Source organism: Lentimicrobiaceae bacterium (assembly GCA_020636745.1).
GTDB lineage: Bacteria > Bacteroidota > Bacteroidia > Bacteroidales > Lentimicrobiaceae > Lentimicrobium.
On record JACJXH010000011.1, the window covers coordinates 1 to 101,825 of the forward strand.

The 101,825-nt window shown below is 40.5% G+C and carries 64 protein-coding genes and 3 tRNA genes; 40 read left to right on the forward strand and 27 right to left on the reverse strand.

The features are described from left to right. The first annotated feature begins 233 nt into the window (after positions 1–233). The 3 genes from H6541_14000 (at position 234) to H6541_14010 (ending at position 4,781) form a co-directional block, all read left to right on the forward strand. Positions 234–3,593 (forward strand): isoleucine--tRNA ligase, encoded by a 3,360-nt coding sequence (locus tag H6541_14000; GenBank protein ID MCB9016897.1) that lies wholly within the window; start codon positions 234–236, stop codon positions 3,591–3,593. A gap of 41 nt (positions 3,594–3,634) precedes the next feature. Further along, positions 3,635–4,039, forward strand: coding sequence for a TraR/DksA C4-type zinc finger protein (locus H6541_14005; protein MCB9016898.1), 405 nt, complete (start codon positions 3,635–3,637; stop codon positions 4,037–4,039). Between the two features lie 145 nt (positions 4,040–4,184). Next, entirely contained in the window at positions 4,185–4,781 is a 597-nt protein-coding gene (locus tag H6541_14010; protein ID MCB9016899.1) for a lipoprotein signal peptidase, read from the forward strand. Positions 4,782–4,972: 191 nt separating this feature from the next. On the opposite strand, the gene truB is transcribed toward H6541_14010, so the two are convergent. The 9 genes from truB to H6541_14055 all read right to left on the reverse strand — a co-directional run bounded on the left by truB (position 4,973) and on the right by H6541_14055 (position 10,873). After that, positions 4,973–5,707: a tRNA pseudouridine(55) synthase TruB gene (gene truB / locus H6541_14015; protein ID MCB9016900.1), complete on the reverse strand. Its 735-nt coding sequence runs from the start codon at positions 5,705–5,707 to the stop codon at positions 4,973–4,975. Then, the gene (locus H6541_14020; protein MCB9016901.1) at positions 5,707–6,486 is read right to left on the reverse strand and encodes an undecaprenyl-diphosphate phosphatase; all 780 of its coding nucleotides are present in this window, start codon (positions 6,484–6,486) and stop codon (positions 5,707–5,709) included. Before H6541_14020 ends, truB begins: the two co-directional genes overlap by 1 nt. 3 nt (positions 6,487–6,489) lie before the next feature. Continuing rightward, on the reverse strand, positions 6,490–6,774 hold the full coding sequence (locus H6541_14025; GenBank protein ID MCB9016902.1) for a DUF3098 domain-containing protein: 285 nt from the start codon (positions 6,772–6,774) through the stop codon (positions 6,490–6,492). Positions 6,775–6,891: 117 nt separating this feature from the next. Beyond that, positions 6,892–7,770 (reverse strand): cell division protein FtsX, encoded by an 879-nt coding sequence (locus H6541_14030; GenBank protein ID MCB9016903.1) that lies wholly within the window; start codon positions 7,768–7,770, stop codon positions 6,892–6,894. 259 nt (positions 7,771–8,029) lie between these two features. Then, positions 8,030–8,542, reverse strand: a complete 513-nt coding sequence (locus tag H6541_14035; protein MCB9016904.1) for a DUF4252 domain-containing protein — start codon at positions 8,540–8,542, stop codon at positions 8,030–8,032. 2 nt (positions 8,543–8,544) lie between these two features. Next, positions 8,545–9,069 (reverse strand): hypothetical protein, encoded by a 525-nt coding sequence (locus tag H6541_14040; GenBank protein MCB9016905.1) that lies wholly within the window; start codon positions 9,067–9,069, stop codon positions 8,545–8,547. Further along, entirely contained in the window at positions 9,050–9,520 is a 471-nt protein-coding gene (locus tag H6541_14045) for a sigma-70 family RNA polymerase sigma factor (protein MCB9016906.1), read from the reverse strand. The genes H6541_14040 and H6541_14045 overlap by 20 nt, the downstream gene beginning before the upstream one ends. Positions 9,521–9,639: 119 nt before the next feature. After that, the gene (locus tag H6541_14050; protein ID MCB9016907.1) at positions 9,640–10,134 is read right to left on the reverse strand and encodes a DUF4252 domain-containing protein; all 495 of its coding nucleotides are present in this window, start codon (positions 10,132–10,134) and stop codon (positions 9,640–9,642) included. A gap of 130 nt (positions 10,135–10,264) precedes the next feature. After that, on the reverse strand, positions 10,265–10,873 hold the full coding sequence (locus tag H6541_14055; GenBank protein ID MCB9016908.1) for a hypothetical protein: 609 nt from the start codon (positions 10,871–10,873) through the stop codon (positions 10,265–10,267). A 325-nt stretch (positions 10,874–11,198) separates the two neighbouring features. Here H6541_14055 and H6541_14060 point away from each other — a divergent pair, with 325 nt between their 5' ends. From H6541_14060 to H6541_14075, 4 genes are all read left to right on the forward strand, one after another. Continuing rightward, on the forward strand, positions 11,199–13,982 hold the full coding sequence (locus H6541_14060) for a leucine--tRNA ligase (GenBank protein MCB9016909.1): 2,784 nt from the start codon (positions 11,199–11,201) through the stop codon (positions 13,980–13,982). A gap of 210 nt (positions 13,983–14,192) precedes the next feature. Continuing rightward, positions 14,193–15,311: a T9SS type A sorting domain-containing protein gene (locus tag H6541_14065; protein ID MCB9016910.1), complete on the forward strand. Its 1,119-nt coding sequence runs from the start codon at positions 14,193–14,195 to the stop codon at positions 15,309–15,311. Positions 15,312–15,491: 180 nt separating this feature from the next. Next, positions 15,492–16,322, forward strand: a complete 831-nt coding sequence (locus tag H6541_14070) for a DUF3108 domain-containing protein (GenBank protein ID MCB9016911.1) — start codon at positions 15,492–15,494, stop codon at positions 16,320–16,322. Between the two features lie 127 nt (positions 16,323–16,449). Continuing rightward, complete coding sequence (locus H6541_14075) at positions 16,450–22,548, forward strand: hypothetical protein (protein ID MCB9016912.1); 6,099 nt, start codon at positions 16,450–16,452, stop codon at positions 22,546–22,548. Between the two features lie 49 nt (positions 22,549–22,597). Here H6541_14075 and H6541_14080 read toward each other — a convergent pair whose 3' ends face one another. Together H6541_14080 and H6541_14085 are read right to left on the reverse strand one after the other, a co-directional pair. Next, positions 22,598–23,170 carry a hypothetical protein gene (locus H6541_14080; protein ID MCB9016913.1) on the reverse strand — a complete coding sequence of 191 codons (573 nt, stop codon included), beginning with the start codon at positions 23,168–23,170 and terminating at the stop codon, positions 22,598–22,600. 93 nt (positions 23,171–23,263) lie between these two features. After that, the gene (locus H6541_14085) at positions 23,264–23,968 is read right to left on the reverse strand and encodes a hypothetical protein (GenBank protein ID MCB9016914.1); all 705 of its coding nucleotides are present in this window, start codon (positions 23,966–23,968) and stop codon (positions 23,264–23,266) included. A gap of 187 nt (positions 23,969–24,155) precedes the next feature. On the opposite strand from H6541_14085, the gene aspS reads away from it, so the two are divergent. Beyond that, positions 24,156–25,913 (forward strand): aspartate--tRNA ligase, encoded by a 1,758-nt coding sequence (gene aspS / locus H6541_14090; GenBank protein MCB9016915.1) that lies wholly within the window; start codon positions 24,156–24,158, stop codon positions 25,911–25,913. 91 nt (positions 25,914–26,004) lie between these two features. Further along, positions 26,005–26,343, forward strand: coding sequence for a hypothetical protein (locus H6541_14095; protein ID MCB9016916.1), 339 nt, complete (start codon positions 26,005–26,007; stop codon positions 26,341–26,343). 19 nt (positions 26,344–26,362) lie between these two features. Here the strand turns inward: H6541_14095 and def are convergent, their stop codons facing one another. After that, the gene (gene def, locus H6541_14100; GenBank protein ID MCB9016917.1) at positions 26,363–27,022 is read right to left on the reverse strand and encodes a peptide deformylase; all 660 of its coding nucleotides are present in this window, start codon (positions 27,020–27,022) and stop codon (positions 26,363–26,365) included. Positions 27,023–27,199: 177 nt separating this feature from the next. Between def and H6541_14105 the strand changes: the two genes are divergently transcribed. The 9 genes from H6541_14105 (at position 27,200) to H6541_14145 (ending at position 33,592) form a co-directional block, all read left to right on the forward strand. Then, a complete protein-coding gene (locus tag H6541_14105; GenBank protein ID MCB9016918.1) occupies positions 27,200–27,889 on the forward strand; it encodes a queuosine precursor transporter in 690 nt (229 codons plus the stop codon). A gap of 120 nt (positions 27,890–28,009) precedes the next feature. After that, a complete protein-coding gene (folB, locus tag H6541_14110) occupies positions 28,010–28,375 on the forward strand; it encodes a dihydroneopterin aldolase (GenBank protein ID MCB9016919.1) in 366 nt (121 codons plus the stop codon). Beyond that, positions 28,368–28,568, forward strand: coding sequence for a cysteine-rich CWC family protein (locus tag H6541_14115; GenBank protein ID MCB9016920.1), 201 nt, complete (start codon positions 28,368–28,370; stop codon positions 28,566–28,568). Before folB ends, H6541_14115 begins: the two co-directional genes overlap by 8 nt. Positions 28,569–28,661: 93 nt before the next feature. Then, a tRNA-Cys gene (locus H6541_14120) sits at positions 28,662–28,732 on the forward strand. Between the two features lie 344 nt (positions 28,733–29,076). Beyond that, entirely contained in the window at positions 29,077–29,610 is a 534-nt protein-coding gene (locus H6541_14125; protein MCB9016921.1) for an FMN-binding protein, read from the forward strand. A gap of 58 nt (positions 29,611–29,668) precedes the next feature. Continuing rightward, positions 29,669–30,250 carry a manganese efflux pump gene (locus H6541_14130; protein MCB9016922.1) on the forward strand — a complete coding sequence of 194 codons (582 nt, stop codon included), beginning with the start codon at positions 29,669–29,671 and terminating at the stop codon, positions 30,248–30,250. A 235-nt stretch (positions 30,251–30,485) separates the two neighbouring features. Beyond that, positions 30,486–32,189, forward strand: coding sequence for a glutamine--tRNA ligase/YqeY domain fusion protein (locus H6541_14135; protein ID MCB9016923.1), 1,704 nt, complete (start codon positions 30,486–30,488; stop codon positions 32,187–32,189). A 72-nt stretch (positions 32,190–32,261) separates the two neighbouring features. Continuing rightward, positions 32,262–32,334, forward strand: a tRNA-Gln gene (locus H6541_14140). 196 nt (positions 32,335–32,530) lie between these two features. After that, positions 32,531–33,592 carry a DUF2891 domain-containing protein gene (locus H6541_14145; protein ID MCB9016924.1) on the forward strand — a complete coding sequence of 354 codons (1,062 nt, stop codon included), beginning with the start codon at positions 32,531–32,533 and terminating at the stop codon, positions 33,590–33,592. A gap of 106 nt (positions 33,593–33,698) precedes the next feature. On the opposite strand, the gene H6541_14150 is transcribed toward H6541_14145, so the two are convergent. The 5 genes from H6541_14150 to H6541_14170 form a co-directional block, all read right to left on the reverse strand. Then, positions 33,699–35,357: an MBOAT family protein gene (locus H6541_14150; GenBank protein ID MCB9016925.1), complete on the reverse strand. Its 1,659-nt coding sequence runs from the start codon at positions 35,355–35,357 to the stop codon at positions 33,699–33,701. Beyond that, positions 35,350–36,645, reverse strand: a complete 1,296-nt coding sequence (locus tag H6541_14155) for a hypothetical protein (protein MCB9016926.1) — start codon at positions 36,643–36,645, stop codon at positions 35,350–35,352. Before H6541_14155 ends, H6541_14150 begins: the two co-directional genes overlap by 8 nt. Next, positions 36,642–38,084, reverse strand: coding sequence for a lipase (locus tag H6541_14160; GenBank protein ID MCB9016927.1), 1,443 nt, complete (start codon positions 38,082–38,084; stop codon positions 36,642–36,644). Before H6541_14160 ends, H6541_14155 begins: the two co-directional genes overlap by 4 nt. 160 nt (positions 38,085–38,244) lie before the next feature. Next, positions 38,245–38,742, reverse strand: coding sequence for a prolyl-tRNA synthetase associated domain-containing protein (locus H6541_14165; protein ID MCB9016928.1), 498 nt, complete (start codon positions 38,740–38,742; stop codon positions 38,245–38,247). Positions 38,743–38,815: 73 nt separating this feature from the next. Next, positions 38,816–40,336, reverse strand: a complete 1,521-nt coding sequence (locus tag H6541_14170) for a glutamate--tRNA ligase (protein ID MCB9016929.1) — start codon at positions 40,334–40,336, stop codon at positions 38,816–38,818. Between the two features lie 192 nt (positions 40,337–40,528). On the opposite strand from H6541_14170, the gene H6541_14175 reads away from it, so the two are divergent. The 12 genes from H6541_14175 to tatA all read left to right on the forward strand — a co-directional run bounded on the left by H6541_14175 (position 40,529) and on the right by tatA (position 59,775). Then, positions 40,529–42,712, forward strand: coding sequence for an adenylate/guanylate cyclase domain-containing protein (locus tag H6541_14175; GenBank protein ID MCB9016930.1), 2,184 nt, complete (start codon positions 40,529–40,531; stop codon positions 42,710–42,712). Positions 42,713–42,860: 148 nt separating this feature from the next. Further along, the gene (locus tag H6541_14180; protein MCB9016931.1) at positions 42,861–46,223 is read left to right on the forward strand and encodes a hypothetical protein; all 3,363 of its coding nucleotides are present in this window, start codon (positions 42,861–42,863) and stop codon (positions 46,221–46,223) included. Between the two features lie 185 nt (positions 46,224–46,408). Further along, positions 46,409–46,825, forward strand: a complete 417-nt coding sequence (gene ybeY / locus H6541_14185; protein MCB9016932.1) for an rRNA maturation RNase YbeY — start codon at positions 46,409–46,411, stop codon at positions 46,823–46,825. A gap of 148 nt (positions 46,826–46,973) precedes the next feature. Beyond that, positions 46,974–48,845 carry a tRNA uridine-5-carboxymethylaminomethyl(34) synthesis enzyme MnmG gene (gene mnmG / locus H6541_14190; protein MCB9016933.1) on the forward strand — a complete coding sequence of 624 codons (1,872 nt, stop codon included), beginning with the start codon at positions 46,974–46,976 and terminating at the stop codon, positions 48,843–48,845. Between the two features lie 169 nt (positions 48,846–49,014). Then, on the forward strand, positions 49,015–49,782 hold the full coding sequence (locus H6541_14195) for a class I SAM-dependent methyltransferase (GenBank protein MCB9016934.1): 768 nt from the start codon (positions 49,015–49,017) through the stop codon (positions 49,780–49,782). A 118-nt stretch (positions 49,783–49,900) separates the two neighbouring features. Further along, complete coding sequence (locus H6541_14200; GenBank protein ID MCB9016935.1) at positions 49,901–53,590, forward strand: GHKL domain-containing protein; 3,690 nt, start codon at positions 49,901–49,903, stop codon at positions 53,588–53,590. A 26-nt stretch (positions 53,591–53,616) separates the two neighbouring features. Next, complete coding sequence (locus H6541_14205; GenBank protein ID MCB9016936.1) at positions 53,617–55,104, forward strand: polysaccharide biosynthesis C-terminal domain-containing protein; 1,488 nt, start codon at positions 53,617–53,619, stop codon at positions 55,102–55,104. 69 nt (positions 55,105–55,173) lie between these two features. Next, entirely contained in the window at positions 55,174–55,608 is a 435-nt protein-coding gene (dut, locus tag H6541_14210; protein ID MCB9016937.1) for a dUTP diphosphatase, read from the forward strand. Positions 55,609–55,682: 74 nt separating this feature from the next. Next, entirely contained in the window at positions 55,683–57,425 is a 1,743-nt protein-coding gene (locus tag H6541_14215) for a tetratricopeptide repeat protein (protein ID MCB9016938.1), read from the forward strand. Continuing rightward, positions 57,418–58,254, forward strand: a complete 837-nt coding sequence (locus H6541_14220; protein MCB9016939.1) for a DUF4292 domain-containing protein — start codon at positions 57,418–57,420, stop codon at positions 58,252–58,254. Before H6541_14215 ends, H6541_14220 begins: the two co-directional genes overlap by 8 nt. A gap of 11 nt (positions 58,255–58,265) precedes the next feature. Then, on the forward strand, positions 58,266–59,528 hold the full coding sequence (locus H6541_14225; GenBank protein ID MCB9016940.1) for a peptidoglycan DD-metalloendopeptidase family protein: 1,263 nt from the start codon (positions 58,266–58,268) through the stop codon (positions 59,526–59,528). A 64-nt stretch (positions 59,529–59,592) separates the two neighbouring features. Beyond that, complete coding sequence (gene tatA / locus H6541_14230; protein ID MCB9016941.1) at positions 59,593–59,775, forward strand: twin-arginine translocase TatA/TatE family subunit; 183 nt, start codon at positions 59,593–59,595, stop codon at positions 59,773–59,775. Positions 59,776–59,966: 191 nt separating this feature from the next. On the opposite strand, the gene H6541_14235 is transcribed toward tatA, so the two are convergent. Beyond that, positions 59,967–60,040 (reverse strand) — tRNA-Ala (locus tag H6541_14235). A 117-nt stretch (positions 60,041–60,157) separates the two neighbouring features. Here H6541_14235 and thpR point away from each other — a divergent pair. Then, on the forward strand, positions 60,158–60,718 hold the full coding sequence (gene thpR, locus H6541_14240) for an RNA 2',3'-cyclic phosphodiesterase (protein MCB9016942.1): 561 nt from the start codon (positions 60,158–60,160) through the stop codon (positions 60,716–60,718). A 5-nt stretch (positions 60,719–60,723) separates the two neighbouring features. On the opposite strand, the gene H6541_14245 is transcribed toward thpR, so the two are convergent. Beyond that, the gene (locus H6541_14245; GenBank protein MCB9016943.1) at positions 60,724–61,083 is read right to left on the reverse strand and encodes a hypothetical protein; all 360 of its coding nucleotides are present in this window, start codon (positions 61,081–61,083) and stop codon (positions 60,724–60,726) included. Positions 61,084–61,264: 181 nt separating this feature from the next. Between H6541_14245 and H6541_14250 the strand changes: the two genes are divergently transcribed. Genes H6541_14250 through H6541_14260 form a run of 3 tightly spaced genes read left to right on the forward strand, consistent with a single transcriptional unit; the run spans position 61,265 to position 63,189 of the window. Beyond that, the gene (locus tag H6541_14250; GenBank protein ID MCB9016944.1) at positions 61,265–61,831 is read left to right on the forward strand and encodes an RNA polymerase sigma factor; all 567 of its coding nucleotides are present in this window, start codon (positions 61,265–61,267) and stop codon (positions 61,829–61,831) included. A 23-nt stretch (positions 61,832–61,854) separates the two neighbouring features. Beyond that, a complete protein-coding gene (locus tag H6541_14255; GenBank protein ID MCB9016945.1) occupies positions 61,855–62,301 on the forward strand; it encodes a hypothetical protein in 447 nt (148 codons plus the stop codon). 9 nt (positions 62,302–62,310) lie between these two features. Beyond that, positions 62,311–63,189 (forward strand): fructosamine kinase family protein, encoded by an 879-nt coding sequence (locus tag H6541_14260; GenBank protein ID MCB9016946.1) that lies wholly within the window; start codon positions 62,311–62,313, stop codon positions 63,187–63,189. 95 nt (positions 63,190–63,284) lie between these two features. Here the strand turns inward: H6541_14260 and H6541_14265 are convergent, their stop codons facing one another. Next, on the reverse strand, positions 63,285–64,673 hold the full coding sequence (locus tag H6541_14265) for an iron-sulfur cluster-binding protein (protein MCB9016947.1): 1,389 nt from the start codon (positions 64,671–64,673) through the stop codon (positions 63,285–63,287). A gap of 7 nt (positions 64,674–64,680) precedes the next feature. After that, entirely contained in the window at positions 64,681–65,130 is a 450-nt protein-coding gene (rpiB, locus tag H6541_14270; protein ID MCB9016948.1) for a ribose 5-phosphate isomerase B, read from the reverse strand. A 516-nt stretch (positions 65,131–65,646) separates the two neighbouring features. Here rpiB and nadA point away from each other — a divergent pair. Genes nadA through H6541_14285 form a run of 3 tightly spaced genes read left to right on the forward strand, consistent with a single transcriptional unit; the run spans position 65,647 to position 68,884 of the window. Next, positions 65,647–66,627: a quinolinate synthase NadA gene (gene nadA, locus H6541_14275; protein ID MCB9016949.1), complete on the forward strand. Its 981-nt coding sequence runs from the start codon at positions 65,647–65,649 to the stop codon at positions 66,625–66,627. A 37-nt stretch (positions 66,628–66,664) separates the two neighbouring features. After that, entirely contained in the window at positions 66,665–68,182 is a 1,518-nt protein-coding gene (locus tag H6541_14280) for a hypothetical protein (protein ID MCB9016950.1), read from the forward strand. A 60-nt stretch (positions 68,183–68,242) separates the two neighbouring features. Next, a complete protein-coding gene (locus H6541_14285; GenBank protein ID MCB9016951.1) occupies positions 68,243–68,884 on the forward strand; it encodes a SagB/ThcOx family dehydrogenase in 642 nt (213 codons plus the stop codon). A 15-nt stretch (positions 68,885–68,899) separates the two neighbouring features. Here the strand turns inward: H6541_14285 and H6541_14290 are convergent, their stop codons facing one another. The 6 genes from H6541_14290 to H6541_14315 all read right to left on the reverse strand — a co-directional run bounded on the left by H6541_14290 (position 68,900) and on the right by H6541_14315 (position 74,967). Next, positions 68,900–69,460, reverse strand: coding sequence for a hypothetical protein (locus H6541_14290; GenBank protein ID MCB9016952.1), 561 nt, complete (start codon positions 69,458–69,460; stop codon positions 68,900–68,902). 176 nt (positions 69,461–69,636) lie between these two features. Beyond that, a complete protein-coding gene (locus H6541_14295; protein MCB9016953.1) occupies positions 69,637–71,064 on the reverse strand; it encodes a Gfo/Idh/MocA family oxidoreductase in 1,428 nt (475 codons plus the stop codon). A gap of 185 nt (positions 71,065–71,249) precedes the next feature. Beyond that, a complete protein-coding gene (gene gldD / locus H6541_14300; GenBank protein MCB9016954.1) occupies positions 71,250–71,852 on the reverse strand; it encodes a gliding motility lipoprotein GldD in 603 nt (200 codons plus the stop codon). A 28-nt stretch (positions 71,853–71,880) separates the two neighbouring features. Continuing rightward, a complete protein-coding gene (gldE, locus tag H6541_14305) occupies positions 71,881–73,125 on the reverse strand; it encodes a gliding motility-associated protein GldE (protein MCB9016955.1) in 1,245 nt (414 codons plus the stop codon). A gap of 211 nt (positions 73,126–73,336) precedes the next feature. After that, the gene (buk, locus tag H6541_14310) at positions 73,337–74,416 is read right to left on the reverse strand and encodes a butyrate kinase (GenBank protein MCB9016956.1); all 1,080 of its coding nucleotides are present in this window, start codon (positions 74,414–74,416) and stop codon (positions 73,337–73,339) included. Positions 74,417–74,508: 92 nt separating this feature from the next. After that, on the reverse strand, positions 74,509–74,967 hold the full coding sequence (locus tag H6541_14315) for a GAF domain-containing protein (protein MCB9016957.1): 459 nt from the start codon (positions 74,965–74,967) through the stop codon (positions 74,509–74,511). Positions 74,968–75,395: 428 nt separating this feature from the next. Here H6541_14315 and H6541_14320 point away from each other — a divergent pair, with 428 nt between their 5' ends. From H6541_14320 to H6541_14330, 3 genes are all read left to right on the forward strand, one after another. Beyond that, positions 75,396–77,807, forward strand: a complete 2,412-nt coding sequence (locus H6541_14320) for an O-antigen ligase family protein (GenBank protein ID MCB9016958.1) — start codon at positions 75,396–75,398, stop codon at positions 77,805–77,807. A 201-nt stretch (positions 77,808–78,008) separates the two neighbouring features. Then, entirely contained in the window at positions 78,009–78,920 is a 912-nt protein-coding gene (locus H6541_14325; protein MCB9016959.1) for a magnesium transporter CorA family protein, read from the forward strand. Positions 78,921–79,985: 1,065 nt separating this feature from the next. Continuing rightward, positions 79,986–101,825: HYR domain-containing protein (locus tag H6541_14330; protein MCB9016960.1), on the forward strand; the 21,840-nt coding region annotated here is incomplete at its 3' end.

Here is a 101,825-nt window from a genome sequence, read left to right on the forward strand (position 1 = left end):
ATGTCAACAATAAAGCAAAATAAAATTGTATAAAAAATAACAGCCGGGGAACAAAAATTTGCTTAGGCTTGTAAAAACAACCAAATCTAACTAACTAAAACACATCTTCATGGATTAAGAAACGCTAATCCACTCATAATGTCGGTAATATAATTTTCAGTTCATAAAAGTTTCAATGAAATTTCCTACTTTTGCACCTCTTTAATCAATAGCCTAAAATTACAGGAGCATTAATGAACAAATACCCTGAATATAAACAACTTAACCTTTCATCACTCGGCAAAGAAGTGCTGCAGAGATGGGAAGATGAAAATGTATTTCAAAAAAGCCTGGATATCAGACGCGACTGCAAACCTTTCATTTTCTATGAAGGGCCACCCTCAGCCAATGGAACTCCTGGTATCCATCATGTTATGGCCCGGGCCATAAAGGACATTTTTTGCCGCTACAAAACCATGAAAGGCTTTTTGGTTAACCGCAAAGCGGGATGGGATACACACGGCCTGCCGATTGAAATTGCTGTTGAAAAATTTCTGGGCATCACCAAAGAAGATATTGGCAAAAAAATTTCGGTTGACGATTACAACAAGGCTTGTCGCACCGAAGTAATGAAATACAAGGACATGTGGGATGACTTAACCCGCCGGATTGGCTATTGGGTTGATTTGGAGCATCCTTACATCACTTTCGACAACAAGTACATGGAAACCATCTGGTTTCTGCTATCCAAACTTTACGAAAAAGGGCTTTTATACAAAGGCTACACCATTCAGCCTTTTTCGCCTGCTGCCGGCACCGGACTTAGCACCCATGAGCTGAATCAGCCTGGTTGCTACCGTAATGTTAAAGACAATACCGTTGTTGCCCAGTTTAAAGTTGTCCGCGATACAAAATCAGCTCATTTGTTTACCGACCTGCATGGTGAACTTTTCTTTATGGCCTGGACAACCACCCCCTGGACCCTGCCCAGCAATACAGCCCTGGCTGTAGGTAAAAACATTGAATATGTAAAGGTTAAAACCTTTAACCCATATACTTCGCTGCCCATAACTGTAATATTAGCCAAAGAGTTATATGGCAGGTATTTTCCTGAAAAAAATGCCGGACTGAAGCTGACTGACTTCGAATCAGGCCAAAAAGCAATTCCTTTTGAGCTGGCCGGCAATTACAAAGGCAGTGAATTGGAAGGAATGCGTTATGAGCAGCTTCTGCCATATGCACAACCTGCCGAAGGCGACGCTTTTCGCGTGATAACAGGTGATTTTGTTACTACCGAAGACGGCACAGGTATTGTACATATAGCGCCAAGTTTTGGTGCCGATGACTTTAAAGTAGCCAAACAAAACGGAATCGGGGCACTTACACTTGTTGACAGACAAGGCCGCTTTACCGAAGAGATGGGCGAATTTGCAGGCCGTTATGTAAAAGCAGAGTATGCTGCGGATTACGATCCTTCTAAAGAAGACAATGTGGATATCGATATCATTGTCAAACTTAAAAAGGAAAACCGTGCTTTTAAAACAGAGAAATACGAGCACTCTTATCCGCACTGCTGGCGTACCGATAAACCAATCCTTTACTATCCTCTGGACAGCTGGTTTATTCGCACTACCGCCTACCGCGACCAGATGCTGGCATTAAACAAAACCATCAACTGGAAACCTGAGGCAACCGGTACCGGTCGTTTTGGCAACTGGCTCGAAAATCTGGTCGACTGGAACCTGAGCCGTTCACGCTATTGGGGAACACCTCTGCCAATCTGGATGAGTGAAGACAAGGAAGAAACCCTTTGCATCAGCTCTGTAGCGCAGCTCAAGAGTGAAATTGAAAAATCGGTTGCTGCCGGATTCATGACATCCAACCCATTGGAAGCATATCAGCCTGGCGATAATTCTGACAGCAATTACAGCTCGTTTGACCTGCACAGGCCTTACGTAGATGATATTGTACTGGTTTCACCTTCAGGCAAAAAAATGCTGAGAGAAACCGATCTCATTGACGTATGGTTTGACTCAGGCGCCATGCCATTTGCCCAGTTCCATTACCCATTCGAAAACAAGGAAACACTTGACCGCTATTTCCCGGCCGATTTTATAGCCGAAGGCGTTGATCAAACCCGCGGTTGGTTCTTCACCCTCCATGCCATTGCTACAATGGCGTTTGACTCATTGTCGTTTAAAGCAGTTATTTCAAACGGACTTGTACTTGATAAAAACGGCAATAAAATGTCGAAACGCCTGAACAATGCAGTTGATCCGTTTGAAACCATTGAAAAATATGGCCCTGATGCAACACGTTGGTACATGATTACCAATGCACAACCCTGGGATAATCTTAAATTTGACCTTGAAGGAATTGGCGAAGTGCAGCGTAAGTTCTTCGGAACCTTATACAATACCTACAATTTCTTTGCCTTATATGCCAATATTGACGGGTTCACATACAGTGAAGCAGAAATTCCGTTAAACGAACGTCCGGAAATTGACCGGTGGATATTATCAGAGCTTAACAGCCTTATAGAATCGGTTGACGGATATTATGCCGACTACGAGCCCACCAAGGCCGGCCGCGCCATTGCCGATTTTGTAGATGCACATCTCAGCAACTGGTATGTTCGACTTTCGCGCCGCCGTTTCTGGAAGGGCGACTATTCAACTGACAAAATATCAGCCTATCAGACACTGTATAAATGTCTCGAAACTGTTGCCATCCTTTCTGCACCAATTGCTCCGTTCTTCACCGACAGATTATTTACCGACCTGAACGCAATAACGGGCCGCAACAAGGCAACATCAATACACCTTGCTGACTTTGTAAAAGCTGACACTTCCTGTATTGACAAATCACTTGAAGAGCGGATGCAGATTGCACAGAAAATATCATCAATGGTGCTTTCTTTGCGCAAACAGCACAGAATCAGAGTAAGGCAACCCTTAAGCCGTATTATGGTTCCTGTATCTTCCGAAGCTTTCAAAGAACAGGTTGAAGCCGTTAAAAACCTGATCCTTAGCGAAGTCAACATCAAAGACATCGAATACATTACAGGACAGGGCATTCTGGTAAAAAAAGTAAAAGCTAACTTTAAGGCCCTGGGCCCCCGGTATGGCAAACTGATGAAACAGATTGCTGCAACACTTGCGGGTATTGACCAATCATTGATTGCCCAGTACGAAAAAGAAGGAAAGCTGAACCTGTTGGTTGAAGGTGAATCAGTTGAACTGATTGAAGGAGACATGGAAGTTATTACCGAAGACATTCCCGGATGGGTTGTTGCATCTGTTGGCACATTAACTGTTGCACTTGATGTTACCATTACCGAAGAACTTCGCGAAGAAGGAATTGCCCGTGAGCTCATTAACCGAATTCAAAATATCCGTAAAGACAAAAACTTTGAAGTAACCGATAAGATTATCATCGAAGTTGAGAAAAACAATGGGCTGAGTGAAGCCCTGAATCATAATTATTCGTATATTTGTTCAGAGACCCTCGCCGAATCGCTGCAGTTTGTTGAAGGCATTCATCCTTCTAAAAGCATTGTAGTTGATTTGTCAGACGACCTGCAGGCAGTTATCAGCGTTGAACGCTTAGGCTAAGAGCAATAGAAACAGAGGTACGAACCTAAACTAAAATGGCTATGAACGTAAAAGAATCACAGGAAGAAAGCGTAAAAAACAGATATTCCGATGAAGAATTGGAAGAGTTTAAGCAAATCATCCTGACAAAGCTGGAGAAGGCTCGTAAAGATCTAAAAATGCTTACCGAAGCTTTTGCAAACAGCAATGAGCATGACATCAGCGACACTTCGCCTACATTTAAAGTGCTGGAAGAAGGCTATCAGGTTAATTCGAAAGAAGAAAACAGCAAACTGGCTGCTCGACAGGATAAGTTTATTACTGCTCTTGAAAATGCACTTGTCCGTATTGAAAATAAATCCTACGGAATTTGCAGAGTAACCGGTAGACTGATTTCGAAAGAAAGGCTCAGAATTGTTCCGCACGCCACGCTCAGCATCGAAGCTAAACTTAATCAACCTAAATAACTGATTAAGATCGTTGCCTTGTGATGGGAACTTTGCCCCCTCATCATTTCCAAAAAATTCAACCTGTTTTCGGGCAGCTATGCTGTGCCTTGCAGTGTAGTTTCCCTCAATATTATCCGTTATTGCTGACAAAACCCCGGGAATTTTGAAAAAATCATTTTTAATTGTCACTATAGTTCTGATTATTGATCAGACACTGAAGTTCTGGATAAAAACCAATATGAGCCTGGGTCAGGAGTTCAATATTATTGGCAACTGGTTTATTATTCATTTTACTGAAAACCCGGGCATGGCTTTTGGTATGCAGTTTGCCGGTGATTATGGAAAGTTAATCCTCAGCCTGTTCAGAATTGTGGCTATAGCAGGTATCATTTACTACCTGTACATGATTACCCGTAAAAAAGTAAAAACAGGGCTTTTAATCAGTCTTTCGCTGGTATTGGCTGGCGCTATTGGCAATATGATTGACAGTGCTTTTTATGGCATGTTATTCAGCAGCAGCAATTATTTTGAAGTTGCCCGCTTTTTACCAGCCGAAGGAGGTTATGCTTCATTCCTGCACGGACGGGTGGTTGATATGTTCTATTTTCCGGTTATGCAAGGCTTTTATCCCCAATGGGTGCCTTTCTGGGGAGGTGAAGAATTTATCTTTTTCAGACCAGTCTTTAATATCGCTGATTCTTCCATCACCATAGGGGTATTGATGATGATTGTTTTTCAAAAGCAGTTTTTCAAGAAGTAATCTGCGCATTCATACTATAAGGAAGCCAAGGCTCTATTACGTTTTGCCAGCCCCTTTTCCTGATTAATACATGCTATTGCCTTCCTCTGACATCAATAATATGTTGTAAGACTCATGTCTGGTGACAGAGTCTTCATATGCTGAAACAAAATGATGCGCATTCAAGTTGTTTCCTTCGCATATTTAGCCAATTAAACTTTGGTTTCCAGTGTTTCGTTGCCCGAATTTTCCTGCTCTGCTAAAGCTGTAAGATCGGCCATTAATTCATCGAGGTTATGGGCATCTGTAAGCAGGAATTCGCCTATACGAGTGCGTCTTAAAGCGATAAGGTGCGCTCCGCTTTGCAGCAATTCACCAAAATCGCGGGCAATTGAACGGATATAAGTTCCCTTACTGCAACTAATCCTGAAATCAACATCAGGCATGGCAATCCGGGTTATTTCAAATTTTCTGATATGAACCGAACGGGCTTCCAGCTTGACTTCCTTTTCATTTCGGGCATAATTATAAGCCCGCTTCCCTCCTATTTTGATAGCTGAATAAACCGGCGGAATCTGTTGAATTTCTCCAGTTAGTGCGGCAGCAGCGTCCAGTATCATTTTATCAGTTATATGCCTGGTTTCGTATTCCTGATCAATTTCCTTTTCCAGGTCAAATGAGGGAGTGGTTGCGCCAAGCCTGAATGTACCGGTATACTCTTTTTCCTGCCCCTGAAACTCATCAATCCGTTTGGTTGACTTACCGGTACAAATAATAAGCAATCCATCAGCCAGCGGATCAAGGGTTCCGGCGTGCCCGACTTTGATTTTTTTGATACCCAGTTGCTTCTTCAGAAAAAACCTGAAGCGGTTAATCACATCAAAAGAAGTCCAGGTTAACGGTTTATTAACGAGAAGAACTTCTCCTTCTTCAAATTTATAATGCATCAGGCAATATTTAGGTCATATCCTAAAGCCAGCATGGCCAGGATGATTAGTCCGACTATTATCCGGTAATAGCCGAACACTTTAAAACCATATTTGGTCAGGAAAGCAATAAATGATTTAATGGCAATAAGTGCTACTACAAAAGCAACTGCATTGCCTATCAACAATGAATCAATATTGTCAGAAGTAATTGTCTGATAGTTTTGCAGCAATTTGTAGCCTGCAGCAGCAAACATGGTTGGCACAGCAAGAAAGAACGAAAATTCAGCTGCATTGCGGCGATCTAGTTTCTGAGTCATACCCCCAATTATGGTAGCTGCTGAACGCGAAACGCCGGGAATCATGGCAATGCATTGAAAGAAACCTATTTTTAATGCGGTGGGATAACTAACTGTTTGGTCTTTGGCCGGGTTTTTAAACCATTTGTCGACAAACACGAGCACTATTCCACCTAAAACCAACATTACAGCAACTACTACCACATTTTCGAGCAGGCTGTCGATAAAATCGCTTAGAAGAAAACCGATAACGGCTGCCGGCAAAAAAGCGACAAACAACTTAAAGTAAAAATCCAATGTTTGAAAAAAACGTTTCCAGTATAAAACAATCACCGAAAGAATTGCTCCAAACTGAATATTCACAGTAAAAGCCTTAACAAAATCATCAATTTTAATACCCAGCAATTCCTGGGTAATAATCATATGGCCAGTGGATGAAACAGGCAGAAACTCAGTAATTCCTTCCACTATTGCAATGATAATTGCCTGAAGAGTATTCATACTTTAATCGCGGGGTTTCTTCATTATGGCAAAAATTTCAATGATGTAGCCTGCCAGTATGAGCAATGGAGCAACGGTAAGTCGTTGCACATTAAAAATAGATTCGTTAAAAACGTTTGGATCATCTGATCCACCGCCAACCATGAGCACAAAACCAAGCACAATAACACCCAGTCCAATTAACATCAGGCGGTAGTTCTCTTTCCCAAAAGCGAACTGAAGCTCTTTATCGTTTACCGGAGCAGCCTTTTTTTCGGCAGCTACTTTTACCTTTTTATTTAAATCCATGTTAATTAATGCTTTATGTAAATTATCAGTTTCCAAAATAACAGGTTGTTTAAAAATCATCCACAACCACAAGCCACTGAAGCCCTTTTTGAACCAGGAAATACAGTAAAATTCAAATCAATAATAAAGATTATCATTACTTATTCGCAGGTATTTACGAACGGCAAACAAGGTTGAAATACCAGTAATAAACAATCCCAAAGCGGTAACAATTCCAAACAACGACAGAAACATATCAATATCCTGCAAATCAACCAGTTCAGGCATAGCCTGTCGTGAAAAATAAAGGACAAGACCGAGCAAAACTATGGCAATCAACGCACTAATAAAACCATGTAACAAACTACGCAGTAAAAATGGTTTTCTGATGAAGCGTTGTGTTGCACCAACCAATTGCATGCTTTTGATAATAAAACGCTTACTGTACACAGTCAGACGGATTGTATTGTTAATCAAAGCAAAAGAAATCAGTAACAGCACCAGAGTAAAAGCCATAATTACCATACTTATCCGGCGGATATTCTGATTAACAAGATCAACCAGTGACTTATGGTAAAACACTTCCTTTACTATCGGATTGGCCACCAGTTTTTTTTCCAGAATTTTCAGGCTGTCATTGTTGGCATAAGCAGCGTTTAGCCTGATATCAATAGAGGCAAGCAAGGGATTATACCCCAAAAAGCCAACAAAATCTTCGCCTAAATCTTTGGTAAGCTCTGTTGCGGCCTCTTCCTTGGTAATATATTCTGTTGATTTTACAAAATGCTCCAAATCGAGTTTTTTCTGAAACTCGAGAATCCCTGATTCTTTGACTTCCTCTTTAATAATTACCGAAAAGCCAATGTTTTCCTTTACATAGTCCGAAAGTTTACTGGCATGTAAAACAATCAAACCAAGCAAGCCCAGCATAAAAAGTACGAGTGAAATACTGATTATGGTGGTTGCTGTTGATGTTTGTAAACGCCTGCGGCTGAGTTTGTCTTCGGTGCGTGACATATGCTGAATTATGGCCACGAAAGTAATAAAAAAACAGAAACGAATTTTTGCTGCGGCCTTTATTGAATGGCAATAAAAAAAGCAGGTTCGATTCTTTTTACCTTTTGATTGTTTTGCAATGCTTGCTCATAAAGCAAACTGCCATCCTTCAAAACAGTGAGAATGGCAGTGTTGGATTTTCAGCCCGAAGTTTTTGATGAGGTTGCAACAGACAACGTAAAGACAAAATAACAGGTAATTATCGGGGAAAGAAATTCAATTATGGCTTTCCAACCTTCTCAATATTATCCATGCCTTCAATGTCCATGGCTTTTGATAATTTAGAAATTGACTTCAGATTGATATTACCGGTTATGTATATCAACAGGTTCTCATTTCCTCCTCCAATCATAAGAAATTCGGTAATTACATTTCCTTTTTTTCTGATGAGCATTTTAAAAACCTGGTCTTTTTCTTTTACTGACATGAGCTCTTCGTACTGCGCAGCCGGCAAACTTTTACTTATTTCCCTGAAAAAATTCAGGCTTCCTTTGGCTATGGTTTCATCGGGGGTGAGAATCCGGATTGACTCAAGACCTTTTACGGCATTGTTGAACTCATCTTTGCTCTCTGTTTCACTGGCAAATAAACTGAACATGGCTCTCGAAATGGTAACTGTAGTAAATCCATCTTTATCACCATATCTGGCAAACAATTGTTCCACCGCTGAATTTTGTCCTTTTACGCCCAGTGTACAGGCCAACAAACCCAGAAAAATCAGGATTCTTTTCATGATTATTTATTTTTTACCGAGTTAACAACTTTATCTATTTCTGTAATTCTGTGAAGATGATCAAACGATTCATCAACTTTTGACAAGTACTTCAGTTTAGACGAACTGCTGTTCATCGCCCTGGAAACTTTCAGTAATGCTTTTTTGGTTTCCAGGTATGCCAGATGAGGGTTGTCAAACGTATCCTTGACTTTCACTTCTGGTTTATCTATAAGCTGAAACAGTCCCAATACCAGGACAAGAACCGCCGCAACACTTCCCAGCCATTTAAAAATCCTCCTGTTTCGGTTTTCTGTTTCATCTCTCCATTTATGTTCAATAAGGGCATTCAATTCCTTTGCCACATCAAATGAAGGAGTTGTATCAGCACCGGCCTCTGTAAAATGACTAAACATTGCTTTAAAAATCAGATGTTCTTCTGCAACATCGGGCCGACTGAAATATTCTTTCAGCAGGCCTTCCTCCTCCAGAGTTGATTCACCATCGAGATATTTGTTTAAAAGTTCTTCAATCCTTTGCCAATCCATAGCTGTATATTTTGATTAACTCATTTTTTACCCATTTCCGGGCATTACAAAGCTGAACTCTTACGTTGTTTACTGAAGTTTCAGACAAGACTGCAATTTCTTCAAAAGTAAAACCGTCAATATCGCGCATTTGCATGATTAATTTTTGCTTTTCGGGCAACAAATTCATCACTTTCCGGACTTCAATAAGGCTTTCATTATGGTCAAAAGCAATTTCAGGGTTGAGTCCAGTAGATGATAACACTTCAATATCAACCACAGGTTTAAGAAGACGAAGTTTATCCAGGCATTTATTTTTAAGCATAGTACAGGCGAAAGCATCGATACTTGACAAATGATGAAGTTCGCCGCGCGTTTCCCACAGTTTCAGGTACAATTCCTGCAGAATATCTCTGGCTGATTCTGAATCGCCCAGCAAGCGGTATGCCATGCGATAAAGCTTTTCGCCCATCGGCAAAACGGTTTTTTGGAACTCCTCTTTCGTCATAACCAGTTCAAACGGCCGCAGTGTTTCTTACTTCTATAAGTTCGCTGTATATACTTCAAACATCAACAAACCACATTTAATCGTTAGTTTAAATCCTCGTGGTGAGTATGGTTATCATCTGCCACGTCATTTGCTATCTTTTTCGCCTGTTCAAGCGACATACTCCCGGTAACTTCAATCAATACATTGTTATCGCCACCTGAAACAAACAACACTTCTGTAATGCGTTTTCTGTCTTTTTTGCATAAAAGAATTGAATTTTCGCCATTGTGCTTTACACTCATCAGCTCTTCATAACCTGAGCGATCGATACCCGGAACAATTTCCGAATAGAAATTCATTCTCTTGTTAAGCGCTTCGTCCTGAATGGTAAGTATCCTGAGCGAATTTATTTTTAAGTCAGGGTCCTGAGCACTGGCATCAAGCATTTCAGCCGGCAAATTGGAAAACTTCACCGTCAGAAAACCGTCTTTATCGGCATAGCGCTCGAAAACTTTATCGAAAGTGTGATTTTGAGATGACACACTACAAGAACAGAAAAGGCCAATCAGGCAGGATAATAACAGGTTTTTCATCATGATTCGTCTTTAGTTAATTGTATGATTTACAAATAAGACGAATGAAACCCGATTTTATTAATGTGTTTCCCGAAAATAATTTTGAATTTGCCTTTTGCCGGAAAATAGCACTACAACAAAAAGTATATTTTTAATATCCAACAGAATAAACTACCACTCCCTTTTTTTTAAAGTCAGCCACCATCCGTTGGTAATTGTCCTCATTTATATTACTTAGTTCTTTTCTGGTAATGGCTTGATTATAGCTTAGGAAAAATGTTCCGAAAAAGGAAGAATCAAAATAATAGGTGGCAAACGGATTTGATTTCAATCTATCAATATCATCCTGACTCAAAATAAGAATATCACCGGCACCGTGATAAATTTTTTCACCTTTATCCAGTTCGCGCACCGATTTTACCTTGTTATAATCAAGGTTTCCCTGAAACTCCGCCTTTGTGGCAATTAACTCATCAATGGAATCGTTTTTAATGATGAAAATTTCGGTAATCAACTCCATTTCCCATTGATAGCCTAATGTCTGGAAGTATGGAAGCATACTTTCTGGAAATCTGTTTTTCCAGACAGCGGTATCCAATACCCCTGTTAGCCAGGCTTCATTCCATTTAACATAACCTGTAACCTTTTGCCCGCTGGTCAACGTAAGTTCAACTTTTCTAAGCTCCCAGCAAGCCAAACAGCCTGCCTTTGCATTATAAAAACCGATAACCAGGATGATTATTACCAATAAGTTCTTCATAAAGACAGTTTAAAAGGGGGGTATTGCCGGATTAAATTTTCGATAAAAATAAGAAAATAACTCAGCATGCCATCAACATAAATGACAACAAAACCGCCATCAACCTGATGGTGCAGCCTGCGTAAAAAGAAAAATATGATAAATGACCGTAATCCCGGTCAAAGCCATAAACAACAATTGATGCAGGCAAACCAAATGACGGATATCAAAACCATGAATTACAATCTGAAACTCAAAACCTGAGGCGAGGAGCCTTTTTGATTGACCCTTCGTCCCAAATCAAAATCCTTTGTACCTTTGGCCCCTTAAAAACAAAGCAAAACCAATGGATTATAACTTCAGGGATATTGAGAAAAAATGGCAGAAAGCCTGGGCAGAAAATAAAACCTACAAAACTGAGATCGACCACAGTAAACCTAAATTCTACGTACTGGATATGTTTCCTTATCCTTCAGGTGCAGGTTTGCATGTAGGTCACCCTCTTGGCTACATTGCATCTGACATCTACGCCCGTTTCAAAAGACTGAAAGGTTTTAATGTATTGCATCCGATGGGATACGATGCTTATGGACTTCCAGCTGAGCAATATGCTATTCAAACCGGCACACACCCTGCGGTTACTACTGAAAAAAATATTGCCCGCTATCGCGAGCAACTCGATAAAATAGGCTTTTCGTACGATTGGGATCGCGAGGTGCGCACCAGTGATCCGGCCTACTACAAATGGACTCAATGGACATTTATACAGCTTTTTAACTCATGGTACAACAATGAAACCCAAAAAGCTGAACCTCTTGAAAAACTAATATCGGCTTTCAATCATTCGGGCAATCAAAACATCCATGCAGCCTGCAGTGAAACATCACCATTTACTGCAAGCGACTGGAATGCCATGAATGAAAAAGAACAGCAGGAATTACTGATGAATTATCGGTTGGCATACCTTGCCGATACCATGGTGAACTGGTGTCCGGCATTAGGCACAGTTTTGGCAAATGATGAAGTCAGCGACGGGTTTTCGGTCAGAGGCGGGCATCCTGTAGAACGCAAAACCATGAAACAATGGCTATTGCGCATCACTGCTTATGCCGATCGATTACTTGAAGGACTTGAGCGGGTTGACTGGTCTGAGTCAATCAAAGAAATACAGCGAAACTGGATTGGCCGCAGTGAAGGCTGCTCAGCTGAATTTGCCATCAAAGATTTTGATCAAAAATTAGAGATATTCACTACCCGTGCCGACACCATGTTCGGGGTTACATTTATGGTTTTGGCCCCTGAACATCCCTTTGTTTCAGAAATTACAACCAGCGATTGCCGCGAAAAGGTTGAAAACTATGTACAATGGGCAAAAAACCGCTCTGAACGGGAAAGAATGACCGAAGTAAAAAAAGTGAGTGGTGAGTTTACCGGTGCATACGCCATCAACCCGCTAAATGGAGAAGAAATTCCCATTTGGGTTGCCGACTATGTTCTGATGGGATACGGAACAGGAGCAATTATGGCTGTTCCGGGTCACGACAGCCGCGACTTTGCCTTTGCCCGCCATTTTAACCTACCCGTAATTCAAGTTGTAACCCGTAAAGGAGAAGCACTGGTTGACCCGACAGATTGGGAAGACTCCTACGATTCGAAGGAAGGTGTGATGATCAACAGCGGATTTATTACAGGTATGGAGGTTAAAGAAGCTATTTCGACCACAATACGAAGGATAGAGGAGATGGGAATAGGCTATGGAAAGGTTAATTTCCGGCTTCGCGATGCTATTTTCAGCCGTCAGCGCTACTGGGGCGAACCTTTTCCGATCTACTATAAAGACGGAATGCCATATGCCATAAGTGAAGACCAACTTCCACTCGAGCTGCCCGATGTAGATGCTTACCTGCCAACTGAAAGTGGAGAACCACCTTTGGCACGGGCTAAAAACTGGAAAAATAATGACGGTCATTCATTGGAAACCAATACAATGCCCGGCTTCGCCGGCTCAAGCGGATATTATCTCCGGTATATGGATCCGCGCAACGATCAGGAATACTTTTCAACGGAAGCCAATGCCTACTGGCAAAACGTTGACCTTTACATGGGCGGGGCCGAGCACGCTACAGGCCACTTAATATATTCCCGTTTCTGGAATAAGTTTCTTTTTGATCTTGGAAAAACGGTAAAAGACGAACCATTTCAGAAACTTATCAACCAGGGAATGATTCAGGGACGTTCCAATTTTGTTTACAGGATAACAGGTACGAATAAATTCGTAAGCTACAATCTCCGCAAAGAATACGAGGTACAACCCATCCACGTTGATGTAAATATCGTTCATAACGACATTCTTGACATTCAGGAATTTATCAAATGGCAACCCCAGTTCGCTGAAGCCGAATTTATTCTCGAAGACGGCAAATATATTTGTGGGTGGGAAGTTGAAAAAATGTCAAAATCGAAATACAACGTCCAGAATCCTGACGATTTGATTGAAAGGTATGGTGCTGACACCCTTCGGCTTTATGAAATGTTTCTGGGGCCTTTGGAACAGTCAAAGCCTTGGGATACCAATGGCATTGAAGGTGTTTTCCGGTTTATGCGCAAACTCTGGAGACTTTACCATGACTTTGACAACAACTTCCTGGTAAATGACAATCCCCCGTCTGCAGCTGAACTAAAAGTACTGCACAATACCATCAGAAAAGTTCAGGATGATATAGAACGCTTCTCGTTTAACACCGCAGTTAGTGCATTTATGATTTGTGTCAATGAACTTACTGAGCTAAAGTGTAATAACCGCAGCATCCTCAGCGAGCTTGCCGTTCTTATTTCGCCTTACGCTCCTCATATTGCAGAAGAACTCTGGAATCTATTGGGCAACAAAGGCAGTGTAACACAGGCAGCGTTCCCTGAATATAATAATTCTTTTACGGTTGAAAATACATTCGAATATCCCGTTTCATTTAACGGGAAAATGCGTTTTAAACTCGAATTACAATTAGGAATTCCGGTTGCTGAAATTGAAAAAGCAGTATTAAATGCTACAGAATCAGCCAAATATCTGGAAGGTAAAACCCCGAAAAAAGTCATCATTGTTCCCGGAAAAATCGTGAATGTCGTTATTTAGAATCTTCTAATTCATTTTATTTGACAGGGATACGGTAATTCGTATCCCTGTTCAGTCTTTGACAAAAACTTTGAATTATCTAATGGGCAGGTGTAAGAAACTTATACACCAGCTACTTTTTAAGCGAATGCTTCACCAAACTATTCTGACAATAGTAAGAGAAAATGATTATTTTTGTCTCACTAAGTCACTCATTTAAAACTTTTTCAATTGAAAAAATTTACTCTCTTTACCATTTCACTACTCGCCTTATCAGTAATTTTAATAAGCTGGGGAGCTACTGGTCACAGCAAAATCAGTGAATCATCTGCCTTATCGTTCAATCAGCAAATGCAGGGTTTTCAAACCTGGATTGGATTTCTGCGCGATCATGCGTCAGATGCAGATTATCGCAAAGCAACTGACCCGACAGAAGGGCCTAAACACTACATTGATATTGACAATTACGACTCTTTCGTTTCTTCAGGAAGAATTCCGCAAACCCTTGACTCTGTGGTAAGCATATATGGGGCAAATTTTGTTGAAGACAACGGAATACTCCCATGGGCAACACTAACTTCATTTGATTCACTTCGCAACTGCCTGCAACGCCTCGATTTTGACAATGCCAAAATTTATGCAGCCGATCTTGGACATTATGTAGCCGATGGCCATATGCCATTGCACATTACCAAAAACTACAACGGTCAGTTGACAGGAAACACAGGAATTCATTCCCGCTATGAATCTACCATGATCAATGCATATATTGCTCAGTTTACCTATCCCGGCCAGGATGCTACTGAAATTTTAAATGTAAACCAATATGTATTTGATTACTTATATGGCAATTACAGCTATTGTGATTCAATTCTGGCGGCTGATAATTATGCCAAATCCCAATCGTCAAACTATTCATCATCCACTTACAAGAATGCATTGTGGAGCAAAAGCAGAAGCTTTACCATTCCCTTGTTTGAACGTGCATCGCATGCTTTGGCTTCGCTTTTATACACCGCATGGATTCAGGCCGGAAGCCCTACTTTAGTCCCAACCGGCACAGATGAAAATTTAACCATAAGCAATGCTGTTCTGCAACAAAACAAACCCAATCCATTTAGATCATCAACACAAATCTCTTACACAATTAAAGAAACTTCAAAAGTACTTTTACAGGTGCATGATATCAATGGCAATATAGTTGACACGCTGGTTAACTCAACCCTGAATAGTGGCGATTATTCCTGTAACTGGACCCCCGCACATTGCAGTACCGGCATCTATTATCTTGTTTTACATTCAGGCAAATTTATTCAGGCCAAAAAAATGGTGTATTCAGGACAGTTTTAATTTGATGTCAATCAGCTTCTTAGAAACGATAACAACTTATTCAAAAAGAATTATAACTCAACACAGTTAATTTTTTGTTGTTTCATTAGTTTTTAACAACTTCATCCTTTTACTTTTGTTGATAGGAATAGCATTCCTTTTGGAACGCTTTTTGCAAAACAAGCTTTAAACGATATTGGGATGAACATCAAATCTGCTTTTGTAAAACTCCTTCTGCTTACTTGTATTCTCATATCAGTAAAACATACAACTATTGCCCAGCCCTTAAGAACCATTGAAAATGCAGCATTCACAACCGGCGAAAAGCTTACATTCAGGGTTTATTACCATTCTTTGGTTACGGGCAAAGTCACAGCAGGAGAAGCAAATCTTGAAATAAAAAAGAATACTGTAAAAAAGAATGGCCGTGATGCTTATCATATTATTGGCTCAGGGCAGTCAAAAGGAGCATTTAACTTCTTTTTTAAAGTAAATGACCGTTTTGAAACTTTTGTTGATGAGCAGGCATTGATTCCCTGGCAATTTACTCGCCGTACCCGTGAAGGTGGGTATAAAAAAGACGATGAAGTCAACTTCAGACAAACCATGGGACTTGCTGTCAGCCGAAATGCTGTTACTAAAATCCCCGAGAATACACAGGACATCCTCTCCGTATTTTACTACGCAAGAACACTAGATGTAACCGGCCTTCAAATGGGCGATTCATTTCCTCTCTCCTTTTTTCTCGATGATTCACTCTATGTTTCTAAGATTGTATATCTGGGCAAAGAAAAGATAAAAACAGAGCTGGGTGAATTTAACTGCTTAAAGTTTAAGCCAATGGTGCTTAAAGGAAATGTATTTAACGAGCCTTACCCCATGCAATTGTGGATTACCGATGACCTTAACCGTTTGCCTGTAATGGTTCAAACAGCCGTTATTGTTGGCTCAGTTAAAATGGAACTCATTGAATACCAGGGGCTGAAAAACCCTTTTAACTCAAAAGTTGCCGTTACCCGAAAATTAAACTAATGCAATCGGAGTAAATTTTTTGACTTCGGTTTATGGAATTTCACGCTAACTCACATCCTGATATCTGAACGTAGTGGCATTTCTTTGCCGGATACAGGGCGTTTTACTGTTATAAAACAATTGAAATATGAGAAATAGACTTTTGCTGATTCTCAGCATAACTGGTATACTTGCTTTTGCAGGTTCTGAAATAGTAAGGCATAATTTAGTGCCTGATTCTCAAAAAATAAAAACCAATATGCAAAATAGCCATGACAATGATGGTATCTGGAAGAAGATAGATTCACTGGCAAATGAAGGCTTGCCACAATCAGCGCTCAGTTTGGTTAATTCAATCTATCAATCTGCAGAAAAAGATGGCAATATGCCCGAATTTCTGAAGGCCTCTATTTATCAGCTAAAACTAAGAAGCGATTTTGAGGAAAATTACATTGAGCACTTTATAGGTGAAACCGAAAAGAATATCGATACAAAAGCGGCTCCGGCCCGACAAGTATTGCACTCAATCCTGGCCGACCTTTACTGGCAATATTACCAGCAGAACCGCTACAAAATACTCGACCAGTCAATAAATCCTTCCAACACATCAACTGATTTGGAAACATGGGATGCCGTCAGATTTGTACAAAAAACATCGGCTCATTACCAGGCATCACTTGAAAACTCTCCCCTATTAAAATCCATTCCACTTAAAATTTTTGACCCTATTTTACAACCCGCTGAAGGATCTAAAAAATTCAGACCGACACTTTTTGATTTTATAGCACATCGCGCTGTTGATTTCTTTAAAGACAACGAAGCTTCAATCACAAGGCCTTTGAATCCTTTCATTATGAAGGACTCTGCCCTGCTGGGAACTACAAATGATTTCATTTCATCAAAAATCCAAACATCCGACACATTATCATTTCATTATCAGGCCATTAGACTGCTGAAGCAAATGGAAGCATTTCACCAGAACGACAAAGATCCTGTTGCGTATATTGATGTTTTGCTCAAAAGAATGGAATTTGTAAGATCCATGATCAATTTGCAGAACAGAGACAGTGTTTACCTTAAAACCCTTACTCAACTTGAGGCCGATTACGCTGACCTGCCGGTTTCGGCCGACATTATTGAGAAAATTGCAGCTTTCTGGTATACCGAAAACATACCATCAAATCTAAAAAGTTCAGTTTTAGAACAAAATGAGCCCGGTAAAAATTACGTTATCGCCCGTCAGTGGTGTTTGAAAGCCATTGAAAAATATCCTGAAAGTGATGGCGCCAAAAACTGCAGAATGATACTAAATGATATTGAAGAACCTTCCGTTAGCTTTATAGTCGATCAGCAGCAAATTGCTGACCAGGCATTTCCGGTTCTTCTCAATTTCAGAAACACAAAAACCATTTGGTTCAGATTGTTAAAACCTGATTATGACAGTAATACCGGCTTCAGACAAGAAGTTTACAGTGAACGGGGCATGGAAAAATATCTTGAAATGAAACCTGTAAAATCATGGAGCCTGACGCTGCCTCCAACCAGTGATTACTTAACACATAGTGTCGAAATAATAATGCCTGCCATTGAATTGGGCTATTATGCCCTGTTGGTTTCAGGAAGCGAAGACTTTAAACAGGGAAGCAACACACTGGCAGTGCAGGATTTCTGGGTAAGTAACATCAGCTACCTGAGCAAACGTAACGACGATGGCTCAGGCCTGTTTTACGTTCTTGATCGTGCATCGGGCAAACCACTTCAGGATGTTACCGTTCAATCCTTTACACGAGAATATGATTCCCGCAGCCGTAGTTACATCCGCAAACACAAAGAGGTTTATAAAACGCTTTCTGATGGTTCATTTATTATTAAAACTGCTGACGCAAAAGACAATGCTACCCTTTCTTTTGATTTTAAATTGAAAAACGATCGGCTGGTCGCTGAAAATTATTTCTCGCGTTACCGAAATTATGAATCAATGAAAGGAGAAAAATTAAATACTTTTTTCTTTACAGACAGAGCTATTTACCGGCCGGGACAGATTGTGTATTTTAAAGGAATTGTTGTTGGTAAAGAAGGCGAAGTGAACAGGATTGTTGCAGGCGAACAGTCAACTGTTAACCTCTTCGATGTAAATGGACAGAAACTTTCATCTATTGACGTTTCATCCAATGAATTTGGCTCATTCAGTGGATCATTTGTTTTACCGGCTTCTTTACTTGGCGGACAATTCCGAATTGAAAATGGAACAGGAAGCACTTTCATCAATGTTGAAGAATACAAAAGACCAAAATTTGAAGTTCAATTTCAGCCCATTGCCGGAAACTACCGCCTGAATGAAACAGTAACCTTAACCGGAAAAGCTGAAAGCTATACAGGTGTGCCTGTTACCGGAGCAAATGTCAGCTACAGGATTATTCGTGCTGCGTCATTTCCGTTTATGCGCTATGGTTACAGGCTTTGGCCCGGCCATTTACCCGAAAGTGAAATTGCCAATGGACAGCTGACAACTCTTTCAGACGGCACATTTGAACTGAAATTTAATGCCCTCCCCGACCCTTCTGATTTTGGCGACCTCGACCCTGTTTATCACTACACCGTTTTTGTTGATGTAACTGACCTGAACGGAGAAACCCATTCTGCTGTAACATCGGTTCCGGTAAGTTCAAAAAACCTGCTAATTGCACTGGATATGCCGTTGACCATTAACCGTGATAATGATCCCACATTCAGATTATCATCTACAAATCTGAACGGCAAAAGTATTCCTGCCGAAATTAAAATTGAAGCCTACAAACTTAAACAACACGACAGAATTACCCGAAAACGGAACTGGGAAGCTCCGGATATGACACTTTATGAGCGAGAAGAGTTTATAAAACAATTGCCTTCCGATTTATACATGAATGAAAACGAACAGGCTTTAAACAAAGATAAATCCGTTTATCAGAGCACTGTAAATACAACTACCGACAGTGTCTTAACCATTTCAGGCCTTTCGAAATGGGAGCCCGGAAAATATCTGATCACGCTAAGTGCTACCGATGCATATGGCCAAAAAGTAAACTCAGATAAAGAGATTGTGGTCTTTTCCGCTGAATCAAAAAAAGTTCCGGTTAAACAAGCTTTATGGTGCAGCTTGCTTACACCGGAAGTAAAGGCTGGTAACAATATCAGGCTGCTTGCCGGAAGTGCGGTTAAAAACGCGCAATTGCTCTACGAAGTACAGCTTAAAGGAAAAACAGTAAAACAAGAATGGATAAACCTGTCACAGGAGCAAAAACAGCTTGATTTCAATGTACCTTCAGATTTCTCAGGAACCGTAGACATCAGTTTAACTATGGTATACGACAACAGAAGTGAAAGTTTTATCACTTCTGTAAATGTACCTGACAAAAGGCATGAACTGAATATAGCGTTTGAGTCATTTCGCAGCCCGCTGTTACCAGGTGGAACAGAAAAGTGGAAGCTTAAAATTACCAACCCCGATGGCCAACCCTTGTCAGCAGAACTACTCACAACCATGTACGATGCTTCACTTGATGCCTTTGCCCCTCTCAACTGGCCTTTCAGTATTTATGAAAAATGGTATGAAGCCACTTTCTGGGAAAAAAGTCATGCATTTGAAACTGCTTTCAGTTTTGTTTCCCGGGACCGTCGTTTTGATAGAAATCAGTTAGTTTTCAGACAATACGATCAGTTAAACTGGTTCGGTTATAACATGTTTGGAAGAGGCTTTAATGGCCGGGGTCTTAAGGGTGGATTCTTACAACCAGAGGCAATGGCAAAGGTTGACAATGTAATGCCGGAAGATGACAAGGAATACGAATCCGAAGAATTATCGGTTACGGTTCAGACCGACAGCAGACAATCTATCCAAAATCCTGAGCCACAAATACGCCGAAATCTGAACGAAACAGCATTTTTTTATCCTCAGCTTTCGACAAATGAACAAGGTGAGATTCAGATTGAATTTACCACGCCTGAGGCCCTAACCCGCTGGAATTTTATGGGTTTGGCCCATACCACTGATTTAAGATACCATCAGTTTACAAAAGAAGTTATTACCCGTAAAGACTTGATGGTTACACCCAATCTGCCTCGCTATTTTCGTGAAGGAGATAAAATAAGTATCCAAACAAAAGTAAGTAACCTTTCACCTAATCCAATGCAGGGTTGGGCAAAACTCCAGTTGTTTGACGCCATAAGCATGAAACCCCTCGATGATTTGATGAAAAACGATTCAGTTTTGCAGGATTTCAGTGTGGATAAACTTGGCAATACATCCGTTCAATGGGAAATTGCCATCCCTGACGGACTCGAAGCTGTAATGGTTCGTATAACAGCTCAGGCAGGAAATTATAGCGATGGTGAAGAAATGATACTTCCTGTGCTGACCAACCGCATGCTGGTTACTGAAACTTTTCCTCTTCCTGTAAATGGGAAAGAAACCAAAAAATTTGATTTCTTAAAACTTATCCATCAATCTGACAACAGTTCAAGTCTCCGCAATCACCGGCTAACACTTGAGTTTACTTCCAATCCAGCATGGTATGCTGTTCAGGCACTGCCATATCTGACAGAACAATCAGGTGAAAATACCGATCAAATATTCAATCGCCTTTATGCCAATAGCCTTGCGGCCTTTATTGCTAATAGTAATCCCAAAATCAAGGCAGTATTTGATTCATGGAAAAACCTTACGCCTGATGCGCTTCTATCGAATCTGGAAAAAAACCAGGAACTGAAAAATCTAATGATAGAAGAAACGCCATGGCTCATGGATGCAAAGGATGAATCGGCTCAAAAACAACGTATTGCGCTTATGTTTGACATAAACAGAATGGCCTCCGAAAAACAGACAGCAACCCAAAAACTACAACAATCACAATCAGTCAGCGGAGGTTGGTCATGGTTCGCTGGGATGCCGGAAAGCAGGTACATAACTCAGCTTATTGTAAGTGGATTTGGCAAGCTTCATTATTTGAAAGTTACAGATCTAAGTAAAGATGATGCTTTACATAAAATGGTACAACAAGCCGTCGTTTTTCTGAGCCGTGAAATGGCAGATGATTACAACCGTTTGCTTAAAGATTATCCAAAGGATATGGAAAAAAATCACTTAAGCGAACAACAAATACAGTTTCTTTATGCAATGAGCTATTTGCCCGAAACGATAAAGCCTGACAAAAATGCAGAAAAGGCCATAGCCTATTTCAGTGAGCAGGCCCGCAAATATTGGACAGGCCGCGGTCTCTTTACACAGGGAATGATAGGCTTGTGGGCCGGTCGAAGCGGAGACAGAAAGACTTCATCGGCCATTCTCAAATCAGTCAGAGAAAAAGCACTTTCCAATACTGAAACAGGTATGTACTGGCGCGATAATACCGGAGGTTTTTACTGGCATCAGGCACCGGTTGAAACACAATCTCTTCTAATTGAATTTTTTGAAGAATTTGGCAATGATTCGAAATCGGTTGACCAGATGAAAACCTGGCTGTTAAAACAAAAGCAAACCCAGTCATGGCCAACTTCAAGAGCAACTGCAGATGCAGTTTACGCCCTGTTGCTTCGTGGTGGTGACTGGCTTCAAACAAACCCGGGAGTAAATATAACTGTCGGAGAACAGACACTAAACCTGGTATCAAAACAACCGGATACGCATAGTGAAGCCGGAACAGGATATTTTAAAAAATCGTGGAATGGCGGTGAAATTACACCTCAAATGGGGAATGTAAGTATCAGCAAATCAACCACCGGCCCTGCATGGGGAGCTCTTTACTGGCAATACTTTGAGCATCTTGACAAAATTTCAGGTCATAACAGTCCGTTGCGCATTCACAAACAGTTATTTATAAAAACAAACACCGAAAACGGGCCTGTATTGCAGCCAATAAATGATTCCAATACACTTCAGGTTGGTCAGCAAATTACAGTAAGGGTTGAGCTTTCAACTGATCGCGATTTAGAATACGTCCATCTGAAAGATATGCGTGCTGCCGGTTTTGAACCCGTTAATACACTTTCAGGTTACCGATGGAATGGAGGACTGGGTTATTACGAAAACACCCGTGATGCTGCTTCAAACTATTTCTTTAGCTATCTGCCTAAAGGTACATGGATTTTTGAATATCCGCTCACTGTAACTCATTCCGGAACGTTTTCAAACGGTATCACTACTGTTGAATGTATGTATGCCCCTGAATATTCCGCTCATTCTGAAGGAAGCCAAGTTATCATCAGGTAACTATATAATCAGCAGAAAAAGCCGCTCTTTTTCTGCTGATTATATCATTTCATTTTTGCCCAGCCCGATGAAGAGCCAGATGCCACCTGAAGCAAAGATTACCCCAGGTATCACTGTGTGTACATCCACAAACAGCTTCAGACATCACCGCGTTCTCAATCCTGAAAAGCAATGGTCCGTCAACCGGATTGTACATCATTACAGGCAAATCACTCATTTTTTCCCACTGGTAAACTTCGTATTTCCACACTTCCTGCCGGCCTTCTAACTGACAAGTAAGGTTTAGCTTTAAATACTCCTTTCCTTCCTGTTTTGTCCATTCGCCCGATAGGTTCGAAATAGATATTACACCTTGTTCCTTTACTTTAATTCTTTCACCTTCAATCATTTTCTGCGATTCACCTTTAAATTCAACAGGTGCACACTCGGCAAAAGTTACCAAACCGGCTGAAGAAATCTCAACAGGAATTGTAACCAATGCGTCAAACGTAGGGAAAGTTCTGGAATAACTTAAAGTAAGTGAGCCTGAATAGTCCGTGCCGGGATTTATGTCATCCTCTTTCTTTTCGCAGGCAACCAATAAAGAAAGAAACAATGACACCAGCAAAACACGTGTTGCCATGATGCCATAATTTTAATATTGATAGCGTAATATACGAAATATTTGGCTAATATCCAACACTTTGGAGTAATATTATGGCAATTAAATGTGCTGCTATTTATTTGGATTTTCACTATATTCAATCAAAGTAATGTAGCCCATATCATCAACTTCATCCAGACATTGCATCCAAAGATCCCAGTAATCTTCATCATTACTTTTTGGTTTTATCACCAGACCAGTACCTTCTGAAGCCAGCAACTGTTCTGTTTGAAGCCCGATTTTAGTTTTATAGTCGAGCATAATTTGCGACAACGCGCTTATTTCATCACCCGAAGAATTTGTCGTTTGTTGATATAACCTGCAGGGCAGATGCCTGTAGTAGTCACATACTTTTTTGAAATCGGATTTGGTGTGTCCTTTTTTACCAACCATCGAACTGATACCCCAGAAAGGCACCATTAAAATATCAGGATTGTTCTTTTCAAGAAACTTTATGCACTCCTCAGTATTAATCGTTAATACCTGAATCCATTGTAAAGATGTTTCAGAATTGCTGCAATCATTTGAATTGTAACATAGTCTGTAACCATGATAATAACCTTCATCAACCTGCATGATCATCTGTGGCTGTGTTTTTTCAGGTGAAGTAAAAAACATTTTTACGACAGAAGCATCATGGTTTGAAAGAAAAAGATTCGACGAAATATTTTTACGATAAGGGATGGCATCAGCAAAAGGCTCAACCCCTAAAGGTTGAGCCTTTATAGAAGATGAAAAAAGCGCCAACAAAGTAATCAGGAATGTTATTTGTTTCATGGCACCCGAAGTTTAAAATAGTTATCCAAGACAGGATAGTCCCCCCTGACTGATTTTATTATTAATCATAAATACCCGAAAAAGTAATATCTGATATACCAATTTGTATTTAAATGGCAGTAAAAAAAGCTTAGAGAGGACTGTAGCCTTAAAATGTTTAATTTTGCACCTTAAAAATTAAAAAAATATGCTACGTTCACACACCTGCGGAGAACTCAATCTTTCAAATAACGGACAATCAGTAACTTTAAGTGGCTGGGTTCAGCGTTCGCGCGACCTGGGCGGAATGACCTTTGTTGATCTACGTGATCGTTATGGACTAACTCAGCTTGTTTTCAACATGGAAACCAATGCTGTCCTTTGCCAGGAAGCACGTAAACTTGGACGCGAATATGTTATCACTGTGAAAGGGAAAGTGGCAGAGCGTAGCAATAAAAACCCCAAAATGCCAACCGGCGAAGTTGAAATAATAGTCGACTATCTGGAAGTACTCAACACTTCAAAAATTCCGCCTTTTACTATTGAAGACAACACTGACGGAGGCGATGAACTCCGCATGAAATATCGTTACCTCGACTTAAGACGCAACAACGTACGCGACAATCTGATGCTCAGGCACAACATGGGCATTGAAACCCGAAACTACATGAATGACATCGGGTTTATTGAAGTTGAAACCCCTGTTCTTATTAAATCCACCCCTGAAGGTGCCCGCGATTTTGTAGTTCCTTCACGCATGAATGAAGGACAATTTTATGCACTGCCGCAATCACCCCAAACATTCAAGCAACTGCTGATGGTGGCAGGTTTCGACAGGTATTTTCAAATTGTGAAGTGCTTCCGCGATGAAGACCTTCGTGCTGACCGCCAGCCTGAATTTACACAAATTGACTGCGAAATGTCATTTGTAACACAGGAAGATATTCTTGACACTTTTGAAGGATTGACCAAATACTTGTTTAAAACTGTGAAAGGTGTTGAAATTGAGAAATTACCGCGCATGACATTTGCTGATGCCATGAGATATTATGGCAACGACAAACCAGATATTCGCTTCGAAATGAAGTTTGTTGAGCTGAACGAACTGGTAAAAGGTCATGACTTCAAGGTATTTGATGATGCAGAACTGGTAGCCGGTATCAATGCTGCAGGCAGCGCAGGTTATACACGCAAACAACTGGATGCACTTACTGATTTTGTAAAACGACCACAGGTAGGTGCCAGCGGATTAGTATATGTTCGTTTCAACGAAGATGGCAGTCTGAAATCATCCGTTGATAAATTCTATAGCGAAGAAGACCTGAAAAAATGGGCCGAAGCTTTTGATGCCAAACCCGGCGATTTAATGCTGATTTTGGCCGGAACAACAAATAAAACCCGGAAAGCCCTGTCTGAGCTCCGTCTGGAAATGGGAACCCAGCTTGGCCTGAGAAATCCGGAAGTATTTGCTCCACTGTGGGTTGTTGATTTTCCTTTGCTTGAGTGGGATGACGAAACACAGCGTTATTACGCCATGCACCATCCGTTTACATCACCCAAGCCTGAAGATATTCCTTTACTTGACACTCATCCGGGTAATGTGCGCGCGAATGCCTATGATTTGGTTATCAATGGTGTTGAAATCGGAGGAGGTTCTATAAGAATTCACAACAAGGACCTGCAGAAAAAAATGTTTACTATTCTTGGCTTTACTGATGAGGATGCCCAGGCACAGTTTGGCTTCCTGATGAATGCTTTTGAATATGGAGCTCCTCCTCATGGCGGAATCGCCTTTGGATTTGATCGTATGTGCTCGCTATTCGGAGGCTCAGACAGCATACGCGATTACATTGCATTCCCCAAAAACAACTCAGGCCGTGATGTGATGATTGATTCTCCTTCACCCATCAAACAGGAACAACTTGATGAACTTCGGTTATTGATCAATACACCGGAAAAAAAGTAAAAACAAATACTTAATTTACCCGATTCAGGACACCATTTTTAACAATAATCGTTAACAGCCCAAATGGTTAGAGGCACAACATTTTGAGCTAATGAAACCTGTAAAATCACTTTTACCTGCATCGCGCTGGTTGTTGCGTATCACAATGCTCACTTACCTCATCATGCAGCATGGTAAAACCATTGTGGCTCTTCAATACGAAACAAGGCCATTTTACATTGCTTCAGCTTTTGTATTATTCGGCATTTTGCTTTTTGCTGGCGGGTTTACTTCAAAACCTTCGTTAACGGTTGTTTCCGCCTTGTTGTTATGTTTGTTGTTCGCGTATTACATTTATCTGAATTTTGTTCCGCAAATAACCGAGCCTCAGGTTCTGAAGCTCCTGTTATTTTCTGTCTGTCTCTATTTCGTATCCTCTGCCAACAAATAAGTTCAAAAAACGAGGAAAGTTACAATCCGGAAGAAAGTTCAGGCTTGATAAACAACTCAACGCCCTCCGGTAGCGGAATGGAAAATTCATTTTGTTGCTGTCGCATACGATCAGGAAATAAAATGCCATTGAGGTGATCTATTTCATGCTGAAAAACAATGGCCGTAAAGTCTTCCACCATTTCGGTATGAAAATCACCATTAAAATTCTGATATTCAATTAATATAGCATAACTCCTCATCAATAACCCCCTTTCATCGGGAACAGAAAGACACCCCTCGCCTCCTTTTCGGTTAAGTATTGAATATTTCAGAATCCTGGGATTGATGTAAAACTCAAAAGGAGAACCCGGCTTATCAAATCTTTGCACCCAAATAACATTTCGGTTTACACCAACCTGCGGAGCTGCAATACCGACTCCCGGATTTGCACTGTCGCGCATCGAAAGAAACATTCTGTGAGAGAGCAGAGGTAAACACGTATCTGCCGGATTGATATCGGTGCTTTTCCTGTTTAAAGTCTCCAAATCAACAGGTGAAGTATAAACCAGCACACGCATCATTCTGTTTGTATCGCCTGAGAATATCAGTTTCTTTTCCGAAAAACTAAAATTTTGAGCCCACAGATTACAAACCATCCACAAACTGAAACCAATAACCAAATTAATCTTTCTAAGCATTTTGCAGTATTTAAGTATTCACTAACAAAAGTAATTACATTATTCGTAAATCATCTCAATCGTTTTATTTTCAGCGGGTTTGTGGCAATAATTAAATTAAACCACCTGATTCAGAATAGATTCGTATTTTTGCAGGCCTTAAAAAATTAAAACCAATAGATAATGCAAGCTCAAAAAATGAATCAGGAAGGGAATTTTCGCTATTTTGATGTAATTATGGCACTCTTTGTGGCTGTCCTTCTTATATCAAACCTGGCTTCCACCAAGATTGTTACGATGTGGATGTTTACTTTTGACGGAGGAACTATACTATTTCCGCTCAGTTATATATTTGGTGACATCCTGACAGAAGTTTATGGTTATCAACGATCACGAAAAGTTATCTGGACCGGCTTCGGAGCTGCGCTTTTAATGTCTTTGGTTTTATGGGTAGTTCAACTGTTGCCGGCAGCCACTGACTGGCCCAATCAGCAAGCATATGAATCATTGCTTGGCTTTGTTCCCCGTATCGTACTGGCCAGCCTGGTGGCTTATTTCGGGGGCGCCTTTTCCAACGCTTTTCTTATGTCGAAGCTTAAAATCAAAACCAAAGGAAAATTACTTTGGGTTAGAACAATAGGTTCAACTCTGCTGGGAGAAGGCATTGATACAGCAATTTTCTGTATGATTGCATTTTATGGCACGATGCCCAATGAAATATTGGTGGCTATCATTGTCTCCAATTATGTATTCAAGTCGGGAGTTGAAATCCTTTTTACCCCGCTTACATACGCTATCGTAGGATTTCTTAAGAAGAGAGAACATGCTGATGTTTATGACACTGGCATCAGCTACAATCCGTTCAGATATTTTGTAAAAGAGTCCTAAAAATTCGTTTTTAGTGTATTTTCCACTACAACCAATCTTTACAAAATTAAGTTTGGCAAAACTATTCCAGGCTTTACTTATCAGGATAACAATCGTTATCTTTGCTAAAACTTGTTTAAAATGGGAATGATTTCGATAGAAGGTATGGAGTTTTTCTCCTATCATGGCTGCTTCAAAGAAGAGCAGGTAATTGGTACAAGGTTTATTGTTGATTTGTTTATTGATGTAGACACCCGGCAGGCTGAACGCACCGATGACCTGCATCAAACAGTTAACTACCTGAGCGTGTACCAAACTGTTAAAAAAGAGATGGAGCAAAAGTCTCATCTGCTCGAGCATGTTGCCCACAGAATTATACAGGCAGTGCATACACGTTTCCCTGATGTGATTGATACAGAGGTGAAAATTTCAAAGTTAAACCCTCCTCTGGGCGGTAAAATTGATCGTGTTTGTGTTACTTTATCCAGCGAAGATATTTATGAGTGAACCATCAAAACCCACCCAAAAAATCTGTCCACGATGCGGCTTACCCTTTGAATGTGAGCACTCTGCTTCATGTTGGTGTAATGCTTATACTCTTTCGCCTGCTAACACCGAAAAACTTAGAAATGAGTTCGATAATTGCCTGTGTCCCCAATGTCTGCAGCTATATGCAAACCCGGTAAAAGACACAAATTGAGCGCATAATAATGCTGTTTAAAGAGCAATTTTTGTCTTTGGAATTTTTTTTGTGCATAAATTCTATATTTTTCATACTTTTGCACTCAGAAATGGTTTCGTGGCCGAGTGGCTAGGCAGAGGTCTGCAAAACCTTCTACAGCGGTTCGAATCCGCTCGAAACCTCAGAAGACATTTATAGAATGTAATTCTAAATGTCAAATAATATAAAAATCAGGACTTTAACGGTCCTGATTTTTTTTTGAAAACACAAATCATTCAGTTGAATACTCCTTCTGCTTTATTTATTTTTAGCTTTACGACTGTGCTGTAATAAAAACAGATGTTCAACTAACAAAGGCTGAGGGACAGGACAAATACGATATCTCTTTCAATGCAGGAATAGGAATTATATTCTGATAGCAGGTAATAACATCCGATGTTGGATTTTAGTAACCTGACGTTGGAAAAATCAGAAAAAATCCAGCGTCAGGGTTACTTTTACACGATTTACTTATAATGCTTGTAATATGAAAGTTTACCTTTTCTTTCTTTCCATTTTATTAACACCTGCACTTTTCGGGCAGCAACTCACGCGTGAAGGTTCTAAAAAACTCGATAAACTGATTTCTGACCTTTACCCACAACAAACAATAAACCTTAAAAAACTAGATTTACAGGCATCACATATCACCGATACCGAAATTTTGAATGCAGATGGTCATTGGTTTGCGATAGCAGAGAATGATATTACTCGTGGATGGCTGTCAGTTAACAAAATATGGGGCCGTTATCACGAATTCGAGTATGCTATGATAATTGACAGCTCTTTCAAGATCAAAAACATCACGATACTTAGCTATCCGGCAACACATGGTAATGCAGTAACAAACAAAAAATGGCTCGTGAAATTCAACGGATATTCTGCATCCAACACCCCGGAATATGGGCGAGAGATCGATGCGTTAGCAGGAGCAACCATTTCAGGCACAAGCCTGAGTCATTCCGTTAAAAAATCACTTCTTATTTTTGGCAAACTGCAAAAATCAGGTTTGCTTAAGTAGTTAATTATTCTTTGAAAGTGATAAAAAGCCGTATTTTTGCCCCCTCATTTACGGCTTTATGGAACCTGTTACGCTGCTAGTACTCGCCTTTGGCTTATCATTCGACTCATTTGCTGTTTCAATCAGTAGTGGACTAATGTTACCGCGGATAAGTTTCATCAAAGCCTGTATCATCGCATTTTCTCTTGCATTTTTTCAGGCTATGATGCCCATGATTGGATGGTTAGCCGGTCTTACTATCCGAAACCAATTGGCTCATCTTGACCATTGGATAGCATTTAGCCTTCTTGCCTTACTGGGACTGAAAATGATATACGAGAGTTTAAAACCAGAAGAACACAGAAGCAATTTCAATCCCCTGAAGCCAGCTGTTCTGATTACTATGTCGCTGGCAACCAGCATTGATGCACTGATAGTTGGCGTGAGTTTTGCATTTCTTGAAACGCCAGATACACCTTTATGGATGGCCATCTTGTTACCCGTACTGATAATTGGTTCTGTCACTTACATCATGTCAATGCTGGGCATTTTGTTTGGAAAAAAAGCCGGAGATAAACTCGGAAAACGAATGGAAATGTTGGGAGGCCTGATTCTCATAGGAATTGGTGTAAAAATACTGGCAGAACATCTGTGGCTTTAGCCTCAATCGCACGGAAACTTTTAAGCGAATGTTCGAAAAATTAACTTGTGGCACTTAAGCCTCTTAATAATACTATTGAGATTTCTGCCACAGCATTGTAAATTTTTCATTTTCTCTATCCTTCAGGCGAAATTCCTTCTTACCTTTGCAAACTTAATCCCGAAAGGTATAATTTTCAGCCTTATCTGCTGCAAACCCTTTCAGGATGTACTCTTTAACAATACATTTGCCAAGCATGAGCGACAACAATAATGTATCAGAAGCAGCCGGAAATGTTAAAACGGCAACCAATTTTATTCATTCCATCGTAGAAGAAGATATCAGAAATGGTAAAAATGAGGGTCGGGTTCACACCCGTTTTCCACCGGAGCCTAACGGTTATCTTCATATTGGTCATGCCAAATCCATTTGTCTGAATTTTGGTACCGCTCTGAAGTACAACGGAAAATGCAACCTTCGGTTTGATGACACCAACCCTGTAAAAGAAGATGTTGAATATGTTGACTCTATCCGTTATGATGTGCATTGGCTTGGGTTTGATTGGGAAGGACGTGAATATTTCGCATCAGACTATTTTCAGAAAATTTATGAATTTGCCGAAAAATTGATTTTAAAGGGCAAAGCATATGTTTGCGATTTAACTGCAGAACAGATTGCAGAACAGAAGGGCACTCCTACCCGACCGGGCCAGGAAAGTCCATACCGCAACCGGAGCGTTGAAGAAAATCTTGATCTTTTTCGCCGCATGAAAGCAGGTGAATTTGCCGATGGAACTCATGTACTGAGAGCCAAAATAGACATGTCGTCACCGAATATGCATATGCGTGACCCCATTTTGTACCGCATTATTCATACCGAACATCATCGTACAGGTAATCAGTGGTGTATTTATCCAATGTATGATTTTGCCCATGGCCAAAGTGATAGCATTGAAGGGATAACACACAGCATTTGTACACTCGAATTTGAGGTACACAGGCCATTATATGATTGGTGTATTCGCGAACTTGAAATTTTTGCACCACAGCAAATTGAGTTTGCCCGCCTCAATATGACTTATACTGTGATGAGTAAACGCAAGTTACTCGAATTGGTAAAAAATAATTTTGTTAACGGGTGGGATGATCCCCGGATGCCAACCATTTCAGGCCTCAGGCGCAGAGGGTTTACGCCTGCTTCTATTCGCAATTTTTCCGATCTTGTTGGCGTGGCCAAACGCGAAAATATTATAGATGTTGGCCTGCTCGAATATTGTGTTCGCGAAGATCTAAACAAAAATGCACAGCGCGTTATGGGAGTTATTAATCCTGTAAAGCTTGTTATTACTGACTATCCGGCTGATAAAGTTGAGGAAATGAATGCCATCAACAACCCTGAAAATCTGGAAGCCGGAACACGTAAAGTTGCTTTTACCCGCGAATTGTATATTGAACGCGACGACTTTATGGAAGAGCCTCAGGCAAAGTTTTTCCGTCTGGCGCCTGGCCGTGAAGTAAGGTTAAAATATGCATACATCATCAAGTGTGAATCAGTGGTGAAAGACCCGCAAACCGGAGAAATAACCGAGATACACTGTACGCATGATCCTGAAACCTTAAGTGGAAGATCGCTCAGCAATCGTAAGGTGAAAGGCACGTTGCACTGGGTTTCTGCCTCAAAATCAGTTGAAGCCGAAATCAGACTTTACGACAGGTTATTCCTCGCTGAGAGCCCCGAAGATGTGCCTGAAGGAGAAGATTACAAAAGCAACCTCAATCCCGATTCACTAAAAGTTATCAAAGGTTTTGTTGAATCATCTGTAGCCCGTTCAAAACCATTGGATAAATTCCAGTTTGAACGTTTGGGTTATTTTTGCGTTGACAGTGATTCAAAACCTGAAAAACTAGTATTTAACAGGACCGTTGCGCTGAAAGATTCGTGGGCAAAAGCTAAAATCTGATTTATCTGAAAGTTTTTGTTAAAAAAGCTTGCACGTAAATTAATAATTTTACTATTTTTGCAGCCTCATTACTGACCTATGGTGTAATTGGCAACACGTCTGATTCTGGATCAGAAGAGTCTAGGTTCGAGACCTGGTAGGTCAACAATAAAAGCAGTTATAAGGAAACTTATAATTGCTTTTTTATTTCTGCCAACCTCAATCTTCACAATATTTTATTAGCTGAAGGCGCTTCCAATTCTCACATATTAAAAAATTGACCTGAGACATTGATCATGAACCGGATTTCTACTGGCGTTTTGTAAAAAAAAATCATTTAATTTGTTGTAAAACGGCGCACTATGAAATACATCATTGCAATCTTATTGATGTTTTGGGCTGGCAACTCCCTTGCCCAACAAAAACTAACCGAAGCAAAAGCCTCACACTTCTCCAAACTGGCGCTGAAATGTATACAACAGGAATATCCCAATAAACCGGGAGAAGTTGTTGGCAGCAAAGAAGATATAAAACCGGTGCGCGAATACCGTCCGGCATTTTACGGGTGCTATGACTGGCATTCATCAGTACATGGTCATTGGATGCTGATAAAACTCCTGAAACAATACCCTGACATCCCTGAAGCTTTGCAAATTAAAGATGCCATCAAGAAGAACATTACCCCCGAAAATATAGCCGTAGAAGTTAATTTCTTCCTCGACAGCAATAATAAATCCTTTGAAAGAACTTACGGTTGGGCATGGTTGCTGAAGCTTGCCGAAGAGTTACATACCTGGGACAATCCAGATGGCAGGGAATGGGAAGCCGCCCTTTTTCCTCTTTCTAATCTCATTTGCCAGTATTATCTCGACTTTTTACCTAAGCTGGTTTACCCTATACGGGTGGGCGAGCATTCCAATACGGCCTTTGGACTATCATTCGCCCTCGATTATGCCCGGACAACGCAAAATAAAGCGTTGGAAGCGCTTATTATTGCCAGGGCAAGGGATTTCTATTTAAATGACCAAAACTGCCCTGAATCGTGGGAACCCAGTGGCTATGATTTTCTCTCTCCCTGCCTTATTGAGGCCGATTTAATGGCCAGGGTACTACCCGATGATGAATTTCTTAACTGGATCAATGCTTTTCTGCCCGGAATAAACACCGGTAGCCTGAAAATAATGACAGAAACAGCCAGGGTTGGCGATCGCAGCGATGGAAAATTAGTTCATCTGGATGGTCTTAACTTCTCACGCGCCTGGTGCCTGAAACATCTGGCAGCTAAATCGGGCTTGAACCAAGAAGCATTGATTACCTCAGCCCAAAAGCACCTTGAAGCTGCCCTGCCCAATGTGGCTGATGGCGATTATGCCGGAGAGCACTGGCTGGCAACTTTTGCTGTGATGGCAATGGATACTGAGTAGGGGAGTGTTTTCATCAGAGAACCCAACATTCTGGTAATTTGCCGGAACGTTTGCTCCCGCCAAATCAATGAATATGGCTTATACTCTAATCCCAGAGCAGTTAGGATCAGAACTGAAAATAAATAAACGGCTGAAAGCTCGCTGAATAAGCCTGATAACACAATATACCTGCTACAATAAAGCTTCCGGCTTTTACTGCGAAATGACTGTTTCCATATGTCCGTTCAATGAAGTCCTTTGTTCTAACAGGCAATAAATGTGTAATAAAACCAATCAACATCACAACAAAAACCATCCTGTAATGAGTTAAAACAGACAGAGCGCTGCCCCAATCCATATGATTCCATACCTGTTGAAACCACATTGAAATATGTTCCATGCTTTCGCCCCTGAAATAAATACGCGTAAAAGTGATAAAAGTAAACGTCAACAACACCTTCCAAACAACAGCCAAAGGGTGATTTGACTTTTCCCAGGGACTTATCAAACGCCAGTTCTTATAAGCTACAATCCCCAGCCCATTGAGGCCGCCCCAAATAACAAACTTCCAGGAGGCACCATGCCAAAGTCCGCCAATCAACATAGTAAGCATAATGTTGATATTGGTAATAAAGTGTTTGCTAACAGAAGGAAAAACTTTGGCCGAAACAAATGAAGCAACCACTACTGCAGCAACACTTGCCGCAACAATCCAGTTGCCAAAAGCCAGCGTTGTTCCAGTAAGGATAACACCGGTGAGGATAAAAGAAGTGATACTGCCTTTTTGATTACCACCCAATGGAATATAAAGGTAATCCTTTAAAAATGAAGACAGTGAGATGTGCCATCTTTTCCAGAAATCACCACAATTACGGGCTTTGTAAGGCGAATTGAAGTTTTCAGGCAAACGGAAGCCCATCAGTAGCCCCAGTCCAATAGCGATATCGGTATAACCAGAAAAATCGCCATAAATCTGTAGTGAATATCCGATCATCGCCATTACATTGCTAAATCCTGAGAACATTAAAGGGGCGTCAAACACTTTATCCAGAAAATGCATGGCTATATAGTCGGCAAAAATCATTTTCTTTATCAATCCCTTGATAATCAAGAATGTTCCTCTATCAAAATCCTGTTTGGTGATGAGCGTATCCTTCCCAATCTGAGGAATAAAATTTCCGGCTCTTACAATCGGGCCAGCAACCAGCTGCGGAAAGAAACTTACAAAGAAACCAAAATCAACAACAGAATCAATGGGTTCAAGTTTTCCGCGGTAGATATCAACACAATAGGTAATTGTTTGAAATGTAAAAAAAGAGATACCAATGGGCAATACAATAGAGTCCATGGTAAAATATCCGGCTCTGCTGATGCTGTTACCCCAGGCGGCCAACCAATGAACAACTTCAAAATGGGTATTAAAAATGAAGTTGATTGAATCGGTAAAAAAATATGCATACTTAAAGTAGCTGAGAATAAAGAGATTAAGAGCAACACTTAACGAAACCAGTACCAGCTTTCCTGATTTAGACTGATGCCTGAAAATAAATCGGCCTAACAAAAAGTTGCTGATGGTTGTAAACATCAGCAATCCTACAAACATCCCGCTGGTTTTGTAATAAAAAAACAAGGACACCAGTAACAAATAACTGTTTCTAAGGTTCTTACGCTTATATACAAGTGAAAAGCCAAAGTAAACCAGCGCAAAGAAAATCCAAAACCCCGCCTGCGTAAAAATGAGCGGAAAGTCCTCTGAAAATGAAAATATCTCGCTGAGCCTATTCATTTTTCCCGGTTATCATTTTCAATATACTTTCCGGTTCACGCCCGGTTGATTTTTCCCATTGCAATACAATTGCCTTGAGCAATAAGTCAGCTTTTATGCTGTATCCCAGTGAAGTAAAATGAATTCTGTCGCGAGGCATCAGTTTTTTCAAATACCACTTTTGCGATGAGCCCAACCCGCCCATAATGCTATAAAAATCCCAAACTGCCATCTGATATTTCCTGGCTAATTGATGAATAATTATTTGCTGTCTGGCTGTATTCTTATTGGGGTATTTTCTGCGGTAATACGAATCATTGGGGACCGTCATCAGAATAGCACATTGAGGATTAATTTTCAAGATCGTCTGAATGAGAGATTCATAATATGCAGCAAATTTATCATCTTTAAAATCAGTTGTGTATGCATCATTTGTTCCGATTGAAATGATAAAAAGATCAGGCTGATATAAGCTCAGCTGCTTTTCAAACAAAGTGCACCTGTTGTATGATTCAAAGCTTGCACCGTTTACGCCAATTGAAGTATATTCAATTCCGGGCTTTTCATTCATCAGTTCAACACCCATCAGCTTAAATAATGAAACAGAGGAAGTATCTCTTTTCCGGATTTCGAACAGGGCTGTTTCTGTTTCATGCATCAATTTATATTCAATAAAACCATATTCTATATTCAGACTATCTGAAACAATACAGTTTGTGCTGTCAATCAGGGAAATTGAATAATTCAAACACGATGCATCAACAAAAAATCTGATACGGCTAAAAGAATAAGGCCATTTGGTAAAATTTTTATAATTAGCTTTAATTTTCAGGGTATCAATTGAATCCAACAGCACTGCTGTGATACCTGATAAGCCCCATAAGGTACTGTCTGACTTAACTGACGATCGGTAACCTTTCCATTTCTTTCTGTTCCCATCTATTCTGTAATTCAACGGATTGTTTGTACCGGCGAGCCGGAATGGGAAAATAAACCCACGCTGCGACATGGCCGAATCATTCATATTCTGAAAATAAGTTCTCAGCTTATTGGAGTAAATATCGGCCTGAATATGCGAACCTCCGATATGAAAAATATGAATTTTATCAGTCTTTCCGTTGTATAAACTATCTATTTTCTTAAAAAACAGGTTAAAGTTTTCAGAGGAGTCGGCATAATACAATGTATTGTAATCCTGATGAATAATAGCTTTGTAATACGGCAAAACACTATCGAGAATGTATTCCTGTGCATAAGTGCCAGCAGAAATAATAAGTATTGAAAAAAGCAGAATCAGTTTAACTCTCATTGGGCTAAATCAAGGTATAATGCTGTAAAAAACAGCTCAGAAATAATTTTCGTTCCCTGGGGTGAAAAATGCGTATAATCATTTGCCGCCAGCTTTTGTTCAACCCAGAATGGCATTGAGTTCTTTCCGCCCATAGCCTCATACATACTCCAGTAAGCAATTCCATTCTTTAAACATGTGCTGCGCAATTTATCGTTCAGATAAGGCAAGAGTTGGTAGGTCACCATTTCACCGTTTTCCATTGTACTCATATCTGTGGGACCAATAAAAATAATACTGGCATCCGGCATAAAACGGCGTACCCAGTTAATATGCCCCATCAGATATCTGGCGTAATTATCAATAGCCACAGAATCTTTAACATAAGGAACAGTATTGCCTCCATACTGAAATATTATAATTTCAGGGTTCAGCAAACCTGCCATCCTGGAAAAAATACCAGCTTTCATTCCACTAAAAACAGTACCTGAAGAACCTCGCATGGCAATATTATCAAGACTAATTCCTGAATTACCATCAAGGGTAAGACCATAAAAATCAGGGCTGCAAATGCTTTCCAGCTCTATATGGATTTCACCGGAACGTCCATCGGTTATAATTTCATAACAATGGTAATTATTATCGGCTATCAGGTTGCCTTCCTTTATTAATTGCCCGTTGTTAAATACTTTAATACTAACCGGATAAACAGCGTTTCCATAATGTAAACCGATTTTACTGAAGGATTTGAGTCTGGCATATGATTTTGCAGATGGATTTATCTGAATGTCCGCTTTTACCGGAGGAAGTGATTGTATAGTCAGACTGTCAACCGTTGTATGGTCAAAAGGCGTAAAGCGAGAGAGAGAGGCGTAGAGTCCATATTCCTTATGCGCCAATTTAGGCTGAGTAGGGTCAAAAACTGCAAATCTTAACCAGTTATCACTACAAATTACATCAGCAGAAACCTGATTGTAAACTTGTTTAACAGGAATAAATCCAGGCCCATTTCCGCCATAAATGCCTTGCAGCCGGTTTCTGAGATATCCCGAAATTCTATCTCCTTCCAACTGAGAATCACCATAATGCAAAATGCGGCATGTTCCACTTTCTAATTGAGATTTAAGCCTTGCAGTAAAGTCACTTTTATTGCCAGGATACTGAATTCTGAGAACTTCTGATGTGTCAATGGAGGAAAAGTCGGGAATTGATGGAACAAACTCTTCCACGGGAATTGACTTCTCTATGATAGAAATAACACTATCAGCCCTTGTATTAACCTCAGGCTTGTTGGTTAACAGAAATTCGCTGACGGTAGGATATTTTATGAAAAGTTTTCCCAACTCAAAACCGCTTTCTCTACCTTCACCTTCGCGTATATAAGATTTACTTAAAAAGGTAACTGCCAGCAAAATACTGAGCGTAAAAAAGATAAATAAAACAATTTTTCTAGGGTTCATTCGAATTAAGGCAATCGGAATCAGTTAATTAAAAAACATTGAAACCAGTATGACAAAAACATGCAAAGTACATTGATTCATTCAGTTCTGACATTAAAATCCATCATCCTTTGTGCAAATCGGATAAGCCTTCCCATCTTTGCAATCATTCATGTGTTTATTAGTCATACAATTCCAGAAACTCCCATGTATTGCCAGTTGATTCCAGATATTTCATAAAATCATTAAAATTCAGCACAAGTGACGCGGTATTGATATTGGGATGAAAACTGATTTTGGGAAGATTTTTCAGATTTTTATCCAAAAACAAATGCACATGATGGTCAATATCATGAATTAGTCCAAAAGGAGAAACAGAGCCGGGTTTTAAACCAAGGTATTTCTCCATTCTTTGTTCAGAGGCAAAGCTAAGTTTTCCCTGCTTTAATCTCTTTTCCAAATCATGAATGGCCAATGTTTGTAAATGACTGAATATGACCAGATAGTGTTTATTTCCTTTATGATTGCGAAAAAACAGGTTTTTGCAATGGGTTGTTTCCTTGATATCTTTCCAGAACTGCAGCGCAATTTCAATAGTTGGTGCTGGCGGGTGCTCGTAGTATTCAAAGGAAATCTTCAACTCGTCAAGTTTCCGGTAGAGTAGGGGATCGCCATTCATAAGCCTATTTCTGATTTAATATATCAACACTTGTCAAAGACAAGCATGTTGGAATCAAAGAAACAACCACGCTTTATTTTATTGCATCTATTGCCTTGTGAATACGGTTAATCGCTTCATTTTTTCCAAGAACAGAAATGATAGCTGCAACACCCGGGCCGAAACTTCCTCCAACAAGAACAAGTCGTAATGTATTCATTACCATTCCCATTCCTAGTCCATTACTATGAATAAACTCCTTGATGGCCACTTCAAGTGCTTCAGCTGTAAAGTTGTCCTGTTTTTCAATCAATGACACCATTTGATGAAGCAGGGCAGGAGTTTCTGGCTTCCAGAATTTCTGGATTACTTTTTCGTCATATGTCTTTGGTTCAGTAAAGAAAAACCATGACTGTTCCCAGAGATCAGGAATCAAATTTGCGCGCTCTTTAATGAGAGGGCAAACACGAATGATTAATTCCCGCGAAGACTTTACGCCTTTATCCTGAAGTATTTTTGCAAGCAAATCAGCCACTTTATCATCAGAAAGTGTTGATAAATAGTGATGATTGAACCATTTGGCCTTTTCGGGATCGAACTTGGAACCTGATTTCCCTACGCGTTCAATTGAAAACAAATCAATAAGCTGATTCATACTAAGAATTTCCTGTTCTGTACCAGGATTCCAGCCCAGCAGCGCTAACATATTGATAAAAGCTTCGGGCAGGTAGCCGCTTTCGCGATAACCCGAAGAAATATCACCTGATTTTGGGTCAGTCCACCGAAGTGGGAAAACCGGAAATCCAAGCCTGTCTCCGTCACGTTTACTCAATTTACCATTGCCATCAGGTTTGAGTAATAAAGGTAAGTGGGCAAATTCAGGCATTTCTGCTTCCCAGCCAAAATAACGATAGAGTAATACGTGTAGCGGGGCCGAAGGCAACCATTCTTCCCCACGGATAACATGTGAAATTTTCATCAGATAATCATCCACCACATTGGCCAGGTGGTATGTAGGCATCCCGTCTGATTTATATAAGACTTTATCGTCCAACAACTTAGAATCAACACTAACTAAGCCACGAATTAAATCCTGCACATGAATGGTCTCATTATCGGGAATTTTAACGCGAATTACATATGGTGCTCCGGCGTCAAGCAGCTTAGCAACTTCATTTTCATCCAGGGTAAGCGAATTTTTAAGTCCCACGCGGGTTTGCGGCCCATATTGAAATGTCTCCTTCCGTGATTCATAGTCTTTGCGCAAGGCTTCAAGTTCATCAGGAGTATCAAATGCATAATACGCTGTTCCGTTTTTGATAAGCTGTATGGCATATTGATGATAAATTTCCTTCCGATCGCTTTGGCGATAGGGTGCATGGGGCCCTCCCAGATGCACACCTTCATCAAAATGAATACCACTCCAGGCCAATGATTCTATGATATAATTTTCGGCTCCGGGTACAAACCTTGTTTGATCGGTATCTTCAATACGAAGAAGAAATTTCCCATTATTCTTTCTGGCAAACAGATAGTTATACAAAGCAGTGCGCACACCACCAATGTGCAGTGGCCCGGTTGGGCTGGGTGCAAATCGTACACGAATTTCTCTCATTTTTGCATTTTCTTAAGCGCTGCAAAGATAGTAAAACAGACTTTGTTTGAATGCAAATAACTATGGTATCGGAGATATCTGGTAATGCAGGCATTTTGAAATTATTAACATTCAGATAAATCAAATTAATGTAACTTTGTAAAGATAGCGGCGTTAAATAAAAATACAGGTGCTACTTTTCAGTTTTAAAATATGAAACCCACCAAGCTTCCCAGAAATAAAATCCCAAAATATCATATAGGCAGAATTTTTCTTTTTCCAATTCTGCTCTATCTGATGCTGGTTTTCCCTGTTTTAGGGTTTATGCTGCTTAAAAGTTTTCCTGAACTTAAGGATAAAAATGTTTTTAAAAATGTGGTTGAAGTTGATTCAACAGGCTTGAGGAGCCATACCGGAGAAGCAGAAAAAACAGCAGCCCAATTTAAAGCGGGATATAAAACAGGACTTGATTTGGGCAAAGCAATGGCTCAATCAAACAGTGACAGTATTTTACGAATTGCAGATAGTATTCAACGAACAATAGAAACATCTGCAACCGATTCATTATCAGACCTCAATATTACTATAGGAAATGGGAAAAAGGGCACCTCTTCTGCTTTTTCAAGCTCCATCTCCTCGATGTTTAAATTTGTCATGTTGTTGAGTACTCTTGCCGGATTTGCATTCAATTTACCTTACAAAAGGTACTTTAGACGAAAACGAAAAGGCAAGGTAATTTCTCCAAAGTTATATCGCTATTGCAGAAGGTTTTTATTATTTACCCCTATCATCAATAGTGGTATTGTTTTGCTTGCTTTTAGCATTGTGCATGGTATAATGATATATCAATTGCAATCACCATCCGTATTTTCTGATGAATTAGGCCGGCGAATGTTCTCAAATTATCTATTTATTTCGCTCGTAGCTTCACTTCTAACAGTACTATTTATCTTTTTCTGGCAAAAACACAGGGTTCACATTCGTTATATCGAACATATTTTTACCCGTGAAGAGCTACAAAAGAGAATATTTGGCAGGAATGCTGGCAAAATCCGCAGCCGGCTTTACATTGCCAGTGCCATGACCACCCTGCTTCCGCTTACCATTGTTATGCTGTATCTGGTATTAAGTCTCACACCCATAAAAGACATGGGCCCTGTTGGACAGGACGAAATGCGCATTATGCTGGGCCGGCTGGTCAATATATTGGGGCCTGATGTTGATTTAAGCAGCAAATCCGACTTTGCTAACTTATACTATATCAGCGCATTGGACAATACTTTAATGTTTGGAGGAATCTTTAGTGGAATATTTGTATCATTCATTTATATCCTGTTTTTTGTAAACTGGTCGACTGCTGATATTGTAAGACCTGTTAATGAACTGGTTGAAAGTATGCGCAAAACAGGTGAAGGAATGCTCGACAATTATACCATTGTGAGAACAAATGATGAAATAGGGGTGATGTCGGAAGGTTATAATATGATGACATCGCGACTACGTGAATACATATTCAGAATTTCACAAATGAATGAAGCATATAGCCGTTTTGTACCTAACCAGTTTCTTGAATTCCTGGGAAAAGAAGACTTTGTTGATATTCAATTAGGCGATCAGGTTCAAAAAGAAATGACAGTAATGTTCTCAGATATCCGCGGATTTACTGAACTTTCAGAGGATATGACTCCTAAAGAAAATTTTGACTTTATCAATCATTATCTCGGGTACATGGAGCCAGTAATAAGAAAGAACAATGGCTTTATTGACAAATTTATCGGAGACTCCATTATGGCACTTTTTCATGAAAAAGTGGATGATGCCATTGATGCGGCTATTGAAATGCGTCATACACTTTCAAGATTTAATCTTGACAGAATTGATCAGGGAAAACCAACTATCGATTCGGGTATTGGAATTCATACTGGTAATCTCATGCTTGGGGTAGTAGGAGGGGAGGGAAGAATGGACGGAACCGTAATTTCCGATGCTGTTAACCTTGCTTCAAGACTTGAAGGACTTTCAAAAATTTACAGAACTTCGATCATTATGAGTGAAGATACTCTTATTAAACTCGAAAATCCTGAAAAATACAATTTTCGTTTCCTCGATATAGCCCGCGTAAAGGGCAAAAAAGAGGCCGTATATGTGTTCGAAGTTCTAGACGGCGACCCTGACGAGATAAAATCACTGAAAATAGAGACTAAGTCACTGTTTGGCAACGGAATAGACCATTATAAAAATAAACGGTTTGAGGAGGCACTAAAAGTGTTTAGCGACATTGTTAAGATAAACCAGTCGGATTCTGTTGCAGCTTTCTATGTTAATCGCTGCAAAAATAATATTCAGAAAGGTATTCCCGATGACTGGAACGGAATTGAAGTTTTCGATGCTAAGTAGTTTCGGTTACCCATTTTTCGATCTCCCGGCTCCTTTCTTTCTTAATATTACTTGTCAAACATTCATAAACTTTGTTTAAGCAATATTAAAACTCTACAAACAGCTCACAAGAAACAGTTATTCAACTTTCTTCCAAACTATTTCAATAATGAATGACAATTATCATATTCTGATTGATAAGCTGGACGCGTTTATCAGAAAATATTATACCAACCAGTTGATAAAAGGAGGCCTGTATTCCATAGCCTTACTGGGATCATTTTTCCTTATTTTCACTTTTTTGGAATCATTGGCCTGGTTTCCGCCTCTTGTCAGATCGATCCTGTTTTTCAGTTATATCGCTGGTGCCTTGTTTATTATAACCTGGTTTGTTATAATTCCCATCTTGAAGCTTTATAAAGCAGGTCCGCGCATTTCTCATGCCATGGCGGCTCAAATCATTGGTAAACATTTCTCAGAAGTTAAGGATACACTCCTTAATACACTGCAGCTCAATTCATTAATAGATTCTGACGAAAAAAATAAGGACCTGATAATAGCAAGCATAAATCAAAAAGCTGAAAGTCTCAAACCCATTCCCTTTGTATCAGCCATTGATTTAAAGAAAAACTCCAAATATCTTTACTTTGCAGCACCACCACTCTTTATACTTATCGCCTTTCTTTTTATTGCACCAACCAAAATAACTGAACCATCAACCAGGCTTCTTCATTACTCCACACCTTTCGAAAAACCACTTCCATTTTCCATTAACATTACAAATAAAAATCTGCAAGCAGTTCAGTTAGAAGACTTTACAATAAATATCAGATTATCAGGAGAGGAACTTCCCAATCAGGTATCAATTCTTTTAGATGGAATTGAGTACCGGATGGAAGCATCTGATAAGCTCAACTATTCATACACATTCCGTAAGCTTCAAACAACACAGCATTTTAGCTTCATCGCAGCCGGTTTCCAAACGAATGATTATGAACTTAAAGTATTGCCAAGGCCTATTATTTTAAATTTTGATCTTGAATTAATTTATCCACCGTACACTGGAAAAAAAAGTGAACTGCTCACAAACACAGGAGATGTTATTATACCACAGGGAACCAGCATTTTATGGAAATATTATACCCGTGATACCCGTTCACTTGACTTCAGATTTGGAAATACGCTTGAAACACTTAAGTCTTCAGCCTCCAATACCATTACAGTTTCGCGCCGGTTAATGCAACCCGTTTCCTATTCGGTTACTATCGAAAATGAATATATGAAAGGGGCTGATTCCATGTCGTTTTTCATTAATGTACTTCCAGATTTATATCCAGTTATTAATGTTGAAGAATTTCATGATTCAATTTATGATAACAGGCTGTATTTCCGTGGACTATTAAAGGACGATTATGGTTTTCGCAATCTTGAATTCAGATTGGCCAGAAAAAATGCAAACGGAGAGCCTTCGGCAGAAGTTTCAATGCCAATAGACATCCAAAAGGCTAATTTGCAACAGCAATTTTATTACTATTTCGACATTTCGTCTGCCGGTTTAAAGCCGGGTGAAGAAGTTGAATATTATTTCCAGGTATGGGACAATGATGGTGTGAACGGGAGCAAATCTTCCAGATCTCAAAGAATGTCATTTAAAATTCCGACACTTGAGGAGATTGAGACCATGGTAAGTAAAAACCAGGAAAATGTTAAAAATGAATTAGAAAAGGGCATTCAGGAAGCAAAAAAGATTCAAAAAGACATTGACCAGCTTACTAAAGACCTATTTGACAAGAAAAACCTGAATTATCAGGAAAAAAAGAAAATACAGGACCTGCTCGACAGGCAGAAAAACCTGCAAAATCAGGTTAATGAACTTAAAAAACAAAATAAAGAATCAAATCTGAAAGAATCACAATACAAAGAATTGAATCAGGAAATTGTTGAAAAGCAGCAGCAATTGGAAAAACTATTCAATGAGATTATGACCGATGAAATGCGTAAGCTTTTTGATGAACTTCAAAAAATGATGGAGAATCTTGATAAAGATAAGCTAAACGAAGTGATGGAAAAGATGAAGTTTAATGCTGAAGATATGGAAAAATCGCTCGATAGAAATCTTGAACTCTTCAAACAACTTGAATTTGACAAAAAACTTACTGAAACCATCGAAAAGTTAAAGCAATTGTCGGATGAGCAGGAAAAACTATCTGAAAAATCGGCAGGTGCAGACAAAAAAGACCTTGATAACCTTACCGAGAAGCAGGAATCAATCAATAAGGAGTTTGAGCAAATTAAAAAAGACCTGAAAGACCTGAAAGAAAAAAATGAAAAGCTGGAAGATCCAAACAACTATAAAAACCCCGAACAGCAGCAGGAAGATATCCAGAAAGAACTGAACGATTCTGAAAAAAATCTGAAGGAAAGCAAATCGAAGAAAGCTTCTGACAGTCAAAAAAAGGCTTCGGAGAAGATGGGCGAATTAAGTGAAATGCTTTTTCAGATGCAACAGGAAATGGAGGAGGAATCGATGGGAGAAGACATTGAATCCTTGCGTGCCATTCTTGAAAATTTGGTAAGGATTTCGTTCGATCAGGAAGAACTCATCAATAAGCTTGGTCAACTTCAAAGAAACGATCCGCAATTTAACAAAGTAGTAGAATTACAAAAAGGCATACAAGACAACCTGCAGATGGTTGAAGACTCACTATATGCACTCAGCAAGCGCCAACCAATGATTGAATCGATAGTAAACCGTGAAATTTCAACCATAAATGACAATGTTGGACAATCATTGGATGCATTAAACAGCCGCGCGATTTCTTCAGCCATGGGCAAACAACAGTATGTGATGACCTCGGTAAACAATCTGGCACTGCTTTTAGCCGAATCAATGAAAGAAATGAAGCAAAATATGTCGATGAAATCTTCATCAAAATCAGGCAAAAGTTGTCCAAATCCAGGTTCAGGGAAACCATCAATGAAGTCGATGAGACAAATGCAGGAAAAGCTGAACCAACAGATGGAAGCCATGAAAAAAAGTTTGAAAGAAGGCAAAGGAGAGAAAGGCAAAAGCGGACAAGGTTCAATGAGCGAACAACTCGCCAGAATGGCCGCTCAACAGGAATCATTGCGAAAGCAGATGCAGGAATATCGCGATCAACTGCAAAAAGAGGGCATTTTGTCGGAAAAGGGCCTGAACAAAATGTTACAAGACATGGAGCAAACGGAAACAGATCTTGTAAATAAGATACTGAACCAGGAAACCATGCAAAGGCAACAGGAAATTCTTACCCGATTATTGGAATCAGAAAAGGCAGAATTGAAGCGCGATCAGGAAGAACGACGCGAATCAAACCAGGGCCGCGATTTACCGAAACCTGACCCAGCCAAATACTTTGAGAATCCGGCTCTGCCAGTGCGTGAAACAGAGCTATTACGAACCATTCCTCCAACTTTACGCGATTATTACCGCAATAAGGTAAATGAGTATTTTCTGAATATCCCGGGCACAGGGTCTATAAAAAGCAACTAACATCATTTACATATCATTCTAATCAATACAATCCGGCTCATGGCCGGATTTTTTTTGCCACAAACCTCAGCACAACACCATAACACAAATTAAGAAAATCAAAGCATAAAAGCCAATCACCTGCCTATGGCAATGCATGCAGGAAAGAATTACCTTTGCAACTTCAAAATAAAACTCTTGCTCATATGATCAATTTCTTCAACGAAGACATCTCTTTCACACTAAAGAATAAAAGGAAAACCAAAGCCTGGCTATCAGATTCAATCAAAAGAGAGAATTACAACACTGGCGACATTTCATTTATTTTCTGCAGTGATGATTTTTTACACAAGATGAATGTTCAATATTTGAATCATGACACCCTAACGGATGTAATCACATTTGACTATAGTGAAGATAAAATGATTTCGGGCGACATTTTCATCAGCATACCACGGGTAAAAGACAATGCTGTTGAATTTGAAAAGAAGTTCTCTGACGAACTTAATCGAGTGATGGTTCATGGCATAATGCATCTTTGCGGATACAAAGACAAAACAAAAAAAGACGCAGCCCATATGCGCTTAAAAGAGGAAGAACACCTGGCCCATATCCCATCCTGAAAGCAATTAGAAAATTGGCTTCTAATATTTCGTAATTTTGCAATCCATTCAAACAGCAACAATGGGTTGCATTTTTTGTTATTCATACCTGCTACTGATTTTGACGAATGCTATTTTTACTATGTTCCACGTGAAACAACAAGTGTAAATGTTTAAAGAATACGATGTTATAGTGGTTGGCGCTGGCCATGCCGGAAGTGAAGCCGCGGCCGCAGCAGCCAACCTTGGCTCTTCGGTTTTACTTATTACCATGAATATGGGAACCATTGCCCAAATGTCGTGCAACCCGGCCATGGGTGGCATAGCAAAAGGGCAAATTGTGCGCGAAATTGATGCCCTGGGCGGTTACTCAGGTATTGTAACAGACCATACAATGATTCAATTCAGAATGCTGAATAAATCAAAAGGACCAGCCATGTGGAGCCCCAGAGCCCAAAGCGACAGAGCCCGATTTACCGAAAAATGGCGGTTGATGCTTGAACAAACGCCCAATCTTGATTTTTGGCAAGACACTGTAACTTCCATAACAACTAACAATGGCAAAGTTACAGGCGTAATAACAGCAATGGGGCAGGAAATTAAAGCAAAATCCGTTGTGCTTACCAATGGCACTTTTCTGAATGGAATTATTCATATAGGCACTAAAAACTTTGGAGGCGGCAGAATGGGTGACAAGGCCTCTGTTGGTCTGACCGAAAATCTGATTGCCTTAGGATTTGAATCAGCCAGACTTAAAACAGGCACCCCGGTGAGAGTCGACGGAAGAAGTATTGATTTTAGTAAAATGGATGAGCAAAAAGGCGACGAAAATCCAGCCAGATTCTCATATACAGATACTCCAGCCCTTACCCACCAGCGAAGTTGTTTTTTAACTTATACCAGCCCCGAAGTTCACGATATCCTCAGATTAGGTTTTGATGAATCACCCATGTATGCTGGCCGTATTGAAGGTCGGGGACCTCGATATTGCCCATCAATTGAAGACAAAATTGACAGGTTCAGCGACAAAAGCAGACATCAGCTTTTTGTTGAACCCGAAGGATGGGACACTGTTGAGTATTATGTGAACGGATTTTCGTCATCATTGCCTGATTACATTCAACTTCAGGCGTTGCACAAAGTCCCGGGATTCGAAAAGGCTAAAATTTTCAGACCAGGATACGCCATTGAATACGATTACTTCCCCCCGGTGCAGCTCAACTATACACTTGAAACCAGATTGATTCAAAACCTGTATTTTGCCGGTCAGATAAATGGAACTACAGGTTATGAAGAAGCCGCAGCACAAGGCCTGATGGCAGGAATTAACGCGCATCTTAAGATCAATAAATCCGACCCGTTCATCCTAAAAAGGTCAGAAGCCTATATTGGAGTCTTAATTGACGACCTTATCACAAAAGGAATTGACGAGCCATACAGGATGTTTACCTCACGCGCAGAGTACAGAATTTTATTAAGACAGGACAATGCTGACCTTAGACTAACCCCAATGGCATACAAGCTCGGATTGGCTTCCAAAGAGCGCTACGATAGAGTAGGGGAGAAGCTACTGGCCATTGAAAAAGCCAGACATTTTCTCATGAACGAAAGTGTAACTCCCGAACAGGTAAATCAAATGCTGAATAAGCTCGATACTGCCTCCATTAATCAAAAAGTTAAACTATCCACCTTACTTCTCAGACCCCAGGTAGGATTAAACGATTTAATTCAAACCTTACCCCATGTACATGACCATTTTTCACAATACAATGGTTTGTCCTATGAAGTGATAGAAGAGACTGAAATCCTTACCAAATACGAAGGATACATTGACAAGGAAAAAGAAATAGCCGAAAAAATTTCAAAGTTTGAAGACATCCCCCTGAAAGCTGATTTTGATTACAAATCCCTGACTTCACTATCATTTGAGGCCCGCGAAAAGCTAAGCAAACTAAAACCCCAAACAATTGGGCAAGCAAGCAGGATTAACGGCGTATCCCCGGCGGACATCTCGGTATTAGTTGTATATTTGACCCGCTAAACAACCTTACACTAAAATACACCTGTTTCACGTGGAACATACATTTATTTCGCCCCCTAAATCTTGTTTACTCTGTGATAATAAGAGCTTTACAAAACATATTGAGCTAAAAGACCACTTTTTAAGTGGGAAATTTTTCACCATTTTCCGATGCGATTCCTGTGGTTTAATGCAAACCCAACCAGTACCACCTTTAGACAAGTTACAGGATTATTATGCATCACCGGAATATATTTCTCATTCCAATCAGAAATCAGGACTCTTTAACCGCACATACCAGGTCATACGCAAGTATACTTTACGAAAGAAACTCAAACAGATTCAACGATATGTAAAAACACCAAATTTACTTGACATTGGGTGTGCCACCGGTGAGTTTCTTCATTACTGCGCCCAAAACAATTTATCAGTCACTGGTATTGAACCTAACAATAATGCCAGAGAATTTGCACGTCGCGAATACAACCTTAAAGTTGAAAATGAGGATTACTTACCCCGGTTAAAAGATGGCACTTTTGATGTTATTACTATGTGGCATGTGCTTGAGCATGTACCAGATATTAATGAGAGAATGGCGACTATAAACCGTCTCCTCACCGAAAATGGAGTCGCCTTTATAGCTCTTCCCAATCCCAATTCATACGACGCACTTTATTACGATAATTACTGGGCCGCGTGGGACGTACCGCGTCACTTATTCCATTTTTCAGCAGACGCTTTTATTCAACTGGCTGAAAAACATCATTTCAAATTAGTGGCAAGAATCCCTATGCCATTTGACTCGTATTATGTTTCATTGTTGAGTGAGAAATATAAAAACGGTAAATCTTCTTTTACAAAAGCAGCTTTCAGAGGCTATTTATCCAACAGAATGGCCCGCAAAATCAATTCGGAATACTCAAGTATAACTTACGTTATTAAGAAATCGTCATCTTAATCATTGAAGCTGCCATTTAACGGCTGCTTCTTTATTATCTTTACCACTATTTAATTAACAGTCCGGCCTGATTATTGGCCTGTTGTTTGTATGCAATAGGTTTTTTAAAGCTCAAGATATGAATGCGTCCACTTTTCAGAAACATATTCATTGGTACTCCGTTTCTCTCGCTGTTTTTATCATTCTTTTATCGGTATTTTATACCCGACACCTGGATAAAAATAATGATACGGATAAATACATCCAAAGGTTTGAGTCAGAGCTAAATCTAAGAAACCAGGTCGCAAAGGAAATTCTGGCCCAATTGGCTGCATCAGATAACAAAGAAAGTTATCTGTCCATCCAGAATTTTTCGTCCAGACTTCCTGAAAATTTCAACCTCTTTGTACTCAAAGATAACCATTTGTTTTATTGGTCAGATAACTCATTACCCGTAAACATTGAAAATGCAGACTCTTTAAAGCACATAAGAATTTTAAAAACAGGCAACGGATTTTATCAGGTAAATTCACTCACTGACGGTCGGTTTCAATATTATCTGACCGATATAATTAAGTCTTCTTTCCGTTATCAAAATGACTATTTAACTTCCAAATTCAACCCGGCATATTCCATCCCTAACAAATACGAAGTACTTATTACTCCCACGGAATATCCTGTAAAAGATACTTCCGGCAACGCCCTGTTTTATATTCTGCCTTCTGATGAAATATTATTCAATTCCGTGGATCTTTCCCTGCTCACGATATTGTACACAATAGCTTACATTCTTCTGATTTTTTCTATTTACAAGCTTTATCAGAGATATACTTCTATCCATTCAAATGTTTTTCATTTCGTTCTGTTTGCAATTGACATTCTCATACTTCGGGGTATTATTTTCTATTTCAGAATCCCAAATATCCTATACTCATCCGATTTTTTTAGCCCCGTTTACTTTGCTTCGTCGCGCTTCTTACCATCTTTAGGCGACTTATTCATAAATTCCATCACCATTCTAGGCATTTTAGCGGCTTTTTACAGGCATATATATAACAATAAGCAAATTTCAACACCTATTATACTGATTAATAAAGTATTACCTTACATTATCTTCCTTATTTCCATCGCTTCATTTTACTATTGCTGTTATTTGATAGATACGCTTATCATAAACTCATCTTTTAAGTTTGACCCCGGCAGCGTAATGGACTTTTCATTTTACAGCATCATTGGTTTCCTTATTATAGCCATGTTTTTAGCAGGCTTCTTCCTGTTTACTTTTCCGTTGCTGCGTTTTGCTTATAAGCCGGAGGTATTTTGGCAGCCCGTTTTCACCTTTATCTTTCTGAATGCTTCCATTTATTTTCTATCTGACCTGGTTAATTCTTATCGGCCTGCTGCATTAAATCTGTTTGCGCTGTGCTTATATTACTTAATAATTCTTCTCATTCGTAAAGGCTTCCTCAAGTTTCCTCATGCTACGACTTCTATTCTGATAGTGCTGGTTTTAACCATATCGTCAGCCTATAGTGTTCAGCAACAAAAAGCGCTCAAGGAACATGACGAAAGGAAGCTAATGGCAGTCAGACTTTCATCTGACCGGGATAAGCTTGCAGAATTTTTATTTGATGAGGAAGAAAACAAGATTAAAAGTGATACCGTATTCGGGCAATTATTTATGAAAGCCTGGCTTTATCCTTCAGAAGAAGAGTTATGCATTAATTACATCAGAAATAACTATTTCAAAGGTTTTTGGACCAAATACAATGTTCAGGTTACTTTATGTTATCCTGAAAAAGTATTGGAAATTAAGCCATCGGGTTACCTGATCGGTTGCCAGGACTACTTTCAATCCATTATTTCCAATATTGGGGAGAAAACAGCAAGTACATCGCTTTATTTTATACGTGAATCTTACGATGCGAGCAGCTATATAGCCAATATAGCTTTCGGAAGTAATGCATTACACTCAGAAAAAGCACATCTGATTATAGAATTAAACAGGAAATATGTTCCCAAAGGCCTGGGTTATCCCGAACTTTTACTCGACAAATCATTAACAAATTTAAACGACATTTCAGGGTATTCATATGCCATCTATTTTAAAAACGAATTGGTCAAAAACGTCGGAGAATATACATACAGTAACAATGAATCGGGGGATATTTTTCGAAAAAGCGATTTTTATTTTTATGATAATAATGGCTACAACCACTTGTTTCATAAAATAAACAGAGATACTTCCATAATCATCAGTTGTAAATCAGATACAATAACGGATAAACTAGCTCCTTTCACCTATCAGTTTATTTTTCACATCATTTTGTTATTGATTGCAACAGGTTTAGCAGGACTTGGCAGGATTAAAAGCAGGAGAAACCTGGATTTGAAAACCCGTCTTCAAATTATGCTTGTTTCCCTAATATTGTTTTCTTCCATTTCTGTAGGAATTTCAACCATATATAACATTAAAAGCCTGAATGCCAAGAAAAATAAAGATATGCTCAGTGAAAAAGCGCATTCAGTACTAATTGAAATAGAAAATAAATTGTCATCATTCGACTTCTTAGACCATACACAACAGCCTTATCTTGAAGAATTACTCACCAAGTTTTCAATGGTTTTTTTCAGCGATATTAACCTTTATGATAAAAACGGCCAACTCATGGCTTCATCAAGGCCTCAGATATTTGACGAAGGACTGAAATCAGGAAGAATGACCACGGCAGCTTACCAGCAGCTGGTTCTTGAGAAACGTACACTGTTTATTGCCAACGAACAAATCGGCAACTATAATTATCTATCAGCTTACCTTCCTTTTCGCAACAATCAGAACAAAATCATTGCCTATATAAATCTCCCTTATTTTGCCAGGGAACAAGAGTTGCGCCAGGAAATTTCATCTTTTTTGCTCGCTTTTTTAAACATATTCGTTCTTCTGACAGCATTGGCTGTATTTATCTCACTTTTAGTTGGTAATTTTCTGACCAGGCCATTACAAATGATACGCAACCGGTTTTCGAGTCTGAATCTGAACAGAACCAATGAAAAAATAATATATTCCCGAAAAGACGAATTAGGAGACCTTGTGCATGAATATAACCTGATGGTAGATAAACTGGAAGAAAGCGCCGAAAAACTTGCCAGGTCGGAACGTGAAAGCGCCTGGAGGGAAATGGCCAGACAGGTTGCCCATGAGATCAAAAATCCGCTCACACCCATGAAATTAAGCATTCAGCATCTGCGCAAAGCCTATCAGGAACATGCCCCTGACTGGGAAACCCGGCTTGACAAAACAACCCAAACCCTGGTAACCCAGATTGACTCACTTGCTTCCATTGCCACAGCTTTTTCTGATTTTGCCAAATTGCCTCAACCTGTTAACAAAAAAACAGAGATAACAACCATAATCAGGAGCACTCTGAGTTTATTCAATCAACATCCTGACATTAATTTCAGTTTTACTATTCCGGAAAAGGAATGTTTCGTATTTGCTGATGAAAAACAATTATCACGTGTTTTTATCAATCTTCTCAACAATTCAGTTCAATCTATACCACCTGATAAAACAGGTTTAATAACAATTAAACTCGAACCAATGCCCCAATGGCACAAAATTGAGATTACCGATAATGGTATTGGAATAGGAGAGGAGGAAAAGTCAAAGATTTTTTCGCCTAATTTTACCACCAAATCCGGAGGTATGGGTCTGGGGCTAGCCATGGTAAAAAACATAATAGATTCAGCCAACGGTAAAATCTCTTTTGTTTCTGAAAAAAACAAGGGGACAACATTTACAATAATTTTACCCGTTTGCAAAGACTGAATTGAAACTTAAAGCTATTATAAACATTGAACCCACTTAAAAAGCTTGCCGGCCAAACAGCAGTTTATGGTCTTCCTACCATCATTGGCAGATTGCTGAACTATTTGCTTGTTCCCCTTTATACCAGAGCTTTCATTACTTCTGAATACGGCGTTGTTACTGAATTCTACGCTTATGTGGCTTTTTTATTTGTGATTTTGACTTACGGAATGGAAACTGCTTTTTTCAGATTTTCATCAAGTGAACAAAACAAGTCTCATGTTTTTAGTACTGCCCTCATTTCACTAATTGTCTCCTCGGTACTTTTTCTCATACTGGCATTTGCATTCGCTCCTTCCATTTCCTTCAGGATGGGCTACAGTGAACATACGGAATACATCCGGTGGTTTGCTTTGGTTTTGGCGACTGACGCAATAAGCACAATACCTTATGCCAACCTCAGGCTGAAAAACAAGCCTCTTAGATTTGCATTTATAAAAATTGTAAACATTGCTGCCAATATAGGCTTTAACCTGTTTTTCATACTTCTTTGCCCTTATTTAATGACTCATTTTCCCAATAGTTCCATTTCATCTGCTATTGAAACAATTTACAATCCGGCAATTGGTGTTGGATATATTTTTATTTCAAATCTCATTGCCAGTGTATTGACATTTGCGATGTTGCTTCCCGAAATTATTCGAATCAACTTCAAAATCGATTTTAATCTGTTAAAAAGGATGCTGAAATACAGCTGGCCCTTATTGATTTTTGGTATGGCAGGAATTGTGAATGAAACTTTTGACCGAGTGATTCTCAAATATCTGCTTCCTTCCCATGTAGATGCCATGGCCCAACTTGGTATTTACGGCGCATGCTATAAAGTGTCAATATTAATGACTTTATTTATCCAGACGTACCGGTATGCAGCCGAACCTTTCTTCTTCGACCAGGCAGGCCAGAAAGATGCCAAAAAAACCTATGCAGATATGATGCATTACTTCATTATTGTGTGTCTTCTCATCTTTTTGGGGATAATGCTATACATAGACATAGTCATCCGTTTTATTGGAAAGGATTTCAGAGAAGGAGCAGGAGTAATTCCTATACTACTGGCTGCAAACTTATGCTTAGGAATTTTTTACAATCTGAGCGTTTGGTTTAAACTAACTGACCACACTAAAACGGGCGCCTTAATTTCACTGGCGGGGGCAGGCATTACAATCATCCTCAATTTTATACTGATTCCTTCAATGGGTTACATGGGAGCAGCATGGGCCACATTGGCCTGTTACGCCTCAATGATGGCACTTTCATACGTTATTGGACAAAAGTATTATCCTGTAGATTATCATCTCTCCAGGGCCGCCATTTACAGCCTGATAGCCACGCTTATTTTCGTAGCTTCAGTTATGCTTTCAAATCAGAATCCATGGCTAAAATATGCCATTAATACCCTGCTGATGGCTGGCTTTATCATGTACATTTTCCGTGTTGAAAAACAACGGTTTTTATCAGTTATCAGGAAAGCCTGACGGCCAAATCCTTATAATGAGTAATTTTGTTGCTGAATTTTTTCTGCTCATTTAATTTTTGAAGAATTTATGGAAATCAACATTGTAAATAACTCATCTCATCCATTGCCTGCTTACGAAACCATAGCGTCAGCCGGAATGGATATAAGAGCTTGCCTTTCCGAACCCATTACCATTAAATCACTGGAGAGGACGCTGATACCTACCGGATTATTTATAGAGCTTCCCAATGGCTATGAGGCTCAAATCAGACCACGCAGCGGACTGGCTGCCAAATCGGGAATAACAGTTCTAAATTCGCCGGGAACGATTGACGCAGATTACAGGGGTGAAATTAAAGTGATACTTGTAAACCTCTCTTCGGAGCCTTTCACCATAAACAATGGCGACCGTATAGCACAAATGATTATTGCGCAGCACACCAAAGCTACATGGGTACAGGTATCCGAGCTTAACCAATCTGAACGGGGGGCCGGTGGATTTGGTCATACCGGACAAAAGTAGCATTCACTGTAATTCATTGTTTTCTGAAAAATAATTCAGATAAAATTCTCAAAGATTAACTAAATCTGCCTTTAATGAAATTACCGGTTCAAATCATATTTTTCCTTTCATTTTGTATACCAATACATCTATTGGCTCAGGAAATTCCTGATTCAGGAGAAACAGTCATTGGAAAAGAAGAAACTCGCATGTTCAGGGAAAAACAAAAAGCCAATGCATTGTTTTTCGAGGCCAATAAAGCAAAAATCACCGACAACATAGATAAAGCCATCCTTCTTTTTACCCAATGCACTGAAGAAGACCCTGCAAACGATGCAGCCTGGTACGAATTATCGATGCTTTACTTTGACCAAAAGGAAATTGAAAAATCCATTTTATCGGCCCAAAAAGCTTATGAACTTGCCCCGGCCAACACATGGTACAGCCTTTCGTTGGCCAGTCTTTATGCCAATAACAACCAGCCTGATGATGCCATAAAAGTATATGAACATCTGAGACAGGCCGATCCTGATAATAAATCGTACGCCATGGATCTTGCCAATATATGGTTACAACTTGATAAACCCCAGGAGGCCCTCAAAATTTATAATGAATTAGAAGCCAAATCAGGAATAAATGAAGAACTGTCCATGCGCAAACATCAGATTTATCTTGCCACAGGTAAAGATAAAAAGGCGCTTGAAGAACTTGAAAAATTAGCTGATGCCAATGCATATGACAGCCGCATATTATCCATGCTGGCTGAATTTTATATGCTGCAGGGGATGAAAGAAAAGGCGTTATTAACTTACGAACAAATCTTAAAAGTTGACCCCGAAAACCCCTATATCAATATTTCACTTGCTGATTTTTACCGACAGCAAGGCGAACTGCAAAAAGCCACCGCCTATTTAAAAGCCGGTTTCTACAATCCATATCTCGACGCTGATGCCAAAGTACAAATCATGATGACCTATTATTCTCAAATTAAAGAATATGCTGGTTTGGAAGATGAAATCAATGAATTGTCGGGTATTCTGGTTGAAATGCATCCCAATGAACCACGTGCACTGATTTTAAGAGGTGAACTTCTGCTGATGAGTGAAAAGTTTGAAGAAGCACTTGACTTGTTCAAAAAGGTGAATACGCTTGACCCCGGAAAGTATCAGGTGTGGGAAAATATTTTAAGAATAAATGCTTATCTCGAAAATTATTCCCAGCTGGCGCAGGAAAGCAGCACTGCCATTGATTTGTTTCCTGTACAACCAATGCCTTACTACTTCAACGGAATTGCACACTATCTGCTTAAAAATTATGAAAAAGCCATTCAATCATTAACAACCGGAGTAAAATTCATTGTAAACAATAATGCACTTTCGTCTGATTTTTATAGCATGATTGGAGATAACTGGCATGCACTGGAAAAAGATAATGAGTCTTTTGCCGCTTATGAGTCAGCCTTAAAATTCAATCCTGATAATGCATCAGTACTCAATAACTATGCATATTATTTGTCAATTCAGGGCAAGGACCTTGAAAAAGCAGCAAAAATGGCAAAAAGGGCCAATGAATTAAGTCCGGATAATGCCACATTTTTGGATACTTATGCCTGGGTATTTTTCAAACAGGGCAACTATAATCAGGCGCTGATATACATTGAAAAAGCACTTCAGCTAAATGAAAAAAGTGGCGGAGTGGAGTATGAACATTACGGAGATATTCTATTCCGCCTGAACCGGATATCTGATGCCATTATTTGGTGGAAAAAAGCACAGGAAACAGGCGAAGGATCCACATTACTTGAATCAAAAATTAAAGACGGAAAACTCTATGAATAAACCACTTACAGGAGTTAAGGTATTGAAATTTATACTCCTTTCAGTTTTTGCCCTATCGCTTGCATCATGCAGTTCAGTGCGCAAGACAATAAAAGAACCGTTAAAGGAACAAGGCGCTGATTACCTGTTTGATAATCTCAAATCAAATGAATTAAAGTATACTTTCTTTTCATCGCGGTTTGCCACATCTTTCTATCAGAATAAAAATGAAACTTCGTTCAGCGGACAAATCAGAATTTATAAAGACAGCCTTATCTGGATATCTATTTCTCCTGTTTTAGGCATTGAAATGGCCAGGCTGCTCATTACGAATGATTCGGTAAAATATATGAACCGAATCAATAATAACTATTTTATCAGCGACTTTAATTACATTAATACATTGATTAACAGCACGCTTGATTTTGATATGCTTCAGTCATTTCTTACCGGAAACGACTTCTCATTTTACGAAAATACTTCGTTTAAAGCCCAAATTGATAATCAGGAATATAAACTTGTAACCACCAACCGGAGAAAACTTAAGAAATATGTGCGTAACAATCAGGAAATTAATATCCCGTTACAAAATATATGGCTGAGTCCTGAAACCTTTAAAATAAACCGGGTTATGATTCGCGAACTCACGCAGGAAGGACGAAAACTAGAAGGTCGATATCAATATGAAAGTATTGGTAATCAGCTTGTTCCTGTTAATCTTCTTTTTGATTTAGAAACATCTGAAAACAAGAATATTATCAAAGTCGATTACAGTAAAATAAACATTACCGATAGTCTTCAGTTTCCTTTCCGAATTCCTGAAAAGTACACCAGAGTAGACAAGTTCTAAGAAAAAATAAAATGACAAACCACAGTTTCAGATTACATAGTTTAATCAAACTTTTGTCTTGTATTGCTATTGCTATTCTTGGGATGCTTGTTTCGCCAAATGCTGCAGCTCAAAACAGTAAAGCCCAGCTGCAGCAGAAAAAAGCCAAAATTGAAGAGGAAATCAATTACACCAACAAACTTATCTCAGAAACAAAAAAAAGCAAGCAGGCATCTTTAAATCAGTTGGTATTACTTAATAAGCAGATAAGTAAGCGACAAGAATTAATTTCTGTCATCAGCAATGAAATAAACAATCTGGAAAATCAGATAAACCAAACCAACGATACCATTGCTCATTTAACGCAAACCATCAAGCGGTTAAAAGGGGAATATGCCCGCATGATTTACTATGCCAGCAAAAACCGGAATGCTTACTCCAGATTGATGTTTATTTTTGCCGCTGATGATTTCAATCAGGCCTATCAACGCCTGAAATATTTTCAGCAATACAGCAGTTACCGCCAAAATCAGGTAAGAATAATTAAAGAAAACCAGCTTATCCTAAATCAGAAAATAACCTTACTTGAAAAGCAGAAAAACGATAAACTTTCGCTAAAACAAATGGAAGAAAGCGAAAAGAAGAAATTAACGGTTGAAAAAAATGATCAGGATCGCACAGTCAAAAATCTATCGCAAAAAGAGAAAGATTTGCTTAAAAAGCTCAGAGAAAGTGAAAAAGCAGCGCGCAAATTACAGAAAGCCATAGAAGACCTGATAGCCGAAGAGATAAGAAAAGCAAGCGAAGCAGCTAAAAAAGCTGGAGTTAAACCTGCACCTGAAAACAAATTCGGTTTAACACCATCAGAAATACAACTTACTTCAAGTTTTACCGGTAATAAAGGCCGTTTGCCATGGCCAACAGAGAAAGGTATTATTTCTTCAACCTTTGGAGAGCATCCACATCCGGTTTTAAAAGGAATAAAAACAAGGAATAATGGCATTGATATCTCTACATCTGCAGGTGAAACAGCCAGGTCGGTTTTTGACGGAGAAGTAACCTCCACCATGACGCTTCCCAACTACAATAACGTTGTAATTGTAAGGCATGGTGAGTTTTTAACGGTTTATTCAAACCTTGGTCAACTATTTGTAAAAAAAGGAGATAAAGTAAAGACAAAGCAAAAAATAGGTGTTATTCAAAGTGATGAAAACGGCAAAACGAAACTTCATTTTGAACTTTGGGAAGGAAAGAATATTCAAAATCCCGAATCCTGGATTTTGAAATCAAAATAAAGAAACCAAATCCTGAATTGCTTTCATGTAATTACTAACTTTGTATTCAATAAAAACAAATCACATGATATCAGGCATCATTCTGGGTATTGTAGGACCCTGGCAGATTATAATTATCCTAGTAATCGTTTTACTCCTCTTTGGAGGTAAAAAAATACCTGAACTAATGAAAGGATTGGGTAAAGGTATCCGCGATTTTAAGGATGAAATGGGAAAAAATGACGACGAAACTGAAAAAAAACAGTAATCCGTCAATCCCAAAGATTTTGTAAACAATTAAATACATGCCAGTTATAATTGGCATTACAAAGTCTTTTTTAAATACTACACATGAAAAAAAGGTCTGTAAACAGGTGTTTACAGACCTTTTTTTAACAACACAGATAGTAAAAGCCAATAATAAAAAATCCCCGTAAACTACAGGTTTACAGGGATTTGTGGAGCGTAGGGGAGTCGAACCCCTGACCTTTAGACTGCCAGTCTAACGCTCTAGCCAACTGAGCTAACGCCCCAGTTCACGAAACAGCTACATTTGCCAGAATCGGGATTGCAAAAGTATAAAAATTTCCTGATTTCAAACAATTATTTTTCATTTCTTCGCATCTTTGCAGCGCAAAAAATAGCATACAATGGATAACAAGCGTTTGTTTGCTGCCATAAGGTTCTATCCTGACGAGCAGTTTACAGATACCTATACTCACCTTAAACAGGCACTGGATCACAACATTATTAAGTGGGTTGATATTCAGAATGTGCATATAACCCTGAAATTCATTGGCGAAACTATCCCCGATGAAATTCCTGCACTTCAGGAAGCACTGTCAAAAGCTTGCGAGGGCATATCACCTTTTGAACTTCAAATTGCAAAAACAGGTATTTTCGGAAGTCGATACAATCCCAAAGTTATTTGGTTTGGAATTGATGAAAATCCCATGCTGATGAAGCTGGTAAAACAGGTTTCATTTCAACTTGAAGAGGTTGGCATACTGGGCGACCGGCAAAATTTTGTCCCTCATCTCACCGTTGGAAGAATCAGAGAGATAAGGGACAAAAATCATTTTCAGCAACTGATGGATTGTTTCAGAGACCTTAACCTTCAAAAACAGGCGATTGAAGGATTTGATTTGTATGAGAGCATTTTACAGCGTGAAGGCCCGCAATACAACGTCATTGAATCTTATCGCTTTTAAGGCCATTATTTTAAATCGGCTTCTTCAGATATTTCTTTTGCTTTCTGATTTTTGCTTATTCTGATTTCAAGAATATAATCAAGAATCAAAGCAATACCTCCGAAAAGGGAAACCAGTGAAAAATAAGCGGCTTCTCGTTCCATTGCCCCGGTAGAAACCAGAATATTTGCCAGCAATAATCCTAAACCCACGCCGGTAAAAAGCAAACCATACTTTAGAGATGAAAAATCGTTTGATTTTTTCTCAAAAGAAGTAGGATCAAGGCCACGATCTAAAAGTGCCATTCTCTCTTTTCTGCGGATAAGCAGATAAACAATACCATAAATAGTTGCAAAAATGGTAGCTGGAATCAGGAACTCATTCATAATTATAAAATTTTAAGGTTGTTCTTTGTGTTCGCTGCCTTTTTGACGCTACCATAAATAAGAGGTTACAATTATACTTTGAATTTAATCTAATCTGCTGTAATTTAGCATGAGGCGATTATTTTTAAGTTCTTAATGCCATTATTGTAACCCATACATAAACCTGACGTCTAACCAACAAATGAATCAACCGGACGATAATCATTTAATACAGCAGGTGCTCGATGGAAATACGGGCGCATACTCCTTGATTGTTGACCGGTATAAAGACCTGGTTTATACTGTTGTAATAAAAATAATACGTAACCGTGAAGAAGCTGAAGAAGCCGCTCAGGATACCTTTCTTAAAGCTTTTCATGCATTACCTTCATTTAAACGGGAGGCCAAATTTACTACCTGGCTGTTCAGAATTGCCTACAATACAGCAATTTCAAGAACCCGAAAGAAACAACTGACCACCACGGCCATTGACGATAAAATGATTGAAAACTACAGTACCGATGAAATAAAAGAAAATATCGGTCAACTGAATGAAGAAGAGCAGTCAAGAATGCTTCAAATCGCTATTAAAACACTTGCTTCTGATGAACAATTGCTGATAAATTTGTTCTATCACAACCATCAAAGCATTGAAGAAATTGCTTCCATTACCGGACTCTCTGACACGAATGTAAAAGTTAAACTTCACAGAATCAGAAAGAAACTTTACATGCAAATGCAATCGAATATGCAGCCCATGCTGTCTTAATTTTGTTTACTAATTTTGTAGCCATGAAATCTGATAACCATATCGAAGACCTGAATGACAAACTGCTTTTTGATCTGATAGGAAACCTTCCGTTGGAGAAAGCACCTGAAGGTTTCAATGCAGGTATTATGCAACAAATATATTCAGGGGTTGAACCCTTTGAATACACTCCTGAATACCGCCGACAGATGCTATGGGCTTATATTGCCATTGGAGTAACTGTATTGCTGGCTGTTTTCATGCTGTTTGCACAATGGCCGTTTCTAAAAATTAGTTTTCTTTCAACCCCTGAACAACTGCGCGATTTGCTAAATGCAAGCCTGGGTATTTTTGATGGATTCAGCAAAGTGTTGTCTTTTGTAAAAAGCTCATCTTCAGTGTTTATTATTTTTATTGCATTAACCTTGCTACTCATCTTTGAAAGACTTTTCAGAAAAGGCATTTCATCCGACCGCTCTTTTACCTTCTGATTTGAATTTATGTTTCCTGATGAAATCAAACAATTTATTGAAAAATGGTTGTCTGCTGAAATTTCTACAGATTCTAGAATTATTGAAGTAAATCCATTATCGGGTGGTTCAATTCATGAGGCTTTTAGTATCCTGACCCCCTCAGGAAAGTACTTTCTGAAATATAATATAGCGGGCCGGTATCCAAACATGTTTTCCGCTGAAGCAAAAGGACTTGATATTTTAAAAAAGACTTTATGCATTGATGTTCCACATGTTTTCCTTACAACAGAAACCGGAAGGTTTACTTTTATTCTGGAAGAATTTGTAGAAAGTGGCAAACCTCAACAGGATTTTTATGCCATTTTTGGCCAACAACTTGCCGCTTTGCATACACATTCGTCCGAAACATTTGGACTAGACCACCATAATTATATCGGAACTATTTCACAATCAAACAATCAACACGGTACATGGCTTGATTTCATGATAAATGAAAGATTGCTTCCTTTGCTGAAAATTGCGGTTGATCAGGGGAAATTAAATATGACCGATTCAAGAAAATTTCACAGTTTATTTAATTACCTGCCAGAAATCATACCGCTGGAAAAACCAGCCCTGTTGCATGGAGATTTATGGAGCGGTAATTATTTAACAGGAAAACAAGGTTTGCCCTGCATTTTTGACCCAGCTGTATATTTTGGTCATCGTGAAATGGATATAGCTATGACCAGGTTATTCGGTGGGTTTTCAGCTGATTTTTATGAATCATACAATGCTTTTTTCCCTTTAGAGCCCGGATGGAAAAATCGAACATCTATTTTTCAACTTTATCCTTTACTGGTACATGCTATTCTTTTTGGAGGAAGTTATACAGCTGAAATCAGACAAACCATCGGAAAATTCTAATTAAAAGCCTTTTACCACACAAATACTGACTCATTTTTGATTAAACAAATAAGGCCTGTAAGTATTCACAGGTCTTAATCATTAATTGCATAAAATCACTTAATTTTTCCTTCTCTTCGCTCTTCCCACAACTGTTTAAAATTACGTTCACTTATCTGAGGTAATTTTCTTCTTGGTCCCCATGATTTAGCAAAAGCAACATTTAACAACGTATTTTTCAAACTTGCGCTGCCGGTATCCATCCACTTCCGGTTAAGCATTATATTTTTCCAGCCGATCATGGATAAACGCTCAAATACAGTATAATAACCAGCCTTAACACTATCACGTCGGTTAAAAAGCAATAATTCATGCAGGTTAATCTTAACAGGACAAACTTCAGTACAACTGCCACACAACGAAGAAGAGAAACTGAGATGTTTATAATCATTCAACCCTTTTAACCATGGAGAAATAACTGAGCCAATTGGACCCGTATAAGTGGTTCCATATGCATGACCTCCAATAGTTTTGTAAACAGGACAAGTATTGAGACAAGCACCACAACGTATACAACTTAAAGCACGGCGCTGGTGTTTTTGTGCCAATACTTCCGACCGTCCATTATCAAGTAAAATCACATACATTTCTTCAGGTCCGTCAGATTCACCCTCTTTACGCGGACCGCTCAGAATACTATTGTAGGCAGAAATATTTTGACCTGTACCGTGCGTTGCCAATAAAGGCCAGAAAAGATTCAGATTTTTAATTGATGGAATTACTTTTTCAATACCGACAATGACAATATGAACTTTTGGAAAACTTACACTCAGCAGACCATTTCCTTCATTTTCGGTTAAGCAAACAGAACCAGTATCGGCCAAAATAAAATTAGCTCCTGTAATCCCGATATCAGCATTAAAAAACTTTGTCCTCAATTTATTTCTAACAAAAGCAGTAATTTCCTGTGGTGTACTATTGGGCTTCAATCCGAATTTTTCCTGAAATAATTTAGCTACATCTTCCTTCGATTTATGCATCGCAGGAGTTACAATGTGATACGGATGTTCACCTGCCAGTTGTACAATATACTCGCCAAGGTCTGTTTCAAGTGATTCAACACCAATACTTTCAAGAAAATTATTTAAATCAAGCTCTTCTGAAACCATTGATTTGGATTTTACAACAGAAACAGCTTCATGTTTTTTAACAATTTCTCCTATTTCTTTAAGAGCCTCATTACAATCAAGCGCCCAAATTACTTTCCCGCCATTTTTTTCAAAATTACTTTCAAATTCTATCAGATATTTATCCAGATCATTAATAACCTTATACTTCAGGTGAGCAGCACGTTGCCGGGCCAATTCCAGATTTGCAAACTGGAGCTTACCTCGTTTAACAGCATCATCATAACGACTGATATTGAAGGCAATTTTTTTTCTATGCTCAGTATTCAGTGCTTTTGATTCAGCGTCTTTCTTAAACTTATTATAAATTTCAGTCATGCCTTCATTATAGCAGGTTCGATATTTTATCCACTCTCAACTGGTGTCTTCCTCCTTCAAAGTCAGTATGCAGAAAAAGTTTCACCGCTTTAATTGCATCATCAAAATCGATAAAACGTCCCGGTAAAGAAAGTATATTTGCATCGTTGTGTCTCCGCGTAAGCTCAGCCTGTTCACTGTTCCAGCAAAGAGCAGCTCTTACACCGGGATATTTGTTAACAACCATGTTTACGCCATTTCCGCTACCGCATATCACTATGCCACGCTGATAGACGTTTTCATTGACTGCTTTACCAAGTTTGTGTGCATAATCCGGATAATCAACACTTTCTGTTGAGAATGTTCCGAAATCGTGAAGTAAAAAACCTTCAGATGTTAAAACTTTAATTAAAAATTGTTTGAGTTCAAAACCGGCATGATCACTTGCCAGTGCCAAAGTTTGCGACTTATCCCACATTGTTAATAATTTTTTTGACAAAATTAATCTTTAATCAGGCTTCTCAACGAAGTTCTTTTAAAATTAGTGACTTATGAAATGCCAAAATCCTTGATAAAGATACAGTTGTTTCGTTATCAGATTTTTAGATTTTGTTAACATTATTTTGTTAATTGTGGATTAATTTTGTTACAATTTTCTGAAAACATTTCATGAAACAGTCAAAAACTTCAGTACGCTTGTTGATATTCACATTTGAGCGGTATTTATTACAAACAATCAACAATTGATTAACCACTTTTTTGATGTTTATCAATGCAAATGAACAGTTGATTAACATTAATGAACCAATTGTTAATAAAGACACAATAAATTGAAAACCAATACCTCACTTGTTTTCTGATTGTTCATAAACTTTTAACAAACTGCTCATAGTGAAAAAAACAAGAAAAAAATTGAACAAGTTGCCAACACAACTAACAGCCCTAATAATAATAATGATTATTTAAATAATATTTTATTAATAAAAACCGGAAGATGGAAACCCTCATAACTTCAAAAAAAAATGAGCCTGCACAGGCTGAACTTTTGGAAGGCATTAAAAGATTGCAAAAAGAAAAGAATGCGATAATACTTGCACATTATTATCAGGTACCCGAAATTCAGGATTTGGCCGATTTTGTGGGCGATAGTTTGCAATTATCACAAAAAGCTTCGGAAACCAACGCTGATATTATCGTATTTGCAGGTGTACATTTTATGGCTGAAACTGCAAAAATTCTCAGTCCTGACAAAAAAGTTTTGTTGCCCGATCTTCAAGCCGGATGTTCATTGGCCGACAGTTGCCCTCCAGCTGCCTTCAGAGACTTTATTGATGCCTACCCGGGGCATAAGGTGATTTCATATATAAATTGCTCTGCTGCCATTAAAACCATGTCAGACGTAATTTGTACATCCAGCAATGCTCAAATGATTGTTAACTCATTTGCTGCTGATGAAAAACTGATTTTTGCGCCTGATAAAAATCTTGGAGCATATATCAACAGCAAATTAAACCGCAATATGGTTCTTTGGGATGGTAGTTGCCATGTGCATAATCAGCTGAGTGATGAAAAAGTGATTCAACTTAAGATAGAGAATCCAGATGCCAGGCTTATTGCACATCCCGAGTGCAGAGGACCTGTGCTTGCATTGGCTGATTTTGTAGGATCAACTGCTGCCATGCTTGAGTTTACAAAAAGTGATAAGAATCAAAGGTATATTGTGGCTACTGAAACAGGAATCATTCACCAAATGCAAAAGTATTCGCCTGAAAAGGAGTTTATTGTTGTGCCTTCTGATGAAACCTGTTCATGCAATGATTGTCCTTTTATGAAAATGAATACGGTACAAAAGTTGTACGATTGTCTTCAAAATGAAACGCCTGAAATTTTGTTGAACCGCGAAATAATTGAAAAAGCAAGGCTTCCGATTTTGAGGATGCTCGAAATTAGCAAAGCGGCTAACCTGATTAAATAATCAGATTAGTTCCAGATGAAATATTTAACTTTACACAATGCGAAAATTTGCTTTTACTATTTTGTTCCTTCTTTTGGCTTTGTTCATTAAAGCCCAGGAAAATGCTGTCAATCCCAATGGATATAATAGCTTTTATTTTGCAAACGGTAAACTATCAAGCGAAGGAACTATGCGCGATGGAAAGCCTGATGGGTATTGGAAAACCTATTGGGAAAACGGTACATTAAAGGCTGAAGGAAATCGCAAAAATTTTGAGCTGGACAGCACCTGGACTTTTTATGATGAGAATGGCAAAACCACCCTTCAGATTAATTACCTGAATGGTAAAAAAGAAGGAATTCGCCGTACCATCCGTGAAAATGAAGTAGTTGAAGAAAATTTTTCAAACGATGTAAAACAAGGATTAACCATTTACTATTATCCTGATGGTAAAATAATGCGTTCGATCAATTTTGAAAACGGACTTGAAAATGGATTTGCCCGCGAATTCGCACAGGATGGTACTGTTGTAACGCTTATCGAATACCGAAGAGGTTTTATCATTGATCGTGAAAATATCAACCGCCGTGATAAAAATGGTTTGAAACAAGGAACGTGGAAGTTTTTTTATGCTGATGGTAAAGTAAAAACAGAAGGTACTTACCGTGATGATAAACGAAATGGATATTTTAAAGAATATGACGATAAAGGGATATTAACTGACATCTCAAAATTTGTGAATGATGTAAAGCAGGAAGAAGTACCTGAACTTGCAAGACTTGATGTTAAAACAGATTATTATCCTGATGGAAAAGTAAAAACAGTAGCTAGTTATAAAGGAAATGTTCCCGAAGGAATCAGACGTGAATATAACGAAAACGGACAAGTAACAGACTCATACACATATCGTAATGGAAAAATTATCGCAGAGGGCATAATTGACGATGAAGGGATTAAAGATGGTCCCTGGAAAGAGTATTATGAAGATGGGCAGCTTCGTTCGGAAGGAAACTACAGACAAGGAAAAAAAATAGGAAAATGGAAATATTTTCACCAGAACGGAAATCTGGAACAGGAAGGCAACTACAATAATCAGGGTAATGCCGACGGAAACTGGGTGTGGTATTATGACAACAATACGCTGTTGCGCGAAGAATCATTTTTAAACGGACAATCAGAAGGTTTGTTTGCCGAATACGATGAAAACGGAAAAGTCATTATTCAGGGCGAATATGTTGACGGACTTGAAGAAGGATTATGGAAGTATCAGCTTGGTGATCACAGGGAAGAAGGAACCTACCGCGGAGGCATGAGAAACGGAGAATGGAAATATTTTTATGATGATGGCAAGTTGGCTTTTCAGGGATCTTTTATTGATGACAATCCCAATGGACGTCATATTTGGTATTGGCCTGATGGCAAAAAAAAGGACGAAGGCGAATTTATCAATGGCATGAAAACCGGCGATTGGATTCAATATAATCAGGATGGAACAACTTTTCTGGTTATCAGCTATCAAAATGGTATTGAGAAAAAATATGATGGCGTAAAAATAAAGCCTGAATTTACAGAATAGTTTGTTGGTTTATTTTTCATTTTCCTGTTTTTGCATGACTTTTTATTAATACACATCAAGATGAAAAACAAAGCATTATATGGTTTGATGTCTGCCTTGTTTATTTCAGGTGGATTATACGCTCAAACCCTCAAGGAAATACCCTTGAAAAAACCTGATATTCATTCGGGAAAACCATTGATGACAGCCTTAATGGAGCGAAGCAGTCATCGCGAGTTTGACAGCAGACAATTATCTGAAGAACATTTATCAGGACTGCTTTGGGCAGCTTGTGGCATTAACAGGCAGGAATCAGGAAAACGCACAGCTCCATCATCCATGAACTTTCAGGATGTACAGTTATATGTTTTGATGCAAAGTGGTATTTATCTTTACAACGAAGCCAATCATAAGCTATCATTAGTAAAGGAGGGTGATTACCGGGCGATGGCCGGTAAACAGGATTTTGTAGCTACAGCCCCTGTAAATTTGGTTTTGGTATCAGATTACAGCCGGATGGAGAAGGCAGAAGAAAAAGAAAAGGAATTTTATTCAGCCATTGATGCCGGATTTATTTCTCAGAACATTTATCTGTACTGTGCTTCAGAAGGACTCAATACCGTTGTAAGAGCTTACATCGATCGCGAAAATTTACATCAAATCATGCAATTAAAGCCTGAGCAACATGTAATTGTTTCTCAAACAGTTGGCTATAAGCCCTGATTAAGCAGATGATGTTCATCTGGTAAGGTAGTATCTTTTGTATGTACCATAACTTCCACCCGAACCTCCCGGAATAGTTTCGCGGCGCCATCCCGAAATAATAATTTTCTTGTCATCCAGCACATCCAGCTTCAGGTACATATCATAGGCACCTACAACAAAATCGTGGTAAGGAAGTGAAAAGAAAAGAGTAATTGTTCCATCGCTGCCTGAATTGAAATTATATGGAACCCAGGCAGCTGTATCTGTATAATTTATTCCGTTTTTTGAATAACGGTGAATCATAAAGCCAGCACCATAGCCAGGCAAAGTCTGATTCGGTTTTTGAAATTCAATTGTACCGGATTTTACACTTATTGAATCACTGGTAATTGTGCTAATACCTCCACTCAGCACATCTGTTTTGGCAACCAGTGTATCAACATTCCATACACCTCCTTCTGTAAAAATTCTGATTGTTTTTTCAGTGGTGCTTTCTGTTTTAAGTTCATCTACTACTTCGCACGAAGAAATGATGAATATTATTATCAGTAAAAAACAGTACTTAAACTGACTTTTATCTTTTTTCCGATTCATATCTGCAGGTTTACTACAAAGATGATACAAGAATTTTCAGTTGAAAATACCTATTGTTAGGGATATTTTGTGAGTTATAATACCGATAAATACAGGCAACCTGAACAACATTCGAAATTATAACCCAATCAATTGGGCAGGAAATTCAGGATGAATCAAAACCCCAAAAATAAAAATTAACCGATGCTGACAATTGGCCATGGGGTAGCCTTTTCCCAGGCTCCTTTGGTAAAATCAGGCACTTCTATAAGCTGGCTTCTGTTATTGACCGACATTTCACTCAGCTGAACAATTGAGGACCAAGTAGCGGCATCATAAACATCCTGATCAAGAGGGAGGCCATTACGCAAACAATAAATAAGGCGGTAATCCATGATAAAATCCATACCACCATGACCACCCACCTGGCGCGCTTTTTCACCGATTTGTCTGGCTAACGGGTGTTCATATTCTGACAGAAGAGTATCAAGTTCATTGGATTGAAGAAACTTGTGAGCGTTGGGTTCAAGTGCAATGGCTTGCTGCGGATATTTTCTGGCCAATCCTTTTGTTCCGCTAATAAGATGCAGACGGCTATATGGCCTAGGACTTGTTGTATCGTGTTGTATCAGGAGATTACGACCTTTAACTGTTTGTATAAGAGTTGTATTCATATCGCCCAGCAAGTATGTTTCACGTGCCTCAGGTGAATCCTGACCATATTTTTCTCCGGCAAAAAGACTCAGACCCGTTTGCTTTGTCGACATGGATGTTAAATAATCAAATCTATCGCCCCGGTTAATGCCCATGATTTGTGCAATTGGTCCAAGACCATGAGTGGGGTAGAGGTTTCCGTTGTGTTTTTTACTGAATTCAAGCCGCCAGTGGTTATAATATCCTCCTTCAGCCTCATCGAGAAATTTAAGTGCTCGCAAATCGTGTATATATGCTCCTTCAGCATATAAAATTTCACCGAAAAGGCCCTGTCGGGCCATATTAAGCGTGGCAAGTTCGAAGAAATCATAACAGCAGTTTTCAAGCATCATGCAATGACGCCGTGTTTCTTCAGCAGTGTTTACCAACTGCCAGCATTCATCAATGGTGACCGCTGCTGGAACTTCAAGGGCTACATGTTTGCCGTGTTTCATGGCATATACTGCAATTGGAGTATGTAAGTTCCAGGGTGTACAATTATATATTAAATCAATGTCATCTCTCTGGCAAACCTTCATCCAGTCATCATCGCCTGAGTATTCAGCTGCTTCAGGTAATCCTGCTTTGCGTAAATATGAGTTAGCTTCTTTGAGTAATTGAGCACGTACATCGCAAATGACGCGAATACTGGCACCTTCAATCTGTGTATAACGATGCACGGCTTCGATACCGCGCATTCCAATGCCAATAATAGCAATGCGCACTGTTTCAATAGGTTCGCAGGATAAACCCATGACAGATTTTCCCGGTTTTTTATCATTTATGATACCTGTTTGCAGAGATTGATTTCCAATCGAATTATCCGTCTGATTAGCAAAAAGATTTCCAATGGAACCTAGTCCTATTGCAGCCGAACTCATGGCTGCAATCTTTAAAAAATCACGGCGACTGCTTTTGTGCTTATCCTTCATAAAATATTTTATTAAGTAAGCAAAAATAGAAATATTTAGATTCAAAAACCGAAAATGAAATAAAATGGAAAAGAGAGTCAGCTTTGCCTTTCCGGATACAGGATCAAACCGAAAGATATTGGAATTGAGCGGGTAAAATGAGCATGCGGCAAATGAAGAGCAGCGTAATTTTTAAGAATTGTGGTTTATTTCCACTGCAAAGTTTCAAGCATGTGTTGAATATCGCCTTTGATAAAATCTATTACCGGCGCCAATGAATCATTGTTGGGCAAAGTATTGAAATATAGGGCTCCTCTTAAAAAGTGAGTTGTGCTATCGGTCACATAAAACTGATAAGCTGAAGCAGCTCCGGTACCTTGTATATCATACACAAGTCCATACACCTGATGTTTGCTGTTTTCAATTCTAACTTCCTCAATAGCAGATGCTTTTGGTATGTGTTTCATAACAAGTTCATGTGCATCTTCGGTAAAAACGCCCAGATTTTTATTCACTGTTTTATAGCTCAGGTGTACACGGCCCTTAAACTGAGGAAAATCAATATTAATCCAGTTGGCTTCGGCCGGGGCATGCACATCTTTGGTAATGCGGGCATAAGCCGGGTATTCAAATGAATATGGGAAAATGCTGTCGAGCAAACGGTAATTTTTATCGGGTAAACTTATTCGGAAATATCCTCGTGGTTTGGGTGTTGGTGTTTCACTACAGGCGCTAAAAAATAATATCGAAGTGATGAATATACCTGACAATAAACGATGTAGTAATTTAGAACTGACCTTATTTTTCATTCTGTAAGTTTATTAACAGGAAAATGCTTTATTCATTAACGATGCTGACATGAATACGTTTTATGCGTCTTTTATCAACGTTTTCGGCTTTAAAAACGTATTGGTTAAAGTAAAACTTTTCATTGGTATCCGGTATTTTTCCTGCCAGTTCGAGCATAAGGCCGGCCAGTGTATCTGATTCGCCTTTTGCTTCGGCAAAAATTCTGTCTTCAATTCCCATTACTTTACAAAAGTCGTTCAGCAACGTTTTTCCTTCGAAGATGTAATTGTTATCATCGATTTTTGAAAAATGAATAGCATCGGCTTCAATATCAAATTCATCATTGATCTCGCCAACAATTTCTTCAAGAATATCCTCAAGTGTAACAATTCCAGAAGTTCCGCCAAATTCATCAACAACAATGGCAAGGTGTATTTTTTTCTCTTGAAATTCCTGTAAAAGGTCGCTTATTCGCTTGTTTTCAGGAACAAAAAATGCCGGGCGCTGCAATTGTTGCCAGTTAAAATCGTCCAGACGGTTCAGATGAGGAAGTAAATCTTTTATATAAAGAATACCGGTTACATGGTCGAAACTTTCGTGGAAAACGGGTATTCGTGAATAACCGGAATCAAGAATAGTGGCCAGCAGATGTGTAAAAAGTGTTTTTTCTTCAACTGAGGTAACATCTATTCGGGGTTTCATGATTTCGCGCACAGCAATATCGCCGAATTTTACAATCCCTTTTAAAATTTTTCTTTCTTCATCAGGAGTTGTATTTCCGGTAGAAGTAATTTCAAGAGCTTCTGAGAGGTCATCAATCGTAATTTCATGTCCTTTGTGTGCGATTCTTTTATCGATCAGATGAGTAGATTTAACCAGGATTGTGCTGAGCGGGTAAAATATTTTGCGGAAAGTTAGCATTGGCCTGGCCATCAGATGGGCAACTTTGAGGGCATGCTGGCTTGCATAAATTTTGGGCATAATTTCGCCAAAAATCAGCAGAAGCGAAGTTACTATCACAACCTGAACAAGAAATCCAAGGAAGGGGGAGGTGGCAAAATCAAATAGCCTTGCCATTACAAACGATGAAATAATGACAATGGAAACATTAATAAAATTATTGGCAATTAAAATTGTGGCCAGCAGGCGTTTGGGTTTTTCAAGTAACAGCTGAATAAGGTGGCTCGATTTACCGTTATCATTTTTCAGATCGTTCAGATTGGCCGGGTTCAGTGAAAAAAAGGCAATTTCAGAAGCGCTGACTGCAGCAGACATAAACAGCAGCACTAGCATCAAAACCAGACTAATCACAACGCCGGGGTCAAAATTTCCGGTAAAAGTATTTAGTAAAATTGTCAACACCTGTAAAGATGATTCAGGATCGGGGTCTTCCAAAGCTAAATTGTTTTATATGCCTGATTTATAATTAAGCAGGTACAAAAATAGTAAAAAGATGCCAATTGCTCAGTATTGAATATTACAGTAAAGTACAGCCGGTTTTTAATCAGGATTTATACTGCAGCACTTCAATTTCACCTTTCATAACACCAATTGCATTCATGGCCAGTGCGTCAACTTCATCTTCGTCGGGGTAAATGGCTATAGTGGCAATTTTTTCAACTTTTTTGATGAGATTTTGTGTAAAGTAGCTGTAATGGAAAAGGTCGCCGGATAGAATAATGGCATCGGGTTTTCCGTCGAGCACGGTACACATGGCTCCAATTTCTTTGGCTAATTGATAGGCCATGGCATACATGATAAAAGAAGCATCTTTATCGCCGTCGGCAATCCGTTTATCAATGGTATTCAGGCTGGTGGTTCCAAGATAAGCGTATAAGCCGCCTTTGGCTGTTACTAAATCCATAAGTTCTTTTTCAGCGTATTTTCCGCTGAAGCACATCCGGATGAGATCTCCGGCAGGTAAAGTACCTGTACGTTCCATTGAAAAAGGACCATCTCCATCAAATGCCTGGCTCACATCTACAACATTTCCTTGTTTATGAGCACCCACTGAAATACCGCCGCCGCCGGCATGAACAACTAACAGGTTGAGGTCTTCATATTTACGGTTGATTGATTTGGCATATTTGCGGGCTACTACCTTTTGATTAAGGGCGTGAAATATTGACTTTCTCTTGAAAAGCGGGTGACCTGAGATGCGGGCAACATCATCCATTTCGTCAACAACTACGGGGTCGGCTATAATAGCTTTGGCGTTGGTCAATGCAGCAATATCTGCAGCTATCAGACCTCCGAGATTGGTTGCATGCATCCCCATAATTCCTTTCATCAAATCTTCACGCATTTGCTCATTGACTTCATATACGCCTGATTTTACAGGTTTTATTAACCCTCCTCTGGCGACAACAATCTGTAACTTGTTCACATTGATGTCATTGTCCTTTAGCTCCTGGAGGATGGCATTTTTGCGCATTTCGAGTTGCCCGGGAATGCTGCCGCATGCTGCAAGTTGCTCATCGGTATACTTTATGGTTTTTAGAAAACAAAGTTTGGAGTCTTTGTAAACTGCAATTTTCGAAGATGTGTTTTTAGGGTTGATAACCAGAACGATACCGAGTGTCATAACGATGTTTGGATTTAATTAGGGATTGGGTAAAAGTAAAGAAGATTCTGAATATAAAAAAAACAGTGCAATGCCCGATTTGTTTGGTAAAATCATAGTTGAAGAAGATCAACAATTTTCTGAAGATACAGCGCATCTATATCATCGAAAGAAGCCAGCTCTTTACTATCAACATCGAGTACCCCCGTAATTTCACCTGCTATGTTTTTTACCGGGATTACAATCTCACTTAAAGATCTTGAATCACAGGCGATGTGACCGGGAAAACTGTGTACATCATCCACAACGATAACCCGCTGTTGTTCAACAGCTGCCAGACAAACACCCCTTCCTTCAAGTATCTGGCAGGCGGCTGGTCCCTGATAAGGCCCTACAATCAATCGGTTTCCGTCTTTTCGGTAAAAACCGCACCAGAAAAAATAATCCATCTTGTTATAAAGGATAGCTGAAACAGTAGCCATCATGGCCTGCTGATCGGGACTTTTCTTAAGCAGTTCGTCAATTTGCTGATAAAGTCTGTTGTATCTGCCTTCTTTCTTTTTTGCGTCCATATTTGGTTTTTGGTGCTGTATAGTGTTCGGTTTCCAGAAATTGTTCTCAAAATTAGATAAATTTTAAATGGCAAAGCAGCGGATTATTTTTGAAAACGACTTGTAAAAAGCCTAAGCTGGTTTTGGATGTTAGATACTCTTTTTTGTGATATTTAACCGGATATAGTCAAAAAATAAAACATTGGCATCCATATAATTGGGGAATAACAGGCTTGGTTAGCAGGAAGTAAATTAATGGGTGGTGGCAAAAAATAAATTTATTGGATATTAAACTTATGTACAAAACTATATTTTGCTGATAAGGCTTAATGTTTGAAAAATGAAATAATTCATGTAGGTTTGTTACTAACCTGATTGAATTTGTACGCTATGCTTCGTTAAATCAATACGTTTTCGTTGTAAATGCGAAAAAAATAAACAGTAGAATCATGAAAAAAGAAAAGGGAATGAATGCCAATCAAAGCATTTCAAAGAAATGGACTTCCGATTCTTATAATCCTTTTGTGGTTTTGGTGGTGGTGGCCTATATTCTATTGCCTACCTATACACCTGTTATGATGGCACTCGATTCGAACGGTCCTAAGTTTTTTGCCTTATCATTGTTGAACATTCTGGTATTTTTAAGCTTCCTTTTTACCGGTTATTTTCACGAGTATCCGACCTACCTAAAATCATTTTTGCGCAGACCTGTGATAATTTCTTACTTAGGTTTTCTGTTTATTGCCCTGTTATCCTTTACACAATCTATAAGTTGGCCTGAGTCTGTTTTGCAGTTTTCAAAGATATTCAGTGTTTTCTCTGCTATCATTAATCTATCGGTAATTTTTATGCGCGATAAGCGTTTTATCAGAGCTATCATTATAGCTATGTCAATTCTTTTACTGGCCGAATCCCTGGTTGTGTTTTATCATATTTTAAAATTCACATTAGGCGAAATAAAAGAGATTTCGGAAATAAAGACAGTATATTCCAATAAGAATATTCTTGGGTCGGCTTTGTTTGTGAAAATGGCATTCGCTCTTTGGTTGCTGATATATGAGCATGGCAGACTGAAGACTCTGGGCTGGGTTTCATTATTTGCCGGTTTGCTGGCTACTTTCTTTATGGCCACCCGGGCGTTTTATTTGGGCACTTTAGCCTTGATTTTTATCTTTTGTGTTATTCAGCTTTCAAATTATATTCGCTTTAGAAAGCGTTCAACACTTCATTTAACAGGTCTTTTTCTGGCGGCAGTAATTCTTGCGTTTGGTTTTTTCTCTCTGGTACAAACAAAACTTTACCCCAAGAGCAACCATTCGCGACATACACAGGCTGTTGTTGACCAGTTGGCTACACTTGAGGATATTGAAAAGGCAGGCAGTGGTCGTTTAGACGGGTGGCTTTGGTCGTGGAAAATGCTTTATGAAAATCCTTGGCTGGGTGTGGGTACCGGAAACTGGAAAATTGTAGAATTAAAGTACGAACATCAGCAAAAGCCAGGATTTTCATTGCTCTATAAAGCACACAATGATTTTCTGGAAACAGCAGCCGAAACAGGTATTTTCGGATTTGTTTTTTATTCAGGTATTCTGGCTTTTTCTGTTTTTTCCTTTGTATACATTTATCGTCGGCGCAAGCCTTCTGAAGAGGTGCAGTCGTTGCTGGTACTGGCATCTGCCGGTACAGCTTTTTACTGTGTGGATGCTTTTTTTAATTTTCCGGCCGACCGAACAGAAATCCAGGTGTTATTGGCCATTTTTGTTTCGGTTGGAGTAGCTTCCGCTTATTGGTACAGCAAGGATTTGTTAAGTACAGTTGGTGAAGCAAATGTAAAAGTAAACGTCCATAAAAAAACAGTAAATAGAATTGCCATAGTCTTATTAATGTTAATTCAAGCAGGAGTTACCGGGGTGTTGTATATGAATGTGCTTTCGCTGAGGGCGCAAAATCTGGTATTTCCTGAGATCAAAGGCGGACAATTGCGGCAAAGCTCTGAAAAAATGATGGACGCATTTCCGGCAATACCTGCCATCAGTGCCTGGGGTGAATCAATACAGGTGGTTAAGTCAAGGTATTTGATTGTGGATAAAAAGTATGATGAAGCATTTCATTTGCTGATTCATGATCATTCCAATCCATACGATCCGAGGCGTGAGAACTTTCTCGCGTGGATGTATGAAGTAAAGAACATGCCTGATAGTTCGATGTATTATCTCCATCGTGCTTATACGATGAAGCCTAATCACTATAAATATTTGAAGAACGTCAATATATATCTGGTAAACGAAGGAAGGCATGCAGAAGCTTTGACCAATTTACAGAAATACCTGAAAGATAATCCAAAGAATCCAGATGCCTGGATAGATGCGACTGACATATGGCTCAGAGCCGATTCGCTTGACAGGGCATTTGAAACGATAGAACTGGCAAAAAATGAATTGCCCGATCAAATAAAAATCGCTGAAAAGCGAAAATCAGTGTATGCTGAAAAGTTCCAGAAACCCTTTATTCCTTTATTTGAAAAGGCGATGCAACAATACAATCAAAAGAAATATACTGAAGCATATCATCTTATCAGTGAGTTTATTGGTCATGTGAATGATTATGCTGAAGCTTACAGTTTGCGTGCTTTTACCAATTTATTTCTTAAAAATTATAAGGCTTGTATTTCTGATGCAGACAGTGCTCTGTTGTTGGGGAAACAAAATCCGTCCATCATCAACATTAAAGGGATTTCATTTTTGAACCTGGGACAAAAAGATGAAGCATGCATGCTATTTAAAAAAGCCAAGGACCTGGGCGATAAATCAGGGGAAAGCAATTACAAAAAGCATTGCGATATAACATTGCAGAAAAATTAGTTAAGGGTGAATTTTACTTATGAAAATTACTTTTAGTGTAGGTCTGATTCTTTGTTTTTTTTATAAAAACATAACAGGAGGTAGATTAAAAGAAAGCAACAAAGCCTATTTTCGATTAAAAAGTAGTACTTTTGCCAACCAAAAATATCCTTACGGAATGTAGACATCTGTTCAAACTCATCAATAAAGCGGGAGGGCTCCATGATTGAAACCATTAAACTAGGTACACTAAAGTGGCATCATATACTTGACCCCACCGATGAGGATCTGCAATTTCTGAAAGACGATTTCCATTTCCATCCACTTGATATCGAAGACTGCCGCAGCCGCACCAACCAGCGACCAAAGATTGATATTTACGATGATTATTACTTTCTTATTTTACATTTTCCTTACTTTGACCGATGGAATCGCTTTTTAAAAGTGAAGGAGGTCAAGATTTTCTGGGGAAGCGATTATATCATTACAATTGGCAAATCGCACTGGGTGGTTAAAAACCTGTTTAACAGCGGCCGCGAACCTGAGGATAATTATCAGGTAAGGCAAGTGGGTACCAGTGATGCTCTTTTATATAAAATACTTGAACATTTGATGCTTGAATCCCTCTCGCTTATTAGTAAGCTTGGCGTGGAGGTGGAACTTATAAATCGCGACTTATTCAATAAAAAAGCTGAAAAAACCATCGAAAGAATCTCACTTACCAGAAAGAATATCATCCTGGTAAATACTGTTTTTAAGCCTCAGCTAAGGCTTTTCCATAAATTTGAATCGGGCGACATCGAAGGCTATGCTGAAAATATGGAAGAGTACTGGGGAAATATCCTTGACTATTATCAGAAAATATGGGATATGACCGAAGATTACCAGGAAATTGTGGAGGGTTTAAGTAAAACTTTTGATTCATTGCAGACTAACAGAACCAATGAAATCATGAAAGTACTGACACTGATTTCTTCCATTTTGCTTCCGCTGACTTTTATTGCAAGTCTTTATGGCATGAATGTAGGTTTACCACTGCAAAGTAATCCCTATTCTTTTTTACTGCTCATGATTTTTATGGTCACTTTGGCCGGGTCTATGATCTTTCTCTTTAAACGTAAACGGTGGATGTGAAAAACATACCTTTTTATCAGGTTGTGTAAAATTATTGACGTTCAACAGCAAATGTTCGTTACCTCCTTTCTGTTTCAAATATTTAGCTAATGATTTAAAATTGAGCTACTAAACAGTTATGAACAATCGTTTTCCTATGTTTGTCAGAACGAACAAGTTATTTAGAATAAATATTAATTACATGATTTTACATAGAATGAACTTAATATTTTTTACACAAAAGGGGTAGGTTTAAGTAAAATAAATTTCCTAATCACTTTCATTATAAAAATTTCCAACAAAATTGTAAATCTTGTTTTTTCAGTGCAATCATATATTTGATTTGTTAATGCCGTAAACCTTCAATCGACTATTAAATTACTGTAACATATTGAAATTTAATATAGATAATAAATTCTGCCTTGCTATTTCCTTCAAGCTCAAGACAAGCATTTAAGTATTCAAATTTTAAATCTGGTTTTATTTGACTATTTTTTTTCTTTGTGAAGCCGAAATAAAATAAAATACCGAATAAAGCATTGAGAGTGCTTAATAAATGTTAAAGCACGCATATACAGCATTATATGAAGGAGATGAATTTTTCTTTATAGTTACTTCCGCGTTTATGCAAAAAAATATACACTCAACGTAAAAATAATTATCATTCCTGGTTTTTATGGTTTGTTAACATCTGGATGTTGAAAAGTTACTTTTTACTGGAATTGAAATAAACTTCCGGAACAATACCTTTAACGATTGAAAAATCAGTTTTCAAGAATGCAAAAGGAATATGGAAAAAAATTTACCCATCACTGTTTCAATTTCCAGAAAAAAAGGACATCAAAGCCTGCAACAAGATAGATTCCCATTCGTAGTGGAATCATTCTTATTTTTCCTTTCGCGCTCCGATTTCAATAATAAATATAAGTATTAAGTATTCTGGTTTTCAGGTATAAATTACCTGAAAACTAACTATATATAATTTTTGCTGATTAGATTTCACGGTCACTAAAGGTGACGGTGTTTTTTGCATATATGTCTGCCATTAAATGATGGTATAGACCAAAAATATTAATACTAGGGAATATGAGAACATCATTACACTCAGAAAATGAACTGAAAACTGGTAAAGTTAGCTTCAGCAGGTTTTTGGTAACCATTTCAGTAATTTTTATGTTTCTGGCAAATGTAAATGAGGTATCAGCGCAGGCCACACTGCAGGCTGACGGGCCAACTTCCATTTGTGCAGGGGAAAGCACCACTATCAACGTTTTGATATGTGATGGCTACGCTCCCTGGACGGTAGTTTACACCGATGGTACCAGCAATTTTACTGTAAATAATTACAACAGTAATTGCGACCCGGAATCAGGACCACTGGAAGGTGATGCGATCATCGTGACTCCAGCGAGTACCAGAACATATACCTTGGTAAGTGTCACATTTGGGTCAGGATTATCTGCTAATGCGTTATTAGGCTCAGTTCCCGTTACTGTTAACCCACTACCCTCCGGAATAGCTGTAAGTCCTTCTACCGGCCAATGCCCGGGCGTGGACTTTATGATAAGCGCCATAGCTACCAATGGGAGTACTTATGAACTGTGGAATGCCACCAACACCACCAAGATTGCTAATTTGCCCTACACCACATCCATCGTTGCTACTACCAATTATACCGTTCGGGCCATCAGTGGTACAACCCCAGCCTGTACTACTTCTGTTGCCTATACTGTTCAGCTTGAAAACACTCCGCCCTCCATTACCTGCCCGGGTAATCAAACTCTGAATCCAAATCCAACCACAGGTTGTTCGGCCGCCCTTCCCGACTACCGCAGCTTAGCCACTGTTTCTGACAACTGTACTGCATCAGGTTCAATTATTGTAACACAATCTCCTGCCCCGGGAACAAGTATTTCTGGTCATAATACAGTTCAACAGGTTACCTTAACCGCAACCGATGAAGCGGGCAATCAGGCTTCCTGCAATTTTAATGTTACCCTTACCGATAATGTAAATCCAACCATCAGTTGTGTTGCCGATCAAACGGTTCCAGCAGGTGCCGGATGCACTTATACACACTCGGGCACAGCCTGGAATCCGACAGGTGCCGATAATTGTTCAGTGGCTTCAGTTACTTATACGGCTAATAATGGCGCTTCACCTGCATCAGGTACCAATCTCAACGGAGTGGTATTTCAGCCCGGAACCACCACTGTTACCTGGACGGTTACCGACGGGGCAGGAAATACTGCCACCTGCAGTTTTAACGTTTCAATATCTGATACTCAGAATCCTTCCATCACTTTTTGTCCGGAAAACCAAACCGCCACCACCAACAGCGGAAACTGCTCCTACACCCACAGCGGAACAGCATGGAATGTAACCGCAACCGACAACTGTACAGTTGGTTCTATAGTATATACACTTTCAGGAGCAACCGAAGGAACAATAAATACCACACTGAACGGTGCAGTTTTTAATACCGGAGTTACCACAGTAAACGTGCTCGTTTCTGACGGAGCTTCAACACCCAATACCGTCTCGTGCAGTTTTACTGTTACCATAACCGACGACGATGCACCAACAGTAACCTGCCCGTCGGATATTACACAATCAACCGACGCATCAGCCTGTACAGCGTCGGTAGTCATTCCTGCCATCACCTTTGGCGACAACTGCAGTAGTCCTTCTTTGGCCTGGAGCACAACAGGAGCTACCGAAATAAGCGGTAATGGTCAACCCGGTGCACAAACCTTCAATATCGGAGTAACCACCGTAACCCTTACGGTAACTGACGGAGCTTCGCTCACCGCCAGCTGTTCATTCACAGTAACGGTAAACGATACTGAATTGCCCACCATTACCTGTCCGGCCAACCTGACAGCCTCAAGCACCAGCGGAATTTGCTCGGCCAGCGTAACCATACCATCAATTACTTTTACTGACAACTGTGCAGGAAGTTCCATCGCATGGATTGCCAATGGGGCTACTGATTTGAGTGGAAACGGTCAGCCGGGTGCGCAGACTTTCAATGTGGGAGTAACTAATGTTACCATAACTGTAACCGACGCTTCGTCGAATACAGCACAGTGTAGTTTTACGGTAACAGTGACCGATGATGAAAACCCGACAATTACCTGTCCGTCGGATATCACTGCTTCAAATACGTCGAATCAGTGTTCGGCCAGTGTAAATGTGCCTGCCATTACCTTTGGTGATAATTGCAGCGGAAGTTCCATTTCATGGACCACCAGCGGAGCGACCATCCTTAGTGGCAGCGGGCAGATTGGCACCAGAACTTTCAATGTAGGGGCTACCCTGGTAACAGTGACCGTTAGGGATGCCGCAAATCATACAGCCCAGTGTTCATTCACGGTTACTGTAAATGATACCCAGGCACCGGTAATCAGTGGCTGCCCTGCCAACATTACCCGTACCGCTGGTGCAAGTGGTTGTACAGCGGTTGTATCATGGACCGAGCCAACAGCCACCGACAATTGCACTGCAGCAGGCAGCCTGGTATGGACCAAATCACACCTGCCCGGGTCTACCTTCAGCACGGGCACCACCACGGTAACCTATACCGCAGCTGATGCAGCAGGTAATATATCAACCTGTACTTTTACCGTTACAGTAAACGACCTTGTGAAACCGGTGATCAGCGGATGTCCGTCAAATATATCAGTGGGAACCGGACCGGGAGCTATTACTTGCAATAAGGAAGTAACCTGGACAGAGCCTACGGCTACCGATAACTGTACAGCGCAAGGAAATCTGGTATGGACAAAATCGCACACCCCTCCTTTTACATTTCCGGTTGGAACTACTACAGTTACCTATACAGTAAAAGATGAGTCAAATAATGTAAGTAATCCATGTTCATTTAATGTGACGGTTTCTGACAATACACCTCCGGTGGCCGCTTGCCAGCCCGTAACGCTTACTCTGAATGCTTCAGGACAGGCTACTTTAACGACTTCTCAGGTAAATAATGGTTCTTCGGATAATTGCACAGCTTCAGGTAGTCTGATTCTTACCCTGAGCAAAACGAGTTTCAACTGTTCGAACCTTGGCGCCAATACAGTGGTTTTGACAGTGAAGGATGCTTCGGGTAATCAGAGTACATGTAATGCAACGATAACAGTAGTTGATAATATCGCCCCTGTTATTGCTCCAACAGCTACCACAGTTACCGGAAATGTGAATGCCAGTTCTGGAGTTTGTTACTATGTAGTGAACGGTACAGAATACGATCCGACTGTAACAGATAACTGTTCAGGTGCAACCCTGCATTACGAAGTTACCGGAGCTACTACGCTCAGTGGTAATGGTTCGCTGGCTGGCAAACAATTAGCTAAAGGTGCCAATATCATTACCTGGACAGCTTCTGATGCAGCAGGCAATACAACCGCCACACCGGTTACTTTCACTAAAACCGTTATCGATAATCAGGCTCCGACCATTGCCAGTATTGGAAACCAAAACAGGGGAACAAATCTGGGTAACTGTAGCTATACTATACAGGGAACAGAATTTGATCCTACTTCTATTACGGATAACTGCGGTTCGGGTAATCTGATAATTACTTATAAGATTAACAGTAATGCAGCGGTAACGGCCAGCACACTTGCTGGTATTGTGCTTCCTACAGGCATCAATACCATTACCTGGACAGCCAGTGATGGTACCAATACCGCAACCAGTACATTCAGGGTTACAGTTGCAGATGATGATGCACCTTCGATTACCCCTATAAGCGATATTACAGTAAATATATCAACCGGATGCTCAGCTGAGGTATCCTGGACTGAGCCAACGGCCAGCGATAATTGCGGTGTGACTGTGTTTGGTCAAACTATTGGTTTACCTAGCGGAAGCACTTTTCCTGTCGGAACCACACTCATTCGTTATACTGCAAAAGATGCTGCATTGAATACTACTCTTATGAGCTTTAATGTAATTGTTGTTGATGATACGCCTCCTGTGCTTACCTGTCCGGCAGGTAGTCCTTTTGTCAGAGATATTACTGCGGCCTGTTATTATACGGTATCAGGAACTGAATTTAATCCCACAGTGGATGATGGGGGATGCACTGTAACATTGATCAACTCTTTTGACGGAACAAATACATTGGCCGGAAAACAATTACCCGGCGGGATTAATAACATAGTATGGACTGTAACGGATGCAGCAAACAATACAACCAGTTGTACGATAGTGGTGGATGTGCACGATCATATAAATCCTACTTTTACACAGCCTACCGGAGATCCAGCTGATAGCTACGCTTATACCCGTTATACTGATCCGGGCAAATGTTATTTTACTGTTCCCGGAGTTGAATTTGATTTACGCAATATTGCCGATAACTGCGGGACCCTTGCTCCGACTTATATTATTACTAAAAACGGTGCTCCGGCCGGGGCTTCGGTAACAACACAATCAGGTGAAACAGCAGATGTAGGGTCTGGCTCTCTTGCCAGTTTGCGATTTGCCAAGGATGCTACTTATCCATATGTTGTTACATGGACTCTGAGCGATCTGCAGAATAACATTGTAGTGGCGACACCTTTCACGATTTCGGTTACCGATAATCAACCTCCGCAGTTTACCTGTTATGGCAATGAAATACGGGTAGCTCCCAACGGAAGTTGTAATTATGTTATCAGTGGAACTGAATTTGACCCGACTAATTTGATTGATAATTGCGATGATGCTGCCGATCTGACAATTTCATTTACCATTGATGGCACCACTTACCCTGGTGTAACTACCATGTCCGGAATTACCTTATCAGCCGGAGCCCATACCGTTATTTGGACTATTGTTGATATGGCCGGAAATTCTACCAGCTGTACGTTTACGGTTACCATCCGCGACACAGTATTTCCTACGATTACACAGATTAGCAATCAAAGCAGGAATGCTTCGGCCGGCGATTGTTTTTATACTGCAGTGGGATCAGAATTTGACCCTGTAGCGAACGACAATTGTCCGTCTCCGACCTTGATAAACAACCAAAATGGGGGTAGTAGTCTTGCTGATTTCGAATTTCAGGTTGGTATCACTGTGGTAGTCTGGACTGCCACCGATGCTTCGGGAAATGCCACTACCATGCAGTTTGAGGTTAATGTGCTTGATATAACAGCACCTGATTTTACGCTGCCGGCTTCTGCTTCACGCAATACTTCTATCAGTAATTGTTTATATACAACAGTGGGTACTGAATTTGACCCGCAAGGTATAACGGATAATTGCACATCAGCCAATTACAATATTACCAACGATTACAACCATTACCGCTCATTGGCCTATGCCCAGTTCCCTACCGGAACCACTACAGTAACATGGACCGTGAAGGATTTTTACAACAACACAACGACAAAAACCATTGATATTACCGTAACTGATAATGTTGATCCGGTAATTACCTGTCCTGTTAACGATTATGTAAGGGTAGTAGATGAAGGGCAAAACTATTACACTGTTGGTATCAATGAGTTTAAACCTGCTGCTACGGATAATTGCGGAATACTGTCATACACCAACAGTTATAATGCTGGCGAAAATCTGAATGGAGTTCAGCTTGCTCCGGGAACACATTCTATTACCTGGACTGCTGTTGATGCAGCCGGTAATGACGCAATATGTAGTTTTGATGTAATTGTAGTGACCGAATTATTCCCTCCTGTTAGTTGTGCCGGAGATATCAACGTTAATGCCGGTAGTGCATGTACATATACTATTTCGGGTACTTCGAATGATGCAACTTCTAGTTCTCCTGCGGCTACGCTTACACATAATATTCAAATATCCAACCCTGGTGCAACACCTTACGCACCAAGTGCTACTTCGTTGAACGGCGCTATTTTCCCGCTCGGAAACACGCTGGTTACATGGACAGCTTCGCAAACCATCAATGGCACTTTATATAGCAATACATGTACGCAATATATTTATGTAGAAGACAATCAGGCTCCGTCTATTACTGCACCTGCCGATATTACTACAACCACCAACAGTGGTTGTTATGCCAATCCGGTTAATCTTGGAACACCGGTTACCAGCGACAATTGCGGCGGAACTATTACAGTATGGAACAATACAGACGGATATACCAATTACTGGGGTTTCCCAATCGGAACAACTACCGTTACATGGTATGCCGAAGATCAGTATGGTAATATAGCGTCAGATACGCAAACCGTTACTGTTACCGATGATGATGCTCCTTCAATAAGTTGTCCTGGTTCTATTTGCCGTCAGGTAGATGACGGGCAGAATTATTATACAGTGTATGACCATGAGTTTAATCCTTACGGAGTTTGGGATTGCTCAGGTCCGGTTACCATGACACATAACATTCAGACATCCAACCCCGGTACATTGCCCTATGCACCATCAGCCAGTACATTGGCTGGAGCTAAAATTGATGTGAATACCACTTCAGTTACCTGGACTGTGACAGATGCTGCCAGCAACTCTACCAGCTGTACCATAATACTTGACATAAACACCGACGACCCGCCACCTGTAACCTGCCGTGGAAATCAATACAGAAATACTGACCTGAATGTATGTTCCTATACCGTTCAGGGTGCTGAGTTTGATGTAAGTTCAACTCAATCAACACCGGCAGTAACTTTGACACATAATATTCAGACTTCAAATTCGGGCTCATTGCCTTATGCTCCCAGTTCAACCACCCTTGCCGGTGCTGTTTTTCCGGGTGATGTCGCAACCAGTATTGTTTGGACGGCAACAGACGGCACCAACACCAATATTTGTTGTGAATTTGTGGTTGTCATTGATGATAACCAGGATCCAACAGTAACCTTCCCTGATGATATTACCACCACTGTGGGAGCTGGAAGTTGCACCGCTACTGTTGTTGTTGGCACACCTACAGTTAGTGATAACTGTACGGAAACAGCATCCATCTCAGTAAGCCGTTACCCTTCGGGAAATACATTCCCCATAGGGGTTACCACCGTTTATTGGACCGTACACGACCAGAACGGCAACTACGTAACGCATAATCAAACGATAACTGTAAGTGATAATATAGCTCCGGTTATTGATTGTCCGGCTACAACTTATTACCGCGAATTCACCAACGACGAAGTCAACTATTATGCTATAATCGGCAACGAATTTAAGCCTTCCGTTAGCGACAACTGCGAAGTGGTTTCCTACACCAATAACCTTACCGGAACCGGAAACCTGAATGGTACTCATTTAAGTATTGGAGATCATGCCATAATCTGGACAGCCCTCGACGGCAACCAACCTACGCCCAACACGGCTACATGTACTGTTAATGTTACTGTTGTTGATTCATTTGAACCAATATTGGATTGCCCTGAAGATGTTTCTTACAATACAAATAGTGGAACTTGCGATTATACTATTATCAATACAGCGGCAGATCCCACCTGGCAGAATATTTCAATTATTGCGGGCCGTACACTGACGCATAATATTCAGACAACCGATGCAAATGCCCGGCCATATGCACCATCTTCAACTACCCTGAATGGTGCTGTTTTCTCCAAAGGAATAAATGCAGTTATCTGGACTGCCGCTCAAACCATTGGGGGTACAGAATACACCTCAACCTGCAGTTATAATGTAACAGTGGATGATGTAGAGGCACCGGTTATGGTTACTCCATTTCTGGATGTGACCTTTAATATTGACCCGGGAACCTGTGTTTCAACACAAATACCAGATGCTCCAACAGCTACAGATAATTGTACTTTATCCGGATCTATTGTAATTACCAACGACCTTGCTCAGGTAATGCCATTTAACATTGGCACCAACAATGTGCGCTGGACATTTACCGACGAGAGTGGTAACTCCAGTGTTCATACTCAGGTAGTAACTGTAGTAGACAACGAAGGACCGGTGATTGCCAATTGTCCTTCAGAAAATCAAACTGCTGTAGCAGCTGGTGAAAATTGTAATGCCCGTGTATCATGGCCGCCGCTGGTGGCAACTGATGCCTGTTCAGGTGTGCTGAGTTTTACATCTGACTATAATTCAGGAGATCTTTTTGAAGTGGGAACAACAGTGGTTACCTATACTGCTACTGATAATGCAGGCAATACCTCAACCTGTACATTTAACGTAGTAGTTACTGACACACCACCAACCATCACTTGTGTTGGAGATCAAACCCGTAATACCAATGCAGGAACCTGTGCGTATCTTGTGCTGGGCAATGAACTGGATCCTACTTCATTTGCAGACAATTGTACCACACCAACTATTACCTGGAGTTTCACAGACCCAGAAACATTAGGTATTGTTTCGGGTACCAATACCCTTTCCGGTGTATCCATTCCTCGTGGCAGCAATAATGGCCCGGGCACAGGTGTAATTCCGGTTACATGGACTGCCACTGATGCCAGTGGAGGTACAGCTACCTGTACTTTTACTTTGACGATTGAAGATCATGAAGCACCGGTCATAACGGTGCCGGGTAACCAGATTCGAAGTACAGATTTGCACCAGAATTATTATACTATTCAGGGCAATGAATTTGACGATGTTGTTGCTATCGACAACTGCGGTATTGTTATCAAGCTGGTGAACGAACTCAATCTTGAGTCATTAGATGGTACTCAATTAGATATGGGTGAAAATACCATTACCTGGTTTGCAGAAGACGACAATCATAATCAGAGTCAGGAGGTATTCTATTGCTATGTTATTGATACAGAGCCACCACGTTTATTAACAGCTCCTCAGAATACTACGGTGCCTGTTACTGCCGGTTGCAGTGCCGTTGTAAATTATACCCCGCCAGTAATTATAGATAATGTGAGCGGTGAGCTTACTTTTACAGTTACCCCGGAGTATGCTGTTCCCGGTTATGAATTTCCGCTGGGAGTTACAGAAGTAACTTATTCAACTGCTGATGCATCGGGTAATGTTTTTGAGTATACGTTTAATGTTACTGTGGTTGATCAAATTCCACCCACCATCACCTGTGCATCGGGAAGTCCATTCAATAAAAACACTGATGAGGGAGAGCCAGACTATACGGCTGTTGGCACTGAATTTGACCCCACCGCATATAACGATAATTGCTCGGTTACCCTTACCAATTCTTTTAACAACACTGCAACGCTTGCAGGTGCACATTTTCCGGTGGGTAACCATACTGTAACCTGGACAGCAACTGATGGTAGTGAAAATACAGTAACTTGTACCATTGAAGTTATAGTAACCGATACTGAACCGCCTGTAATTGCAAACTGTCCGGATGCTACTGTGGCTAAAAATTCAGAAGCCGGTGAATGTTATTATCTGGTGCCAGGTTCAGAATATGATCCTTATGGTTTTTCTGACAATCAGGGATTGCTGAAACTCACCTATTCAATAGATGGCGCTGAGGAGGTTGGTACAGATTTGAACACCACACTTGTCGGGCAACAAATACCTGTAGGTATTCACACGGTTGTTTGGAGATTGTATGATTTAAGTGGCAATTCAAGTATTATTTGCCAGACAGTGTTTACCATTACAGATCCGGAACCACCTACAGTGGTTACCGTGGGAACGCAAACCCGCAGTACCGATGATGGTGAGAATTATTATACATCAAACATTACAACAGATGCTGCCTGGAATCCTGTTGTTACTGACAATTGCGAGGTAGATGTTGTAACCTATTCTATTGATGGTGGAGACCCGGTTGGTATTGATGAAGCTACATCTATTATAGGGGTTCAATTTGCAATAGGTACTCACACAATCGTATGGAGTGCCACTGATATTCACGGCAACGGACCTACCACCGGAAGCTATCAGGTAATTGTTACCGATGATGATCCGCCAACGGCTGTTTGCAACAATATTGATGTTAATCTGGATAACACAGGAAATTATACACTTGACAGTGATGATATCAATGCTATTGGCTTTGGATCATTTGACCCAAGTGGTTCAGTAACCCTTTCAGTTGTCCCAAGCGTATTTGATTGCTCTGATGCAGGTACCAACACTGTAACTCTCACCGTTACTGATGGCAGCGGAAACACTGCCACTTGTGATGCTGAAGTTACTGTTCATGATATAACACCGCCTACTGCTGTTTGTGTAGGTGCAACCGTTACCCTTGATGCTTTGGGTCAGGGTGTACTTAATCCGGCCAGTTTGAACGGTGGCTCCAGCGATGCCTGCGGTATTGCAGGATATTCGGCCAGCCAAACGTTATTTGATTGTAACGATGTCGGAACCAATACGATAACCCTTACTGTTACCGATAATAATGGCAATACTTCCACATGTGATGCAACGGTCACTGTGGTTGACAATACTCCGCCCAGTGCAGTTTGTAACCCAATTACAATAGCACTGGATGCCACAGGTAACTGGAGTTTAACTCAGGCTAATCTGGATGCGCTTTCAGCAGGCTCAGCAGATAACTGCGCTACTACACTTACGACTGCTGTTGATATCAACACTTTTGATTGTGGAGATATTGGCGATAATTCGGTTGTAGTAACCGTAACCGACCCGGGAGGTCAGTCAGATAATTGTACAACAACAATTACCGTAGTTGATAATATGCCTCCGGTAGCCCGTTGTAAAGACATTACCGTAAACCTTGATGCCTCAGGCAATGCATTTATTACCGCCAATAACGTTGACAACGGATCAAGCGACAATTGCAATAGTTCGCCAACACTCGGGATAGATATCAGCAGCTTTACCTGTGCCGATCTGGGAGCTAATACCGTAACCCTGACTGTAACCGACGATTACGGTAATACTGCAACCTGTACCTCAACAGTTACAGTGGTTGATGCGGTTAATCCTACAGTGACCTGTGCAGTTGGAAACCAAACAGTAAGCACCGACAATAATTTATGTACCTACACTCACTCCGGAACAGGATGGGATGCCAGTGCAACGGATGGTTGTACAACCATTGCCAGCCTGACCTATGCCTTGTCGGGTGCAACTGAGGTTGTATCAAACCCTGCCAATACGAGTCTTGATGGTGTTACCTTCAACAAAGGTGTAACTACTGTTATCTGGACTGCCATTGATGGATCGGGCAATGCCGGAAACTGTTCGTTTACGGTTACCGTTGAAGATCACCAGAACCCGACTGCGGTTTGCCAGAATGTAACCATACAGTTGGATGGGTCGGGCAATGCTTCTATTGTTGCTGCCGATGTAAATAATAATTCAAGCGATAACTGCGGCATTCAGAGCCTTGCAGTAAGCCCGAATACCTTTACCTGTGTAAATCTGGGGGCCAATACGGTTACCCTGACGGTTACCGACCTGAGTGGAAATGTTTCTACCTGTGAGGCAACAGTGACAGTTGAGGATGTTTCGCCTCCAGTGGCCAGTTGCCAGAATTTAACCGTTCAGCTGAGTGCTGCCGGTTCAGTAACAGTCGCCGGAATAGAGGTTAACGACGGATCCACCGACAACTCAACCTGTCCGTTGACCTATCTGGTATCCAAAACCCTTACCGGAACCTACACTGCCAGTGTAAGCTATGCCTGTGGTGAAGTAGGTGCGAATCCCATTTTCCTCAAAGTTCAGGATGCAGCCGGCAATCTTTCAACGGCCTGCAGTGCAAGTGTTACAGTTCTGGATAATGTTGACCCGACCGCTGTTTGCAAAAATATTACGGTACAATTGGATGGTACCGGTAATGTAAGCATACTGGCTTCACAGGTTGACAATGGTTCGAGCGATGCCTGCGGCATTCAGAATCTGGCAGTTAATCCTTCAGCCTTTACATGTGCTAATATTGGCCCCAATACTGTCACCTTAACCGTTACCGATAACAATGGCAATACATCAACCTGTGATGCTACCGTTACCGTTCAGGATATTTTACCCCCATCATTTGGTGCCACCTGCCCCGGCAATCAAAACCATACTGCCGATGCGGGAGTTTGTACCTATACCCATTCAGATGACTTGTGGAACCCGACTGCAACTGACAATTGCGCTGTAGCTTCCCAAACCTATACCGTTTCGGCACCTTCAACATTAACAGCACCAAATACTACCTTAAATGGTCAGGTATTTGCAAAAGGAACCACCACGGTTACCTGGACGGCCACCGATGCGTCGGGCAACAGCCAGACGTGTGTCTTCACGGTAACGGTTACCGATGATGAAGATCCGGTTGCTTTGTGTAAAGCCTATACCGCTCCGCTTCAGCGCAACGGAGAGGCTGTAGTTACGCCGGCCAATATTGACAATGCTTCGCATGACAATTGCGGTATTGTATCGTACGAAATTTCTAAAAACGGCATTGACGGTTGGGCATCATTCATTACATACACTTGTTCAGATATTGGCACAGTTACGCCAACTATACGTGTAACCGATGCCGCCGGCCACACAGCCACCTGTTCTAATATTGTTACCGTGGTTGATCAGCAGGCGCCAATGCTTGATGCCGAAGATATTGCTGATTTAACAAAAGATACCGATCCCGGTGTTTGTAAATACACTCATTCAGGAATCGGCTGGGATCCAACCGATAACTGCGATTTGGAGCCAACCATCTCGTATTCGGCTGATAACGGGGCTTCACCTGCAACCGGAAGCACATTAAATGGTGTTGTATTCCAAAAAGGCACCACCGTGGTAACCTGGACTGTAGCCGACCATGCTGCTGTTCCGAATACCGGAACCTTTAGTATAAATGTGGTGGTAACCGATAATCAGGATCCAACGGTAACATGTCCTGCTAATATCACGCAAAGTGTAGCTGCAGCAGGAGATTTAAATGCAATCGTTGCCGGTATTCCAAATCCCGGTCATGCAGATAATTGCGATGTAACCATGCTAACTTATGAGCTATCAGGAGCCACAACAGCAGTGGCGCAGGGTTCGGGCATTAACCAGCTGAATTCGGGAACCTTCAATGTAGGTACAACCACCGTAACCTATGTAGCTTATGATGCAGCGGGTAATTCGCAAACCTGCAGTTTCACCATCACCATCAATGCATTGGAAAACAATGCGGTAACTGTAACCGGCGGGCCGATTACAACATATGAAGACCAAACACAGGGGCCGGCTACCTTTACGGTGGTGCTTCCCACCATGCCTACAGGCAATGTTTGTATTGATGTTGAGAGCAATGATATTACCGAAGGTAAAGTAAATACGGTCAACAACAGGGCAGGAGCAGTTGAAACTACGCAAATCTGTTTCAACGAAACCAACTGGAATGTTGCTCAAACCATTTATGTGTTTGGACAGGATGAATTTGTAGACGACGATAATATTCCATATACGATCGTTTTGACAATTGATCAGGTTAACACCGATGAACTCTCAGGATATTACAATGTAAATCCCGATGATGTGGCTGCTACCAATATCGACAACGATTTAGCCGGTGTGACCGTTAACCCGATCGATACCCAGACTTCTGAAGGTGGCGATACCGGTACTTTTACGGTTGTTTTGGATACTGAACCAACACATGATGTGGTTATTACCCTTTCGAGTGACGACCTGACAGAAGGTGATGTTACCTCTGCCACCACCCTCACTTTTACCCCGCTTAACTGGAATACGCCACAAACAGTTACTGTAACTGGTGCCAATGAGTTGATTGTTGATGGAACGGTTGAATATCATATCATTACCAGTGCAACAACTTCTACTGATCCCAAATATAGTGGATTGGCTGTTGATGATGTAACCATGAACAACCTCGACAACGATGTGGCCGGAATTACCGTTACACCAACTTCATTAACGGTAAGTGAGAACGCAACTACAGCTACCTTTACCGTAGTACTTACCAGCAAGCCCGCTACCGATCTGGTTGATTATGATGTTTATGTTGACATTGCCAGCAACGACCTTACCGAAGGAACAGTTGACAAATCGCAGCTGCATTTTACCGCTGCCGACTGGGATGTACCTCAAACCGTTACCGTTACCGGAGTTGATGACCCCGTAGTTGACGGTACCATTGCATTTACTATTGTTAATACTGTAAATGCTACTGCAACCACCGACCCCAACTACGATCCGCTGAACCCGGCCGATGTTTCGGTGAACAACACCGACAACGATGCCGCAACGGTGGCCATCAATAGTGTAACCCTGGCTGAAGGCAGCACTTTGCCAGGCACAACGGCATTCAACTTTACCATTACGCAAACCGGCGCGCAGGTAATTGGCGGATATACGGTTTCGTGGTACACCTCGAACACCGGTTCGGCTAAATCACCGTCTGACTTTACAGGAGCCGGGGGCACGGTTACGTTTACCGAAGCCGAAGCCATTAACGGAGGCACAAAAACTGTAACCGTATTAGTGAACCAGGATTTGATGGTTGAACCCAATGAGACCTTCCCCGTTACCCTTGGTTCAATCACAGGGGCAGCAGGTAAAAATGTAACCATCCCTGCCGGTGGAAAAACCGGTACAGGAACCATCAACAACGACGACAGTTCGGTATTTACCATCAACGATGTTTCGACTACCGAAGGCAATTCGGGAACAAAAACCCTGACCTTTACGGTACATTTGTCGAATCCGGTAGAGTTGGGTGCTACCCTGCAATATACCACTGCCGACAATACTGCCACCGATGCCGACAACGATTATGAGCCGCAATCAGGCACATTAACGTTTGCTTATAATGATGTGTTGGGCTATAATCCCGATCAGACCATCAGCATCACCATCAACGGCGATCAAAAGGTTGAACTTAACGAAACCTTCTACATCAACCTGAGTAATGCTTTGGTTGCCGGAGTTGCCAATCCTAATGTTACCATTTCAGATAGCCAGGGAGTTGGAACCATTGAAAACGACGATGCTGCAAGCTTGGTTATCACAGGATTTACGGTAAATGAAAATGCCGGAACAGCTGACTACACAGTAACCATGAATTATCCGGTACAAACTGCCTTTACCGTTAATTTTGCCACTTCAGATGTAACTGCCCTTGCCGGCAGCGACTATACTGCGGTTACTACCACGTTGAATTTTGGCGGAGTCAATCCGCTGGTTCAGACTATTTCTATTCCGATTACCGATGATATATTTGATGAGCCAACCGAAACCCTCACAGGAACCATCAGCAACCTGAATGCCGGTGGTCAGAATGTAAGTATTGGTACAGCTACAGCAACAGGTACTATTCTCGACAACGACAATGCCAGCCTGGCTATTAACGATGTTACTGTTAATGAATCGGCAGGCACGGCCACCTTTACAGTAACACTGACCGGTAATACCCAGGATCAGCTGACGGTGAACTATGCCACAGCCAACAATACGGCTCTTTCAACGAGTGACTACACCAGTAAAACAGGCACCGTAACTTTTGCGGCCGGTTCGACCAATGGGACAACTCAAAACATTATCATCGATATTACCAGTGATGCCATTTGTGAGCCTACCGAGACTTACTATGTAAATCTGAGTGGTATCGTTACTACCGGAAATGCTACCATAGCCGATGCACAGGGCGTGGGAACCATTACCGATGATGATACTGCTACACTGTCAATAGCAGGATTTGAAGTAACTGAAACCAACGGTACCCAAACCGCCAATTTCGTGGTCACCATGACTGCAGAAGCGCAGGAAAATGTGGTGCTGAGTTTCGGCACTGCCAATGTAACAGCCACAGCCGGCAGCGATTACACTGCTCAAACAGGAACAGTTGTTACCCTTACCGGTGGTTCCACCACAGTAAATGTGCCTGTTAGCGTTTTAGGTGATCTGATTGCCGAACCTACTGAGACCTTAACAGGAACCATTGCGATAACCAATGTAAATGGTCAGCAGATTACCATCAACACAGGAACTGCTACTTCAACCATACTTGACAACGATGTAATCACCATTGATCTGGCTGGCTTTACTGTTACTGAAACCGAATCAACACAGGTACGCAATTTCAGGGCAAGCATGAATACCACAGCTCAGTATGACATCGTACTTGAGTTCTCAACTGCCGATGGAACCGCCTTGGATGGCAGCGATTATACGGCCCGTACAGCCATAAGTGTGACCATTCCGGCAGGAAGCTTATTTATTGATATTCCGGTAGACATACTTGGAGATAACATTCTTGAGCCGACAGAGGCATTCACAGGGACTATTACATTAACAGAAGATAATGGTCAGCAGGCAACCGTTGGGGCTCTTACAGGTACTGCCACTGGTACTATTGAAGACAACGACGCTGCAAGCATAGCCATTGCCGATGTAAGTGTTGATGAAGATGCCGGCACGGCTACCTTTACGGTTACACTTACCGGTAATATTCAGGATGCCTTTAGTGTGGAATATGCCACCAGCGATAATACCCCGACAGCCTCAGCCTTGGCCGGAAGCGATTACACTACAGCAACCAATACCCTGACTTTCAGTGCAGGGTCAACTACCGGCGATATACGCACATTTACAGTTGACATTAATGACGACACCTACACCGAACCCACCGAAACCTATACCGTAACACTTAGCGACATCACGGGTGGTTTGGTTACCATAAGCGATGGTACTGCTGTTGGAACCATTGTGGACAACGATGCGGTTACCTTCTCGATTGATGATGTAACGGTAGCTGAAGATGTAGCTGCCGGCGTAGCAGTATTTACCGTAACCATGGCCGGTGATAACCTGCAGGATGCACTCACCATGAGTTTTACCACCAGCGATGGCTACACCGGATTTACCACCGATGCCGAACAGCCTTCGGACTACATCCTTACAGCAGGGACTCTCACTTTTGCTGCAGGAGCTCTCAGCGGTGTAACCCAAACGATTACTGTGCCTATTGTAGACAACACCATTGCTGAACCAACCGCTGAATACTATACAGTGACCCTCAGCAATATTTCAACTACCGGTACTGCTACATTTACCGATGCTGTTGGTAAAGGAACAATTACGGATGATGATCCTTTAAACACCATCAACCTTACCGGATTTACCCAATCGGAGGGAGACGTAAATATCTCATACAACTTTGTGGCTACCATGGATTATGTAGCGCAGGAAGATGTAATAATTTCGTTTACCACCACGGCCGGAACAGCACTGCATGTGAGCGATATTGTTCAGCAAACCGATGTTGAATATACGATTCTTGCAGGTACAACTTCAGTAAATATTCCGGTTGTTGTAGTGGGCGATTTAATCGTTGAACCCACTGAATCCTTTACGGGAACCATTGCTTTGGTGAATGCCAACAGTCAGCTAATTACTATTGGCTCAACTCCAACCGCCACCGGAACCATCAACGACAACGACCAGGCCACCCTCACCATCACCGGATTTTCGGTGAATGAAGGCGATGGAACCGGCTCATTTACGGTGACTTCTGATAAGGTAATTCAGAATGCCATTACGGTTGATTTTGCTACATCCAACGGAACAGCAACTGCCGGCTCAGATTATTCATCGTACAGCGCCACCCTTGATTTTGGTGACGGAGAAGCCTTGTCGCAGACTATTCCAATTACGATCCTCGAAGACATTATAGTTGAACCTACCGAAACCCTGACCGGCACGCTGAGCAACCTGCAGGCCAACAGTCAGAATGTAATTCTGAACGGGGGAGGAGCTACCACAGCAGCCACTTCAAATATTGAAGACAATGATGCTGCATTCATTTCAATAAACAATGTAACCAATACCGAACCTGATGCAGGAGAAACCTCGGAATATGTATTTATTGTGACGCATTCAGGCCGCAGCACCGACGGTTCATTTACGGTAGCCTTTACCACAACCAACGGTACTGCTGTTTCAACCAGTGATTACGATGCGGCATCCGGAACCCTTACATTTAGCGGAGCAACCGGCGAAACACATACCATTACGGTAATTGTAAATGGTGATGATGTGGTTGAACCTACTGAAACCTTTACCGTTGACCTGAGCGAAGGCAACTTTGGCGGACGCAATATTACCTTCAGTGACGACAGCGGACTGGGTACAATACTGGATAACGATTACACTACTGTTACTGTAGTAGCCAGCGATCCTAATGCGGCTGAACCCTCCAACAACGGCGAATTCACTGTAAGTATGGGCAAAATTTCGTCGACCAACACGGTAATCAGTTACACCATTTCGGGTGACGCCACTGCAGGAAGCGATTATACAGCACTTTCAGGTACAGTTACCATTCCGGCAGGCAGCACCAGTGCCACTATTTCAGTGCCGGTAATTGATGATAACATTCTTGAAGATGACGAAACGGTAACCATTACCCTTTCATCTATCACATCTGGAAATAGTGGAATTTCAATCGGAGCACCATACATTGCAACGGTTACGATTGCCGACGACGATGTGGCTACGGTTAGCATTGCAGCAACCGATGCCGATGCCGGTGAGCCGAACAATAACGGACAGTTTACCATTACCATGACTAAAGCAGCCGATGTTGCAACGGTGATAACCTACGCTGTAACCGGCACTGCCACTCCAGGCTCAGATTATACTACGCTTAGCGGAACAGTAACCATTCCGGCAGGCAGCACCACAGCTACCATTGCTGTAAACGTTATTGATAATCTTATAATTGAATCATCAGAAACCGTAATAGCCACACTTACAGCAATTACATCAGGTGATGCCAATACTTCCATAGATACTGATAACGACGAAGCAACAGTTACGATTACTGATAATGATGCTGCTATAGTTACAATAACAGCCAATGATCCCAACGCGGCTGAACCATCCAATAACGGCCAGTTTACTGTAAGTATGACCCATCCTTCCGACACGGATACCGAGATCAGTTATACTGTTTCAGGAACCGCTACAGCAGGCTCGGATTACAATTCCCTTTCGGGAACGGTAACTATTCCGGCAGGAAGTACTTCCGTCACGATAGATGTTATTGTAAATGATGACAACATACTTGAATCCAGCGAAACCGTAATTGCAACGCTTATAGCCATTACTTCGGGCACTCCTGCCATTACAATTGGCACGCCCAATGCAGCTACAGTTACCATTACCGACAACGATGCCGCCAGTGTAAGTATTGCTGATGTGACGGTAAGCGAAGCTGATGGTACAGCTACATTTACTGTATTGCTCACAGGTAATGTACAAGGTGGATTTACCATTGCCTATGCCACAGCAAATAATAGCGCTGTTCAGCCAGGCGATTATACCAACACATCAGGTACGCTCACTTTTGCAGGAACAACCGGAGAAACCAAAACCTTTACTGTTGATATTACAAATAACAGTATTGTAGAAATTACCGAAACCTTCTTTGTAAATCTCACGGCCATCTCCAACCCACTGGTAACGTACGATGCACAGGCCATCGGAACCATTACCGATGACGATGCAGCTACTGTAAGCATTAATAATGTATCTCACGACGAAGGTAACAGCGGTACCACTACCTACACCTTTACAGTAACCATGAGTGCAGCATCTGATGCAGCGGTTACGGTGGATTATGCCACTGCCAATGGCACTGCTACCACTGGCGACAGTGATTACACAGCAACAAGCGGCACGTTAACCTTTGCCGTAGGCGAGACCACAAAAACCATCACGGTACTGGTAAATGGCGACACCAAAATAGAAGCTGATGAAACCTTTACGGTAGCCCTGAGCAATCTGGTTACCAACGGTCGCAGTATTACTTTGGGAACGAGTACAGGCACGGGCACTATTGTAAACGACGATGCAGCCAACCTCACCATCAGCGATGTAACGCTGGATGAAGGCAATGCAGGCACCACCAACTTCAGTTTCACAGTAAGCTTATCGAGCGCGGTAGCCACCGCAGTAACGGTTGACTACACCACTGCCAATGGCACAGCCACTGTACTTGACGGCGACTATATCGCCACTGCAGGTACGGTAGTTTTCAGTGCAGGCCAGACCAGCAAAACCATCATAGTACCGGTAAACGGCGATGTAAAAGTTGAGAACGATGAAACCTTCTACGTAAACCTGAGCAACCTGTCAACGGGCGGTTACGATGTAACGCTAACCGATAGTCAGGGTGCAGGTACCATCACCAACGACGATGCAGCAGCCATTACCATCAGCGATGCAACCGCCAACGAAGGCAACAGTGGCACCACCAGCTTTACCTTTACGGTAACGATGAGCCATGCCAGCGATGCAGCAGTAACGGTAGACTATACTACCGCCAATGGCACCGCAACTACTGCCGACAATGATTTCAGCACAGCCAGCGGTACGCTTACCTTTGCCGCCGGTGAAACCAGCAAAACCATCACGGTACTTGTAAACGGCGATACCAGAGTAGAAGCTAACGAAACATTCACGATAGAATTGAGTGACCTGGTTGACAATGGACGTGATATAACCATAACCGATGCCACAGGCACCGGCACCATCACCAACGACGACTCGGCCACGCTGAGCATCGGCGATGTAACCCTTGCCGAAGGCAACAGTGGTACCACCAGCTTCAGCTTCACGGTAACGTTGAGCGCAGCCAGCGATGCAGCAGTAACAGTTGACTACGCAACTGCTGATGGCACTGCAACTATTGCCGACAGCGACTATGGCACAGCCACAGGTACGCTTACTTTTGCCGCCGGCGAAACCAGCAAAACCATCACGGTAAGTGTAAATGGCGATAACAAAGTTGAGGCAGATGAAACCTTTACAGTTGGATTAAACAATATGGGCACCAATGGACGCAGCATTACATTAAGTGATGACAGCGGACTGGGCACCATCACCAACGACGACAATGCACCTGTTCTGGATGATATTACCAAGACAGGCACTGAAGATCAAACCATTACATTTACAGAATCAGATTTCACCAATGCATTTAACGATGCCGATGGCGATAATCTGGTAAGTGTTGAAGTTGTAAGTCTGCCGGCCAATGGCTTACTCTATCTTGATGGATCAGAAATAACCGCTGGTCAAATCATTGATTTGGCAGACCTTGGTCTTATCACTTTTGTTCCAACGTCAAACTGGCACGGAACCACAACATTTGACTATAATGCTACAGATGGTACCAACTGGGCAGTACTCGATGCTCAGGTGGTTATCACAATCACTTCTGTGAATGATACTCCTTTGGCAGTTAACGATGATATTGTTACTTCTGAGGATACCCCGGTAAGTGGAACTGTACTTACCAACGATTCAGATCCGGAAAATGACCCGTTAACAGTAACTCAATTTGTTGTAAACGGAACCACTTATCTGGCTGGTGTAACAGCAACCATTGCCAATGTTGGAACACTGGTTATTAACTCAAATGGCTCCTTCCTGTTTGTACCAGTTGCCAATTACAACGGAAGTGTACCGGCAGCCACCTATACCATTACCGATGGCAATGGCGGATACGATACAGCCGATCTGAATATCACGGTTACTCCTGTCAACGATCCGCCTGTATTGGTTGACGATGATTACACGCTTTGCAGCAATGGCACATCAACCGGAAATATCTTATCCAACGGCGATGCCGATCCTGATGGAACAGCATTAACAGTTAATGCAACTCCGGTTGTTGTTGCAGCGCACGGTACATTTACCATTGATAGTGATGGAGACTTCACCTATGATCCTGACAACGGATACAATGGTATTGACTTTGTGGTTGTTGAAATTTGCGACAGCGGTACACCAGGCATTGAATGTGCTACAAGCACCATCACCTTTACTGTAAATCAAGCAGTAACTGCAGCAGCCGGTTCTGACCAGAGCCTGTGTAATGCAACATCAACCACATTAGCAGGAAACAATCCAGCTCCGGGCACCGGAGTATGGACGCTGATCAGTGGACCGAATGTACCGGCCATCACCACACCAACAGCCTACAACACCACTGTAACCGGAATGATCCCGGGCACTTATGTGCTGAGGTGGACCATTAATAATGGCGTATGTGCATCTACAAGTGACGATGTGAGT

Excerpts from the sequence above, each read along its gene's own strand:
- ybeY (MCB9016932.1), top strand. The coding sequence starts at position 46,409 with ATGATCAATTTCTTCAACGAAGACATCTCTTTCACACTAAAGAATAAA.
- H6541_14320 (MCB9016958.1), top strand. The coding sequence starts at position 75,396 with ATGAAAAAAGAAAAGGGAATGAATGCCAATCAAAGCATTTCAAAGAAA.
- H6541_14055 (MCB9016908.1), bottom strand. The coding sequence starts at position 10,873 with ATGAAGAACTTATTGGTAATAATCATCCTGGTTATCGGTTTTTATAAT.
- H6541_14130 (MCB9016922.1), top strand. The coding sequence starts at position 29,669 with ATGGAACCTGTTACGCTGCTAGTACTCGCCTTTGGCTTATCATTCGAC.
- folB (MCB9016919.1), top strand. The coding sequence starts at position 28,010 with ATGGGAATGATTTCGATAGAAGGTATGGAGTTTTTCTCCTATCATGGC.
- H6541_14315 (MCB9016957.1), bottom strand. The coding sequence starts at position 74,967 with ATGGACGCAAAAAAGAAAGAAGGCAGATACAACAGACTTTATCAGCAA.
- H6541_14245 (MCB9016943.1), bottom strand. The coding sequence starts at position 61,083 with ATGAATGAGTTCCTGATTCCAGCTACCATTTTTGCAACTATTTATGGT.
- H6541_14215 (MCB9016938.1), top strand. The coding sequence starts at position 55,683 with ATGAAATTACCGGTTCAAATCATATTTTTCCTTTCATTTTGTATACCA.
- H6541_14085 (MCB9016914.1), bottom strand. The coding sequence starts at position 23,968 with ATGAAACAAATAACATTCCTGATTACTTTGTTGGCGCTTTTTTCATCT.
- H6541_14155 (MCB9016926.1), bottom strand. The coding sequence starts at position 36,645 with ATGAGAGTTAAACTGATTCTGCTTTTTTCAATACTTATTATTTCTGCT.
- H6541_14280 (MCB9016950.1), top strand. The coding sequence starts at position 66,665 with ATGCGAAAATTTGCTTTTACTATTTTGTTCCTTCTTTTGGCTTTGTTC.
- H6541_14045 (MCB9016906.1), bottom strand. The coding sequence starts at position 9,520 with ATGGGCGAAAAGCTTTATCGCATGGCATACCGCTTGCTGGGCGATTCA.
- H6541_14325 (MCB9016959.1), top strand. The coding sequence starts at position 78,009 with ATGATTGAAACCATTAAACTAGGTACACTAAAGTGGCATCATATACTT.
- tatA (MCB9016941.1), top strand. The coding sequence starts at position 59,593 with ATGATATCAGGCATCATTCTGGGTATTGTAGGACCCTGGCAGATTATA.
- mnmG (MCB9016933.1), top strand. The coding sequence starts at position 46,974 with ATGTTTAAAGAATACGATGTTATAGTGGTTGGCGCTGGCCATGCCGGA.
- H6541_14150 (MCB9016925.1), bottom strand. The coding sequence starts at position 35,357 with ATGAATAGGCTCAGCGAGATATTTTCATTTTCAGAGGACTTTCCGCTC.
- H6541_14250 (MCB9016944.1), top strand. The coding sequence starts at position 61,265 with ATGAATCAACCGGACGATAATCATTTAATACAGCAGGTGCTCGATGGA.
- H6541_14160 (MCB9016927.1), bottom strand. The coding sequence starts at position 38,084 with ATGAACCCTAGAAAAATTGTTTTATTTATCTTTTTTACGCTCAGTATT.
- H6541_14115 (MCB9016920.1), top strand. The coding sequence starts at position 28,368 with ATGAGTGAACCATCAAAACCCACCCAAAAAATCTGTCCACGATGCGGC.
- H6541_14295 (MCB9016953.1), bottom strand. The coding sequence starts at position 71,064 with ATGAAGGATAAGCACAAAAGCAGTCGCCGTGATTTTTTAAAGATTGCA.
- H6541_14135 (MCB9016923.1), top strand. The coding sequence starts at position 30,486 with ATGAGCGACAACAATAATGTATCAGAAGCAGCCGGAAATGTTAAAACG.
- thpR (MCB9016942.1), top strand. The coding sequence starts at position 60,158 with ATGGATAACAAGCGTTTGTTTGCTGCCATAAGGTTCTATCCTGACGAG.
- dut (MCB9016937.1), top strand. The coding sequence starts at position 55,174 with ATGGAAATCAACATTGTAAATAACTCATCTCATCCATTGCCTGCTTAC.
- H6541_14260 (MCB9016946.1), top strand. The coding sequence starts at position 62,311 with ATGTTTCCTGATGAAATCAAACAATTTATTGAAAAATGGTTGTCTGCT.
- H6541_14290 (MCB9016952.1), bottom strand. The coding sequence starts at position 69,460 with ATGAATCGGAAAAAAGATAAAAGTCAGTTTAAGTACTGTTTTTTACTG.
- H6541_14080 (MCB9016913.1), bottom strand. The coding sequence starts at position 23,170 with ATGGCAACACGTGTTTTGCTGGTGTCATTGTTTCTTTCTTTATTGGTT.
- H6541_14180 (MCB9016931.1), top strand. The coding sequence starts at position 42,861 with ATGAATGACAATTATCATATTCTGATTGATAAGCTGGACGCGTTTATC.
- H6541_14020 (MCB9016901.1), bottom strand. The coding sequence starts at position 6,486 with ATGAATACTCTTCAGGCAATTATCATTGCAATAGTGGAAGGAATTACT.
- H6541_14195 (MCB9016934.1), top strand. The coding sequence starts at position 49,015 with ATGCAAACCCAACCAGTACCACCTTTAGACAAGTTACAGGATTATTAT.
- H6541_14095 (MCB9016916.1), top strand. The coding sequence starts at position 26,005 with ATGAAACCTGTAAAATCACTTTTACCTGCATCGCGCTGGTTGTTGCGT.
- H6541_14255 (MCB9016945.1), top strand. The coding sequence starts at position 61,855 with ATGAAATCTGATAACCATATCGAAGACCTGAATGACAAACTGCTTTTT.
- H6541_14145 (MCB9016924.1), top strand. The coding sequence starts at position 32,531 with ATGAAATACATCATTGCAATCTTATTGATGTTTTGGGCTGGCAACTCC.
- H6541_14075 (MCB9016912.1), top strand. The coding sequence starts at position 16,450 with ATGAGAAATAGACTTTTGCTGATTCTCAGCATAACTGGTATACTTGCT.
- def (MCB9016917.1), bottom strand. The coding sequence starts at position 27,022 with ATGCTTAGAAAGATTAATTTGGTTATTGGTTTCAGTTTGTGGATGGTT.
- H6541_14125 (MCB9016921.1), top strand. The coding sequence starts at position 29,077 with ATGAAAGTTTACCTTTTCTTTCTTTCCATTTTATTAACACCTGCACTT.
- H6541_14040 (MCB9016905.1), bottom strand. The coding sequence starts at position 9,069 with ATGGATTGGCAAAGGATTGAAGAACTTTTAAACAAATATCTCGATGGT.
- H6541_14225 (MCB9016940.1), top strand. The coding sequence starts at position 58,266 with ATGACAAACCACAGTTTCAGATTACATAGTTTAATCAAACTTTTGTCT.
- H6541_14000 (MCB9016897.1), top strand. The coding sequence starts at position 234 with ATGAACAAATACCCTGAATATAAACAACTTAACCTTTCATCACTCGGC.
- H6541_14060 (MCB9016909.1), top strand. The coding sequence starts at position 11,199 with ATGGATTATAACTTCAGGGATATTGAGAAAAAATGGCAGAAAGCCTGG.
- H6541_14030 (MCB9016903.1), bottom strand. The coding sequence starts at position 7,770 with ATGTCACGCACCGAAGACAAACTCAGCCGCAGGCGTTTACAAACATCA.
- truB (MCB9016900.1), bottom strand. The coding sequence starts at position 5,707 with ATGCATTATAAATTTGAAGAAGGAGAAGTTCTTCTCGTTAATAAACCG.
- H6541_14050 (MCB9016907.1), bottom strand. The coding sequence starts at position 10,134 with ATGATGAAAAACCTGTTATTATCCTGCCTGATTGGCCTTTTCTGTTCT.
- H6541_14105 (MCB9016918.1), top strand. The coding sequence starts at position 27,200 with ATGAATCAGGAAGGGAATTTTCGCTATTTTGATGTAATTATGGCACTC.
- H6541_14070 (MCB9016911.1), top strand. The coding sequence starts at position 15,492 with ATGAACATCAAATCTGCTTTTGTAAAACTCCTTCTGCTTACTTGTATT.
- buk (MCB9016956.1), bottom strand. The coding sequence starts at position 74,416 with ATGACACTCGGTATCGTTCTGGTTATCAACCCTAAAAACACATCTTCG.
- H6541_14285 (MCB9016951.1), top strand. The coding sequence starts at position 68,243 with ATGAAAAACAAAGCATTATATGGTTTGATGTCTGCCTTGTTTATTTCA.
- H6541_14200 (MCB9016935.1), top strand. The coding sequence starts at position 49,901 with ATGAATGCGTCCACTTTTCAGAAACATATTCATTGGTACTCCGTTTCT.
- gldE (MCB9016955.1), bottom strand. The coding sequence starts at position 73,125 with ATGCTAGTGCTGCTGTTTATGTCTGCTGCAGTCAGCGCTTCTGAAATT.
- H6541_14265 (MCB9016947.1), bottom strand. The coding sequence starts at position 64,673 with ATGACTGAAATTTATAATAAGTTTAAGAAAGACGCTGAATCAAAAGCA.
- H6541_14025 (MCB9016902.1), bottom strand. The coding sequence starts at position 6,774 with ATGGATTTAAATAAAAAGGTAAAAGTAGCTGCCGAAAAAAAGGCTGCT.
- H6541_14165 (MCB9016928.1), bottom strand. The coding sequence starts at position 38,742 with ATGAATGGCGATCCCCTACTCTACCGGAAACTTGACGAGTTGAAGATT.
- H6541_14170 (MCB9016929.1), bottom strand. The coding sequence starts at position 40,336 with ATGAGAGAAATTCGTGTACGATTTGCACCCAGCCCAACCGGGCCACTG.
- H6541_14005 (MCB9016898.1), top strand. The coding sequence starts at position 3,635 with ATGAACGTAAAAGAATCACAGGAAGAAAGCGTAAAAAACAGATATTCC.
- aspS (MCB9016915.1), top strand. The coding sequence starts at position 24,156 with ATGCTACGTTCACACACCTGCGGAGAACTCAATCTTTCAAATAACGGA.
- H6541_14175 (MCB9016930.1), top strand. The coding sequence starts at position 40,529 with ATGAAACCCACCAAGCTTCCCAGAAATAAAATCCCAAAATATCATATA.
- nadA (MCB9016949.1), top strand. The coding sequence starts at position 65,647 with ATGGAAACCCTCATAACTTCAAAAAAAAATGAGCCTGCACAGGCTGAA.
- rpiB (MCB9016948.1), bottom strand. The coding sequence starts at position 65,130 with ATGTGGGATAAGTCGCAAACTTTGGCACTGGCAAGTGATCATGCCGGT.
- H6541_14035 (MCB9016904.1), bottom strand. The coding sequence starts at position 8,542 with ATGAAAAGAATCCTGATTTTTCTGGGTTTGTTGGCCTGTACACTGGGC.
- H6541_14220 (MCB9016939.1), top strand. The coding sequence starts at position 57,418 with ATGAATAAACCACTTACAGGAGTTAAGGTATTGAAATTTATACTCCTT.
- gldD (MCB9016954.1), bottom strand. The coding sequence starts at position 71,852 with ATGAAAAATAAGGTCAGTTCTAAATTACTACATCGTTTATTGTCAGGT.